Raw genomic sequence first — 100,686 nt, forward strand, 5'->3', positions numbered from 1 at the left:
TCTACCGCGCTTTCCTTGATCCGGATGCACTGGCCAAATGGCTGCCGCCGCATGGCTTCATCGGCAAGGTGCACCAGCTGGATGCCAGGGTGGGCGGCGCCTACCGGATGTCGTTCACCAATTTCACCACCGGCGGCAGCCATTCCTTCGGCGGCGAATACCTGGAACTGGTGCCTGGCGAAAAGCTGCGCTACACCGCGCAGTTTGACGATCCCAACCTGCCGGGACCGATGCAAACCACCGTCACGCTGCGCGCGGTGTTCTGCGGCGTCGAGATGAAGGTGGTACAGGAAGGCATCCCCGCCGTGATTCCCACCGAGGCATGCTACCTCGGCTGGCAGGAATCGCTGGTGCTGCTGGGACAACTGGTGGAAGCGGAAATCCGCGAAGAATAAACCCGTTACAGACGCTCCCGGCGCTGCTGCTGCCATTTGGGTTTCCGGGAAAATCCGGCGATAGTCTCCATTTAGCCATAGCCTCAGTGCACGGGTCTACAGTCTATACTCTGGATCGCAAGATGGCCGCTGCCGGATCGAAGCCTGGCAGCACGGTTATCTTGCTCTGAAGATAAAGACTGCATTGGACACTTATGGGCAAGAACCGGTTGGAAGCATTCAGCGATGGCGTGATCGCGATCATCATTACGATTATGGTGCTGGAGCTGAAGGCGCCGCATGGGGCGGATTGGCATGCTCTGCAGTCTGTATTGCCGGTGTTTTGCAGCTATGTGCTGAGCTTTGTGTATGTCGGGATTTTCTGGAACAACCATCACCACATGCTGACCGCTTCCTCGGTGGTCGATGGCCGCGTGCTATGGGCCAACCTGCACTTGCTGTTCTGGCTGTCGCTGGTGCCGTTCACCACCGGCTGGATGGGTGAGAACGATTTCGCGCCGCTGACGGTAGCGCTGTATGGCGCGGTCCTGTTCATGTCGGCCATCGCCTATACCTTGCTGGAGAAAGCGTTGATCGTGTGCAATCCCAGCGATGCGGTGATCACGGTGGCGCTGGCCAAGGAGCGCAAGGGCTATGCATCGGTGGCGCTGTATCTGATCGCCATCTTCACTGCTTTCCTGCACGTGTGGATCTCGTTCGGGCTCTACATTCTGGTCGCTTTCCTCTGGTTCCTGCCGGAGCGCCGCATCGAGGCGCTGTTCAAACGCTAAATGCAGATTGCATTAGTGCATCCCTTATTTTCCCGTCATATTCAACGGTAATTTCCGAACGGACAAAGTATTGTTCGGAAATTTCCGCATGATTCCAAGAAAGTGCAGTGCAGCATTTTTTGCCAGTGACCCCACCGTTTCCCGCTGCTATGATCTGACGCTTCCATGCTGAACTTTTAAGCGTTCCAGCATTTTTCCTGCCCTTCATAAGAGAATAGAGATCTTCATGACCCGACCTCATATGCTTGTCGTTGCCGCCGCCCTGGGCGTGGCATTTTCGCAAACCGTACTGGCCGCTCCGGCCGCCAGCCTGGCCGGCAACCCGCTGGCCACCGCCAGCACGCTGCCGTTCCACTATCCAGCGTTCGACAAGATCAAGGACGAGCATTTCATTCCGGCGTTCAATGAAGGCATGCGCCAGCAACTGAAGGAAGTCGATGCCATCGCCAACAGCAAGGCGGCGCCGACGTTCGACAACACCATCGTGGCGATGGAAAAATCCGGCGCGCTGCTGATCCGCGTGCAGACCGTGTTCTACAACCTGCAAGGCGCCAACACCAACGACAAACTGGATGCCGTCGACAGCGAAATGTCGCCGAAGCTGGCCGCGCATGCAGACGCCATCTATCTGAATCCCAAGCTGTGGGCGCGCGTCAGGTCGCTGTACGAAAAACGCGACGCGCTGAAGCTGGATGCCGAATCGAAGCACCTGCTGGAACGCTATCACACCGACTTCGTGCGCGCCGGCGCCAACCTGTCGGCCGCCGACAAGACCAAGCTGAAAGTCATCAACGGCGACATCGCGAAACTGCAAACCGCCTTCACCCAGAACGTGCTGAAGGAAACCAACGCCTCCGGCCTGGTGGTCGACAACCGCGCCGACCTGGCCGGCATGAGCGACGCTGCCATCGACGCCGCTGCGGCAGCGGCCAAGGCCAAGGGCCTGGATGGCAAATTCTTCGTCGCCGTGGTCAATACCTCGGGCCAGCCGCCGCTGGCGGAACTGACCAACCGCGCGGTGCGCGAAAAGCTGATGGCGCTGTCGCTGGCGCGCGGCAGCCATGGCGGTGAATTCGACAACCGCGAACTGGTGCTGAAGATCGCCAAGGCGCGCGCCGAGAAAGCCACGCTGCTGGGCTACGCCAATTTCGCCGCCTACTCGCTGGAAGACCAGACCGCGCACGATACCGCGTCGGTCAACAAGCTGCTGGGTGAGCTGGCCAAGCCGGCGGTCAACAACGCCAGGAAGGAAGCTGCCGACCTGCAAGCGGTGGTCGATGCCGAAAAAGGCGGTTTCCAGATCGCCGCCTCGGACTGGGCCTACTACACCGACAAGGTGCGCGCGCAGCGCTTCGCCTTCGACGAGAACCAGCTGAAGCCATACTTCGAGCTGGATAATGTGCTGGTCAACGGCGTCTTCTACGCGGCCAACAAGCTGTATGGCCTGAGCTTCAAGGAGCGCAAGGACCTGCCGGTGTACAACCCGGACGTGCGCGTGTTCGATGTGTTCGACGCCGACGGCAAGCAGCTGGCGATCTTCCTGGCCGATATGTATGCCCGCTCCAACAAGCAGGGCGGCGCCTGGATGAACGAGTACGTGTCGCAATCCTCGCTGCTGGGCACCCACTCGGTGGTGGCCAATCACCTGAATATTCCCAAGCCGCCGGCCGGCGAGCCGACGCTGCTGACCTACGATGAAGTGAAGACCGCCTTCCACGAATTCGGCCACGCGCTGCACGGCATGTTCTCGAACGTGAAGTACCCGCGCTTCTCCGGCACCAGCGTGCCGCGCGACTTCGTCGAATATCCATCGCAGGTCAACGAGATGTGGGCGGTATGGCCGGAAGTGCTGGCCAACTACGCCAAGCACTACAAGACCGGTGCGCCGATGCCGAAAGAACTGCTGGACAAGGTGGTCGCGTCGAAGAAATTCAACCAGGGCTTCATGACCACCGAGTACCTGTCAGCTTCGCTGCTGGACCAGCGCTGGCACCAGCTGACGCCGGCGCAAATCCCGACCGATGTGCTGGGCTTTGAGGCGCAGTCGCTGAAAGACATGGGCGTGGACTTCGCGCCAGTGCCGCCGCGCTACCGCACCACCTACTTCTCGCACAGCTTCTCCGGCGGCTACTCGGCCGGCTATTACGCCTACCTGTGGTCGGAGAAACTGGATGCCGACACCGTTGAATGGTTCAAGGAAAACGGCGGCCTGCAACGCAAGAACGGCGACTGGTTCCGTGCCAAGCTGCTGTCGCGCGGCGGCACCGACGATGCCATGAACCTGTTCCGCAACTTCCGTGGCCGCGATCCTGTGATCGAGCCGCTGCTGGAGCGCCGTGGCCTGAACGGCAAATGATCTAAATAGTTTATAAGGATAACTGCATGAACCACACCAACATCATCATCGCCGCCAGCATCGCTGCCGTCTTCAACGTCGCGCACGCGGCGGAACCTGCATCGATGCTGCCAGCTTCGAATCCGTTCGCCAAGGTCAGCACGCTGCCGTTCAACTATCCTGCCTTCGACAAGATCAAGAACGAGGACTACGCGCCAGCATTTGAAGAAGGCATGCGCCAGCAGAAGGCGGAAATCGAAGCCATTGCCAACAACAAGAAGCCAGCCACCTTCGACAACACCATCGTGGCGATGGAAAAATCCGGCCAGCTGCTGTCGCGCGTATCGAGCGTGTTCGGCAACCTGTCGGGCGCCAACACCAACGATACCTTCAAGGCGCTGGAGCGCGAGCTGTCGCCGAAACTGGCCGCGCACAATGACGCGATCCGCTTGAATGGCAAGCTGTACGCCCGCATCAAGTCGCTGTACGACAAGCGCGACAAGCTGCACCTGGACGCCGAATCCAAGTACCTGCTGGAACGCTACAACACCGACTTCGTGCGCGCCGGCGCGCAGCTGTCGGAAGCCGACAAGGCCAAGCTGAAAACCATGAACGGCGAGCTGGCGAAACTGCAAACCACCTTCGCCCAGAACGTGCTGGAAGAAGCCAACGCGTCGGCGCTGATCGTCGACAGCCGCGCAGAACTGGCTGGCATGTCGGACAAGGCCATCGACGCTGCCGCCAAGGCTGCTACCGCCAAGGGCCAGGAAGGCAAGTTCCTGATCCCGGTGGTGAACACCACCGGCCAGGCCAGCCTGGCCGTGCTGACCAACCGCGCGGTGCGCGAGAAGCTGATGGCGCTGTCGATGGCGCGTGGCAGTCATGGCGGCAAATTCGACAACACGCAAGTGGTGCTGGCCACCGTCAAGCTGCGTGCCGAGAAAGCCGCGCTGATGGGCTATCCTAACTTCGCCGCCTACTCGCTGGAAGACCAGACCGCGCACGACACCACTGCCGTCAACAAGCTGCTGGGCGAGCTGGCCAAGCCGGCCGTCAACAATGCGAAAAAAGAGGGCGCGGAGATCCAGCAGGCGATCGACAAGGCCAACGGCGGCTTCCAGCTGGCCGCGCATGACTGGGCCTTCTACAGCGACAAGGTGCGTGCCGAACGCTTCAACTTCGACCAGAACGAACTGCGTCCATACTTCGAGCTGAACAGCGTGCTGACCAACGGCGTATTCTTCGCCGCCAACAAGGTGTACGGTCTGTCGTTCAAGGAGCGCAAGGACCTGCCGGTGTACAACCCGGACGTGCGCGTGTTCGATGTGTTCGACGCCGACGGCAAGCAGCTGGCCATCTTCATCGCCGACTTCTACGCCCGCTCCAACAAGCGCGGTGGCGCCTGGATGAATGCCTATGTATCGCAATCGTCGCTGATGGGCACCCATCCGGTGGTGGCGAATCACCTGAACATTCCGAAGCCGGCCGACGGCGAGCCGACGCTGCTGACCTACGATGAACTGCGCACCATGTTCCACGAATTCGGCCACGCGCTGCACGGCATGTTCTCGAACGTGAAGTACCCGCGCTTCGCCGGCACCCGCGTGCCGCGCGACTATGTGGAATTCCCGTCGCAGGTCAACGAAATGTGGTCGGTGACGCCTGCCGTGCTGGCCAACTACGCCAAGCACTACCAGACTGGCGCGCCGATGCCGCAGGCACTGCTGGACAAAGTGGTCGCGTCGAAGAAATTCAACGAAGGCTTCCGCACCACCGAGTACCTGGCGGCGTCGATCCTGGACCAGAAATGGCACCAGCTGGGCGTGTCGCAGATCCCGACCGACGTGCTGGGCTTTGAAGCGGCTGCGCTGAAGGACGCCGGCGTCGATTACGCGCCGGTGCCACCGCGCTACCGCACCACCTACTTCTCGCACACCTTCGCCGGCGGTTATTCGGCCGGTTACTACGGTTACCTGTGGGCCGAGAAGCTGGATGCCGACGCGGTCGAATGGTTCAACGAGAACGGCGGCATGCTGCGCAAGAACGGCGACTACTTCCGCAAGATGCTGCTGTCGAAAGGCGGCACCATGGATGCGATGGAGATGTACCGCAACTTCCGCGGCCGCGACGCCAAGATCGAGCCACTGCTGGAACGTCGTGGCTTGACTGAAAAATAAGATCGGTTAAGTGTTACACCCGGGGCCGGCCTTGATTTGTGTAGAATCAAAGCCGGCCTTTTTGATTTTTGAGTAAGATATGAACAACCAATTACACGGCGTCACGCTGGAAGCGATCGTGACCCGTTTGCAGGAATACTATGGCTGGGAGCAATTGGCCCAGCGGATCGACATCAACTGCTTTCGCAGCGATCCGAGCGTCAAGTCCAGCCTGAAGTTCCTGCGCAAGACGCCGTGGGCCAGGGCACAGGTCGAAGCACTCTACCTGGCCACCAAATTTTAAAACTGGGAAATACTATGGACAGCAATCTGAAAACCTCGCTCAAGAACCTGCACGCCAACCTGGCCGATGCGGGGCCGGTCGATGAGGAGCTGCAAGACCTGCTGCGACAGTTGAACAGCGACATCACCACGTTGCTGGAACGGGGCGTCAACACCGAACCGGGCGAGTCCACCACCTATGGGCTGGCCGAGCGTAGCCAGGAGTTGTCGGCCAAATTCGCCGCCGAGCATCCGAAACTGGAGTCGGGCCTGCGCGAACTGGGCACCATTCTGTCAAACATGGGAATTTGACATTGTTTCTCCAAGTATTTGAAAAGTAAAAGAATTTTTTCAAACACCCGTGAGCGGAGTGGGGGTAATTCCGGTACAATACCGCCCCATGAATCCCCCAACTAATTTATTTGCGGCCGTCCCGAAGCGGTCTGCCCGCGCTGCCACCGCGCCTTTCCTGCCGATGTCCCGTCAAGAGATGGATGCGCTCGGCTGGGACGAGTGCGACGTCATCCTGGTGACCGGCGACGCCTATATCGACCATCCGAGCTTCGGCATGGCCCTGGTCGGCCGCCTGTTGGAAGCGCAAGGCTACCGCGTCGGCATCATCGCCCAGCCGGACTGGCAGTCGGCCGACGCCTTCCGCGCGCTCGGCAAGCCACGCCTGTACTACGGCGTCACCGCCGGCAATATGGACTCGATGGTCAACCGCTACACGGCCGACCGCAAGCCGCGCTCGGACGACGCCTACACGCCAAACGCCGAGCCGAACAAGCGCCCGGACCGCGCCGTCACCGTCTACGCCCAGCGTTGCCGCGAAGCCTATCCGGGCATTCCGGTGGTGATCGGCTCGATCGAAGCCTCGCTGCGCCGCATCGCCCACTATGATTACTGGTCGGACAAGGTGCGCCGCTCGGTGCTGTTCGAGTCCAAGGCTGACATGCTGATCTTCGGCAATGCCGAACGCGCACTGGTCGACCTGACCCGCCGCATGGCCGACGGGGAATCGATCAAGCAGATCCGCGACCTGCGCGGCACTTCCTTCCTGGTGCCGGCCGGCTGGATGCCGGGCGAAGAGTGGGGCGTGCACAACAGCACCCGCGTCGATACGCCGGGCAAGATCGACAAGCATATCGACCCGTATCTGATGGTCGAGCCGAACTCGCCCACCTGCGCCACCGGCAACGATGGCAAGCCGGCTGCCGAGGTCAACCCAGCCATGGTCGAGCCGACCAAGGCCGCTGCCGCGCCACCACCGCCGCCAGCCGAGGTGGTCAAGACCATCCGCATCATGAGCCGCGAGGAACGCCGCGCGATGGAACTGGAAAAGCACCACAAGACCGTGGTGCGCCTGCCGTCGTTCGAAACCGTGTCCAACGATCCGATCATGTACGCGCACGCCTCGCGCGTGTTCCACCTGGAATCGAATCCGGGCAATGCGCGTGCGCTGGTGCAAGGCCATGGCGACCGCGATGTCTGGATGAATCCGCCGCCGCTGCCGCTGCAGATGGACGAGATGGACAACGTCTACGACATGAATTACGCACGCGGCCCGCACCCGAGCTATGGCGACGCCAACATCCCGGCGTGGGAAATGATACGTTTCTCGGTCAACATCATGCGCGGCTGCTTCGGCGGCTGCACCTTCTGCTCGATCACCGAGCACGAAGGCCGCATCATCCAGAGCCGCTCGGAACCGTCGATCCTGCGCGAGATCGAGCATATCCGCGACAAGACCAAGGGCTTCACCGGCATCATTTCCGACCTCGGCGGCCCGACCGCGAATATGTACCGCCTGTCGTGCAAGGACAAGGAGATCGAAACCACCTGCCGCCGCCTGTCGTGCGTGTATCCGTCGATCTGCGTCAACCTTGGCACCAACCACAATCCGCTGATCAAGCTGTACCGCCGCGCGCGTGAGATCCCTGGCATCAAGAAGATCCTGATCCAGTCCGGCCTGCGTTACGACCTGGCGGTGCGTTCGCCCGAATACGTCAAGGAACTGGTGACCCACCACGTCGGCGGCCTGCTGAAGATCGCGCCTGAGCACACCGAAACCAATGTGCTCAACAAGATGATGAAGCCGGGCATTGGCGCCTACGATGAATTCAAGGCGCTGTTCGAGAAGTATTCGCTGGAAGCCGGCAAGAAGCAGTACCTGATCCCGTACTTCATTGCCGCCCACCCGGGCGCCACCGATGAAGACATGCTGAGCCTGGCGCTGTGGCTGAAAAAGAACAACTTCCGCCTGGACCAGGTGCAGACCTTCATGCCGACGCCGATGGCCATGGCCAGCGCCATGTATCACTCGCGCCGCAACCCGCTGCACAAGGTGACCGAGGATTCTGAGGAAGTGTTCACGCCGCGCACGCTGAAACAGCGTCAGGCGCAGAAGGCTTTCCTGCGCTACTACGATCCGAAGAACTGGCCCATCCTGCGCGACGCGCTGCGCCGCATGGGTCGCGCCGACCTGATCGGCACCGGCGAACGCCACCTGATCCCGCCGTACGTGGTGGGCGAGGAAAACTTCAAGGCCTCGCAGGGCAAGCGCGCGATGCCGATGATGGCGCCGGGCGAAGGCAAACGTGGCGCCGGCCGGACGCCGGTGGCCGGCGTTCGCGGCAAGCCGAATGCGCTGACCGGTTCGCTGACCGCGCGCGCCACGGTCGAAACCAAGGCCAAGCCGTCGATCCTGGATACCATCAAGGTCAAGAAAGCGGCGCCGGCGCCAGTCAAGGGCGGCAATCCGGGACGCGGTGCGGTAGCCAGCGCGCCGCGTGGACGCAAGTAATCTTTTCAAAAAAGCACCTTCGGGTGCTTTTTTTTCGTCCGTTCTCAAAAGAAATGTTGTTAAATAACCGTATCGGCGTAATAAGGTGGATAATTCAGGCCTGCTCTTGCGATGCAGGGCCGCCGTGCCGGGCTACACTGCTTGCTCCGCAGACCTCATTCTGTGAACTGGAAGATCATGAAAAACTTTAAATTCTCCTCCCTGCTGCTGGCGCCCCTGTTTGCCGTGCTGGCGGCTTGCGGCGGCGGTGGCGACGATAACAAGACCACCACCCCGGCCGTGGCCACGCTGAAAAGCATCGCCATCACCATGGGCTCGACCACCGTTCCGGTCAGCACCTTCCAGGACGCCACGGCGACCGGTACCTATTCGGACGGCAGCACCAAGGCGCTGACCGTGGCCGGCGGCCTGGCCTGGGCCACCAAGAGCGGCAACGCCACGGTGGCGTCGGTGGCCACCGCCAACGGCCGCGTCACCGGCGTCTCGGTCGGCACCGAAACCATCACCGCCACCCAGGAGGGTGTGGTGGGTTCGGTCAACGTCACGATTACCGCGCCATGGCAGCAAGTGTCGGCAGGCGGCTTCCAGACCATCGCCCGCCGCTATGACGGCAAGCTGTATGCATGGGGCCAGAACAACTGGGGCCAGCTGGGTGACAGCAGCAACACCGAGCGCACCACGCCGGTGCTGGTCAACAACGGCGCCGCCACCACCACCTGGCGTTCGGTGGCCGTGGGCGACCAGTTCGCGGTCGGCATCCGCGCCGGCACCAGTACCAGCACTACCACCACCGGCGGCACGCTGTGGGCATGGGGCCTGAACACCAATGGCCAGCTGGGCCTGGGCGACTCGGCCAACCGTTCGGTGCCGACCCAGATCGGCAAGGACACCAACTGGACGGCGGTTTCGGCCGGCAAGACCCACGTGCTGGCGCTGAAATCCGACGGCACGCTGTGGGCCTGGGGCCGCAACAGCTCCGGCCAGCTGGGTGACCTGACCGTGATCGGTCGCCAGGCGCCGGTCAAGGTCGGTGGCACCGACAAGACCAACACCGCAGTGTGGATTGCCTTCAGCGCCGGCGGCGCCCACTCGCTGGGCGTACAGAAAGACGGCACGCTGTGGGCCTGGGGCGACAACAACTTCGGCCAGCAGGGCAACGCCAGCACCAGCGCCACCGGCCAATCGACGCCAACCAAGGTCGGCACGCTGACCTACACTTCGGTGGCGGCCGGCGGCAACCACTCGATGGCAATCGGCACCGATGGCGTGCTGTACGGCTGGGGCGCCAACGGTTCCGGCCAGGTCGGCAACAACGCTGGCACCGGCACTGTGACCGCGCCGGTACAGATCAGCGACTTCAAGGACTGGACGCTGGTATCGGCCGGCGGCCTGCACACGCTGGCAGTCCGCAAGGGCGGCACGCTGTGGGCCTGGGGCTCGAACGCCGACGGCCAGCTCGGTGACGGCGGCTTCGACGCCGTGGCGCCGATCCAGATCGGCACCGACACCACCTGGATCGGCATCAGCGCCGGCGACAACCACAGCGCCGGCCTGAAAACCGACAATTCGCTGTGGACCTGGGGCCTGAACGCCAACGGCCAGCTGGGTAACGGCCGCACCGTCACCGCGCCGGTACCGGTCAGCATCCCTAACCCGAACTAAGCGGCGTTTTTCCGCCACAACGGACGGCAGGCGCGAGCCTGGCCGTCCGTTGCTTTTTGTACGTCCGAAGGGCTTACGCTACACTAGAGCCAGTGCTTTTCGTCCCGGGATGCCAGTGCTTTTCCGCTTTTACGCCCTTGCCAAGCTGTGCGCTGTCGTCCTGCTCCCGTTGGCGGCGCCGGCCGCCATGGCGCTGGACAAAGTCACGCTGCAACTGAAGCACGTCCACCAGTTCCAGTTTGCCGGCTACTACGCGGCACAGGAGCTGGGCTATTACAAGGAAGCCGGGCTGGAGGTGCGCATCCTGGAGGGCACGGACGGCAATGCGCCGGAGCGTGACGTCATTTCCGGCAAGGCCGAATACGGCACCGGCAGCAGCAGCCTGCTGCTGGCGCGCATGGCCGGCAAACCGGTGGTGGTGCTGGGCGTGATCTTCCAGCATTCGCCGTATGCGCTGGCGATGCGCCAGACCGGTGGCGATGCCGACATCCGCCGGCTGATCGGCAAGCGCGCGATGATCGGCTCGCTGACCGACGATCTCGGTAACGCCGACGAATTGCTGGCCTACCTGACCAAGGAGGGCCTGCCGCCCAGCAGTTTCCAGCGCGTCGAGCACAGCTTTAATCCGGAAGACCTGATCCACGGCAAGGTGGACGCGATGGCGGTCTACACCACCAACGAGCCGGACACCTTTGATCGCCTCGGCTTCCCTTATGATATCTACAGCCCGCGCGCGGTCGGCATCGATTTCTACGGCGACAACCTGTTCACCAGCGAGCAGGAAATCGCCAACCATCCGGCGCGGGTGCGCGCCTTCCGCGCCGCCAGCATGCGTGGCTGGCAGTGGGCGATGAGCCACCAGGAGGAAATGGCCGACATCATCCTCAGCAAGTATTCACGCCGCAGCGACCGCCAGCACCTGCTGTACGAGGCGGGACAGATGGTGCCGCTGGTGCAGCCGGTGCTGGTGGAAATCGGCTATATGAACCCGGACCGCTGGCGGCATATCGCCGACGTCTACGCCGGGCTGGGCATGATGCCGCGCCAGGCCAGCTTCGACGGCTTTATGTACCAGCTGGACCGCAGCCGTCCCAGCCTGCTGTGGCTGTATCGGGCGCTGGCCGGCGTGGCGCTGCTGCTGGTGCTGGGGGCGGCCATCCACTTCAGCCGGCTGGCGCGCGAGCGCAAGCGGGTGCTGGAAACCATCCGCACCGGCGAGCAGCGCTTCCGCACCATGTTCGAGGCGGCGCCGCTGGGCATCGCGCTGATCGATTCGATCAGCTCGGAATACCGCGACATCAACCCGCGCTACCAGGAGATACTCGGACGCACGCAGCACGAACTGCGGGCGCTGCGCTGGCTGGAGGTCGGCCACCCGGACGATATCGTGCAGATCAAGGCGCAGATGGCTTTGCTGAACACGCGGCAGATCAGCAGCTTCAAGGCGCTGAGCCGGCTGTTCCGGCCGGATGGCAGCGTGGTATGGATCGATGTCTCGGTCAACGCCATTGAGGCCGAGGCCGGCAGCCATCCGCACCATTTGTGCATGATCGAGGATGTCACCGCCAAGAAGCAGAGCGAACAGCTGATCTGGCAGCAGGCCAATTTCGACACGCTGACGCAGCTGCCCAACCGCCGCATGTTCCTCGACCGGCTGGCGCACGACATGCTGAAGAGCCAGCGCGACAAGTCGCGCATCGCCGTGCTGTTCATCGACCTCGACCACTTCAAGGAAGTCAACGACACGCTTGGCCACCAGCAGGGCGACGTGCTGCTGGTCGATGCCGCGCGCCGCATCAGCGCCTGCGTGCGCAAGTCGGACACGGTGGCGCGGCTGGGCGGTGACGAGTTCACGGTGATCCTGACCGAGCTGGAAGCGGCGGACCATGTGGAGCGCATCGCCCAGGCCATCCTCAACCGCTTGCTGCAGCCGTTCGCGCTGGGCCAGGAACAGGCTTTCGTCTCGGCCAGCATCGGCGTCACGCTGTACCCGGACGACGCGCTCGACATCGACGACCTGCTGAAGCATGCCGACCAGGCGATGTACGCAGCCAAGGGCGCCGGCCGCAACCGCTACAGCTATTTCACGCCGACCTTGCAGGTGGCGGCGCTGAACCGCATGCGCCTGACCAACGATCTGCGTGGCGCGCTCAAGGGCGAGCAGTTCGAGCTGTACGTCCAGCCGATTGTGCACCTGGCCAGTGGCGCCATCCACAAGGCCGAGGCGCTGATACGCTGGAATCACCCGCAGCGCGGCCTGGTCAGCCCGCTGGAATTCATCCCGCTGGCCGAGGCCGGCGGCCTGATTATCGATATCGGCGAATGGGTGTTCCGCGAGTCGGCGCGCTGGGTACAGCGCTGGCGCCGCGAACACTATGCGGAATTCCAGATCAGCGTGAACCAGTCGCCGCTGGAATTCCAGCGCGAGGGCAGCTCCTACCAGGGCTGGCTGCAACACCTGCAATCGCTGGCGCTGCCCGGACAATCGCTGGTGGTGGAAATCACCGAGGGCCTGCTGCTGGACGCCAGCAGCGCGGTCAGCAACCGACTGCTGCAATTGCGCGACGCCGGCATCCAGGTGGCGCTGGACGATTTCGGCACCGGCTATTCATCGCTGTCCTACCTGAAGAAGTTCGACATCGATTACCTGAAGATCGACCGCTCCTTCACCCGCAACCTGGCGCCCGATTCCAGCGACATGGCCTTGTCCGAGGCGATCATCGTCATGGCCCACAAGCTCGGGCTGAAGGTCATTGCCGAGGGCGTCGAAACGCCGGAACAGCGCGACCTGCTGGCTGCCGCCGGCTGCGACTACGGCCAGGGCTACCTCTTCGCCAAGCCGATGCCCGCCGTGCAATTCGATGCTTTCCTGCGCGATAATGCTATGCCCATTACCGGGTCGATAGTCAAATCCAATTGAAACTATTGGAACAATCAATTTTGCAAATGGTGCAAAAAGCCTTAAACTGGCGTCTCAATGATTCACAACCCAACGAGGAAACCACAATGTCCCTGATCAATACCCAAATCAAGCCATTCAACGCCACCGCTTACGTAGACGGCAAATTCATCGACGTTAGCGACGAGTCGTTGAAAGGCAAGTGGTCCGTTCTGATGTTCTACCCAGCCGACTTCACCTTCGTGTGCCCAACCGAACTGGAAGATCTGGCCGATTTCCAACCTGAATTCGCCAAACTGGGCGTGGAAGTCTACGGCGTGTCGACCGACACCCACTTCGCGCACAAAGCATGGCACGACACCTCGGACGCGATCAAGAAAGTGAACTACCCGCTGATCGGCGACCCAACCGGCAAACTGTCGCGTAACTTTGAAGTCATGATCGAAGAAGAAGGCCTGGCACTGCGCGGCACCTTCGTCATCAATCCAGAAGGCTTCATCAAAGTGCTGGAAGTGCACGACAACGGCATCGGCCGCGACGCTTCGGAATTGCTGCGCAAAGTGAAAGCAGCGAAATACGTTGCCGAGCACCCAGGCCAGGTGTGCCCAGCTAAATGGACCGAGGGCGCAGCTACCCTGACCCCATCGCTGGACCTGGTTGGCAAGATCTAAGCCCGGCTTAGCTTGAACAACAAAGCAGCAAACAAGTAGTTACCGCGATGCCGGACCGGGCGTCCGGCCCGGCATACGCCTAAATATTTGTGTAAAGGAAGAAAATCATGTTGGACGCAACCCTCAAAACCCAGTTGAAAGCCTACCTGGAAAAAGTGGTTCACCCACTGGAGCTGGTCGCTTCTCTCGATGACAGCGCCAAGGCCCGTGAGATGAAAGAACTGCTCCTCGAAATCAGCGAGTTGAGCGACAAGATCACGCTGGTCGAGCGCAACGAAGCGGGCGTGCGCGCACCGTCGTTCAGCATCAACCGTGCAGGCACCGATATCGCCGTGCGTTTCGCCGCGATTCCCATGGGCCACGAATTCACCTCGCTGGTGCTGGCGCTGCTGCAAGTCGGCGGCCACACCATCAAATTTGACGAAGCCGTGATCGAGCAAATCCGCAACCTGGATGGCGATTACGAATTCGAAACCTTCATGTCGCTGACCTGCCATAACTGCCCGGACGTGGTGCAGGCGCTGAACGCCATGTCGGTGATTAACCCACGCATCAAAGTGACGACGATCGACGGCGGCCTGTTCGCCAAGGAAGTCGAAGAGCGCCAGATCCTGGCCGTGCCGATGATGTTCCTGAACGGCCAGCATTTCGGCCAGGGCCGTACCTCGGTTGAGGAAATCCTCGCCAAGCTGGACACCAACGCCGGCGTCCGCCAGGCTGCCGAGCTGAGCAAGAAAGAGGTGTTCGATGTGCTGGTGGTGGGCGGTGGCCCTGCCGGCGCGGCTGCGGCGATCTACGCTGCCCGCAAAGGCATCCGCACCGGTGTGCTGGCCGAGCGTTTCGGCGGCCAGGTGCTGGACACGCTGTCGATCGAGAACTTCATTTCGGTGAAAGAGACCGAAGGACCGAAGTTTGCCCTGGCGCTGGAACAGCACGTCAAGGAATACGACGTCGACATCATGAACACCCAGCGCGCCAGCAAGCTGGTGCAGGCTGGCAAAGTGGTGGAAATTCAGACCGCCTCTGGCGCGGTGCTGAAAGCCAAGTCGGTGATCCTGGCGACCGGCGCCCGCTGGCGCGAGATCAACGTGCCGGGCGAGAAGGAATACCGCAACCACGGCGTGGCTTACTGCCCGCACTGCGATGGCCCGCTGTTCAAGGGCAAGCGCGTGTCGGTGATCGGCGGCGGCAACTCGGGTGTGGAAGCGGCGATCGACCTGGCTGGCCTGGTCAAGCACGTGACCTTGATCGAGTTCGGCGCGGAACTGCGCGCTGACGCGGTGCTGCAACGCAAGCTGCGCAGCCTGCCGAATGTCACCGTGATCACCTCGGCACAAACCACCGAGATCCACGGCGACGGCAAGATCGTCAACGGCCTGAGCTACACCGACCGCAACACCAATGTGTCGCACAAGGTGGAGCTGGAAGGCGTGTTCGTGCAGATCGGCCTGGTGCCGAACACCGAGTGGCTGAAAGGCACGGTTGCGCTGTCGCGTCACGGCGAGATTGAAGTCGATGCACGTGGCCAGACTTCGCTGCCAGGCGTGTTTGCTGCGGGTGACGTCACCACGGTGCCGTACAAGCAGATCATCATCGCCACCGGCGAAGGCGCCAAGGCCGCCCTGTCCGCCTTCGACCACCTGATCCGTTCGGATGATGCGGAAGTGGTGGAAGAGTCGGCAGAAAAGCAGGCACTGACGGCCTAAAGTAAAACGCGTGTGGGCATGCGACGCTCAAGATCGTCGCATACCGCACGCGTTTTTTATTTGTGCAGCACGCCAGAGTCCCGCCCGAATACTCCGAGCATGGTGGCGCTTGCAGACTATATAGGCAAAGATGGCGAGTACTTCGTTGTCACATTCCTGTGAGAGTAACTGATACATGGCTGGCATGATCGTTACTCATTTTTGTCTAAACGCCGCTTTCCACGCAGCGTCGAATGCGGCGACGATTTCTTCATCGGTAAACTGGGCACTGGGCCAGTCGTCGAAAAAGCGCTTGCGTGGTGGCTTTCCTGCGCGCTCGGCGCGCATGTCTTCGTCTACGCGCTGGCAGATTTCGCGGATTTCTTCTGAGGTAAGGTTGTCGAATCTCATCATGGCCTCCCGTATCGGTATCAGGCCAGTGTACGCCGTGAGTGGCGGCGCACGTTTGATGCAGGTCTAGGTGCTCAGGTCCTGGCTGGCCTGGCGGGCACGTAATTGCATGGCGTTGCGGTGGCGCGCGCGCAGGCGCGGATCGGTGATCAGCCGGCCCAGCGTTTCGCCGATCACCATCACCACGCCCAACAGCGGCAGCACCAGCATCAGCCCCGCCACACCAGCCACCGAGCCGCCGATGAAAATCATCAGCACGGTAATCAAGGGATGGATATGCAGGCTGCGGCCCAGCGTCAACGGCATGAAGACGAAATCATCCAGCAGACGCACGCAGATGAACACGCCTATCGCCAGATACGCCACCGACGGGTCTGCCGGCGCGTCGGTCGACGCCACCATCACCACCAGCATGCAGCCAACGATCGAGCCGACATACGGCACCCACGCCAGCACCGCAGCAATCAGGCCCAGCATCAGCGGCGACGATACGCCGATCGCCCACAAGCCGAACGCCAGCACTGCCGTGTCCAGGATGGTCAGCCGTATCAGTCCACGGAAGTAGCGGTGCGCGGTCTGGTCGACTTCATGCAGCAGACACAGCGTGCGCTCGAAGAACGCATTCGGCACCGCGCGCGCCAGGAATTTCTTGAAGCGCAGGCCGTCGCGCAAAAAGAAGAAGGTCAGGAACGGCGCCAGCAGCAGTGACGGCAGCCACGCCGCCATCGATACCAAAATGTCGGTCAGGTGCGACTGGATGTAAGCGCCAGTGAACTCGCTCATGCGCTGGTTGACGGTATCGGCCAGCTGCACCTGTCGCAGTAGCGGGAACTGCTCCTCCAGCGACACCAGCGTGCCGCGCACGAACTCCAGCCCACCAGCCAGATAGATGCCCAGCTTGTCCTGCCACGAGGTGGTTGGCGTCGAATTCCAGAAGATCGCCGCCAGTATCGCCAGTGCCACCAGCAGCACGAACACGCTCCCCACCAGCATGATCGCGGCATTCTGGCTGAAACCCATGCGCGTCAGCCGCTGCATTGGCGGTTGCAGGATGTAGTACAGCACAATGCCGAGCAAGAACGGCACCGCCAGGAATAGCGTGTGCTGCAACAGGAACAGCAGCAAGCAGGTGGCGGCGATGATGCCGCTCCACACCACCGGCCCGCCGCGTTGTTGTGTCGGCAGCAGATTCATAGCGCCTCGATTTGCGGTTTGCCGGTCATCCAGTCACGCAGCCGGCGGGCGATGTGGCGCGCCAGGGCCAGCGAGATCTTGTAGCCGATCACCGGATCGGTTTCCATCAGCCCCATGAAGTCGGCGCGGAAGAATACCGCCAGCTCGCAGTTGTCGAGCGCGCGTGTTTGCGCATTGCGCGGCGAGTTGTCCAGCAAGGCCAGGTCGCCGAAGAAGGAGCCGGCCGACAGCTCGGCCACCACCTCGCGCCCGGCGCCGTGCACCCGGCTGATGATGACGCGGCCTGACATCACCAGATACAGCGCCTGCCCTTCCTCGCCTTCGTCGAAGATGATCTCGTCGGCTTGGTAGCGGCGTTCGTGCATCAGGCCATCGACGATTTTCAGTTCCAGCGGTGTCAATGAGGCGAACAGTGCCGATTCCTTCAAGCGCAGCAAACGGGGGGATAGAGCAGGTGACTTGAAGAGGCCGAACATTAACCGCGCTCCTGAAAAAATATAAATAAGACGACAACACTGATTGTCGCACATCGTCGGCAGGGGAGTAACTTGCAAAGTCATACCCTTGACATACTGCCGCATTAAGCTACCGCTCGCCACTTCCCACAACCACCACAGAGTAGCGAATATGAAACGTAGCCAAATTGCCAGCGCAGCAGCGCTGTTGTGCGCCTGCCAGGCGCTGACCGTAGCCCACGCCCAGAACACGAGCGCAGCAGCAGCCGTCACCGCTGAAGCGCAGCAATCGGTGATCGTTACCGGCACCCGTGCCAGCAACCGTACCCAGTTCGATACGCTGGCGCCAGTGGACGTGTTCACCCGCGAAGAAATCGGTGCGGTGGAATCGTCCGACCTGAACGATGTGCTGGCCCAGCTGGTGCCATCGTATGTGGTGCAGCGTCTGCCAATGGCCGATGGCCAGGTATTCGTCCGCCCGGCCACGCTGCGCGGCCTGTCGCCGGACCAGACGCTGGTGCTGGTCAACGGCCGTCGCTTCCACCGCAGCGCCCTGCTGGGTGCGCGCGGTGCGCAGGCGCCCGACCTGGCGCAAATCCCGACCAGCGCCATCAAGCGCATCGAAGTGCTGCGTGACGGCGCTTCGGCGCAGTATGGCTCGGATGCGATTGCCGGCGTCATCAACATCATCCTGGACGACAGCCTGGGCGGCGAGATCAGCGCCCAGCACGGCCAATATAGCGAAGGCGACGGCAAGGCCAACGAGCTGCGCGCCAAATATGGTTTCATGCTGGGCGAGAATGCCCGCGTGACGCTGTTTGCCGAGGCATCGCAATCCGATCCGACCTCGCGCACGCGCCAGCGTCCGGACGCTATCGCCTTCCAGGCCGCGCACCCGGAACTGAAAGTGCCGAACCCGGTACAACGCTGGGGCCAGCCAGACCTGGAAAGCCAGCGCGCCGGCTTCAACGCCAACTGGGACCTGGGCGGCGACACGGTGGCCTACAGCTACGGCCTGTTCGCGCACAGCGAAGGCACCTCGGACTTCAACTGGCGCAACCCGGACACCAGCACCTCGGTCTACAAGCCGACCACAGTGTTCCCTGGCTGGGATGTTCGCAGCATCTTCCCGCTGGGCTTCAGCCCGCAGTACACCAACAAGCAGAACGACATGCAGCTGATGGCCGGTCTGCGCGGCCAAATCAATGAAGCGCTGGGCTGGGATGTCAGCGCCTCGTACGGCCGCAACGCCATCGACTATGGCCTGCACAACTCGATCAACGCCTCGCTCGGCCCGAACAGCCCAACCTCGTTCAACCTGGGCCGCCTGACGCAGGAAGAAAAACTGGTCAACGCCAACTTCACCTATGAGTGGAAAGTGGCCGGCCTGTCGCAACCGGTCAACGTTGCCTTCGGCGCCGAGTTCCGCAACGAGAGCTATGCGGTGAAGGCTGGCGATCCGGCATCGTACGCTGTCGGCCCTGGCGCCTCGGCTGGGCTGGACGCCAACTCCAACGGCGCGCCTGGCTTCAGCAATATCCAGGCCGGCAAGTGGGATCAGGACAGCTACGCCGCCTATGCCGATATCGAAGTCCCGCTGAGCAAGCAGGCTTCGATCGGCGCGGCGGTGCGTTATGAAGACTTCTCCGAATTCGGCAACACCGTCAACGGCAAGCTGTCGGCCCGCTTTGAGGTGACGCCTGACTTCGCGCTGCGTGGTTCGTATTCGACCGGCTTCCGCGCGCCGACGCCGGGACAGCTGAACACCAACAGCACCAGCCAGGGACTGGACACCAAGACGCTGCTGGTGTTCACCACCGGCCGCCTGGCCAACAACGACCCGCTGGCGGTGGCGCTGGGCGCCAAGCCGCTGCAACCGGAAAAGTCCAAAAACCTGTCGCTAGGCCTGACCTGGAAAGATGCCAGCGGCCTGTCCGGTTCGGTGGATATGTACCGCATCAGGCTGAGCGACCGTTTCAGCACCTCGGCCTCGTTCGCGGTACCGGCCGGCACGCCTAACCCGTTGCGCTACACCTCGGTCAGCTACTTCACCAATGACTTCGACACCACCACCAAGGGCGTCGATGTGGTCGGCAGCTACCTGAGCCGTCTCGGCGCCGGCAAGCTGAACCTGACCGCTGCGTACAATCACAACGACACCAAAATCGATGGCGGCAAATCCAGCGTCGCCACCAACGAAAGCCAGCGCGTGGTGTTCGAAGAGCGCCTGCCACGCCAGAAGGCGACCTTCAGCGCAGCCTATGACCAGGGCGCGTGGAATGCGCTGGCGCGCATGCGCTACTACGGCGGCTGGACCGACAGCACCGGCAACGCCACCGGCGATATCTTCCAGCGTTTTGGCGCCATGCGCTTCCTCGACCTGGCTGCCAGCGTCAAGCTGGGCGACAAGCAGTCGCTGCGCTTTGGTGTCGACAATGTGCTGAACAAGTATCCGGACGAAGCTGTGTTCCAGGCCAGCCGTGGCCTGATCTACTCGCGTAACGCGCCATACGACACCGATGGCCGCAATATGTACGTCGAGTACACGGTGAAGTTTTGAATGCAGCTGATTCACAACGCCGCGCCTGGCTGAAGGCCGGCGCCCTGCTGCCGCTGGCGCCGTCAATGGCGCTGGCGACGGCGACCAGCTCCGCGACTGCGTCTGCGGCCGCCACGGTCTACGCCGGCGCGACTGCCATCGCCGCCGCGCCCACGCTACCGGTCATGCCGGCGCGGCCGGCCGGTACGCCGCAGCAGGTGGCGGCGGATGAATCGTACTGGCGGCAAATCGCCGCGCAATACGACATCACCAACGAAGTCGCCATGCTGGACAACGCCTTCTGGGGTTCGATGTCGCGCCCGGTGCTGGCGGCGTATGAACAGCATGTGGCTGAAGTCAACCGTGGCAATTCTTACTACGGCCGCACGCAGTTCCCGCCAGCGTTTGGCGCGGCGCGGCGACGCGCGGCCGAGGCGCTCGGCGTGTCGGCCGACGAAATCGTCTTCACGCGCGGCGCCACCGAGGCCTTGCAGATCCTGATCGGCAGCTACAACAAGCTGCGTCCAGGCGACGTGGTGCTGTGCGCCGATATCGACTACGACAATATGATCACCACGCTGCACTGGCTGAAGCAGCGGCGCGGCGTGGAAGTGGTGTCGATTGCGATGCCGGAACCGTTCACCCATCAATCGGTCATCGATTGCTATGCGCAGGCGATGGCGCGTCATCCGAAGCTGAAGCTGATGCTGCTCACGCACGTCAATCACCGCAACGGCATGGTATTGCCTGTGGCCGAAATCAACCGCATGGCGCGCGAGCGCGGCATCGATACCATCGTCGATACCGCGCATGGCTTCGGCCAGCTGGACATGCGCCTGCCTGACCTGCAGGCGGACTTCGCCGGCATCAATCTGCACAAGTGGATCGGTGCGCCGATCGGCGTGGGGGCGATCTATATCCGTCGTGGCCGGGTGCAGGATATCGATCCTTACATGGGCGAGACGGACCGTGCTGATATCCGCACGCGTGTGCATACCGGCACGCTGAATTTTGCTGCTTACCTGGCCTTGCCGCAGGCGCTCGACCTGCATGAGCAGGTGGGCGTGGCGTACAAACAGGCACGCCTGGCGCGGTTGCGCCAGCGCTGGCTGGATGCGGTGCGCGATGTGCCGGGACTTCAACTGCTGGCGTCGGACGATCCACGGCTGAGCAGCGCGATTGCTGCATTCCGTTTGCGCGGCCGCACATCGATGGCGGACAATGTCGCCCTGGCGCGTCGCCTGTTGAAGGAGCATGGCGTGTTCACGGTGGAGCGTGACGGCCTGGCGGGCGGCGCCTGCGTGCGCGCGACGCCGTCGATCTTCACGCTGGAGGCGGAGGTGGATCGTCTCAGCGCTGCGCTGCGCAAGGTTGCCGCTTAAAGCTGCACTGTGTGTGTCAGCGGCAGCTGCGGGTCGAGGTGGCTGGTCAGCAGGATCAACTGGCTGGCCAGGCGCTGCGGCGCGGATAGCTGCTGGCGCAGGTAGGCTACCGCATCGACATCGAGTCCGTTGAAGGGTTCGTCAATCAGCAACAGGCGCACCGGCAATGACAGTGCCAGCGCCAGTTGCATCTTCTTGTGCTGGCCCAGCGATAGCGTGGTGACTGGCTGATCCAGCGTTGGCATCAAATGGAAGGCGGCCAACTGCGCGTTAAGCTGCGCTTCATCCGTGCCTGGATAGAGGCCGATGTGCAGGTCGAGCATCTCGCGCACGGTCAGCCATGGCAGTTGTGGTGTGTCGCCGCCGCAGTAGTAGCAGCGCAGGCGGTAGGTCAGCGGCTGGGCGTGGATTTCGATATCGTCCAGCCAGATCTTGCCGCTGTGCGGCGTCAGCGCGCCGCCGGCCAGTTTCAGCAGCGTGGTCTTGCCGGCGCCGTTTTCACCGCGCAGCCAGGTGACGCCGGCTTGCAGCGCCAGGCTGTATTGCTGGAACAGCGGATGGCTGGCGTATTCAAAGTCCAGCTGTTCGATTCTTAATTCCATAATTCGCTTCCGATGGCAGTCAGGATGATGATGGCGCCGATGACCAGGCCGACGCGGCCGCGCGTACTCAGGCGGCGTAGCGCCACCACGGCGATTTGCGCGATGGCGGCGAAGCATAGCCAGACGATGGCGACGGTGTGGCTGTAGCCGTCGGCCTGGCGGCCCAGTGTCAGCAGGGCGAACCAGGCCAGCACGCAGGCGGCGGGCAATAGCGTGAACAGCATGGCCAGGCGGTACAGGCGTTCGGTGTTCAGCGGCCAGCCGGCGGCGACAGGCCGCAGCAGGGCGATCTGTTCGGCGACGGCCTTGTCGCCGCGATCCGTGAGCAGCATGGTGGTCAGCGCGGCGCCGGCGGCCCACAGCGCCGGCGGGACGATGGCCGGGCGCCACATCCAGGCGCCGATGCTGGCGATGGCGCCGGCCAGCAGCAAGATTTGCTGGATGCCGACCACGTTTTCAGCGCGCCAGAACGGTAGCCAGAACAGCTGCTTCCAGAAATAGGGCAGCCCGGCCTTGCTGCTGGCGTGGCTGGCGCTGCCGGGCGCGCCGGCCGCGCCGGAGGCTGTGGCCTCGCTCAATACTTTGGCTGCGCCGGATGCCGTGGCCGCTACGGATGGCGGGACCATGCCGGCCGCGTTGGCGCTGTTGCGCACGGCGCGCGACGGCTGGTAGGCACTGGGGGCGGCGCGATTGTGGCGTGGCCGCCGGGCGGCAGGCGAGCGGGCGCGATGGGCCAGCGCCAGCGTGGACAACAGCCAGGCCAGCAGCAGCGAGGCCGCCGTCAGCAGCAGCGCCTGGGGCGCGACAGGCCGTAGCCAGTCCGGCCATTGATACAGCCAGATGGCGGTGGACATGGCATAGGCCAGGCTCAATGGCCCGACGATCAGGGCGGCGACCGCCGCATCGGCAAGCCATTTGTCGCGGGCCGGCACAGGCAAGGTCCGGCTCCACATCAATACGGCTGCCGGATGCAGGCGCTTGCGCAGCAGCCAGACCGGCGCGCTGGCCAGCATGACCTGGCCGGCAAATAATCCCAGCGCTTCCGGCCACGGCTGGGTGGCGGCAAACAAACCGGGCAAGGCAACGCAGGCGAGCAGGCCGAAAATCACCGGCGCAAAACCCAGCAGGATATATTCAAGCGAACTGCGGAGACTGACCGCGAACTGCAGCAGCGCATGCCGTGCGAGGCGGAGGCGAAAGCGGAGATAGGAAGTCTTCATTGCCAATCAGCATACATTGAAATACTGAGGCGGAAATGAAAAAGGCCCGATGCGAACATCGGGCCTTTCTCTGAATATTGGCGGAGCGGACGGGACTCGAACCCGCGACCCCCGGCGTGACAGGCCGGTATTCTAACCAACTGAACTACCGCTCCAATTCGTCCTGCATAAGTTTGCTGGTGGGTGCTGAGAGGCTCGAACTCCCGACCTACGCCTTGTAAGGGCGCCGCTCTACCAACTGAGCTAAGCACCCAGAAAACTTATCAGCGTTTGTCACAACTGCTGAACGAGGCCGTATTCTATCGGAGGCCGATTCACTTCTGCAAGGGTTTTCGAAAATTATTTTTTCGCCCAGTTAGCGCGGTGGCGGCAGCGCGTCGAGAATATCGCGCGTGCCATCGTGGAACAGCCGGTGCGTGACTTCGACGCCGATATAGCGTTCGTAGAATTTCTGCATGGTGCCATCGGCCACGATGGAGCGCATCGCGTCCGCATAGCGCTGCACCGCTTCCCTGGGTACTTTCTTCGACACATACAGGCCGACCATGGTGCGCGGCGACTCGGCCACCGTGCTGGCGGTCATCCTGGCGGTCATGCCGAACTGGCGCTGGTTGAGGATGTGGATGGTCGGCGGCGCGAACGTGCCTTCGGCACGCCCCGCTCGGATTTTGCGGAACACCACGCCGTAGTCGTTGACGTATTCCAGCCGTCCCAGCTTTTGCAGACGGTCCAGCTGCACCTGTGTCTCCGGCGAATATGAAATGCCGCGCGTGATGTTGAGCCGCGCGCTGCTGTGTTCGACAAACTCCGCCAGGCTGCGGAACTTGCCCGCATGCTGGTTCAGCAGCACCAGCTCAAAGTGCGTGTAGGTGTAGGGCAGCCAGATGCCATAGCGGTCGCGCTCGGCTGTGCGCAGCGAGGCGCCGGTCATCTCCAGCTCGTTGTTGAAGAATTGCGCGTACAACCGGCTGCGCGGATACCAGCGTATCTCCAGCTTGCAGCCGCTACGCTTTTCGATCTCCCGCAGCACATCGATATTGCTGCCGCGAATAGTCACGCCGTCCAGATAGGACGAATAACCGAGGTCGCTGACACCAACCGTGGCCGACGGGCAAGCCGGCTCACGCTGCGCCGCCTGCGCGCTGATCAGCGGCAGCAGGGAAGCCAGCATAACGGTGGGCAAGCGCAAGGTCATGCCGCTGAGTGTAACACTTGCTAACACCGGCTTGCACGGCGGCGGCTTTCAGTGGATACTGTGTTTATTTACAGTAATTTGCTGCATTATGGCTGAAACCGGTCGCCGCATCGCCCACATCGACATGGATGCGTTTTTCGCGTCGGTCGAGCTGCTGCGCTACCCGCAGTTGCGCGGCCAGCCGGTGGTGATCGGCGGCCGTGGCTATGCGCCCGAGCAGCGCGAGGACGGTTCCTACGCCTTCAAGCGTCTGCGTGACTACGTCGGGCGTGGCGTCATTACCACAGCGACTTACGAGGCGCGCGCCTTCGGCGTCGGCTCGGCGATGGGCATGATGAAGGCGGCCAAGCTGGCGCCGGACGCCATCCTGCTGCCGGCCAATTTCGACGCCTACCGCCATTATTCGCGGCTATTCAAGGAAGCGGTGGCCAGCATCGCGCCGGATATCGAAGACCGGGGCATTGATGAAATCTTCGTCGACCTGACCCATGTGGAAGGCGAGACGCGCGAACTGGGGGCACGCATCAAACAGGCCGTGCAACAGGCGACCGGGCTGACCTGTTCGGTAGGCATCACGCCCAACAAGCTGCTGTCGAAAATCTGCTCGGACCTGGAAAAGCCGAACGGCCTGACAGTGCTGGGCTTCGACGATATTCCGTCGCGCATCTGGCCGCTGAGCGTGCGCAAGGTGAATGGCATCGGCCCCAAGGCCACCGCCAAGCTGGCTGCGCTGGGCATCGAGACGGTCGGCCAGCTGGCGCAGGCGGACCAGGGGCTGCTGCAGGATTACTTCGGCGCCCACTACGCGGCCTGGCTGGCGCGGGCGGCGCACGGCATCGATGAGCGCGAGCTTTCCACCAGCCGCGAGAGCAAGTCGATCTCGCGCGAAACCACGTTTGAACGCGACCTGCATGCGCGCCAGGACCGCGAGGCACTGTCCGCCATCCTGGTCAATCTGTGCGAGCGGCTGGAGGAAGACCTGAAACGCAAGGGCTACGTCAGCCGCACCATCAGCATCAAGCTGCGCTATGACGATTTCCAGATCGTCAGCCGCAACGTCACGCTGCCGCAACCGGTGGCCGAGGCGGCGGCCATCCTGCAGGCGGCGCGCGAGTGCCTGAAACGGGTGCCGCTGCAACGCAAGCTGCGCCTGCTCGGCGTGCGCGCCAGCACGCTGGAGACGCCCGGCGCAACAGTCTACAAACTGCAAGCGGTGCAAGGGGATTTATTCGACTGAAACCAAGGTATATTGATGAAAGCATCTTTTGCCGGGAGTTACAGACATGCTGGAGCATCTGAGTATCCAACAGCGCTTTCGCCTGCTGCTGGTGGTTTCGCTGGCCTGCTTTGCGCTGTGTGGCGTGATCGTGTTTCGCACGCTGGCAGAGATCCGCGTCAACGGTCCGATCTATGAGCGCATCATGCAGGGGCAGGACCTGGTGGCCGACATCCTGCCGCCGCCAGCCTATCTGATGGAATCCTACCTGATCGCGCTGCAGCTGAACGACGCCGATGCCGCGCATACGGCTCCTCTGCTGCAGCGCATGCGCATGGCCGAACAGACGTATCAGCAACGCCACCGCTACTGGCTGGCGCAGGGCTTGAGCGGCGAACTGGAGGAAAAGTTTCTCAAGCAATCGCATCAACTGGCGGAATCGTTCTACGCCACCGCCTTCGCGCAGCTGGCGCCGGCGTTGCAGGCCGGCGACGATGCGGCGGCGCGGCGGGTGCTGTCGCAGCTGGGCGCCATCTACGAACAGCAGCGGCTGGTGATCGACCGCGTGGTGGCGCTGGCGCGCGCCCGCATGGCGGCCGACGAGGTGGCCGCACGCGAGCGCATCCAGCTGATGGCCTGGACGCTGGCGGTGATGTTCGCGCTGATCGTCGGCGTCTTCATCCTGATCTTCAACACCGTACGGCGCAGCATTGCCGATCCCATCCTGGATGCGCTGAAGATCACGCAAAGCGTCGCCAGCGGCGACTGGAACCAGCAGATCCGTGCCGACGCGCGCGGCGATGCCGGCCGCCTGCTGCATGCGGTACGCGACATCGTCAAGAATACGCAGGCCGAAATCGTCAAGGCGGAAAAGATGGCGGCGCTGGGCTCGCTGGTGGCGGGCGTGTCGCATGAGCTGAACACGCCGGTGGGGAACGGCCTGATGGCGGTCAGCACGCTGAGCGAAGACTTGCGCAGCTTCCGTGGCAAGATGCAGCAAGGGCTGAAGCGCTCGGTGCTGGACGAGTTCCTGCACTCGGTGGAAACCGGCGCCGACCTGGCGATGCGCAACCTGCAGCGCGCCGCTGAATTGGTCACCAGTTTCAAGCAGGTGGCGGCCGACCGCACCAGTTCGCAGCGGCGCCGCTTCCTGCTGCACCAGGTGGCGCATGAAACACAGCTGACGCTGCATCCGATGCTGAAGCGCGCCAACTGCACGGTGGTGGTGGACGTGCCGCAGACGCTGCAACTGGACAGCTTCCCCGGCCCGCTGGGCCAGGTCATCGCCAACCTGATCGAGAACGCCGCCAGGCATGGACTGGAGGGCAGCGGCGGCGTCATCACGCTGAGCGCGCGCCCGGCCACCGATACCACGTTGACGATTTCGGTGTCCGACCGTGGCAAGGGTATCGCCGCCGAGCTGCACCAGCATGTGTTCGAGCCGTTCTACACCACGCGGCTGGGACAGGGCGGCAGCGGGCTAGGGTTGCATATTGCCCACAACATCGTCTACCAGATCCTGGGCGGCAGCATGGAGCTGACCAGTGCGGCGGGCAGCGGCGCGCGTTTTGACGTGACAATCCCGCTGATTGCGCCGTGATTAGCGTGTAAAATGACGCTCTTTTGCAATCTCCGAAACAAGGCCTGTCAACTTTATGTGGTTCAAGAATCTACAGATTTACCGTCTGCCGGCCCCTTGGGCCTACACCCCCGAACAACTGGAAGAAGCACTGAGCTCGAACGCGTTCACGCCGGCCAGCAGCAATGAGCTGCTGCGCCAGGGCTGGGACAAGCCGCGTCCAAATGGCGGCCTGGTCCACGTGGTCAACAAGCAGATGCTGATCCTGCTGGGCACCGAGAAAAAACTGCTGCCGAATTCGGTCATCAACCAGGTTGCCAAGGCGCGCGCCGCCGAGATGGAAGAAGCCCAGGGCTTCGCGCCAGGCAAGAAAGCCATGAAGGAACTGAAGGAACGCGTGGCCGACGAGCTGCTGCCGCGCGCCTTCTCGATCCGTGGCAATGTCTGGACCTGGATCGACCCGGTCAACGGCTGGCTGGTGGTGGACGCCGCCTCGCCTGCCAAGGCCGATGAAGTCATCAAGCTGCTGCTGAAAGCGGTCGACCGCATGCCGCTGGAAAGCCTGCGCGTGCAGCGCTCGCCGGTGGGCGTGATGACCGAATGGCTGCAAACCGACGAGGCGCCGGCCGGCTTCACCGTCGATATGGACACCGAACTGCGCGCCACCGGCGAAAGCAAGGCGGCGGTACGCTACGTCAAGCATTCGCTGGACCCGGAAGAAGTGCGCCGTCACATCGCCGCCGGCAAGCAGTGCACCCGCCTGGCCATGACCTGGGACAGCAAGATTTCCTTTGTGCTGACTGAATCGCTGGCGATCAAGGGTGTCAAGCCGCTGGATGTGCTGGACGAAAAAGACGCCGGCGTGCGCAACGACGACGAGCGCTTCGACGGCGATTTCATGCTGATGACCGGCGAGCTGTCCAAGCTGATGGCCGACGTGGTGGAAGCACTGGGCGGCGAAGCCAAGGCCTGATCCTCCGCGTTACTTGCTGTTGATATAAAAATGCTGCGAAGTCATTGATTTCGCGGCATTTTTTTTGTGGTGCGCATGAAAAAAATTCGTCATTGCCTTGTGGAAACTTAGGCAATTTCTGCTATAGTGAAAAGTCTTATCAAAAGAGGAATTCTCCTATGAGCGGGCCCATCGGTTTGACACCCCAGCAGATCGCCAGTTTGACCGTATCGCAGATCACGGCCTGGACGACCGATGACTTCCTTAACCTCGACGAAAGCCAGACGCCGTGGCTATCGCCGACCGTGGTGGCGGCGATCAGCAGCAAGCAACTGGCGGCGCTCACGCCGGGCAATATGGCGGTGCTGACCACGCGCGCCATCACCGCGCTCAATCCCACCGTGCTGAATGCCGCCGGCGCCGTCCAGCCAGCGCTGATGGGCGCGCTGACCGACATCCAGATCGCCGCGCTGACGGTGGCCCAGGTCACCGCGCTGGGCACCAGGGCGTTCAGCAACCTGGCGCCGGCGGCGATTGCCTCGTTTGAATCGGCCGATGTGGCCGCTCTCAGCACCGCCAATATCGCGCTGCTGGATGCCGGCCAGATCGGGCTGATGGTAAGCCGCCAGTTTGCCGGTCTGAGCAGCCGTCAGGCCGCCGTGCTGACCACCAACGAAATCCAGGCCATCAGCGACGAGGGCATCGCCGCGCTGAACACCCAGGTGATTGCCGGCTTGAGCAGCAAGCAGATGGCTGCGTTGACCGAGAACCAGGCGATCGCGCTGACCACGCGCCAGGCCAATGCGCTGAGTTCGTCGCAACTGGCGGCCTTGTCCGACGCCAGCTTTGGCGCACTGGAGTCGCAGGACATCGGCGCCATCCGGACCGCCACCATCGCCGCCATGTCGACGCGCCAGATCGCGCTGCTGTCGGCCGAGCAGCTGGGCGGCATGAGCACCACGCAATTCTCCGTGCTGAGCACGCGGCAGGTGGCAGCGCTGAACAGCGATGCGCTGTCCGGCCTGCCGACCGCCGACCTGGCCGCGCTGAGCACCAGCGTGGTGGCGCAGCTGAGCACCGCCGTGCTGGCGCAACTGGGCACCGACCAGATCCGCGCCTTCAGCACACAGCAGATCCTGGCGCTGGGCAGCGCCCAGTTCGCCGCGCTGAGTCCGGAGCAGATCAGCAATCTGCGTACCGCGCAGTTGAACGTGCTCGGTTCGCGCCAACTGGCCGGCTGGTCTACCGACGACATCCTGGCGCTGGACGCCGGCGACCTGCCCTTCCTCAGCACCGCCGCCATCGATGCGCTGACGTCGCGCCAGTTCAGCGTGCTGGGCGGCGATGATTACAGCGCGATTGCCAGTCTCACGTCGACGCAGATTGCCGCGCTGCGCACCAGCACGCTGGCGGCGCTGAACAGCGACCAGGCGACACTGCTGACCACCCGTCAGCTGGCCGCGCTGAGCACCAGCCAGGCCGCCGTATTGTCCACCGCCGTGGTCAGTGCGCTGTCACCCGCCAGTATCGGCGCGCTCAAGACACAGGTCATCGCGACGCTGTCGACACGCCAGCTGGCAGTGCTGACCAGCGACCAGATCGCCGGCCTGAGCACGGCCCAGTTCTCGGCGTTGAGCAGCCGCCAGCTGGCGGCCCTCGGCAGCGACAGCATCGGCGGCCTGTCCAGCGCAGACCTGGCGGCCCTGACCACCAATGCCATCTCGCTGCTGACGCCGGGCCTGCTGGAAATCCTCGCCACGGCGCAACTGGCCGGGCTGGGCTCGCGTCACTTCGCGGTGATGAACACGGCGCAGATCACCGCGCTGATGCCGGAACAGATAGGCTCGCTGAGCTCGCAGCAAATCGCCGGTTTCGGTGCCTTGCAGGTGAGCGCGCTGAGCATTTACGATGTTGCCGAACTGAGCACGCGCGCCATCCGCGCGCTGAGCACCGCAAGCATCGCCGCGCTGAACTCGGCGCAACTGCCGGAGCTGGGCGGCGACGCCAGCGTATTCGGCACGTTGACCACCGCGCAACTGGCGGCGCTGCGCACCAATGCGCTGGCCGCCATCACCTTTGAGCAGATCGCCGCGCTGACCACGGCGCAGGCTGCGGTGCTGAGCACCAGCCAGGCCGCCGCACTGGGCGACAAGCTGTCGCTGGGCCTGGAAAGCGCTGATTTTGCCGCCCTCAGCACGAATGTCATCGCCACGCTGAGCACGCAACAAGTGGCGCTGCTGCTGGGCGAGCAGGTCAGCGCGCTGACCACGCAGCAGGCCGCCGCGCTGAGCTCGCGCCAGTTTGCCGCCATCACGTATCTGGGCCTGATGGGCCTGCAAAGCGCCGATTTTGGTGCGCTGTCCACCAACACCATCGCCAGCATTGGCACCGACACGCTGCTGGTGCTGACCACCAGCCAGCTGGGTGGCCTGGTGACGCGCCAGATCGGCGCGCTGGGTTCGCGCCAGCTGAACGTGCTGACCACCGACCAGATCGCCAGCTTGCGCTCGGCGCAGATCGGTGCACTGACGTCGGCGCAGGTGGCCGGACTGGCGAGCGATACGGTGGCTGCCATCAGCAGCGCCGGCGTGGCCGCGCTGAACACCAGCGCGGTTGCCGCGTTGAACTCGGCGCAACTGGCCGCGCTGGCGGACGACATCCAGGTGCTGAGCACGCAACAGATCGCCGCGCTGCGCAGCGGCGCTCTGCAAGGACTGACCACCGACGAGGTGGTGGCGCTGAGCACCCGCCAGGTCGCCGCACTGAGCAGCGATCAGGCGCGCGCGCTGAGCACCGACGCCATCGCCAGCCTGGAAACGGCCGACTTTGCCGCTTTGCGCACCGCCGCCATCGCCGCCCTGAATACGCAGCAGATCGCCGCGCTGACCAGCGACCAGCTGGCAGCGATGACGCCGGCGCAATTCCAGGCGCTCAACACGCGCCAGTTGGGCGCGTTGCCGAGCGACGCCATCGCCGGCTTCTCCAGCGACAGCCTGGCCGCGCTCGGCCCGGCCTTCATCGCCGCGCTGTCGCTGGAGATGGTTGCCGGCCTCACCTCCGACCAGTTGAACAGCCTCAGTTCGCAGCAGATCGGCGTGTTCAGCAGCAAACAGCTGACGGCGCTGAGCCCGGAACAAGTGTCCTTCCTCGGCACGCGCCAGATCATCGGCCTCAACACGCGCAACCTGGCGGGCCTGAGCAGCGACGACATCGCCGCCATCGGCAGCAACGGCATGCGCGCGCTGAGTACCGCCATGCTGCTGGCGCTGAGCAGCACGCAACTGGCGGCGCTGGGCGCCGGCCCGGACGGCAACCTGTTCGGCAGCCTGAGCAGCGCCCAGTTCGGCGCACTGAACTCGCGCATCATCGCCGCACTGACCACCGACCAGATTGTCGCCTTGAGCACGGCCCAGGCGGCCATGCTGACCACTGCGCAACTGAGCGCGCTGGGCACCAACGATATCGCCGCGCTGGAAACGGCTGATCTGGCGGCGATCCGCACCGCCACGCTGAGCGCGCTGAATTCGCGCCAGGTGGCCGCGCTGGGCAGCGACCAGGTGACGGCGCTGACCAGCAGCCAGATCGCCACGCTGAGCTCGGCGCAATTCGCTGCACTCAGCTCGAATGGCGTGCTGGGCCTGGAACTGAACGATATGCCGGCGCTGAATACCAGCGTCATCGCCAGCCTGTCGACCCGCGCGCTGGGCGCACTGACCACCGACCAGGTCGCCGCGCTGGCGACGCGCCAGATCGCGGCGCTGGGCACGGCGCAGTTGAACGCGCTGAGCACCGACCAGATGCTGAATCTGCAAACGGCGCAGGCGGCTGCGCTGACCTCGCTGCAAGTGGGCAATCTGGCGCTGCGCGAACTGGCAGCGCTGGGTAGCGACAACCTGGCGGCGTTGAAGACCTCTGCCATTGCGGCGCTGAGCTCGGCCCAACTGAGCGTGCTGGGCAACGATCCTTACGGCAGCGGCGAAACGCTGATCTGGGTGCTGACCACGGCGCAGATCGCCGCGCTGCGCACGGCCGCGCTGGCCGGGCTGCGCACTGCGCAAGCGGCCGCGCTGACGTCCGACCAGGTCGGCGCGCTGAGCAGCGCCCAGCTGGCGGCGTTGCCGAATGCCGATCTGCGCGCCTTCGATCTGGAAGATATCGCGGCGCTGAAAACCAGCACCATCAAGGGCTTGTCGTCCGGCCAGCTGGCCGGCCTGACGTCCGACCAGTTCGGCGTGCTGACCACCAGCCAGTTCGCCTCGCTGGGTACTGGCGCGCTGAGCGGACTGACGCCGGCACAGGCGGTCGCCATCAGCCTCGATCAGGCGGCGGTCATCAGCAGCGCGCAGTTGTCGGCGCTGTCGGTGGCAGCCATCGCCAGGCTGGAGGATGAAGACGTGGCGGCGCTGCAAACCCGCGCCATCACCGGCCTGACGCCGGCGCAGATGGCCGCGCTGACCGCCAGCCAGGTGGCGGCGCTGATCACCGAGCAGGTGGCGGCGCTGAGCAGCCGCCAGATCGGTGCGCTGTCCGACAGCCGCATTGCCGGCCTGGAAGCGGAGGATATCGCCGCCATCAACACCCAGGCGCTGGCCGGCCTGGCCACCAGCGCCATGACGCGCCTGAACAACGACCAGCTGCTCAGCTTCAGCACCCGTCAGATTGTGGCGCTCGGTTCGGCCCAGGTGGCGGCGCTGCGCCCGGCGCAAGTGAGCGCGCTCAGTGAAGAGCAGGTGGCGGTGCTGACCACGCGCCAGATTGCCGGCCTGTCGTCCGCCAGCCTGGTGGCGCTGGATACCGATGTCGGCGTGCTGAGCACGCAGGCGGTAGCGGCGCTGTCGGCCGCGCAGATTGGCGCGCTGGGCGTCAACGCGGCGGGCGCCGCTGTCAATGTTGACTTGCTCAGCACGCAGCAGATCGCCGCCATCAACACCAGCGCGTTGCAGTTCCTCAGCGCCGCGCAGCAGAAAGCCTTCAGCAGCGACCAGATCGGTGCGCTGACGGTGAAGCAGATCAATTCGCTGTCGCCGGCCTTTATGCGCGTCCTCAGCGCGCCGCAAATGGCTGGCTTGTCGACCGCGCAGGTGGCGGCACTCAGCACCGTGCAGCTGAATGGTTTCAGCATCGCCCAGTTCAGCGCTTTCAGTTCGGACCAGGTGCATGCCTTGTCGGCGGCGCAGTTCGGCAGCCTGCCGGCCGCCAACATCGGCGCGCTTGGCACCGACACGCTGGCGGCGATCAGTGTGGCCGCCATCGCCGGCCTGACGCCAGAACAATTGAATGCGCTGGGTGGCAAAGGCCTCGGCATCTCCGCGCTGAGCACGGCGCAAGTCGCAGCGCTCAGCACCCGCACCTTTGCCAGTCTGACCACCGCGCAGGCGGTGGCGCTGACGTCCGACCAGGCAGCCGCGCTGACCGGCGTGCAGCTGGGCGCTTTGCCGTTGAGCGTGGTTGGCGCGATGCAGGCGGAAGACATCGGCGCCTTGCAGATGGCTGCCGTGGCGGCGCTGAAAACGCAACAACTGCTGGCGTTGAAACCGACCCAGATCGCCGCGCTCAGCGCTGGCCAGGTTGCGGTGCTGAGCAGCGCCCAGCTGGCGTCGCTGTCGGCCGCCCAAGTGCCTTACCTCGACCTGGAAGACGTCGCCTCGATCGCGCCACAACTGCTGAACGCCGCCGCGCGCGACGGCAACCTGTTGGCGGCGATGAGCGCGGCGCAGTTGCAGGCGTTGACCGAGACACAGTTTGCCGCGCTGAACTCGGCGGCCATTTCGCGCCTGCGGCCGGCGTCGCTGGCGGCGGTGGAAGCGGCTGATATTGCCGTGCTCGGCACCAGTGTGATCCGCGCGCTGAGCGACGACCAGTTGCTGGCGCTGACGGTGCAGCAAGTGTCGGCGCTGACGCTGGCGCAAGTGGCGTCGCTGACGCCGCGCAACAGTGCAAACCAGTTCACCGCAGCACAGATCGCCGCCTTCTCGGGCGCGCAGCTGGCGGCGATGAGCACCGCGCTGATGGCCGACCTCAGTCCGGCCAATCTGAAGGCGATTGAAGTGGAAGACATCGCCAGCCTGAGCACGCAGCAGATCCGCGCGCTGACGCCGTTCCAGATGACGGCGCTGAGCAACGCCCAGCTGGCGCAACTGAGCACCACGCAAACCCACGTGATGACCTCGACGCAATACCACGCGCTGACAGCGACGCAGCAAGCCGCCTTCAGCGCCGAGCAAAAGGCTGCGATGACCTTCGTCACGCCGCTGGTGCTTGACCTGGACGGCAACGGCGTGCGCACGCTGGGACTGGACGCCGGCGTACGGTTCGACCTGGCGGCCAGCGGCAGCCAGCGCGCCACCGGCTGGGTTGGCGGTGGCGACGGCCTGCTGGCGCTGGACCGCAACCATGACGGCAGCATCAATGACGGCAGCGAGCTGTTCGGCTCAGCGACGAAACTGGCGGACGGCAGCACGGCCGGCAACGGCTACATCGCGCTGGCGTCGATCGACAGCAATGGCGACGGCGTCATCAATGCTGACGACGCATTGTTCGGCGAGTTGCGGGTATGGATAGATGCTGACGCGGACGGCGTCAGCCAGGCAAGCGAACTGAAAACGCTGGCCGCGCTGCACATCACCAGCCTCAACCTGGACGTGCAGAAGAGTGAAGCGGTCGACAACGGCAACCTGATCGGCCTGACCTCGACCTACACCACCGACGACGGCAAGTCGCACGCCGCAGCCGACGTCTGGTTCGCGCAAGGCCTGAGCAGCAAGGTCAGCGGCCTGACGCAAGCGCTATCGTCGTTCGGCAGCAGCAATGACAACGCGGCCACGCCGCCCGCCGCCAGCCAGTTGACGGACCACACCGCGCGCCTGGCCGAAGCGCTGCAAAGCTACGCCGCCGCCCCAGCCGGCCTCGCCGCCCACACCGGCGACGACAGCCTGCGCCTGAAAGCCCTGCAAGCCCCCCAGGGCCTGCTAGCCCTCCCCCGCTAACCTCCGGGGTCAGTTCTGCCAAACGTACACGAGCTCATGTACATTTGGCAGAACTGACCCCAGTTTTGTTAGAGGGGCTGGAAGACGCCGGCGGCTTTGTTTTTCTGGACGTTGTCCCAGGCGAAGATTTTGCCGTTCATGGCGACGTAGACGCCAGCCGGCAGGGTTTGCGCCACGCCGGTGGCGAAGCCGAGGTTGAACAGCGCGTCGGAGTTGGCGATTTCGTAGGGAATCATGGCGCCGGTCAACACGATGGTCTTGCCCAGGCTGGCCGGGCCGAGCACTTGCGCGGTCTGCGGCATGGTGTCGGTGCCGTGGATGATGACGATGGCTTTCTCGGCCGCCGCCTGGCACGAGGCCAGGATACGCTCACGGTCGGCATCCACCATGTCCAGCGAATCCATTAGCGGTAATTGCTCCAGCGCGACGTCGATGGTCAGGCGGCAACGTTTCAGCAGGTCGGGCACGTGGCTGTCGGCAAATCCTAGGGTGCCGTTGAGTTCGTTGTAGTGTTTGTCGAAGGTGCCGCCGGTGGCCAGGATGCGCAGGGTCATGATAAAAATCCAAGCTAACTAAAAGATCCGCATCATAACCTAAACATTGGGACTGGAAACTTGGGCCGACTATGTCTACACTGGTTTCTTTGTTCGTTGGCAGACTATGAAGGCGCTCGCTCCCGGCACTGTTATTTTCCACCGCCACCGTGGCTATGGCGTGATCACGACGGTCAATCTGTTGACCGGCTGGATCTCCGCCCGCTTCGGCAATGAGTCGCGCACGCTCGACTTGAACCTGTCCACCGACGAGGTGCAGTTCGCCGACGGCGAGGCCATCCTGTTCCGCCGCGCGCCGCCCGACCGCATGCCGCATGCCCGCCTGATGGCGATGGTGCGGGCACTGCACCAGGCCGGCTATCAGAAGCTTTACCTGTATTCCTGGCCCAAGCCGTCCGGCCTGCACTGGCGCTGGCATCTGTTCACCGGCCAGCGCGACTGGATGCAGCGCTCCTGGCGCGAGGGCTGGTATGGCTCGGGCGCCGATTACAACAGCAATCCGGTCATGGGCTGGGGCGATACACCCGGCGCCACCACCGAGGAGCTGATCCACGCGCTGGCCAAGTTCGATCCGCAGGGCCTGGCGCAGGCGCTGGGCCGCGACGAGGATCACAGCGCCTGGTTCGCCAGCGTCTGCGACGCGCTGCTGCCCGGCTATATGTACAGCCTCGACATGCAGCGCCCGGATGGCGGGCCGCTGATCGATATGCCGCCTGTCCCGGTGATCGCGGTGCGCGCGACGCTGCCGCCCTACGCCGGTCCGGACATCACCTGGCCGCCCGGCTGGGCCGGCCTGTGGAGCAAGGTGCATGTGATGCCGGCGCCGCGCATCAATCTCACCGGCGAGCGTAGCCTGGATTATTGATGTTGCTGGGCTCGCCGTTGGCAAAGTTCACCACGTTCTGGAAGGCGTGCTGGAAGTACAACTCGTAGCTGTCCTGCTCGACGTAGCCCAGGTGTGGCGTCGCCAGCACCGTGGGAATACGCAACAGCGGGGAATCGGCCGCCAGCGGCTCCGACGTGAACACGTCCAGCGCTGCATAGCCCGGCCGGCCTTTCTGCAGCGCCTGCTCCAGCGCGTTGTCCGCCACCAGCTCGGCACGACTGGTGTTGACGAATAGCGCGTCCGGCCGCATGCGCGCCAGATCGTCAGCAGTGACAATCCCGCGCGTGGCCTCGTTCAGCCGCAGATGCAGGCTGAGCACATGCGCTTGCCCGAAGAAAGCCGCGCGCGATTCTGCCGCGTGGTAACCATCCGCCAGCGCCTGCTCGCGGCTGGCGTCGCTGCCCCAGACCACCACCTGCATGCCGAAGGCGCGGCCGTAGCCTGCGACCGTCTGGCCGATCTTGCCGTAGCCCCAGATGCCCAGCGTGCGGCCCTTCAGCGCGAAGCCCAGCCCGTTCAGTTCTGGATTGATCGAGGCGGTCTGCCACAGCCCGTCCTTCAGGTTATTCGCGTACGGCACGATCTTGCGGGACGCCGCCATGACCAGCGCCCAGGTCAGCTCGGCCGGGGCGGTCGGCGAACCGACGCCTTCGGCAATGGCGATGCCCAGTTCGGTCGCGGCCGCCACGTCGATGTGGCCGGAGAGCCGGCCGGTCTGCGAAATCAGTTTTAAGTTCGGCAATTTGGCCAGCAGGGCGCGGTTGAATGCCGTGCGTTCGCGGATCAGCACCAGGGCATCATAAGGCGCCAGCCTGATCGCCAGCTGGCCGAGGCCGCGTGTTGTGCTATTGAATACTTTTACTTCGTGGCCAGCCAACAACTCATAGCATTTCAGGCGCTGAGTTGCATTTTGGTAATCATCGAGAATTGCGATTTTCATGAAAGATGAACGATGTTTTAAGAAATTTCGTAGGGAAATAACATGATGAGAGCTTAGTCGAATAGCCTACTACTTTACTCGACTAATTCTCCTACATTTTTGTATGGAACGCTTATGGTGGGGTGTACAATCGGCCGACAAATCAGCGCCCGCCGACCAGATCCGGGCCTGCGCCACGACCGCCGTAACGACCGCCGACCCATTTCGAATGGACCTCTGAGCGACTAGCCATAAGCTGACGACGATCTGCCGCCACCGAATTCTTTATTAATTGGAGGTACCATGAATCAGCCCTTGATGGGTGGCGTTGCACCATTGAACGCCCCAGCTTACATCAAACAGCAAAAGCTCATCAATTGGGTGGCGGAAATCGCCGCCCTGACCAAGCCGGACCGTATCTACTGGTGCGACGGCTCGCAGGAAGAGTACGACCGCCTGTGCGCGGAAATGGTTGCCGCCGGCACCATGAAAAAGCTGAACCAGGAAAAGCGTCCGAATTCCTACCTGGCCTGCTCGGACCCGACCGACGTGGCCCGCGTTGAAGACCGCACTTTCATCTGCTCCAAAACCAGGGAAGAAGCCGGCCCGACCAACAACTGGATGGACCCGGCCGACATGCGCGCCACGCTGCATCCGCTGTTCGACGGCTGTATGACCGGCCGCACCATGTATGTGGTGCCGTTCTCGATGGGCCCGCTGGGCTCGCCGATCGCCCACATCGGCGTGGAACTGTCGGACTCGCCCTACGTGGCAGTCAATATGCGCACCATGACCCGCATGGGCAAGGCCGTCTACGACGTGCTGGGCACCGATGGCGAGTTCGTGCCATGCGTGCACACCGTCGGCGCGCCGCTGAAAGCCGGCCAGAAGGATGTGGCATGGCCATGCAACGCCACCAAGTACATCGTCCACTATCCGGACACCCGCGAAATCTGGTCCTTCGGTTCCGGCTACGGCGGCAACGCGCTGCTGGGCAAGAAGTGCTTCGCGCTGCGCATCGCTTCCAACATGGGACACCAGGATGCGCAAAATGGTGGCGCCGGCTGGCTGGCCGAACACATGCTGATCCTCGGCGTAGAATCGCCGGAAGGCAAGAAGCACTATATCGCTGCCGCCTTCCCGTCGGCTTGTGGCAAGACCAACTTCGCCATGCTGATCCCGCCGGAAAGCTTCAAGGGCTGGAAGATCACCACCATCGGCGACGACATCGCCTGGATCAAGCCGGGCGCCGATGGCAAGCTGTACGCGATCAACCCGGAAGCCGGCTATTTCGGCGTGGCCCCTGGCACCAACGAAAAGACCAACTACAACTGCATGGCCTCGCTGCGCGAGAACGCCATCTTCACCAACGTCGCGCTGACCGATGACGGCGATGTCTGGTGGGAAGGCCTGAGCAAGCCGGCGCCGCAGCACCTGATCGACTGGCAAGGCAACGACTGGACGCCGGAATCGGCCTGCAAGGCCGCGCATCCGAACGCCCGCTTCACCGTGCCTGCCACGCAGAACCCGGTGATCGACCCGGCCTGGGACGATCCGGCCGGCGTGCCGATCTCGGCCTTCATCTTCGGCGGCCGCCGTTCGACCACCGTGCCGCTGGTGACCGAAGCGCGCAACTGGGTGGAAGGCGTGTACATGGCTGCCACCATGGGCTCGGAAACCACTGCGGCCGCTGCCGGCCAGATGGGCATCGTGCGCCGCGACCCGTTCGCCATGCTGCCGTTCATCGGCTACAACATGAGCGACTACTTCCAGCACTGGCTGAACCTGGGCGAGAAAGTTGGCAAGATCGACGGCGCCACGCTGCCGAAAATCTTCTGCGTCAACTGGTTCCGCACCGACGACCAGGGCCACTTTGTCTGGCCGGGCTTCGGCGACAATATGCGCGTGCTGAAGTGGATGCTGGAGCGTATCGAAGGCGAAGCTGGCGGCATCGAAAACATCTTCGGCACCACGCCGCGCTTTGGCGACCTGAAGTGGGACGGCATTCCGTTCTCGCCGGAAGAGTTCGAAACCATCACCTCGATCGACAAGGATGCGTGGCGCGAAGAACTGAAGCTGCATGAAGAACTGTTCACCAAGCTCGCCTACCACCTGCCGGAAGAACTCAAGGCAGTGAAAGCCGACCTGGAAAAACGCCTGGCACGCTAAGCTGAAGTCGGGGCCAGAGCCGACATTCGGACATTTGTCCGAATGTCGGCTCTGGCCCCGAACTTTTTTCTTGCTATTTCGCACGGGTGTGCTAAAGTTCCGCCTATGGATACTCTGACCGCAAAAAGCGAAGCGACTTATGCCGCCATTCTGGATGCCGCCCTCGACATGGCAGCCATCGAGGGCATTGGCAAGCTGTCGCTGGGCGAGCTGGCCAAGCGTACCGGCATCAGCAAGAGCGGGGTGTTTTCGCGCGTCGGCTCGCTGGAGGCCTTGCAGGCCGCCGTGCTGGATGAGTATGACCGCCGCTTTGGCGAGGAAATCTTCCTGCCGTCGCTGCAACTGCCCAAGGGCTTGCCGCGCCTGATCGCCCAGGTCCATGCCTGGTCATTGCGCGTCGCTGACGAGGGCTTGCGCAATTCGTGCCTGTACAGCGCTGGCGCGTTCGAGTTCGACGACCAGCAAGGCCCGCTGCGCGACCGTCTGCAGCAAGGCGCGGAAGCCTGGCGCGCCTCGCTGCGCAAAACCATCCTGCAGGCGGTGGAGCTGGGCCAGCTGCGTCCCGACACCGATGCCGGGCAGCTGGTCTATGAGATCTACAGTCTGATCGTCGGCCTGATCCACGACACCCGTTTCCTGCGCGATGAACACGCGCGCCGCCACATGCAGCGCGCCTTCAGCCGTCTGATATCGACCTACAAGAGCTTTAACGACCTGGAATAAACCACGCCTTTTTTTATATTAATTTCGCACACATGTGCGAAAACTGGAGCCAATGATGAAAACCATTGTATTTCTGCTGTTGCTGCTTGCTTACCTGCTATGTCGGCCATTCAGCCGCACTTTGCGGTCACTGCCAAACAACAATGACGATTTTATGCTGTTTTGACGCTGCATTTTTGATTACACTCGCTGGCATGAACATAAGTAACGACGAGAATCCGAGTCTGCTTGCACGCATCGCGCAGACCAAACGCCCAGACCTGGTGGTCACCATTGGTTATGGTGATGAATTACCTGTATTCCGCCACGCGCGCGCGTTGTGGCAGTTTTATATGTGTCATTTCCCCGGCATCGAAGTGATCTTCGTGCGCTGGTCGGACAAGCTGAAACGCGGCGAAGTGATGTCCGACGGCCACGACCTGCTGGTCGGCATCGGCGACGGCTTCCAGGGCGAGGCTGGCTACAACAACAGCGGTGTGTGGTCGCAATCGGAAAACGCGCGCTGGATTTACCGTCAGGTGCTGGTGCAGGATTACCTGCTGCGCACGCGCGACAAACCGTTCTTCCTGTACCAGACCACGATTACCTCGGTGGTGGATTTTCGCGGCCTGTGCACGGTGCTCGATCATCTCGCGCCGGTTAATTGTTTCGCCGGCCCGCTGGGCCGCCTGACCGCCCCCGAAGTGTTCAATGGCCTGACGTTCGTCAGCGGCGCCAGTGCACTGATGTCTCGCGACGTACTGCTGCGCATGCGCGAACGCTACGATCCTCATCACCCCTTTGCTACCGTGCCGAACGATATCTGGCAGGCAGCGGTCCTGGATGACGTGCCGCGCCAGGCGCTGCCGACCTTTAACTTCCTCAAGCCGCGCGCCCCGCGTGCCGATGGTGCTTATCTTTATCAGACCGCGCAGTGGCTGGTGCGAGAGGGGCACTACCATTTCCGCATCAAAACGGTGGCGCCGGAAGATGCCGCCGCGCGGCGCGAGGATATCGACCCGTGGATCATGTTGCGCCTGATGGAGGCAGTGCTCGATAGCGAGCATCTGCCGCAAGCCACGCTGGCCCTGGTAGACAAGGTGCAGCGGCTGGCCGATGGCGGCGCAGGCCAGCCTGTCGCGCCGCGTCGTGCGGGACCGTTGCACACCGGTCCGCGCGATTTTGCGATGAACGATAACGAAATCGCCTACCCCTGATTCAGCGGTATTGCGCCGCTTCGCCGAGGATGGCTTTCGGCTCCAGGTAGGCTTCCAGCCCGTATGGACCGAATTCGCGGCCGATGCCGGACTGCTTGAAGCCGCCGAACGGCGCGATCAGATCGTCGTGGATGCCGTTGATGTGCACCCGGCCAGCCACCAGCTGATCCGCCACGCGGCTGGCGCGCGCCAGGTCGGTGGAGCTGACATAGGCTTGCAGGCCATAGGGCGTATCGTTGGCGATGGCGATCGCTTCCTCTTCCGTTTCGTAGCTCATGATGGACAGCACCGGGCCGAAGATCTCTTCCCTGGCAATGGTCATCGCAGGCGTCACGCCGGCAAACACGGTCGGCTTGATGAAGTAGCCAGCCTCCAGTCCCTGCGGCTTGCCCAGGCCACCGGTGACCAGTTCCGCCCCTTCTTCAATGCCGATGGCGATGTAACGCTGCACGCGCTCATACTGCTTGTGCGTGACGACAGGCCCGAGCGACACCGCCGCCTGCTGCGGATCGCCCACCACCACCGCTTCCGCCGCCGTCTTGGCCAGTGCCTTCACTTCGTCGAGACGATGCGCCGGCACCAGCAAGCGCGTGCCAGCAATGCAGGCCTGGCCGTTGTTCATATAGCAGGCTGCCACCGCAGTCGGGATAGCCCTGGCAAAATCGGCGTCGTCGAGGATCACGTTGGCGCTCTTGCCGCCCAGTTCCAGCGTGACGCGCTTCATGGTGTCGACGCCGAGGCGGGCGATCTGTTTGCCTACCGGCGTCGATCCGGTGAAGGAAATCTTGGTGATGTCCGGGTGCGTGCTCAGTTCCGCGCCGACCACGTCGCCACGGCCGTTGACGATGTTGACCACGCCCGACGGCAGCGCGGCCGCGTGGAAGGCTTCGGTCAGGATCTGGTTCTGGCGCGCGCTCAATTCGCTCGGCTTGACCACCACCGTGCAGCCGGCCGCGATCGCCGTCGCGACTTTATTCGCCACGAACCACGCGCTGGAATTCCACGGCGTGATGATGCCGACCACACCCACCGGTTCCAGCTTGACCCTGGCGGTGTTGACGGTTTTTTCGAAGGCATGATCGTCCATCACCTTTTTCACGTCGAGGAACATGTTAGCGGTGTAGCGCGAGCGGGCCATGCTGGTGTTGAGCGGGCCGCCGTATTCCTCCACCAGCGCAGCGGCGGCTTCGTCTGCGCGTGCCAGCACCGCGTCGTGCAGGCGTTGCAGCATAGCGCCGCGTTCCGCCTTGCCGGTGCGCGCGAAGGCCGGGAAGGCCGCCCTGGCGGCGGCGATGGCGCGGCGCGTGTCTTCGGCGTCGCCCAGCCGCACCTGGCCGGCCAGCTGGCCAGTGGTCGGATTGACAAGGTCAAACATCTCGGCGCCGTGCGGCGTGACGAACTGGCCGTTGATGTAGATTTGATCGATGAGGTACATGATGGCTCCATGGCAGGTTGATGGAGCCATTCTAGAAATCGCCGCGCCGGCGCATCAGTGGGTTTTCTGCCGTATGGTTGCCTGATTCTGCATTCCACGCCGGGGTTTTGGCATTTCGTCACAATTGCCGTGCTTCTTGCTCAGGGCAGGGCTACAGTACAGGCTCACCCTCTTTACCTTAGGCCGACATGACAACGATTAAAACCATCGGCGCCGCGAGCGCCCTGTTGTTCTCCCTGATCCTGGGCGTCGCCCACGCCGACAACGCCGCTCCCGACCTGGAAGCCCGCCGCGCGGCCCTGAATAGCCTGCTGAAAGAACAGTGGGAATACACCATGCGCACCAGCCCTGAATGGGCCTCGCTGATCGGCGACAAGCGCTTCAACGACAGGTGGTCGGACTTCTCGCAGGCTGGCATCGACGCCGACCTCAAGGCCAGCGGCGAATTCCTCAAGCGTTTCGAAGCACTGGATACCAGCGGCTTCCCGCTGCAGGAGCAGCTGAACCGTGAACTGATGGTGCGCCAGCTGCGCCAGAATATCGAAGGCGCGCGCTTCAAGGACTGGGAGATGCCGCTGGCGCAGAACTCCGGCGTGCATATCGATACGCCGATGATTATTTCGGCGCTGTCGTTCGAGACGGTGAAGGATTATGAGGACTACATCAAGCGCCTGCGTGCGTTGCCCAAGCTGTTCGAGCAGACCCGCGTGCAGATGGAGAACGGTGTGCGCGACAAGCTGATGCCGCCGCAATTCCTGATTCCGAAGATCGTCAAGCAGTGCGAAGACGTGGCGGCAATGAAGCCGGCTGATTCACCGTATGCCGAACCGCTGAAAAAATTCCCTAAAGAGTTTTCGGCAGCCGACAAGGCGCGCCTGAGCAAGGAAGTCCTGGCGGCAGTGAAGAACGATGTCGCACCGGCGTACAAGAAGCTGGCGGTCTACACCAAGACCAAATACCTGCCATACGGCCGCAAGGAAGTCGGCATGTGGTCACTGCCGGAAGGCGCGGCACGCTATACCTTCAAGGCCAAGTCCTCGACCACCACTGACATGACGCCGGAGCAGATTCACCAGCTTGGCCTGTCGGAAGTGACGCGGATTGAAGCGCAGATGCTGGAGACGGCGAAGAAGCTGGGCTATAGCGATCTGAAGACCTTCAACAAGGCGCTGGCCGCCGATCCGGCGCTGCATCCGAAGTCGCGCCAGGAAATCCTCGACCTGTATCAGAAGTACACCGACCAGATGTACACCAAGCTGCCAGCGCAATTCGGCATCCTGCCGAAAGGTAAAGTGGAGATCAAGTCGGTGGAGGAATTCCGCGAGAAGGGCGCTTCCGCTGCCGCTTACATGCCGGGTTCTCCGGATGGCAAGCGTCCGGGCCGCGTGATGGTCAATACCGGCGATTTCGCCAACCGTTCCACCATCGGCATCGAAACCACGGCGCTGCACGAAGGCGTGCCGGGCCACCACATGCAGCTGACCATCGCGCAGGAGATCACCGGCCTGCCGGACTTCCGCCAGCAAGGCAACTACACCGCCTATGCGGAAGGCTGGGCGCTGTACTCGGAACGCCTGGGCGAGGAGCTGGGCTTCTTCAAGGAGCCGCATAGCTACTACGGCCACCTGCAGGATGAAATGCTGCGCGCGATCCGCCTGGTGGTGGATACCGGCCTGCATTACAAGAAGTGGAACCGTCAGCAGGTGGTGGACTTCTTCCATGACCACTCGGGCATCGAGGAAGTCGATGTGCAGAGCGAGACCGACCGCTACATCGTCTGGCCTGGCCAGGCGCTGGGCTACAAGATCGGCCAGCTGAAGATCCTCGAACTGCGTGACTACGCCCGCAAGGAACTGGGCGACCGCTTCGACATCCGCGCCTTCCACGATCAGGTACTGGGCGCCGGCGCGCTGCCGATGGATGTGCTGGAAACCCACATCAAGGAGTGGGTAGCCGGCCAGAAGAAGGCCTGATACGCTACAGGCGCCGTAGATCTACCTTTGTCACCCACCACGCGCGATTGCGGAAAGTGAAGTCCAGCGGCCCGATGCCAACTACCTTGCCATCGGCCGCCTGGATCTCGCCGGACTTCGGCAGCGTGGTCAGGTCCGCATTGCGGTCGGCCAGCACGTCCAGCGCCTGCAACAGGCGCGGATCATCGCGCTTCATGGCGGCGCAGATGCCGTACTGGTCGCATACCTGCACCGGGAAATCGATGAAGCGCACGGCGCGGTCCAGCATGTCCTCGTTGCCAAGATAGTTGAACACCCAGCCGGCGGTGTCCGCCAGGTCACGCGCACGCGCAAGGACGGCATCATTCTCCTGCTGTAGCTCTTCGCGCATCGAGCGGCCCTGCGCGAACTGCATGTCGTCGACACGCCAGCCCTTGTCATCTTCATACACCAGTGCATAGCGGATCTGGCGCTCATAGGCTGCGCCCATGTCCGGGTACACATTGAAGACTGCTTCCACCATGTTCTCGCCGACCCGCTCTGCCCTGAAGCCGGCGCGCTCGAAGTCCAGGCTGGGCGATACTTCCTGCGCATCGAGGAACACGTCGCCATCGGCGCCATAGCCGCAGATATCGTCGCCGCGCGACAGCGCGTAGCACAACTGGTTGTTGGCGTCGACCAGCGCTTCCAGTTCCTTTGAGTAGAAGGAGCCAGGCGGCACCTGGCTGGCCTGCCGCTGGTCCGGCCGTGACAGGTGGTCTTTATAAAATTCGGTAATCAGGTCGATCTGTTGCTGCTTCTCCGACCACTGCTTGTCCGCCATCAGTGCCACCATGGCGAAGGCAAACAGGCATACGCCGAGCGGCAGCAGGCGTTTCTTATTGATTTTCATGGCGTAGCCCGGAGTTTCTTGATGTCTTGCATGGGTGGTGCGCCGAACAGGCGGCGGTATTCACGGCTGAATTGTGATGCGCTTTCGTAGCCCACCTTGTACGCTGCGGTGGTGGCGTCGACATCGCCGTTCAGCAGCAGCGTGCGCGCCTGCTGCAGCCGCAGTTGTTTTTGATACTGCATCGGTCCCATCGTAGTCACCGCCTTGAAGCGGTGGTGCAGGCTGGAGACGCTCATGTTGGTGGCCTGCGCCAGGTCTTCAACGCGCACTGTCTGATCGTAGCGCTCCTTGAGCCAGGCGATGGCTTTGCTGATGCCTCGGTCCTGCTGGTCCAGTACCACGTTCTGGTACAGCTGGCGGCCATATGGTCCGTTCAGCATGCGGTAAATGATTTCGCGCTTCAGGCCCACTGCCAGGAAGGCCGCTTCCGCAGCCGGCGCTTGCAGCAGGCGCACCAGCTGGTACAAGGACTCCTGCAAGGCATCGTCGGTCTTGCCGACGAAGGCGCCGCGCACCGGCTGTTGCGTGTCGATGGCGACTTTCGCTTCCAGCACGATGGCCGCAATCTCCGCCGGATCGAGTTCGATGTTCAGCAACAGGTAAGGCTGGTCCGGTGTGGCGTTGACGATGTGGCCGGAGGCCGGCATGTCGACCGACACCACCAGGTATTCGCCAGGGCCGTAATCGAGAATGTCATCGGCCAGATGCACGCGCTTCCCGCCTTGCAGGATCACGCAGCAAGAGGGCTTGAGCACGCCCTTGCTTATTGGCGTCGGATGCGAGGAGTGCAGCAAGGAGAGAAACGGCATCGCCGTCGCCACCCGCTGCTCATCCAGCACATGCTGCTGGACGATGTCGATCATTTGATCGAGCCGCGAGGGGGCGAGGTCACGTTTCATGCTTACTTCAACAGTGGCACCAGGTATTTGCCGGTAACGCTGGCAGTGTTGGCAGCCACTTCCTCCGGCGAACCGCTGGCGATGATCTTGCCGCCGCCAGCACCGCCTTCAGGGCCGAGGTCGACGATCCAGTCGGCTGTCTTGATGACGTCGAGATTGTGCTCGATGATGACCAGCGTGTTGCCCTGGTCGCGCAGGCGGTGGATCACTTTCAGCAACAGGTCGATATCGTGGAAGTGCAGGCCGGTGGTCGGCTCGTCCAGGATGTACAGCGTGCGGCCGGTGTCGCGCTTGGACAGTTCCAGCGACAGCTTGACGCGCTGCGCCTCGCCACCCGACAGCGTGGTCGCGCTCTGCCCCAGCTTGATGTAGCCGAGGCCCACATCCAGCAGCGTATGCAGCTTGCGCGCGATCACCGGCACCGGCTTGAAGAACTCGTGCGCGTCTTCGACCGTCATGTCGAGGATCTCGGTGATGTTCTTGCCCTTGTACTGTACTTCCAGCGTTTCGCGGTTATAGCGCTTGCCGTGGCAGACGTCGCACGGCACGTAGACGTCCGGCAGGAAGTGCATTTCCACTTTCAGCACGCCATCGCCCTGGCAGGCTTCGCAACGGCCGCCCTTGACGTTGAACGAGAAACGGCCGGCGCTGTAGCCGCGCTCTTTTGCGGTCGGCACGGTCGAGAACAGGTCGCGGATCGGCGTGAACAGGCCGGTATAGGTCGCAGGATTCGAACGCGGCGTACGGCCGATCGGCGCCTGGTCGACCGAGATCACCTTGTCGAAGTGTTCCAGGCCGCTGATGGTGTCGTGCGGCGCCGGTTCGGTTTGCGAACCATACAGGTGACGCGACAGTGCCGGGAACAGCGTATCGTTCACCAGCGTGGACTTGCCGGAGCCGGAAACGCCGGTCACGCAAGTCATCAGGCCAACCGGCAGCGTCAGATTGACCTTCTTCAGATTATTGCCGGTGGCGCCGGTGATGACCAGCTGCCGGTCCGGATCGGCAACGTGGCGCTTCTTCGGCACTTCAATCTTGCGCGTGCCGCTCAGGTACTGCGCGGTCAGCGATTTTTTATTTTTCAGGATGTCCTTCAGCGAACCGGCGGCGATCACTTCGCCACCATGCACGCCGGCGCCCGGCCCCATGTCCACCACGTAGTCGGCGGTGCGGATCGCATCCTCATCGTGCTCCACCACCAGCACGCTGTTGCCGATGTCGCGCAGGTGTTTCAGCGTGTCGATCAGGCGGTCGTTGTCGCGCTGGTGCAGGCCGATCGACGGTTCATCCAGCACATACATCACGCCGGTCAGGCCGGAGCCGATCTGCGACGCCAGGCGGATACGCTGCGCTTCGCCGCCCGACAGCGTGTCGGCGCTGCGGTCCAGCGACAGGTAGTCCAGCCCGACGTTGTTAAGGAACTGCAGGCGCGAGATGATTTCTTTCACTACGCGGTCGGCGATTTCCTTCTTCGCGCCTTTCAGCTTCAGTTGCTCGAAGAACGACAGCGTTTCGCGCAGCGGCTTCTCGGCGATCTCGTAGATCGCGCGTTCCTGCTTGCCGCTGCCGACTTTCACATAACGCGCTTCGACGCGCAGGCGCGCACCTTCGCACGACGGGCACTTCTTCTCGTTGATGAACTTCGCCAGTTCCTCTTTCACCGCCATCGAGTCGGTTTCGCGGTAACGGCGTGCCAGGTTGTTGACCACACCTTCAAAGGTGTGTTCCTTGACCACGGTGCGGCCGCGCTCATTGATGTAGGTGAACGGGATCGAGGTTTTGCCGGAACCGTTCAGCACCGCTTCCTGTGCCGCCTTCGGCAGTTTTTCAAACGGCAGGTCCAGGTCGAACTCGTAGAAGGCCGCCAGGTTGGACAGCATCGAGAAGTAAAACTGGTTGCGGCGGTCCCAGCCCTTCACCGCGCCGGAAGCGAGGGAAAGATTGGGGAAGGCGACGATGCGCTTCGGATCGAAGAATTCGATGTGACCGAGGCCGTCGCACTCCGGGCACGCGCCCATCGGGTTATTGAAGGAGAACAGGCGCGGCTCCAGCTCCTGCAGCGAGTAGCCGCAGGTATTGCAGGCGAACTTGTTGGAGTAGACGTGTTCCACTCCCGTATCCATTTCCAGCGCAACGGCGCGGCCATCGGCCAGGCGCAGCGCGGTTTCGAAGCTTTCGGCCAGGCGCTGCTTGATGTCGGCGCTGACCTTGATCCGGTCGATCACCACATCGATGGTGTGCTTCTCGGTTTTCTTCAGCTTCGGCAGGTCATCTACTTCGTAGATCCTGGCATCGTGCGTGCCGCTCTGTATGCGGAAGCGCACGAAGCCCTGCGCCTGCATCGCCTCGAACAGGTCGACATGCTCGCCCTTGCGGTTGGCCACCACCGGCGCCAGGATCATCAGCTTGGTATCGGCTGGCAGGGCCAGCACCGCGTCCACCATCTGCGACACGGTTTGCGCGGCCAGCGCCTGGTCCGGGTGGTTGATGCAGTAGGGCGTGCCGACGCGCGCGTACAGCAGACGCAGATAGTCGTGGATCTCGGTCACGGTGCCGACCGTCGAACGCGGGTTGTGCGAGGTGGCTTTCTGCTCGATCGAAATCGCTGGCGACAGGCCTTCGATCAGGTCGACGTCCGGTTTCTCCATCAGTTGCAGGAACTGGCGGGCGTAGGCCGACAGCGATTCCACATAGCGGCGCTGGCCTTCGGCGTACAGCGTGTCGAACGCCAGCGACGATTTGCCGGAGCCGGACAGGCCGGTAATCACAATCAGCTTGTTGCGTGGCAGGTCAAGATTGATGTTTTTCAGGTTGTGCGTGCGTGCGCCGCGAATGCGGATCTGTTCCATGGGATTTTTGGCCTTTAGAGTCAACCCGACACTATAGCCGGGTTTGAATTCTCGCGCCGGACGCTGGATGGATCGTGCAGGCGGCGCGCTACACTGTATATAATACCAGTATTTTCTTGCGGCGTTTCAACTCGCCTGGTGCGGGCGTTGCTGCAATGCTTCACCGATCATCACCAGTACCGGGCCGTGGGCGTCATCCAGGCCGTTGGCCAGGCCGGTCAGTGTCAAACGCACAATGCGCTGGTCGGCGCGGCTGCAGTTTTCCACCACCACCACCGGCAGGTCCGGGCGGCGGCCTTCGGCCAGCAGACGGGCGGCGGTGGCGGCGGCTTCGCGGCCGCCCATGTACTGCACCAGCGTGTCGGTTTCCGGCAGCGCCGGGTGATCCGGCTCGCCGGGCGCGGTGCTGGATGTGAAAAAGGCAACGCTGCGTGCGGTGCCGCGCCGGGTCAGCGGCTGCTTGGTGGCAGCTGCCGCCGCTAGTGCGGTGGTGATGCCGGGGACGATTTCGACGTCAATGCCTTCCGCCTCCAGCGCGCGCAGTTCTTCATCGGCGCGGCCGAACAGCATCGGATCGCCGCCCTTCAGGCGCACCACGCGCTGATAGCGCTGCGCGCATTCGACCAGTTGCTGGTTGATGACGGTTTGCGCGGTCGAGCGCTGGCCGGAGCGTTTGCCGACCGAAATCAGCTCGGCCTGGGCGCACAGGGCCAGCATCTCCGGCGTGACCAGCGCGTCGTACAGCACCACTTCGGCCTCGCCCAGCAGACGCGCGCCGCGCACGGTGATCAGGTCTGCTGCTCCCGGTCCTGCTCCGATCAAATACACTTTCCCCAGCGCCGTCATACCTGTCCTTTTTTACGTTACAGGGCGAATGATACCGGCTTGGCACGCATTTGGGGCTAGTGTAAGATGCGATCCTTGGGTGCGCCGCTTCTTTCGGGACGGCGTTAAACGGGAAACCGGTTCAATTCCGGTGCAGCCCCCGCTGCTGTAAGCCAGACGACTCCGTCATCACGTCACTGCGTTAAATCGCGGGAAGACACGGAGAAGGATGAAGGCGAGCCAGAATACCGGCCCAAAAGTCAGCATCATTCCCGGGGTGGGGAAGCCGCTGTCGACCGGCTCTCTGCATCTATCTTCCCGTCGACCGTCCTTCTTCTCTCCCGCCTGGTGTCCGTATAGACCATTCGACGGGAGGTTTCGAATGCACATCATGGAAGGCTTTTTGCCGCCCGTGCATGCAATGGGGTGGGCAGCCGCCTCCTTGCCTTTTCTGGCCTGGGGCTTGCGCTCCATTGGCCGCGACCTGCAAGTCCATCCTGAACGGCGCATGCTGCTGGGCGTGGCGGCGGCGTTCGCGTTTCTGCTGTCCGCGTTAAAACTGCCGTCGGTGACGGGTAGTTGTTCGCATCCCACCGGGGTTGGCCTGGGTGCGGCCTTGTTCGGCCCGGCGGCCATGGTGCCGGTGGGCTTTGTGGTGCTGCTGTTCCAGGCGCTGTTGATGGCGCACGGCGGTTTGACCACGCTCGGTGCAAACGTATTTTCGATGGCGATTGTCGGCCCGTTCGTGTCCTACGGTGTGCTGCGTGCGGCGGCGGGCATGGGCTTGTCGCGTTCCGTGTCGGTGTTTCTGGCAGCGTGCCTGGGCGATCTGGCGACGTATGTCACCACATCCTTGCAGCTGGCGCTGGCGTTTCCGGCGGCTGTGGGGGGCTTTGGCGTATCGTTCGCCAAGTTTGCCGGCATCTTCGCGTTGACGCAGGTGCCGATCGCGATCAGTGAAGGTCTGCTGACGGTACTGGTGGTGAACGCCATGGTGCGCTTCAATGCGCACGAATTGCGCGCGCTGCCGGTGATGGCAATTGGCGCGCGCAAGGAGGCGGCATGAAGGTGCGTAACTGGATGCTGGCGCTGGCCGTGGTGCTGATCACCGTGCTGCCGCTGCTGCTGGTCAGCGCGCCGCCCGCCTTGCCGGGCGCCGAAGCACCCGAAGTCTTCGGTGGCGCCGACGCACGCGCGCAGCAGGCCATCGGCGATATCGCGCCGGGCTACGAGCCGTGGTTCAAGCCGGTGTTCGAACCAGCCAGCGGCGAAATCGCCTCGCTGCTGTTCGCGCTGCAAGCGGCCATCGGCGCCGGCGTCATCGGCTACTGGCTCGGCCTCTCCGTCGCCCGCGACCGCTCCCGCCGCGAAGTGGCCGCCGCACTAGCCCACGCCACCGCCAGCAGCCACGCCACCGCCAGCAGCCACGCCGCCGCGAGCAGCCACGTTGCCGCCAGCGCCCACGTCGCCGGCGCGGACCACGGTTCGTCGGCGTCCGCCGCCGCGCTCCGCCAGGATCGCCGTGCTGATTGAGACGGCGGCCTATGCAAGCCGGTGGCGCGATGTCGCGCCGTCGGCGAAGGCGCTGTTCGCAGTCGCCGGCATCGTCGCGTCCTGGCTGGCCCAAAGTCCTGCCGCGCTGGCCACGCTGGCCGCCGTCCTGATGCTGACCGCTTTGCTGGCCGCCCGCGTCCCGCTGCGCAGCTACATCACCATCGCCCTGCCGCCACTCGGCTTCCTGCTGCTCTCCTGCCTGACCATGCTGTTCGGCCCGAACGAAACCGGCCAATGGCACTGGACCACCGCCATGCTGCCAACCATCCAGCATACCGCCCTGCGCTCGCTGGCCATGCTGGCTGCTTTGCTAGGCCTGATCCTCACCACGCCGCTGCCACACCTGCTCGCGCTGCTGCGTCGCCTGCACACGCCGGAACTGCTGCTCGACCTGATGGTGCTGTGCTACCGCATGCTGTTCGTGCTGCGCCAGGCCTGGGATGAAAGTATCACCGCCCAAACCGCGCGCCTCGGCTATCGCGGCTGGCGGCAAGCCTGGCGCTCGACCGGGCTGCTGGCCGGCCAGATGGCAGTCCAGGTCTGGCAGCGCGCCGCTGCCCTGCAAATCGCCGCCGACGCCCGCGCCTACCAGGGCATGCTGCGCTTCCTGCCTACCGACTATCCGCAAGCGCAACGCCAGCAAGCCATCGCTGCACTGGCTGGCTGCCTGATGTTCGCCATCGCCCTAGGAGACCGTCTGTGAGCGCGCTCCTCGAACTACGCAACGTCAGCTACACCTACCCGGACGGCAGCATCGGCCTGCAAGACTGCCACCTCACGCTGCAACGCGGCCGCCGCTACGCCCTGCTGGGCGCCAACGGCGCCGGCAAAACCACGGTCCTGCAACACCTCAACGGCCTGCTGCGTCCAGGCACCGGCACGCTGCACTACGACGGCCAGCCGTTCGACTACGGCCGCAAAGGTCTCACCGCGCTGCGCAGCCGCGTGGGCCTGGTGTTTCAGAACCCCGACCGGCAACTGTTCTCCGCGCTGGTAGAAGAAGACGTCTCCTTCGGCCCCCTGAACCTCGGCCTTGGCGAAGACGAAGTACGCCACCGCGTCGCCACCGCATTGGATGCGGTAGGCCTGCGCGCGCACGCCCGCCGCGCGGTGCACCAGCTCAGCTTCGGCCAGAAGAAACGCGTCTGCATCGCCGGCGTTCTCGCCATGGAACCGGAAGTGCTGCTGCTCGACGAACCCATGGCTGGTCTGGACGCCCCGATGCAGACGGAACTGACCGTATTGCTGGACCGCCTCGCCGCGAACGGCACCACCGTGCTGCTGTCGACGCACGACATCGACTTCGCCCTGCGCTGGGCCGACGACATCCACATCATGTCAGCCGGCCGCTGCATCGCCTCCGGTCCCGCGCAACAACTGGCCGCCCAAGCCGACACGCTGCACGCAGCAGGACAACGCCCGCCAGCCGCCATCGCACTGCACGCAGAACTGGTCAGTCTCGGCGTGCTGCAAGGCGGCCCGGCGCCGCGCAGCATCGATGCCCTGCTTGACCAACTGCGCGCACTCAAACATTCAGGAGTAACTATCGCATGACCACCTTTGGAAAAATCTGGTTTGTCGGCGCCGGACCCGGCGACCCGGAACTCATCACCGTCAAAGGCCAGAAGCTGCTGTCGCAGGCTGGCGCCGTGCTGTTCGCCGGCTCGCTGGTTGACCATGCCGTCACGCTGTACGCGCCGCTCGGCTGCGCCATCCGCGACTCCAAGGACATGACGCTGGAAGACATGACCGCATGGCTGATCGACCAGGCCAGCCGCCACGAGACCGTAGTGCGTCTGCAAACCGGCGACCCGGCGCTGTATGGCGCACTGATCGAACTCGCCCGCCCGCTGACCGATGCCGGCATCGAATGGTCCGTGGTGCCGGGCGTTTCGTCCGCCATGGCCTCGATGGCCGCGGCCGGCGAATCCATGACGCTGCCGGAAGTGACGCAAACCGTGATCCTTACGCGTGTCGAAGGCCGCACGCCGATGCCGGAAGGCGAAGACCTCGCCAGCCTGGCGGCGCACCGCACCACCATCTGCATCTTCCTGTCGATCACCCTGATGCACAAGGTGGAAACCGCCTTGCGTACCGCCGGCTGGCCGGAAGATGCGCCAATGATGGTGGTGCACAAGGCCAGCTGGCCGGGCGAGCAGAAAATCGTTCGCGGCACGCTGGCGGACATCAAACAGAAATGCCGGGAGGCCGGTATTGCGAGCCAGGCGATGATCGTCGCCAGCCCCACACTGGGCGCGCTGCACTGGGAAACCCTGGCGCGCTCCAAATTGTATGACCCAACATTTACCCATCGTTTCAGAAAGGCGACCGCATGAACCCAGCTAACTTCGACACCATCCTGATCGTCGGCCACGGTTCCCGCGAGGATTCCGGCAACCAGGAGATCCGCGAATTCACCGAGCAGTGGCGTGCGCGCCGTCCCGACTGGCGCATTGAGTTGTGCTTTATCGAGTTCGCACCGCCGGAGATGAACGCCGCCTTGCTGAAAGCCGCGCAGACGTCCAGCCGCGTGCTGGTGGTGCCGCTGATCCTGAACGCGGCCGGCCATGTGAAGATGGAGATTCCTGAAGCGATCGAACAGGCGCGCGCCGCGTGTCCGCAAACCGAGATTCTGCTGGCACCGCACCTGACGGCGTGCGATCCGATTCTGGCGATCCTGAAGCGCCGTCTGCGCAAGTTGATGAACGCACTGGACATGCCTGATCCAACCACCACCGGCGTGGTGATGCTGGGCCGTGGCTCGTCCGATCGCGGCGCCAATGGCGAGATGGCCAAGATGGCGCGCTGGCTGATGGAGGAAGGCGATCATGAGCTGGTTGATCTGGCGTTCACCGGCATCACCTGGCCGCGACTGGAAAAGGTTGTGCAGCGCCAGGTGCTGCTGGGCATGCGTCAGATTGTCGTGCTGCCGTACTACCTGTACACCGGCACGCTGATGCAGCGCATTCATCGTCAGGTGGAGCACCTGCGCTTGCAGTACCCGCAGATCCGCTTTGCCTGCGGCGAGCATTTCGGCTTCGAGAAAGAAATCTTCGAGTTGATGGACCAGCGCGTCGAAGACCTGCGCGCCGGCGTGCCGGATAGCCGCCTGCCATGCGATGGTTGCAGCTACCGCGAAATCGCCCATGACCTGGGTCACGGTCACTCGCACGCCCACACCCATGATCACGGCCACGCCCACGCCGAGGCCGAAGCCGCGCAAGGCCATAACCACGCGCACGATCATGACCACGCGCATGGCCACGATCACGCGCATGGCCACGACCACGCACAAGGCCACGACCACGCTCATGACCACGACCACGCTCATGACCACGACCACGCGCACGCGCACGGCCACGACAACACGCATGGCCACGACCACGCGCATCACGATCACGCGAAAGGCCAACCAGCATGAGCACCGTGAACACCGTCACCGAGCAGCTCACCCGCGCCGGCCAGGTCATTGAACACGACAGCTTTGCCATCATCGATGCCGAAGTCGGCGCGCACGCCTATAGCGAAGCCCAATGGCCGATCGTGCGCCGCATGATCCACGCCAACGCTGACTTCGACTTCAACGGCCTGACCGACTTCCATGCAGACGCAGTAGACGCCGGCATCCAGGCCATGCTGAAAGGCGGCACGCCAGTTGTCGCCGACGTCGAAATGATCTGCTCCGGCCTGTCGCAGCCACGCCTCGGCCACTTCGGCATGAAGACCCACCAGTTCATCAGCGACGCCGACGTCATCGAAACCGCCAAAGCCGAAGACACCACGCGCGCCGTGCAAGCCATGCGCAAAGCCCACCGCAAAGGCTTGCTGAATGGCGCCATCGTCGGCATCGGCAACGCCCCGACCGCCCTGATCGAACTGGTTCGCCTGATCCGTGAAGAAGGCGCCAAGCCAGCGCTGGTGGTCGGCATGCCGGTAGGTTTCGTCTCCGCCGCCGAATCCAAAGACCTGATGGCCGAACTCACCGAAGTGCCGTGGATCGTCATCCGTGGCCGCAAAGGCGGTTCCACGCTGGTTGTCGCCGCGCTGCACGCGCTGCTGGCGTTGGCCGAAGCCCGTCAAAAGGCGCAGCCATGAAAGAAAAAACGGCTGCCGAAAAAGGCACCCGTACCGGCTTCACCACCGGCGCCTGTGCCGCCGCCGCCGCCCGCGCGGCGGTGCTGGGACTCGCCTATGGACGCGTGCCGGAAGAAATCGAAAGCCTGCTACCCAACGGTAGCCGGGTGACGTTCGCCATCCACGACGGCCAATGCGAAAACGACCGCGCACACGCCATGGTCATCAAATTCGCCGGTGACGATCCGGACTGCACCGACGGCGCCCACATGACGGTCGACCTGCGCCTGCTGCCCGGCCAGGCCGGTGAAGTCGCCTACGTGGCAGGCGATGGCGTTGGCACCGTTACCATGAAAGGCCTTGGCCTCGAAGTGGGCGGCCCGGCCATCAACCCTGTCCCGCGAAAAAACATCGCCGACAACCTGCGCGAAGCCGCGCCGGCGCTGCTGGACGAACACGGCATCGAAGTCACCATCAGCGTGCCGGACGGCCAAGTGATGGCAAAGAAAACCACCAACGCACGCCTTGGCATCCTCGGTGGCATCAGCATTCTCGGCACCACCGGCATCGTCAAGCCTTACTCCACAGCCGCGTGGCGTGCCAGCGTGGTGCAGGGCATCCAGGTTGCCTCCACCTCGGGCCACAACCTGGTGGCGCTGACTACCGGCGGCCGCACCGAAACCTTCGCCATGACCACGCTGCGCGCCGAACGCCCGGAACTGCCGGCCGCCTGCTTCGTGCAGATGGGCGACTTCCTGCGCTACGCATTGGATGAAGTGGTGGCACAGGGCATCGAGCTGGTGGTGATGGCAGTCATGGTCGGCAAGCTGACCAAGATCGCCCAAGGCGAAACCATCACCCATGCCAACCGCAGCGAAGTCGATACCGACCTGGTGGCGGAAATTGGCCGCCGCATCGGCGCCAGCGAAGAAGACTGCGCCGCCATGGCCGCCGCCGAGACCGCGCGCTTCGGTGCGGAACTGATGGTGGAACGTGGTCTGGGCGACGCCTTCCACCACGCGCTGGCCCAAGCCGCCATTGACACGCTGACAGCGCCGGACCGCTACGGCCGAAAGTTCCAACTGCGGGTGCTGGTGTGCGACTTCAGCGGCGTGCAGGTTGCCGACGTCTGGTCCGCACCCGCCGAACCGCAAGAACGTCCCGCCAGCGCTGGCCGCATCGGCATCGATCATTTACCGGAAGCCTAAAGAATGGAAATCAAAGATCCCAATCCCTGCCGCGTGATCGGCGTGCTTGATGATGGCATTGCCAGCTTGAGCGGCACCGCGCTGGCGCTGCTGCGCAATGCGGATGTCATTATCGGCGGCGCACGCACGCTGGCGCTGCTGGAGCGCGAGTTCAAGGAAGGCGCCGTGCGCCATGACCTCACCGGCAAACTCAAAGAAGTGCCGGAATGGGTACGCGCAGCGCGTGCCGACAACCTGTGCTGCGTGGTGCTGGCCACCGGCGACCCGCTGTGCCATGGGATTGCCCCGTATCTGGCGCAGCACCTGTGCGTGGAAGCGCTGGACATCCTGCCCAACCTGTCGACGTTGCAGCTGGCGTGTGCACGCATCGGCCTCGCATGGCAGGACGCGCGCATCGTCTCCGTGCACGCCAAGGACGCCGGCGAATGGCAGCGTGGCGCCACGCCGACGCATGGCCTGTACGCGTTGGCGCAAGCTACGCGCCAGCACGCACGCCTGCTAATCCTCACCAGCCCGGACAACTCGCCCGACCGCATCGCGCGCCTGCTGCTGGCTGAAGGGCAGGGCGACGACTTCCTGATGGCGGTAGCGGAAAACCTGCTGCAACCGGAGGAACGTGTACTGGCCGAACTCACACCGCAAGAAGCAGCCGGGATGACATTCGCCGCACTCAACGTCGTGCTGCTGTGGCGCGTTACGCCAGCCAAGCGCCCGGTGCGTTTCGGCCTGGCCGACGCCGAATTCGTGCAACGCCAGCCGGAGAAAGGCCTGATCACCAAACAGGAAGTGCGCGCCGTCAGCCTGGCGCGCATGCAGCTTCGCGCGGACAGCGTGGTGTGGGATATCGGCGCCGGTTCCGGCTCGGTCGGACTGGAGGCTGCGCGCCTTTGTCCGCAAGGCCACGTCTACGCCACCGAAAAGAACGATGCCGATTACGCCATCGCCGGCCAGAATCACGCCGCTTTCGGCGTCAGCAACTACAGCCTGTTCCTCGGCAAAGCGCCGGAAGGGCTGGACGCGTGGCCCGATCCCGATGCGGTGTTCATCGGCGGCTCCGGTGGCGAACTGGCAGGCCTGATCGACGGCATCATCAAGCGCCTGCGCGCGAACGGCACGCTGGTGATGAACTTCGTCACGCTGGAAAACCTGGCCACCGCCACGGCCACACTGCAAGCGATGGAAGGCGTCAGCTGGGACGTGCTGCAACTGCAAGCCGCGCGCAGCAAGCCGATACTGCATATGCACCGCATGGCCGCCGAGAATCCGGTATGGATCGTCTGCGCGCGCAGGGAGGCCAGCGATGACTAAGCCCGGCACCTTGTGGGGCATCTCGCTTGGCCCCGGCGATCCTGGCCTCATCACGCGCGCCGCGTGGCAAGCGCTGCAACGTCGCGACACCATCTGGGTCTATCCAGCGCGTAGCGGAAAGACGCCAAGCTACGCCTTCGATATCGTGCAGCGTGCCGGCGTTACGCCGCCGGAGCACCACACGCAACTGCTGTTCCCGATGACGCATGACGGCGAGAAGCTGGGCCGCGCATGGCTGAAAGCCGCCGAAACCGTGCTGCCATGGCTGAACGAAGGCCGCGACGTGCTGTTCCTGGTCGAAGGCGACGCCAGCACCTACGCCACCTTTGGCCACCTCGCGCGCACCGTCAGTGCCATCGACGCGCAAGTACCGGTGCAGATCATCGCTGGCGTCAACTCGTTCACCGCCGCGTGCGCGCAAGTGCCAGTGCCGTTCTCCGAACAGGACGACACGGTCGCCATCGTACCCGCCGCCTACGGTGTCAGCGCAGTCGACCGCCTGCTGCCGGATTTCGACACGCTGGTGCTGATGAAGGTGAAGCCCATCCTCGATGACCTCATCAACTGGATGGAGCGCCGCGAACTGCTGGCCGGCGCCCACTTCATCGAACGCGTCGGCGCACCGGACGAACGCCGCTACAGCGGCAACGATATTCTCGAACTGCGCGGCACCAAGGTCAGTTACCTGTCGCTGCTGATTATCAAACACGCGCACCGCATCCGCGGTGAACGCATCAAGGGCTGCCTGCGCAAGGACGGCCCGCAACCTTTACCTCTGGAGACCGCATGAGCATCACCACCAATCAGCCGGCACCGCGCGTATGCCTGGTCGCCATCACCAAACACGGCGCCGCACAGGCCGCGCGCCTGGCCGCCGACCTGCCGGAAGCGAACATCTGCACCTCGGCCAAATTCGCCGCGACCTTTGCTGAAGTCAGCAACACCGTGCGTGCCTACGATGGCGCGCTGCGCGACGAAATCGCACCGCTGTTCGAAGGCTATGATCAGATCATCTTCTTCGTCTCGCTGGGCGCCGTGGTGCGCCTGATCGCGCCGCACCTGCGCAGCAAGGACGAAGACCCAGGCATCATCGTGGTTGATGACGCGGGCCAGTACGTCATTCCTGTGTTGTCCGGCCACGTCGGCGGCGCAAATGAATGGAGCGAACGGGTGGCCGATCTGCTGGGTGCCGCGCCGGTGCTGACCACCGCATCCGACGTCGGCCGCACGATTCCCGTCGATATTCTGGGACGCCACCTCGGTTGGAAGGTGGAGGCGCCGAAGATCAACATCACGCGCGTCTCCGCGCACGTGGTCAACGGCGAACCGATCGCCTTCGTGCAGGAAGCTGGCAGCCCTGATTGGTGGACGCGTCCAACACCGCTGCCCGAAAACATCCACCGGTTCACACACTTCGATGAAGTGCCGCTGGACCGCTACGCCGCGCTGTTGTGGGTGACGCACGCCGATGTGCCTGAAGAGCGCTGGACTGCATTGAAAGAACGCCTGGTGGTCTACCGCCCACCAGTGGAAGCATGAGCGATCAATACACCGTCGGCCTGGGCTGCGATCGCGGCGTGCTGCTGGAGACGGTGCGCGAAGCGCTGCAAGCCGCACTGGCATCAGCCGGCGTGCGTGCCGACCAAGTGGTGGCCGCCGCCAGCATCACGCTGAAGAAGGACGAAGTAGCACTGCTCGCGCTGGCCGAGGAAAACGGCTGGCCGCTGCACTTCTACGAAGCGCACCAACTGGCGGCGGTGGAAGTGCCGCATCCATCCGAAACCGTGCGCAAGTACACCGGCACGCCATCGGTCAGCGAAGCAGCAGCATTGCTGGCCGCAGGGCCAAATACGCCGATGACCGCGCTGGTCGTCGAAAAACATAAACTCAAAGGAGCCCACGGCCGCAATGCCACCGTCTCCATCGCAAGGAAAACACCATGAGCGTAGCAGGAAAAATCATGCTGGTCGGGATCGGTCCCGGCGCGGTTGAACATATGACGCAGCGCGCGCGCGACGCCATTGCAGAATCGGACGTCGTGATCGGCTACGTCACCTATATCAAGCTGGTGGCGGACCTCATCGAAGGCAAAGAGATCATCCGCAAATCGATGACCGAAGAACTGGACCGCGCCGTCAGCGCGCTGGAAGCGGCGCGCGCCGGCAAGAAGGTGGCGCTGATTTCGTCGGGCGACGCCGGTGTCTACGGCATGGCCGGCCCGACCTACGAGGTGCTGTTCCAGGCCGGCTGGACGCCGGATGATGCGGTGCAGGTCGAGATCATTCCCGGCGCCTCGGCGCTGAACAGCTGCGCCGCGCTGGTTGGCGCGCCGTTGACGCACGACTTCTGCGCCATCTCGCTGTCCGACTTGCTGACGCCGTGGCCGACCATCGCACGCCGCCTGGATGCGGTGGCCATGGCCGATTTCGTGGTCGCGCTGTACAACCCGAAAAGCGGTCGCCGCACGCGCCAGATCGTCGAGGCACAGCGCCTGTTCCTGCGCCATCGCCGCCCGGATACGCCGGTGGCCATCGTCAAGAGTGGTTATCGCCGCCGTCAGAACATCGTCTTCACCACGCTGGACACGATGGCCGAAGCGGACATCGGTATGCTCAGCACCGTCCTGATCGGCAATAGCAATACCTTCGTGCGACATGGCCTGATGGTCACGCCGCGCGGCTACGCCAACAAGTACGACATGGAAGAGGGCGGCGCCACGCGCGACGGCGAGAAGGCGGGCCGTTCGCTGTCGACCGGCCTGCTGGGCTGGCTGGAAACGCTGCAAGCCGAACACGCTGCCGGCGACAGCATCGAAACGCTGGCGGCGCGTCATCGCCTGCCGGCTGACTACATCCGCGACACTTTGGCCGAACCGGTGGAAGCCGAGGCCGTCGCCAGCGAGGAGAGCGAAGCATGACTGAAGCCGTCGTCAAGCCGAAAATCGGCAACTACTACCGTCACATCCTGATCTGCACCGGCCCGCGTTGCAGCCAGGACGGCGCCTCGCAAGCGCTGTTCGACAGCCTGGGCGACAAGTTCAAGGCGGCCGGTCTGAACGAAGGCCCGTTGCGCGTCAAGCGCAGCCGTGTCAGCTGCTTTGCGGCCTGCAAGGGTGGCCCGGTGATGTGCGTGCAGCCGGATGGCACGTGGTACTACAACGTTACGCCGGAGAATATGGACCGCATCATCGAAGACCACCTGTGCAACGGCAAGAAGGTTGAGGACCTGGTGTTCCACCAAGCTGGCGAGCCCGAGGTTTGAGTTGCCACAAGGCGGCGCACACAGAATTCGGGGTATCAGGCCAAAAGTGAGCTAAACTTCTACTTTCGCCGATCACATTGGAGTTTTAATAAAATGGCATCAGTCAACAAAGTCATCATCGTCGGCAATCTGGGTCGCGATCCGGAAATTCGCTACATGCCTAGCGGTGATGCGATCGCCAACATCGCAGTGGCGACTTCTTACAAATCGAAAGACCGCAATACCGGTGAGCAGAAAGAGCTGACCGAGTGGCACCGTATTTCGTTCTTCGGCCGTCTGGCGGAAATCGTCGGCCAGTACCTGAAAAAAGGCTCGTCGGTCTACGTCGAAGGCCGCCTGCAGACCCGCAAGTACACCGACAAGGATGGCGTAGAAAAGTACGCAACCGACATCATCGCTGAAAACATGCAGATGCTGGGCGGTCGCGCCGGCATGGGCGGCGACGCTGGCGGCGACGACAGCGGTTACGGCGGTGGCGGTGGCTACGAAGCCCCACCACAGCGCCAGGCTCCGGCCCCGCGCCCGCAAATGGCGCCACCGGCCCCGGCACCACGCCCGGCTCCGCGTCCAGCGCCGAATTTCTCGGATATGGATGACGATATTCCGTTCTGATCGGTTTCGCAGCTGAACTTTAAAAAAAGCCCGTGCACGTTGCTGTGACGGGCTTTTTTCTTGCCTCACAAATTTTCCCATGATCTCAAGCCAACTACTATTTCTCTTTAGCGCCCTGGGCGCCGTCAACGGGATTTTCCTGGCGTTGTATCTTTTCAGCCGCCGGTCGAATCGCCTGGGGAACAGCTTGTTGGGTGCTTTGTTGCTGGCGATAAGTATCCGAACCTTCAAATCGACTGTTTATTATTTCAATCCCGATCTCGCAGTGGAGTTTTTGAAGTTTGGTTTATCGGCCTGCTTGCTGATCGGGCCACTGACTTATCTGTATGTGCATAGCAGCCTTGCGGATCTTGCACAGCGTGCCCCAAGCCGGCACTGGCACAAGCATCTGTTGCTGACATTGGTTCTCATCGTTGCAGGAATCGTTTTCCCTTATGCTAAATATCCGGGTAGCTGGTATTACTTCGTTTGTGGCATTCATGCCTACTGGTTCTTCTATTTATTGCTGGCGGGCTGGCAGCTGTGGAGATCACGTGCCCTGTTATCCAGCTTCCGCCAAAAGCCGCTTTTATTCAGCGCTTATTTCGGCAGTTTCTTAATATTGATCGCTTATGTCAGCACGGCGTTTACTTCGTATATCGTCGGTGCATTGTCGTTTACTTTCTCGATTCACCTGACCATCTTGTCGTATTTTTTGCAAAACGAGAAAAAAGAGAAGTATCAGAATAGAAAACTGAATGAGAAAGACGCCGCTGCATTGCTGGAAGCACTGGATAAAGTCATGCGTGAACAGCAGCTATACCTGAATCCAGTGTTGAGCCTGGCGTTGCTGGCCAAGAAGGTGGGCAATCTTCAAACGACGATTTCTCAGGTAATCAATGAAAATTCCGGAAAGAGCTTCAATCTCTATATCAATGAGTTCCGTATTCAGCATGCCAAGAGCCTGCTGGTCAGCGATGCTCACCTGAACATGGAACTGGTGGCCGAACGCAGTGGTTTTAATTCCAATTCCACTTTCTTTGCTGCGTTCAAAAAAATTACGGGTCAGACGCCTGCCAGCTACCGGTCTGCGTTCATGGCCGAACAAGCCGCGTCCTAGAGCGGCAATCCGCTCCGGAATCATCTATCCGGAGTCCGGAATTATGGTTTTCGACCATGGACGCCGACACTCATCCTAAGCTGGTATCCGGCAGCGCACTTCGCGCCGGCCACCGTACATGCCTTCGGAAAAAAGGTAAAGCTTAGGATAATGTATGACTCAATATAGCTTCTGGCGCGTCTTCCTTGGTATGGTGTTTTTATTCTGTCTTGCTCCCGCCAGAGCGGATGATACAAGTCAGATCAGCCACACATTAACGGACTATATGGAAGGCACGGCAAATGGCGATCCCGGCAGGCTAAAAAACGCGTTTCATCCCGATTTCAAACTATATGCGGTCGATGCTGCCGGCAAGTTATTGATACGCTCCGGCGAACAATATATTGCGGATATAAAACCGGGCGAGAAAATCAACCGCATCGGACGTATCCTGTCCATCGATCTGGAGGGTACAGTGGCGACGGCAAAGGTAGAGATACTGATGCCGGGTTTCAGGCTCTACACGGATTACTTCCTGCTGGTGAAATACCAGAATCAATGGAAAATCGTGCAGAAGAGTTATACCTGGAAAGCAGCGCCCCAGAGGCAAGGCAAAATCCTTTTTGTTACCTCAAACAAGGATACCTACGGCAATACCAAAATCAACGCGGCCAATCATTTTCAAGAGATAAGCATCGCCTATGACGTATTCACAAAAAATGGCTATGCGGTGGACTTTGTCAGCCCTGACGGTGGCGCCATTCCGCTAGGTTATATCGAAACATCGGACAAGACGCAGAAGGGCTATCTGTATAACGCCGAGTTCATGCACCAGCTCAAAACGACGCGCAAGCCGGAGAGCATCAACGCTGCCGACTACCAGGCGGTCTATTACAGTGGCGGTGGCTCGGCCATGTTCGGCGTCGCCGACAACATCGATATCCAGAATCTGGCCTCCGCCATCTACGCCAAGGGCGGCGTTGTATCCGCCATCTGTCATGGCACGGCAGGCATAGTCAATGTAAAAAATAAGGATGGTTCCTCCATCGTCGCGAACAAAAAAATCACCGGCTTCCCCGACATGTTTGAAGACACGGAAGCTGCGTATTACAAAGCCTTCCCGTTCTCGATCGATAAAGAAATCACCAGGAATGGCGGCAATTTTGTCTACGCCAAAACGTGGGCAAGCAACTTCGTCGTTACGGACGGTCATATCGTCACTGGCCAGGACCCTTCTGCTACCGCTGCTGTCGCCCAAAAAGTCATCGATACGCTGAAGGGGAATCAGCCATGAAAGTGCATAACAAGTTTCTCCTGATTGGCTGCCTGGTGCTGTTGCCTTTCACGGCACGTGCCAATGATGTGCAGGCCTTCGACAACATCTTTACCGATGTCAACTCGCCCGACAAGCCAGCCGTAGCAGTCGCTTTGCTGAAGAAAGATAAAGTCATTTATCAAAAATCTTTTGGCAGCGCCAATCTTGAATACAAGGCGGCTGCCACCGTCGATACCAAGTTTCAGGTGGACACGCTGGCCTGGGAGTTTATTGCCTATGCCACGCTGCTGCTGGAAGACCAGGGAAAAATACGGCTGGATGACGATATCCGAAAATACCTGCCGGAGTTGCCCGTGTTCGACCATCAGGTCACGATCAATCATTTGTTGAGTTCAACGGATGGCATCTATGGCTACAAGGTGTTGAGGTCGCTGGCGGGATGGGAATCGAAAACAGCGGGCCAGCAACAGGCCGTCATGCAGCTGGTAAAGCGGCAGAAGTCCTTGAATTTCCGCCCGGGGACTGAGTTTTCACCTGGCGGCAATACCAGGCTGATACTGCTGGCGAACATTGTGGAAGCCGTGTCGGGGCAATCATTCGACGCGTTCTGCAAGACGCATATCTTTGAGCCCCTGGGCATGACGAATACGCTGTTTGTCTACGATGACCAGACAGTGCTGGGCAATGTGGCGGTGCCGTATCGGGATGCGGGCAAGGGCGTGTACAAGCTGGACTATGGCAGTAGCAGCGCCGCCGGTCCGGTCAATCTGTATGCATCGATTAAAGACCTGGCGACCTGGCGATCCCATGTCTTGTCGCGCGCCGAGGCAAGCAGACTCGACCGGCCGATCAAGCTGGATAGTGGTGTGGTGATCAGAGATATCTCCAGCATCTCGATCTACGGCCAGCAGCATGCCGGCAAGGAGAGGGGCATTGCCAAGATCTACCAGCTTGGCAGTTTCGGCGGCTACGCGAGTTCCATTTTCCGTTTCCCGGCACAAGAGATCACCGTCATCGTCCTCAGTTCGGGATTGGCTTACAACGGAAGTTATGGCATGCGCCTGGCGGCAACGCTGTTAAAGAATGATTTCCTTGAGGAAGAGACGATCGATTACAGCAAAATCAAACGTGTGGCCTTGCCTCCCGAGCAGCTGAAGAAATTCGAAGGAAATTATTGGAACAAGGAACGCGGCATCCCGGCAAAAGCGTATGTCAAAAACGGCGTTCTGCACTACAGCAGAGTGGAAGGAACTGAACGGGTTTTAATTCCGTTGGACGAGACGCTGTTCCAGATGCAGATAGACGGGGATGACCATTACCACATCAAATTTGTAGGGCAGAATATGCATTTTTCCATGAGTGGCAGCGATCCGATTATTTTTGAACCGCATATTCCAGCGCAGTACACCAGGACCGAACTGGCGCAGTTTGCCGGCGTTTTCTATAGTGACGAGCTCAATTCTTCTTTCGTGCTCGAAGAGCACAACGGGATACTAACCGCCAGCAATATACGCGTTGGGCAGATCAAGCTGAAACCGGTCAAAAAGGATGTGTTCTACGGGGATAAAAGCTTTATGGCAGGCGTTCAGTTCAAGCGCGGCAAGAATAATGACGTGCTTGGATTTCAGGTCGTCGTTGATGAGGCCAGGAACCTGGAATTCAAGAAAATCCCCACGGTGGCCGGTACGCGCTGAGCGCCTTCACTTCGCCGGCAAGATCTCCTTGCGGAACCAGTTGTCGAGCATCTGCTTCTCGTAGCCGTACAGGTCTTGCTGGTACATATTGAAGCCCATCTGGTAATTCGGGTCGGCCAGTTTTTTCTCGCCGCTGCTGATAACCTTGCCGTCCTGTTCGATGCTGTAGCGCAGGTGGATGCGTGGCCAGTCGGCCTGGCCTTTGGTGACGCGGATATCGCGCACCGGGACGCGGGGGAAGACATCGCCCGCCAGGTCGATATCGAGGAACTCCACTTTCAGCACCTGGCCGGCTGGAAGCTGCCCGGACAACTTGTTCAGGTGTTCGGTGAAGTTGTACTCCATCGTTTCCAGGTCCTTGTAATGGCGCGGCACATCGGTCATCTCGGTCGCGTTGATGTAGCTGACGTTGGCTTCGGCGGCGACGCTGCCCGCAGTAAGTGCGAAGACGATTGCGACAGCGGTTTTCAATGCAGACGTTTTCATGGCGGTCTCTTATACAAAGTATTGTTGGGAGACTATACGCCTTTTTGGCCAGGGCCCCGTCGCACGGCGTGTGCGGCGGGGCTTCGCTACTCAGGCGCGCAGCTGCAGGATCTCGACCTGGCGGTCCGCCAGCAGCGGCAGGGCGCGACCGATCACCAGCGACTGGTAGTGCTCGGACTGGCGATGCGCTTCCAGTGCCGCTTCGTCGCGGTAGTGCTCCAGTAGTAGCACACTGTGAGGCTGATCGACGCCCCGGTAGGCTTCGTAGCCGAGGCAGCCAGCTTCGGCCAGCGACTTGGGACGCATTTCCGCCACGATCGCCAGCACCTCGCCCAGCTTGCCGTCCACCGGCTGCCAGCGGGCGACGACGGTGATGCCGCCGGCGCTCATGCTGCTGCTCCTTGCAGGGCTTTGACGATTTCCTTGGCCAGCGCGCCGCCCGAGGCGGGGTTCTGGCCAGTCATCAGGCGGCCGTCGACCACGACCTTTTCCTGCCACACATCGGCCGAGGCGTAGATCGCGCCTTCTTCGCGCAGCGCGGTTTCCAGATTGAACGGTACGTCGGCCTGGGCGTAGCCGGCTTCTTCGTCATTCGAGAACGAGGTCAGCTTGCGGCCGTGCACCAGTGGCGTGCCATCTTCCAGCTTGACGCCGAGGAAGGCTGCCGGGCCGTGGCAGACGGCGGCAACGATCTTGCCGGCTTCCCAGGCGCTGACCACGGCGCGTTTGACGTCGGGATCATGGGCGATGTCGACCATCGGGCCGAGGCCGCCAGGGAAGAAGATGGCGTCATAGTCGCGCACATCGACTTCTGCCAGCTTGCGGCTATGGTTCAGGCGGCGAATCGCGGCGCTGTTGCGGAAGGCCAGTTGCGCCGGGTCGGCGCCGTCGTAGCCGTCTTCCGGGATGGCGCCGCCCATTGGCGACGCGTATTCGACAGCGATGCCGGCTTGTTCGAACACCTCGACCGGGTGCGCGACTTCAGGGAAGAAATAACCGGTGGGACGTTTGTTCGGGCCAATCTCTGCAGCGTTTGTCAAAATAAACAGTACGTGTTTGATGCTCATGATAAGCTCCTGTGGTTTGAAAGAATCCCGTAATGTCGCGGGGTTGAGGTAACTATAGGCGCATCGGCCAGGCGGCGGTAGATACTGCTATGATGACTCAGTGTCAAATTATTTGAGCCAATCATGAGTAATCCTTCGCCAATACTTGATGAACTGCGCGCCATGGCCATCTTCGCCACCGTGGTGCGCAGTGGCAGTTTCGCTGCCGGTGCCCGCGCGCTGGGACTGACGCGCGCCGTGGTCAGTCATCACGTCCGCACGCTGGAGGCCAAGCTGGGCGTGCCGCTGGCGCAGCGCAGCACCCGCAGCTTCAGCCTGACGCCGGCCGGCGAGGCGTTCCGCGTGCATTGCGAGCGCTTGCTGGATGAGGCCAACGATGGCATCCGGGGCATGGAATTGCTGCGGGCCGAGCCGCGCGGCGAGGTGCGCATCACCTGTTCGCATCACTTCGGCAGCAAGCGCATCATGCCGGCGCTGCTGGAGTTCCGCCGCCGCTATCCGGCGATACGTGTGCATGTGGCGATGAATGACGCCAATGTCGATCTGGTGCAGCAAGGGATAGAGCTGGCGGTGCGCGCCGGCCCGCTGGCGGATTCATCGCTGGTGGCGCGGCGGTTGGTGCGCGAGCCGACCATGTTGTGCGCTTCGCCGGCGTATTTGCGCCGCTACCGCGCGCCGTCCGCAGTGGATGAACTGGAGCAGCATCGCTGGGTGATCTATCCGCCGACGCAGCGCGCCGCCACGGTGCGCATCGATGGCAAGGAGATGCAGATTCCGGTAAAGGGCGATGTGGTCACCGACAGCGCCGCCGCGCGCCTGGCTTTCGTGCTGGCCGGCGAAGGCATCGCCCGTCTGCCAGCGTATGACGCGGCGTCGCTGCTGGCAACGGGAGAACTGGTCCACGTGCTGCCGGAAGCGCAGACCGCGCCGCTGGAAATCTACCTGGTGCATTCGCAACGCATCGGCCCGAGCGCCCGCCTGCTGCGCGATTTCCTGCTGGATGCAGGAGCACAGGCTGACTAAACACCCTCCCTTTACGCAACTTTACGCAGCTTATAGTCAGGCTGTAAATATTTCCGCATGGGAATTTGATAGCATCTGCTGACCCTCTCACATGCGAGATCGTCATGCCTAAATTTTCACGTACTTCCCTGATGCTTGCCATCGCCGCGCTGTTAAGTGCTTGCGGTAGCAGCAATGATACTGCTTCCGAAACCACTTCAGCGGCGCCGCTGGCGACGGCTTCCACCATCCTGCAACTTGACGACGGCGAGCTGACGCCGTCCGATGCGACGCAATTTGCGCAGCCTTCGTTCCACATGGCGCCGGTGCTGCTGGATACACCGGCCGATGCGCAAACGGCGGTGCATACGCAAACCGTGCCGACCGCGTTCCGCCGCCTCAACACGCGCCAGCTGACGCTGGATTCGTTGCGCGTCGCCCAGGCCAACCGCAGCAGCGACAGCGATAGCTCATCGGCGACGCCGCTGGCGACTGCCACCACGGTGGTCACCTACACGCCGGCGCAAATCCGTGCCGCGTATGGCTTGCCGGCGCTGCCCGGCAGCTACAGCAACCTGAGCGCAACGCAAGCGGCACAACTGGGCGCCGGCCAGACCATCTACATCGTCGACGCCATGCATAACCCGAACGTGGCTGCCGAGCTGTCGGCCTTCAACAGCAAATTCGGCCTGCCGGCCTGCACCACCAGGACCATTGCCACCAACGCCAGCCTGCCGTTGGCGAGCGCATCCAGCAGCGCTTGCGAATTGTCGATTGTCTACAGCACGTCCAGCGGCGGCATGACCGCCACCGCGCCAACCTATGATTCCGGCTGGGCCACCGAGATCGCGCTTGATGTGCAGTGGGCGCACGCCACCGCGCCATTGGCGCGCATCGTACTGATCGAATCGGCCAGCGCCAGTTACAGCGATCTGCTGGGCGGCGTGCGCCTGGCCAACAACCTCGGCGCGGGCGTGGTGTCGATGAGCTTTGGCGGTAGCGAAACCAGCAGCACCAGCTCGGTCGATAGCGTGTTCTCCGCCGCCAATATGACCTATCTCGCCGCGACCGGGGACTCGGGCGCGGGCGTGGCCTGGCCATCGGTGTCGTCCAAAGTGCTGGCGGTCGGCGGCACCACGCTGACCTATGGCGGCGCGGGCGCGCGTTCGGAAGTGGTGTGGTCGAGCACCGGCGGCGGCGTCAGCGCCTATGTGGCAACGCCGGCGTATCAGAGCAGCGCCGTGCCGGGCATGGGCACCACCAGCCGCCGCACTGTGGCGGACGTGGCCTTCAATGCCGATCCGAACAGCGGCCAGTATGTGGCGGTGATCGCTTCCGGCAGCAGCACGGTGAAGTGGACCAGCGTCGGCGGCACCAGCCTGGCGACGCCGCAATGGGCTGGCCTGGTGGCCATTGCCAATGCGTTGCGCGCGGTTAATGGCAAGGCCGCGCTGGCTGCACCACATGCGGCGCTGTACACCAATATCTCCACCGTGGCCGGTACGTACGCCAGCGTGTTCAAGGACATCACCAGCGGCAGCCACGGCACCTGCTCGGCGTGCAGCGGTGAAACCGGTTACGACCAGGCCACCGGCCTCGGCACGCCGAACGGCGACGCGCTGCTGTCGACCTTGTCCGGCCTGACCGTGCAGACGGCGCCGGTCGTGACGGCCGCCACCATCAACGGCAAGGCCGGCACGGCGCTGAGCTTTACCGCGCCGGTCACGGCCAGCAATGCGGTGACGTATGCGCTGTCCGGCGCGCCGTCGGGCATGAGCATCAGCAGCGCTGGCGTGGTCAGCTGGGCTGCGCCGGTGGTGGGCACGTATAGCGTCACCATCACCGCCAAGGACAGCGTGAACGGCCTCAGCGGTTCGGGCGTTATCACCGTGGTGATTGCTGCGGCCAGCAGCAGCTCCAACACCACCACCACTACGACCACCACCACCGCCAGCGGCGGCCCGGTTATCAAGGCCAGCGCCATGACGGGCGTGGCCAACCGCGCGCTGAGCGGCACCATCAGCATCAGCGATGCGACCAGCAAGTCGGTGTCGGTCAGCATTTCCGGTGCACCGCTGGGCATGACTTTCCAGGTCAATGGCATGCAGATCACCGCCACCTGGGCGGCGCCGAAAGTCGGCAGCTACACGCTGAAAGTGGTGGCCACCGACAGCAATGGCGCCAGCGCCGCCGCTTCCATTCCGGTCACTGTCACCGCGCGTTAGCCCTCCCTCCGCCTAAAGCACGAGGCCCGGTCCACTCCCATGCAGGGTGACCGGGCCCTTTTGTTTCCGCTACATTCTGGTATAGTCTCGCCGCTAATTGGTCAGGCCAATTGTTACGTGGTCAGGCCATATATTTAGCAATGAATAGTTTGACTGTGTAATAAAACTGTTTTAAACTGCCTTAAGTTTTTGCGCTATATCAAGTTTTTACGCCCGCTGCAGCCGCTTGCTACCGGGTGCTTTCCTCCCCAAAACTCATCATTCGCTACCTATGTCCTCAGGCAAATTCAGTCCCTCGCGACGGACTATTCTCATGGCCACTGCAGCGGCCGTTCCTATCGCATCCATCCCTCTGGTCCGCCAGGCACACGCCGACGGCCTGGAAAATGTCCAACTCAGCCAGTACCAGCCGGTGTTTTTCTCGGCGCCGGAATGGCAATTCATCATGGCCGCCTGCGACCGCCTGATCCCGGCCGAAGGCCGTGGCCCTGGCGCGCTGGAAACCAACGTGCCGGTGTTCATCGACCAGCAACTGCATAACGGCCTGGGCGATGACGTCTACATGGATGGTCCGCACCCGGAAAATCCGGCGCCGACGCTGGGCTTCCAGGGCACGCTGACGCCGCAGCAGAGCTACCGCGCCGGCATCAAGCTGTCGCAGCAATATGCCAGGCAAAAGTACGGCAAGCAGTTCGAGCAACTGCCGGACGCCGACAAGGATGCGCTGCTGACCGCGCTGCAAAAGAACGAGATCAGCTTCGCCGAGCTGGGCGAGCCGGCGCTGAAGGCGTCGTCGTTCTTCGGGCAGTTGCTGGGCGACGCCAAGAACGGCTATCTGGCCGACCCTATGTACGGCGGCAACAAGGACATGAAGGCATGGGTGGCGATCGGCTTCCCTGGCGCCCGCGCCGCCTTCACCGAATGGGTGGACACGCACAACGTCAAGTATCCGCTGGGTCCCGTCAGCGTCAGCGGAAAACGCGCATAACAGCGTCGCATAAGAACAGAAAGAACATCATGGCAAACATTACTAACGACGAAGTCGACGTCGTCATCGTCGGCCTCGGTTGGGCCGGCTCGATCATGGCCATCGAACTGGCCAAGGAAGGTCTGAAAGTGCGCGCGCTGGAACGCGGCCCGGACCGTCCACCGGAAGATTTCGCCTACCCGAAACCAGCCGACCAATACGCCTACGCGATCCGCAACAAAGTCTTCGCGACGCCGCGCGACGCCGCGCTGACCGTACGCTACAACGACAGCGAAACCGCGCTGCCTACCCGCAAGTGGGGCGCGTTTGCGCCTGGCACCGGCGTCGGCGGCTCCGGCCTGCACTGGACCGGCGTGCTGATCCGCCCGACCACCACCGACATCAAGCTGAAGACCTACGCCGACCACGCCTACAAGCGCGGCACGCTCGATCCTGACATGCGCATCAAGGACTTCCCCTTCACCTGGGACGAGATCGAACCGTACTTCGACAAGTTCGACAAGATCTGCGGCCTGTCCGGCAACACCGGCAACCTGAACGGCGTGATCCAGCCGGGCGGCGATCCGTTTGAAGGCCCGCGCTCCAGCCCGTACCCGCTGCCGGCGCTGCACGACACCTACAACAGCTCGCTGTTTGCCGAGACCGCGAAGAAGATGGGCTACCACCCGTTCCCGAATCCATCGGCCAACGTGTCGCAGGCGTGGACCAACCCGTACGGCGCGCAGCTGGCGCCGTGCAACTACTGCGGCTACTGCTCCAAGTATCCATGCCTGAATTACTCCAAAGCTTCACCGCAGACGACCATCCTGGATGTGGTGAAACGCATGCCGAACTTCAGCATGCGCACCAACGCCAACGTCATCCGCGTTGACCTGCACGCCGACAAGAAGACCGCCAAAGGCGTCACCTACGTCGACGAAAACAAGAACGAAGTGTTCCAGCCGGCCAGGATCGTCATCCTGTCCAGCTTCCAGTTCGCCAACGTGCGCCTGATGATGTTGTCGGGCATCGGCCAGATCTACAATCCGCTGACCGAGACTGGCACTATCGGCCGCAACTACGCCTTCCTGAGCAATGGCGACGCGACGCTGTTCTTCAAGGACAAGCACTTCAACCCGTTTGCCACCGCCGGCGCCACCGGCGAAATGTTCAACGACATCTCACCAGGTAATTTCGAAGACGGCATCAAGCTGGGCTTCATCGGCGGCGCCAAGATCCACAGCTCGCAAGCGACCGGTGCGCCGATCGGCACCGCGCTGCCAAAAGGCACGCCAGGCTGGGGCAAGGGCTGGAAAGAAGGCATGGTCGACTGGTATGGCCGCTCGATGAAAATCGGCATCACCACCACCTGCATGTCGTATCGCGGCCACCACCTGGACCTGGACCCGAACTACAAGGACCCATGGGGCCAGCCGCTGCTGCGCATGACCTTCGACTGGCGCCAGAACGAGCTGAAGCTGCAACGCTACCTGCGCGACATGGTGCTCGGGATTGCCAAGGAACTCGGTCCGGACCATATCAACGAGAATTTCCTGTCGCTGGATTCGCACTGGGACATCACCAAGTACGTGTCGACCCACAACGTGGGCGGCGCCATCATGGGCGATTCGCCGCGCGACTCGGCGCTGAACCGCTACCTGCAATCGTGGGACGTGCACAATGTGTTCGTACCGGGCGGCAACGCGTTCCCGCAGAACTTCCAGGCCAATCCGACCGCGACCATTGGCGCCATCACGCTGTTTGCTGCCGAAGCGATCAAAAAACAATACCTGAAAAACCCTGGCCCGCTGGTGCAAGTATGATCAACAAACTGACGCAATTCCTCACCACGGCAGTGCTGGCGCTGGCTGGCGCCGCTGCCAACGTGGCACATGCCGCCCCGGACCAGGCGCTGATCCAGCGCGGCGCATACCTGGCGCGCGCCGGCGACTGCATCGCCTGCCACAGCGCACCGGGCAAGCCGGCGTTTGCAGGCGGCCTGGCGATCGATAGTGGTCACGGCATCATCTACTCGACCAACATCACACCGGACAAGCAAAAAGGCATCGGCACCTACACCGAGCAGCAATTCTCGGACGCCGTGCGCAAAGGTGTGAAGCCGGATGGCACGCACCTGTATCCGGCCATGCCGTACACCAGCTACGCCAAGGTCAGCGATGCCGACATGAAGGCGCTGTATGCCTTCTTCCAGTCGGGCGTGAAAGCATCGACCTTCGAGCCGCCGGCAACGAAGATGAGCTTCCCGTTCAATATGCGCTGGGGCATGGGCGTATGGAACTACTTCTTCGCCGACACCAAGCCGTTCATCGCGCAAGCGGGCTGGAGCGACAAGGTCAAGCAAGGCGCGTATCTGGTCGAAGGCCTGGGTCACTGCTCCAGCTGCCACACGCCGCGCGGCTTCGCGATGAACGAGAAGGCCAGCAACAGCGGCCAGGCCAACTTCCTCGCCGGTGGCGAGCTGAACGACTGGCCGGTGCCATCGCTGCGCGGCATGCCGCGCTGGAACGAAGCGCAGATCGTCGACTACCTGCAGACCGGCCGCAACCACGGTTCGGCGGTAGCGGGCGAAATGACCGCCGTGGTTGAGCACAGCACCTCGCACCTGCGCGAAGAAGACCTGGGTGCAATCGCCGCCTACCTGAAGGCTCTGCCGCCGGTACCGCCACGCGGTCCTGCCGTCAAGCCGCAAGGCAAGGACGAGACCGCTCGCAAGCTGACCGCTGCCGTCAACCTGTCGCTGGGAGAACGCCTGTACCTCGACAACTGCTCGGCCTGTCACTTCGTCAACGGCAAGGGCGCCTCGCGGGTATTCCCCGAGCTGGATGGCGCCACGGTGATCAACGCCGACAATCCGACCGCGCTGGTGAACGTCATCCTGCATGGCGCGCGCACGCCGTCGACCGAGAAAGCGCCGTCGATCCTGGTGATGCCAGGCTTCTCGCGCCGCCTCAGCGACGCCGAAGTCGCCACGCTGGCCACCTTCCTGCGCCAGGGCTGGACCAACAGCGCCGCCAGCGTCTCCGAACGCGAAGTCGCCAAAATCCGCGCCAAAGCCGCCCACTAAAACTCCGGGGTCAGTTCTGCCAAACGTACACGAGCTCGTGTACGTTTGGCAGAACTGACCCCGGTTCTTATAAGTTTTTCGCCTTTGTGAAGTTGTTTTTATTCGTTTTGTTTAATTTTGACGAAACGTATGCTGGCGTCTATCGCCATCAACGCACAAAGGTTTCCCATGTCAGAAGTCCTCGACCTGCCGGAGCAACTGGCAGCCGTCAAATCCCAAGCTGAATCTTCGGGCCTGTCCTATGCCGGCGGTGTGCCGCCTGACGTGGCCTGGCAATTGTTCTCCAGCGGCCAGGTGCTGCTGGTCGATGTGCGTACCGCCGAGGAACGTAAATTCGTCGGCCATGTGCCCGACAGTCTGCATGTGGCCTGGGCCACCGGCACCGCGCTGACCCGCAATCCCCGTTTCGCCCGTGAGCTGGAAGCCAGAATCGGCGGCAAGGATGCTGTTGCCTTGCTGCTGTGCCGCAGCGGCAAGCGCTCGGTGCTGGCCGCCGAGGCCGCCGCCAAGGCGGGCCTCGGCAATGTCTTCAATGTGCTGCAAGGCTTTGAGGGCGAGATCGATGCGCAGCAGCAGCGCGGCAAGGCCGATGGCTGGCGCTTCCATGGCTTGCCCTGGGTACAGGACTGACACCATGGCCACCTTCGACATCACCGGTGTCGTGCAGTCACTGCACGAGGCGCGGCATAGCTGGCGCCAGACGCAACGCCGCAACAGCGAGGCGGGCAACCGCGAGTTTCCATCGCGCGATGCGCTGTCGTCGATTATCGATTGCCTCAAGGGCGTGCTGTTCCCGATGCGCCTCGGCCCGCCCGACCTGCGCCAGGAGAGCGAAGACTTCCACGTCGCCCACGCGCTGGATGCGTCGCTGCACGCGCTGCTGCATCAGGTGAAACGCGAGCTGGCCTACAACGCCAACCTGCGCGGCGATGGCGGCCCGGTGGACGAGGAAGCGCTGACTGCCGTGCGCAGTTTTGCCGCCGCCTTGCCTGGCATCCGCACGCTGCTGGACAGCGATGTGCTGGCCGCCTATCAGGGCGATCCGGCCGCGCGCAGCGTCGATGAGGTGCTGCTGTGCTATCCGGGCGTGCTGGCGATGATTCATTACCGCCTGGCGCATCAGCTGTACGCGCTGGGACTGCCGCTGCTGGCGCGCATTGTTTCCGAGCTGGCGCACAGCGCCACCGGCATCGACATCCATCCAGGCGCGCAGATCGGCGCCGGCTTCTTCATTGATCACGGCACCGGCGTGGTGATCGGCGAAACCGCCGTCATCGGCGAGCGCGTGCGCGTCTACCAGGCGGTGACACTGGGCGCCAAGCGCTTCCCCACCGATGCCGAGGGCAATCTGCAAAAAGGCCTGCCGCGCCATCCGGTGGTGGAGGATGACGTGGTCATCTACGCCGGCGCCACCATCCTCGGCCGCATCACGCTGGGCAAGGGCGCCGTCATCGGCGGCAATGTGTGGCTGACGCACGACGTGCCGGCCGGCGGCCGCGTGGCGCAGGCCGAATCACGCGAAGGCGCGCAAGCCAATGGCATAGGTGCGTCATGACAGCGACGATTGCCAATACGCTGGTGCAGGGCTTTGGCCTCGGTGTGCGTCAGTTGCGCGAGGCGCAGGGCTGGTCGCAGGAGCGGCTGGCGGAGAACTCAAACCTCAACCGCTCCTACATCGGGGAGATCGAGCGCGGCGTGGTGATTGCTTCGCTGGTGACGGTGGAAAAGCTGGCCACCGCGCTGAATCTGACGCCGGCCGCGCTGCTGCTGCACGGTGAACGGTGGCGGCAACCGCAAGCTTGATGGCTATAGCCTGTTGAGCGCTTAGGTATCACACCGCACACTAGGCTAGTTACTTTCTTTAACTAATCCAGATGGGAGTCATGATGTCGGCAACAGTAGGTGGGACCACGGCGCTGGGCGATAGCGCCGCACGGCAATTAGCAAACGCAACCAAGACCGCACCGCAGCTCTCGACCATCAGCCCGCGCTGGCTGACGCATCTGCTGCAATGGGTGCCGGTGGAGGCCGGTATCTACCGCCTGAACCAGGTCAAGAATCCGGAAGCGATCAAGGTCACCTGCACCGCGCGCGAAGAAGAAAACCAGCTGCCGCGCACCTATGTCGACTACGAAGAAAATCCGCGCGAGTATTTCCTCAACGCGGTATCGACCATTCTGGATGTGCATACCCGCGTGTCCGACCTGTACAGCAGCCCGCACGACCAGATCAAGGAACAGCTGCGCCTGACCATCGAGACGATCAAGGAAAACCAGGAATCCGAGCTGATCAACAACCCGGATTACGGCCTGCTGGCGCAAGTGACCGACGAGCAGCGCATCTTCCCGCTGACCGGCGCACCGACGCCGGACGACCTCGACGAGCTGCTGACCAAGGTGTGGAAAGAGCCGGCCTTCTTCCTGACCCATCCGCTGGCGATTGCCGCCTTTGGCCGCGAGGCGACCCGTCGCGGCACGCCGCCACCGACCATCAGCCTGTTCGGCTCGCAGTTCATTACCTGGCGCGGCATTCCGCTGATTCCGTCGGACAAAGTGCCTGTGGCCGACGGCAAGTCGAAGATCATCCTGCTGCGCGTGGGCGACAAGCGCCAGGGCGTGGTGGGCCTGTTCCAGCCTGGCCTGCCGGGCGAGCAGAGCCCGGGCCTGTCGGTGCGCTTCATGGGCATCAACAACCACGCGATCTCGTCCTACCTGATTTCGCTGTACTGCTCGCTGGCGGTGCTGACGCCGGATGCGCTGGCCGTGCTCGATGACGTGGAAATCGGTAAATACCACGACTATCCAGACACTTATAAATAAGGCGCGCCGTGAGCCATCCAACTCCTTCTCTGCCGGTGGCTTCCGAGCCGGCCGGCGCGCCGTTCGATCCGGCGGCGCTGGCGCGGCTGGCGAATGCGCTGTTCCAGGCCGGGCCTGATGCGAGCCCGGCCGGTTCCACTGGCGGCTTCGGCCCGGCCGGTGCGCATGCGCCCGGCGTGTCCGGCGCGCCGGCGCCTGTCGCGCCATTGGGCACACCGCTGGGCGTGCATGGCGTGCAGGCGCCGGCCAATATCGCGCCACCGGGTTCGCCGCTGGCCAGCCCGGCCGGACTGGGCCCCAACGTGCCGGGTACGCCGATACCGCAAGGCCAGGTGCCGGGCACCAATCTGATACCCGCCTCGCCGACGCAGGTGCTGTCGCTGGGCAATCGGGCACCGGCATTGGCGCCGGCCGCACCAGCCGGCAACGGCGCGCCGGACAAGGTGTACAGCACGCTGCCGGGCTATGAGCCACGCAGCGGCAGCGCCGTGCTGGGCGTGCCGGAAGCCGTGGGCGCGGATGCGCCATCGCACGGCGGATCGTCGCCGTTCTACTTCCTCAACGAGCGTTACGGCCAGTCGGGTACTGGCGTGCCGGCCGGCTACGCGGGTGCTGCCCATCCGGGTACCGTGCTGTCGGACAGCGAGGCGGCCGCTGCGTATCCGCCAGCGGCCAGCCTGCACCCATCGCCATCGCTGGCGCTGCGCGGCTTGAGCGCGCCGCCAGCGACCGGGCTGCCGGGCACCGCGTCGCCGGTTGCCGGACCGTCGGCGACCGACCGTCCGCAATACTACTTTGTCGACGCCGTGGTCCTGCCCAGCGGCTACGTCACGCCAGCCAAGCCGCATCCACACGGCAGCGTGCCGCTGGCCAGCGGCGACCGCCATCCACCGTTCGACGTGCAGGCGATCCGCCGCGACTTTCCGATCCTGCAGGAGCGCGTGAACGGCCGCCAGCTGGTCTGGTTCGACAATGCCGCCACCACGCACAAGCCGCAATCGGTGATCGACCGCATCAGCTACTTCTACGCGCACGAGAACTCCAACATCCACCGCGCCGCGCACGAACTGGCGGCGCGCGCCACGGATGCCTACGAGGGCGCGCGGGAACGTGTGAAACGCTTCATCAACGCGCCGGAAGTGAACGAAGTCATCTTCGTGCGCGGCACCACGGAAGCGATCAACCTGGTGGCGAAAAGCTGGGGCGCGCAGCACATCGGCGAAGGCGACGAAATCATCGTCTCCAACCTGGAACACCATGCCAACATCGTCCCCTGGCAGCAACTGGCTGCGGCCAAGGGCGCTAAACTGCGCGTGATACCCGTGGATGACAGCGGCCAGATCCTGCTCGACGAATACCGCAAGCTGCTGAACGACCGCACCAAACTGGTAGCAGTGACGCAGGTATCGAACGCGCTGGGCACGATCACGCCGATCAAGGAAATCGTCGAACTGGCGCACCGTGCCGGCGCCAAAGCCTTGGTCGACGGCGCGCAATCGATCTCGCACATGCGGGTGGACGTGCAAGACCTGGGCGCCGACTTCTTCGTCTTCTCCGGCCACAAGGTATTCGGGCCGACCGGCATCGGCGTGGTGTGGGGCAAGCGCGAAGTGCTGGAAGACATGCCGCCATGGCAGGGCGGCGGCAATATGATCGCCGACGTCACGTTTGAAAAAACGGTATTCCAGCCGATTCCCAACAAGTTCGAAGCCGGCACTGGCAACATCGCCGACGCGGTTGGCCTGGGCGCCGCCATCGACTACGTCAACCGCGTGGGCATCGAAAACATCGCCCGCTACGAGAACGACTTGCTGGTCTACGGCACCGAGCAGCTGCGCAGCATCAAAGGCGTGCGCCTGATCGGCACGGCGGCCGACAAGGCCAGCGTGATGTCCTTCGTGCTGGCCGGCTACAGCACCGAAGAAGTAGGACACGCACTGAACGACGAAGGCATCGCCGTGCGCACGGGCCACCACTGCGCGCAACCGATCCTGCGTCGCTTCGGCGTTGAAACCACGGTCCGCCCGTCACTGGCGTTCTACAACACCTACGACGAAATCGACCGCCTGGCGACAGTGATCCGCCGCCTCGCCGGCCAACGCTAGTAAAACCGCAAAATCGGGGTCAGTTCTGCCAAACGTACACGGCCTCAACCGCTTAGCGGTTGAGGCCGTGTACGTTTGGCAGAACTGACCCCGGAGGCTGATCCTTCTTTGGCGGACGGTTGCGGATGGCGCCGATCTGTTTGAGTTCCTTGTCGCTGGCGTTGGCCAGCAGCGCTTCGTGCGCCTTGCCCAGTTCGATGTAGTGCACTTGCTCCGGCGTCAGCGCATTGCCGCGCAGCGCCCAGCTGGTGAGCGCGCCGGTGGCCAGGCAGCAGAGCAGGACCAGCACGGTGTAGACGGCGATCCAGCCGCCGGTCTTGAATTGCAGGATGTTGAGTGACAGGCTGGTCTTGCGCGCCGCTTCGGTGGCCTCCTGCAACTGGCCGACCATGCCGGTGACCGCCGCCTGCGTGGCAAGCGTGGCGGCCGCGCTGGCCTGGGCGCCGGCGTCGTGCGCCAGTTGTTGCGCTTCGGCGTTGATGCGCACCGCTTCGGCGATCTTGCCGTCAATCTGGCTCAGGCCGGCATTGGCCAGCCGCACCAGCTTGTCGCAATTGGCGATCTGCCGCGTGACATTGGCCACCTCGCCGTGGAAGCGGTCTACCTCCTTGGCGTGGGCGTCGAGCTTGTCGTTGAAAAGGTCGAGTTCAGCTTGGTTCATGGCGCGGCCGGCGATTAGACGATGTTGCCATCATACATCGCCGCCGCGCCCTTGTATCACTTAGCCCAAGGTCAGCGTCAGCGCGGTGGCGCCGTAGTTGGCGGTGACGTTGCTGAAACCATCCACCGTGATGGTGTTGAATTTGCCTTTCAGGCTGCCGGCGCTGATGACATTCAACACATCGCCCGCTTTCGGCTTGTAGCCGTTGGCGAACTTGATGCGCAGCGTGCCGCCGGCGATGGTGGCGGTGCCGCCCACCGTCAGCGTGCCCTGGCTGCCGGCAGCGGCGGCGCCGATGTCCAGTTCCAGCGTGGTGCTGCCGCTCAGCTGGGTGTACTTGCCGCTCAGCTTCAGTGCCGACGGCGCGTTGGCCACCAGCGTGCCGCCGCTGTTGTAGACATCACCGGCGCCGAAGGCGGCCACCGAATCGCCCTGCAGCGTGCCGGCGCTCAGCTCGGTGCCGCCGGTCCAGGTGTTGGCGCCAGCCAGCTTCAGCGTGCCCGATCCCTGCTTGACCAGTTTGCCCGCACCGCTGATGTCGTTGCGCCAGCGGTCGACCGCATTGAAGCCGCCCTTGCTGGCGTCCATGACGATGGTGACGTTGCCGCTGAACGCGGCGTAGCCGTCGGCTGCCGCAAACAGGTTCAGGCGCCCCCAGCCCTCAGCATCGTCCATCACCGGGTAGCCGGATGCCAGCGCGGTGGTTTTCAGCACCACGCGGCGTTGCGCGTCGCTCAGGTAGGGCTGGCGGGTTTCCAGCAGCACCTCGGCGCCCTTCGGCACGGCGACAGCGGCGTTGGTGGCGGCGATCTGCGCGAAGCCGTAGGTGCTGCGGCGAAGGTAGTTGGCCTTGTTGGTGGCGTAGTTGGCGAAGCGGTCGTTGGCCACGGTGCCCGATTGCGCGTACGTAGCGAAGGTGTCGGCGGTGGTGTTGGTGGCGGCCATCAGCGCGGTGTGCGCCTGTGCCACGGCGGCGGTTTTCTTGGCGGCGTTGGCTGGATCGGCCAGGTTGGCGGCGGCGCTGGCCTGGCCGAGCATGCGGCCGCTGACCACGTCCAGCGGCGAGTGCATGCCGGCCAGGACGCGCATCTCACCCAGCTCCAGGCCACGGCTCAGCATTTCCTGATAGCGCTCCGGCACCGCATAGGCCATGGCGACGGCGTCGCGCACCGCTTCGGCGGTGTGGCCGCTGGTGAAGCCGCCATCGGTGGCCGGGGTGGCGCTCTTGGCCGGGACCAGCGCCGGCAGCAGCTGCACATTGCTGCTCCAGCGGTATGGACGGGCGTATTTGTAGAAGCGCTTGGCCGGTTCGGTGGAGGCGTTGTTGCCGACCAGGTTGACCAGGTCGACCACGCTGCCGAAAGTGGCGTTGGCGCTGCCGGCCACGCCGGTGTTGTTGCCGCCATCGTTGTAGAGCTTGGAGGTGGCGTCCGCCGCGACGTCGGTGATGGTGGTGGTTTGCTGCGCGGCCGCGCGCCAGGCGGCAGTCAGCGGGCCCATGCCGTCGGTGATGCTGTAGCCCTTGCCACGGCGGTCGTCCAGGTAGGCTTGCACGGCCTGCTCGGCGCTGCGGTTGGTGGTGGCTTTGATGACGTAGTCGATATTCGCCTGGTGGACAGCGGCGTTGACTACGGTGCCGTCCGGGTTGCCGTCGTTGGGCACGCCGGTCCAGGCCGAGGCCACCACGGCCGGGAAGTTGTCGACCGCTGGCGCGGTGACACCAGCGTCGACGATTTCGGTCAGCGGTTTCCAGATGTTGAGCATGCCGCCCAGGATGCGCACGCCAGCGTTGGTGGCCAGCGTGGCGTAGCGGGCGTCGCCGCGCTGATTGGTAGCGACGGTGTCGACAAAGGCGGTAGCACTGGGCACGGCAACCACTTCGGCCGCGCCCTGGTCGGCTGGCGCTGCTGGAACGACCAATGGTTCGTCATGATCGGAACCACCACAGGCGCTCAGCGCGGCGGCGATGCTCAGGGCCAGGATCAGGGGGCGGGCAGGGAGGAGTTGCATGTCAGTATCCGAGGATTAGTTGGAAAAAGGCCACAGCGTAATGAGCGGATATGACAGGGTTGTTACGTGGCGGCGATGGGATCGCTTCCATATGAAAATATTGTGGATCGATGCAATTTACAACTGGCGGTTGTTTCAGTATCCCAAAAGGCTAGTGTTATCAAGCGTACATACCTCGTTATAGTGCAGTTTTGACACCGGGGAGACACTGATGATCAAGCTGACTATCAATGGCAAGCCGCGCACATTCGATGTGCCGGGCGACATGCCGCTGCTGTGGGTGCTGCGCGACGAGGCGCACATGACGGGCACCAAGTTCGGTTGCGGCATGGCGCTGTGCGGCGCCTGCACCGTGCATGTGGATGGCGAGGCCACGCGTTCCTGCGTGCTGCCGGTATCGGCGGTGGCGGGCAAGAAGATCACCACCATCGAGGGCATCGGCGCGACGCCGGCCGGCAAGGCGACCCAGGCCGCGTGGCTGAAGGTGGAGGTGGTGCAGTGTGGCTACTGTCAGTCCGGGCAGATCATGTCGGCCTGCGCACTGATCGCCAAGAACCGCCAGCCGACCGACGCCGATATCGACGACGCCATGGCCGGCAATATCTGCCGCTGTGGCACCTATAGCCGCATCCGCGAAGCGATCAAGGATGCCGCCGCATCGCCACTGCTGAAAGGAGCATGAGCATGAATACTCCTTACGCACCAGGCACGGTGTCGCGCCGCAGTTTCCTGAAAGTGGCCGCAGCAGCGGGCGGCAGCCTGATGGTCGGCTTCTGGCCGGTCGAGGGCGAGGCGGCTGCGGCCACTGCGGCCGATCTCAACGCCTTCATCGCCATCGGCGCCGATGACAGCATCGTGCTGACCATGCCGAAAGTGGAAATGGGCCAGGGTACTTACACGTCGATTCCGATGCTGATCGCCGAGGAGCTGGAGGTCGACCTGGACAAGATCCAGTTGCGCCACGCGCCGCCCAACGCCAAAGTGTATGGCGCGCCGTTCGGCGATCAGTTCACCGGCGGCTCGCTGACTATTCGCCTGATGTATGAACCGATGCGCCAGACCGGCGCCGCCGCGCGCATGGTGCTGGTGCAGGCTGCCGCCAACGAGTGGAAAGTACCGGCCGACAGCTGCCGCGCCGAACACGGCGAAGTGGTGCACGCGGCCAGCGGCCGCCGCGTCAAGTACGGCAAGCTGGTGGCAGCGGCCAGCCAGATCGCCGTGCCGGAAAAAATCGCGTTGAAAGATCCGAAGGATTTCAAGCTGGTCGGCAAACCAGCCAAGCGCCTGGACGCCAAGGGCAAGACCGACGGCAGCGCCATGTTCGGCATCGATGCGCAGGCCAAGGGCCTGAAGGTGGCGGTGGTGGCGGCCAGCCCGGTCATCGGCGGCAAGCTTAAATCCGTCAACGACGCCAAGGCGCGCAAGCTGCGCGGCGTGCGCCAGGTGGTCAAGCTGGATAATGCGGTGGCTGTGGTGGCGGATAACTATTGGTACGCCAAACAGGGCCTGGCCGCGCTGGACATCGTCTGGGACGAAGGCAAGTACGCCAGGCTGACCACCGACGATGTGCGCAACACCATGGTGGCGGCGCTGAAGAAGCCCGGCCACATCGCCCGCAACGATGGTGACGCCTCGAAGGCGCTGGCGGCCGACGGCAAGCGCGTGGAAGCGCTGTACATCAATCCGATGCTGGCGCATGCCACGATGGAGCCGATGAATTGCACCGTCCACGTGAAGGGTGACGGCACGGCGGAAATCTGGACCGGCTCGCAGGTGCCGGCGCGCGCCCGCGACGACGCGGCCAAGGTGCTGGGACTGGCGCCGGAAAAGGTCACGCTGCACAACCACTACATCGGCGGCGGCTTTGGCCGCAGGCTGTACACCGATTACGTGACGCAGGCGGCGGCGGTGGCCAAGCAGGTCAAGGGTCCGGTGAAGCTGGTGTGGAGCCGCGAGGAAGATATCCAGCATTGCCTGTTCCGCGGCCTGTATGCGCACTCGGTGTCGGCGTCGCTGGATGCGCAGGGCAAGCCGGTGGCGTTCTCGCACAAGATCGCCGGGCCATCCAACCTGGCGGCGTTCGCGCCCGGCTGGCTGAAGGACGGGCTGGATATCGACAACGTCGAAGGTTCGGACATCTTCTCGTACGACATCCCGAACATGCGCAGCGAGTACACGCAGGAAGACGGCCCGGTGCCGACAGCATTCTGGCGCGGCGTCGGTCCGACCCGCAACATGACGGTGCTGGAAAGCTTCATGGACGAACTGGCGCTGAAGGCCGGGCAGGACCCGCTGGCATATCGATTGTCGCTGTTGAGCAAGCAGCCACGCGCTGCCGAGGTGTTGAAGGTGGCGGCGCAAAAGGCCGGCTGGGGCGAGAAGCTGCCGGCGCGCTCGGGACGTGGCATCGCCTTGATGCGCGCCTGGGGCACCTATCTGGCGCAGGTGGTGGACGTGACGGTCAGCGATGACGGCGAAGTGGCGGTCAAGCGCGTGGTGTGCGCGGTGGATTGCGGCCAGGTGGTCAATCCGGATACCGTCGTGGCGCAGATCCAGAGCGGCATCAACTACGGACTGACGGCGGGGCTGTTTGGCGTCATCACGCTGAAGGATGGCCGCGTGGAGCAGAGCAACTTCCACGACTATCCGATCCTGCGCATGAGCCAGGCGCCGAAGATCGATGTGGTGCTGGTGCAGAGCAGCGAGGCGCCGGGCGGCATCGGCGAGCCGGGAACAGCCGGCGTCGGCGCGGCGCTGACCAACGCGGTGTTTGCTGCCACCGGCGTGAGGGTGCGCGAAATGCCGCTGCGCGCGGAGTTGTTGAAGAAGGTGTAAAAGCACGGTCGGCGGCAGGCTGCTACAATAGCCTGATGAAGAGGCTCTTGCTCATCCTGCTGCTGACGATACTACCGATCCAGTATTCCTGGTCGATGGCGGCCGTCTATTGCCAGCACGAGTCGAGCAAGGTCACGCACTTCGGCCACCATGGCCATGAGCACCAGGCGCAGGCCGGTGACGATGACACGGGCAGCGGCAAGCTGTCCAAGCATGGCGATTGCGAAGTATGCCATCACGCGGTGCAGGCTTCGGTGCCGGTTGCCGATGGCGTGCTGACGGCGGCGCCAACCGCCGCGTATGCGCCGCCGGGCGCATTGCATTATCACTCCTATATCGCCGACGGGCCGCCACGGCCCAACTGGTCCTTCGCCGCTTGACGCGGCGAGGCCTGATCTTTTCCCTTTCACGTCTCGTCGAATTCCTTTGCTGTTAATCGGAGAATTCGATGTACAAATTATTCTTGCCGCTATGGTTAGCGGCCTGGCCTGCGTGCGCGCTGGCCGTTGTTGAGCCGTCCGTACCATTGACGCTGCCCGCAGCGCTGGCGCTGGCGGATCGTTCCCATCCCGAGCTGGCGGCAGCGCGGCATGACTTGTTGGCGGAGGATGGCGTGGTGCAGCAGGCTGGCTTACTGCCCAATCCTTCGCTGTCGCTGGAGCGCGTCGATACGCGGCGCGATACGCGCGAGACCACGATTCAATTGAGTCAGCCGCTGGAGCTGGGCGGCAAGCGCGCGGCGCGCGTGCAGGCGGCGCAGCGCGGTCGTGAGGGTGTGGCGGCCCTGCTGGCGCAGCGTCGCGCCGAGGTGCGCGCGGAAACTGCGGCTGCGTGGTTTGCGGTGCTGGCGGCGCAGGAGCAGTTGCGGCTTGCGCAGCAGGCATCCGAGCTGGCGCTGCGGGCGGCCACGGCGACCGGGCGGCGCGTGGTGGCGGGCAAAGTGTCGCCGGTCGAGGAGACACGGGCGCAGGTGGCGGCTTCCACGGTGAAGCTGGAGTTAATCCGTGCGCATAGTTCGCTGGTGACGGCGCGTGCGAAGCTGGCGTCGTTGTGGGGCAATCCGTCGCCGCGCTTTGATGCGGTGGCGGGCGAGATTGCCGCTTTGCCGGAGCTCGCCCCGCTGGCGGAGCAGCGTGCCTTGCTGGCGCAGGCGCCGGCCATGCAGGTGGCGCGCGCGGAGCTGGAGCATCGGCAAGCGCTGGCGAAGGTGGAGTTGTCACGCCGGACGCCGGATGTAGCGCTGAATATCGGCAGCAAGCGCTCGGAGGAGCTGGGACGCACGCAGGCAGTGTTTGGCGTTTCGGTGCCGCTGCCGCTGTTTGACCGCAACCAGGGCGCTGTGCTGGCGACGGCACGGCAGGTCGACAAGGCGCGCGATGGGCTGACGGCGGCGGCATCGCGTCTGGAGGCGGATCTGGTGGCCGCGCGCGAAGAGTATGCGTCGGCGCGGGCGCAGGCGATGGCGTTGCAAAGCGAGATTCTGCCGGGCGCGCAAAGCGCCTACGAGGCGGCCAGCACCGGCTTCGAATACGGCAAGTTCGGCTTCCTGGATGTGCTGGATGCGCAGCGGACCTTGTTGCAGGCACAGTCGCACTACCTCACAACGCTGGCCGATGCGCACCGCGCGCAGGCCGCCATCTCCCGCATACTCGGAGCAGAACATGAATAAGCAGCAGAAAATCACCATCGCCGTCATGGCGATCATCGCGCTGCTGCTGGCAGCATTGATCCTCAAGCCGCGCAGCGACGGCCATAGCGAGGACGGCCACACGCACGGCGACGGCACCGGCCACACCGCCGATGCCAGCACCGGGCAAGCCGCCGAGTCCAGAGCCGCCCGCGCCGCCGAGAGCAGCGCCGGACAGGCCGCTGGCAGCAAAGCCCCCGGAGCGGCCGGCGAGGGCGGTAGCGCGAACGTGGCCGATGCCGGCGTTGGACATCCTGGTTCGGGAAGCAGCGCACGTGCAGCGGTGCTGGAAGCCATCGTGTTGAGCGAGGCGCAGGTCAAAGCTGCCGGCATTACGCTGGCGAAGGCTGGGCCGGCGGACATCAGCACCATTCTTACGCTGCCGGGCGAAATCCGCTTTAATGAGGACCGCACCGCCCACGTCGTGCCCAAGCTGGCCGGCGTGGTGGTGGCTGTACACGCGGAGCTGGGCGAAACCGTCAAGCGTGGGCAACTGTTGGCGGTGCTGGCCAGCAGCGCGCTGTCCGAACAGCGTAGCGAACTGCTGTCGGCGCAGAGAAGGCTGGCGCTAGCCAGCACCACGCTGGAGCGCGAACGCAAACTGTGGCAAGACAAAATCTCTGCCGAACAGGATTACCTGCAAGCGAAACAGACGATGAACGAAGCCGAAATCGCCGTGCAAAACGCCCGGCAGAAACTCAGCGTACTAGGTACCGGCGCCGCAGCCGGCACGCAACTGAACCAGCTGGAACTGCGCGCGCCGTTCGACGGCGTGGTGATGGAAAAGCACCTGGCGCTTGGCGAAGCAATCAAGGAAGACGCCAACGTCTTCACCATTTCCGACCTGTCCACCGTGCTGGCCGACTTCGCCGTGCCGCCGCAAGACCTGAACCGCGTGCGCGTCGGCGAAACCGTGATCGTGCGCGCCTCGGCATTTGCAGCGCAGACCAGGGGCAAGATTACTTATGTCGGCTCGCTGCTGGGGGAACAGACCCGCACCGCCAACGCCCGCGTGGCATTGGCGAATCCCGAGCGCGCCTGGCGTCCCGGCCTGTTCGTCAACGTCGACGTGCAATCGGGTCTGAGCGCCGCCGCTGTTACCGTGGCAGCCGACGCGGTGCAAACGGTCGACGGCCAGTCCGCCGTGTTCGTGCGCAACGCCACGGGCTTCGCTGTGCAGCCAGTCACGCTGGGCCGCAGCGATGGCAAGCTGACCGAAATCCTGCAAGGCCTGCCGGCCGGCGCCACCTACGCCGCCGCCAACAGCTTCGTGCTGAAGGCAGAGCTGGGCAAGGGTAGTGCCGAGCATGCGCATTGATACGGGAGACAGCCATGTTTGAACGTATCATCCGCTATGCCATCAACCAGCGCTGGCTGGTCCTGCTGATGGTCGCCGCGATGGCGGCCCTGGGCATCTACAGCTACAACAAGCTGCCGATCGACGCCGTGCCGGACATCACCAACGTGCAGGTGCAGATCAACACATCGGCGCCCGGCTATTCGCCGCTGGAGACCGAACAGCGCGTCACCTATCCGTTGGAGACCGTGCTGGCCGGCCTGCCGAAGCTGGAGCAAACGCGCTCGTTGTCACGTTACGGCCTGTCGCAGATCACGGTGGTGTTCAAGGACGGCACCGACATCTACTTTGCGCGACAGATGGTCAGCGAGCGTCTGCAAGAGGCGCGCAACCAGTTGCCGGCGGGCGTGACGCCGTCCATGGGGCCAATCTCCACCGGCCTTGGCGAAATCTACCTGTGGACCGTGGAAGCCAGGCCGGATGCCAAAAAAGCCGACGGCACGCCCTACACGCCGACCGACTTGCGAGAGATCCAGGACTGGATCGTCAAGCCGCAGCTGCGCAATGTACCTGGCGTCACAGAGATCAACTCCATCGGCGGCTACGCCAAGGAGTATCAGGTGGCGCCGCAACCGCAACGCCTGGCCTCCTATGGCCTGACGCTGCAAGACGTGGTGACGGCGCTGGACCGCAACAACGGCAACGCCGGCGCCGGATACATCGAAAAGCGCGGCGAGCAGCTGCTGGTGCGTGCGCCGGGACAGGTGCGCTCGCTGGAAGATATCCGCAACGTCGTACTGCGTACCGCCGACGGCGTGCCGGTACGCGTGCGCGACGTCGCCGATGTCGATATCGGCCGCGAGCTGCGCACCGGCGCCGCCACCGAGAATGGCCGTGAAGTGGTGCTGGGCACCGTCTTCATGCTGATCGGGCAGAACAGCCGCGCCGTGTCGCAGGCGGTGGACAAGCAGATGGCCGTCATCAACCGCAGCCTGCCGCCAGGCGTGGTGGCGATCACGGTGTATGACCGCACGGTGCTGGTGGACAAGGCGATTAGCACGGTCAAGAAAAATCTGCTGGAAGGTGCGGTGCTGGTGATTGCGGTGCTGTTCATCTTCCTCGGCAACCTGCGCGCGGCGCTGATTACCGCGATGGTGATACCGCTGTCGATGCTGTTCACCTTCAGCGGCATGGTGGCATACAAGGTCAGCGCCAATCTGCTGTCGTTGGGCGCACTGGACTTCGGCATCATCGTCGATGGTGCGGTGGTCATCGTCGAAAGCTGCGTGCGTCGCCTGGCGCACGCACAGGCGACGCTGGGCCGGCCACTGACACGCGCTGAAAAATTCGAGGAAGTATTCGCTGCCGCGAAAGAGTCGCGCAGGCCGCTGCTGTTTGGTCAACTCATCATCATGGTGGTCTACCTGCCGATCTTCGCGCTGACTGGTGTGGAAGGCCGCATGTTCCATCCGATGGCGCTAACGGTGGTGATGGCGCTGGCCGGTGCGATGATATTGTCGATCACCTTCATTCCCGCCGCTGTGGCGCTATTCATCGGCGACAACGTGGTAGAGAAGGAGACGCACCGCATCAATGGCTGGTATGGCGCGCTGCTGGAACGCGCGCTGGCCAATACGCCGGTGGTGCTGAGCTTTGCCGGCATCACGGTGGCGCTGTCGCTGCTGCTGGCGACGCGTATGGGCAGCGAGTTCGTACCATCGCTGAACGAGGGCGACATCGCCATGCAAGCCTTGCGCATTCCCGGAACCAGCCTGACGCAATCGGTGGAAATGCAGAAGCAGATCGAACTGACGCTGATGCGCAAGTTCCCCGAGATCGAACGCGTGTTCGCGCGCACCGGCACGGCGGAAATCGCCTCCGATCCGATGCCGCCGAATATCTCGGACGGCTACATCATGCTCAAGCCGGAGTCGCAATGGCCCAAGCCGAAGAAGACGCGCGCGCAACTGCTGGCGGGGATACAGCAAACGGTGGAACAACTGCCCGGCAACGCCTACGAGTTCTCGCAGCCGATCCAGCTGCGCTTCAATGAGCTGATATCGGGCGTGCGCAGCGACGTCGCCGTCAAGCTGTTTGGCGATGATGACGCGGTGCTCAACGCCACCGCCGCGCGCATCGCCGCCATGCTGGCCAAGGTGGATGGCGCCCAGGAAGTGAAAGTCGAGCAGACCAGCGGCCTGCCGGTGCTGACCGTCGATATCGACCGCGCCAAAACCGCACGCTATGGCCTCAACGTCATCGACGTGCAGGAGGTGGTGGCGACGGCGGTGGGCGGCAAGGAAGCGGGAACCATGTTCGAGGGCGACCGCCGCTTCGACATCGTGGTGCGGCTGCCGGAAGCGCTGCGCGGCGACCTGGAAGCGATGCGGCGCTTGCCGCTGCCCTTGCCGTTCCCGGCCGGCAGCAATAGCGCCGCTACGCATTTCATCCCGCTGGGCGAAGTGGCGACCTTCAATGTGGCGCCGGGACCGAACCAGATCAGCCGCGAGAACGGCAAGCGGCGCGTGGTCATCAGCGCCAATGTGCGCGGGCGCGATATTGGTTCGTTTGTCGACGAGGCGGAACGGCGGCTGCAAGAGGTGAACATCCCGGCCGGCTACTGGACTGCGTGGGGCGGCCAGTTCGAGCAGCTGCAATCGGCCACGCAGCGCTTGCAGATCGTGGTGCCGGCGGCACTGGCGCTGGTGATGCTGCTGCTGTTTGCCATGTTCGGCAATTTGAAGGACGGACTGCTGGTGTTCAGCGGCATTCCGTTCGCGCTGACCGGCGGGCTGGCTGCTCTGGCGATGCGCGGCATACCGCTGTCGATATCGGCGGCGGTGGGCTTTATCGCGCTGTCCGGCGTCGCCGTGCTGAATGGGCTGGTGCTGATTACCGCCATCCGCAAGCTGCGCGAGGAAGGGCGTAGCGTCGAGCAGGCGATACGCGAAGGCGCCTTGTCGCGCCTGCGGCCGGTGCTGATGACGGCACTGGTGGCGTCGCTGGGCTTCATCCCGATGGCCATCGCCACCGGCACCGGCGCCGAGGTACAGCGTCCGCTGGCCACGGTGGTCATCGGCGGCATCCTGTCGTCCACCGCGCTGACGCTGCTGGTGCTGCCTTTGCTCTATCGTCTGACCCGGCGTTAGCAAATCTGTCATAAAATGCGGGTTTCGTTGCCTCAAAGAATTGCTGATGAAATCCAAGTTGATGATTGCGGCCGTGGTGGCCGCGCTGGCCGCCGGCGGCGCTTATGTAGCGCTGCGCGGTAAGCCAGAGTCCGCGCCGGTGGCGACCAACACCGCCGCCGTGCCGGCCTTGCTGCCTGAGTTGCAGGCGCTGCTGGCCAACTACCGCAAGATCATCGTGCTGCTGGCCGATGAGAAGACGCTGAACGACAGCGAGCGCAAGGCCGCCAACCAGGTCGGCCAGTCGCTGTTCCATGAGAACCTGGAGCGGCTGGCGCATCTGCAGCCGCTGCTGGTGCAGGCGCAGGCGCTGCCACCGGCCCAGCGCGACGCGGCCGATGATGCGCTGCTGTCGTATATCGAATCGGCGCCGGATTTGTACGACGCTGACCGCCTGGCTTTCCGCGAAGTGTTGCTGGCGCTGCAAAAGCTGGCGGCTGCGGACCAGACGCTGCCCGCCATCAAGCTGCACAAGCGCGTCAGCGAAGACCTGGCGGCGCTGGAGGACATCGAGAAGCAGTACGACAAGGAGATCAGCGACATCTTCTCGCGCTTTGAAGCGCGCGCCATCACGCCCAAGCGCGAAAAATGGGAAGACTACGTCGCCCATCTGCGCAAGCTGTATAGCCGCGAGCAGATCATGAAAGATTACGGCGTCATCCTGCCGTATCCGGAGCCGCCGGCCGCCGCCGCGCCGGCCAAAGAAATCTTCGGCAACGCGCTGCCGCCGAAAACCGTGGTGCTGACCTTCGATGACGGTCCGCATGGCAGCTATACCGAAGAAATCGCCGCCATCCTCAAGCAATACAATGTGCCGGGCGTGTTCTTTGAGGTCGGCCAGAACGTCAGCCGCTACAAGGGCGAGAGCAAGCGCCTGATCGATGCCGGCCACACGGTCGGCAACCACAGCTACAGCCACGCGCTGCTGTCGAAGCAGACTGGCGACAAGCTGTATGGCGAAATCGCCAACGCCGACAACGCGCTGAAGGCGGCCGACGAGCGCCGCTCGCCGCTGTTCCGCTTCCCGTACGGCGCGCGCAATGCCGAGGGCATGGCAGTGCTGTCCAGGCTGGGCTTGCGTTCGGTGATGTGGAATGTGGACTCGATGGACTGGGCCGATCCGGTGCCAAGCTCGATCGCCAACCGCGTGCTGACCACGCTGAATAAAGAGCAGCGCGGCATCATCCTGTTCCACGACATCCACGACCGCAGCGTCAAGGCGCTGCCGATGGTGCTGGACAAGCTGATCGCCGATGGCTACAGCTTCGCCGGCTGGGATGGCCAGGATTTCAAGGTTGCCAAGGGCGCGCCGCAGCCGGAGCCGGAAAAGATCGCTGTCAGCACCGGCTACGCCAACAGCTACGCGGTGGTGATCGGCATCAACGATTACCAGAAGTGGCCGAAGCTGCAATACGCGGTGCAGGACGCCAAGGCGATCCGCGAAACGCTGGTCGGCAAGTTCGGCTTCGATAACGAGCGCGTGTTCACGCTGACCAATGGCGAGGCGACCCGTAACAACATCCTGGCGGTGTTCCACGACAAGCTGGCCGAGGCCAGGCTGAAGAAGGATGACCGCATCTTTGTGTTCTTTGCCGGGCATGGCGCCACGCGCCAGCTGTCGTCCGGTCGCAACCTGGGCTACATCATTCCGGCGGACTCCGATCCGCAGCAGGTCAGTGTCGACGCCATCCCGATGACCGATTTGCAAAACATTGCCGAAAGCCTCAACGCCAAGCACGTGTTCTTCGTCATGGACGCTTGCTACAGCGGCCTGGGCCTGACGCGCGGCGGCGGCAGCAATGCCTTCCTGCGTGATAACGCGCGCCGCATCGGCCGGCAGATGCTGACCGCCGGCGGCGCCGACCAGATGGTGGCTGATGGCGGGCCGGGTGGGCACTCGGTGTTCACCTGGACCTTGCTGCAAGCGCTGAACGGCAAGGCCGACCTCAATGGCGACGGCCTGATTACCGCCACCGAGCTGGCTGCGTATGTGGCGCCGGCGGTGTCCAGTGTTTCGCAGCAGACGCCGGCATTCGGCAGCCTGCCGGGATCGGAGGGCGGCGAGTTCGTATTCCAGTTGCCGGTGGAGGCGGAGTTCCTCAGCGCGCAGTCGGCGCAGTTGCCGGCCGACGCTATCGCCCTCAACAGCAAGCTCGACAGCGGCCGCAGCCAGCAAGCCGAAGGCAACGCCGTGGTCATCAAAAACCTGCAGGGCGGCGAACAAAAGATCGCCGCGCCGAAGCCGGTCGACGCCTCGGCGCGCCAGCTGGCGCAGCGCGCCAACGACAAGGGCTTGCAGCTCTACAAAGAGAAGCAATACGCGCAGGCCGAAGCGGCGTTCACCGAAGCGTTGAAGTACCGTCCCGATTTCGGGCTGGCGGCCAACAATCTTGGCTTCGTCTACTACAAGCAGGAAAAGTACGCCGAAGCGGCACGCTGGTTTGAGAATACCGTGCAGATCGACGCCTCGCGCGCGATCGCCTACCTGAACCTGGGCGACGCCCGCATGAAGCTGGCCGACGCCGACAAGGCGCGCAAAGCCTACGCCAGCTTTATCGAGCTGGCCCCCAACCACCCCAGCGCCGCCTATGCCCGCGAGCAGCTGAAAAAGCTCTAACCCCAAACCGGGGTCAGTTCTGCCAAATGTACATGAGCTCGTGTACGTTTGGCAGCACTGACCCCGGAGTCGCTAGTTGCGCCAGTCGTAGTCCATCTGGCGGGCGGTGCGTTCGGCGAGGGGGCGGCTGGCCAGACGTGCGACCAGGTGCAAGGACATGTCGATGCCGGCCGAGATGCCGGCTGATGTGACAATCCTGCCATTGTCGATCCAGCGGCGGTCGGGCCGCACCTGGACTTGCGGCCAACCGGCGCGTAGCGCTTCCAGGTCTTCCCAGTGCGTGGTCGCTTCCAGCCCGTCCAGCAGGCCGGCCTCGGCCAGCAGCAGGGCGCCGGTGCAGACCGAGGCGACCAGTTCACACTCGCGCGCCATGTTGGCCATCCAGTCCATCACCTCAGGGCGCGCCAGTTCGGCCGTCACCACGCCGCCCGGCACAATCAGCACGTCGACCGGGCCGATGTCGGCAAACGATGCTTCCGGGTGGACTTCCAGTCCGGCGCGGGCGCGCACCGGTGCGCGCGTGGCGGCGATCGTGCGAACCGCGAATGGCGCAACGCCACCCGCCACCCGCGACGCACATGTGAAAACTTCATACGGCCCGGCGAAGTCCAGCACTTCAACATTGTCGAATACATAAATACCTACGATGCGCGTCATGTCAGCCTCCTTGAATGATGACGTTATCGTGCCACGCCGCCGGTTGACACAAACGACATGCATCGTTGAATATCTGCCATATGCAAGCCATCGATCTCTGGCTGTTGGTCTTCCCCGGCTTCGTGCTGCTGGACGCCACCGGCCCCGCCCAGGTGTTTTCGACCGCCAATGACGAGGCGCGCGATGCAGGCCTGCCCGAGCCTTATCGGATCAACATGATTTCTCCTGACGGCGGCCTGGTCAGCTCGACGGCCGGCGTGGCGTTGCAAACCCTGCCGCTGCCCGATCCCCTCACCTTGGCCGTCGCCACCCTGATCGTCGCTGGCGGCCGTGGCCTGGAAAATGGCGCCAGCCCGGCGCTGGCGCCTGCCTTGGTCGACTGGGTTGGCCAGGCCGCCACCGGGACGGCGCGCTGCTGCGCGGTGTGCACCGGCGCTTTCGTGCTGGCGCGCGCCGGCCTGCTGGACGGCCGCCGCGCCGTCACCCACTGGCAGGACGCCGCCGCCCTGCAAGCCCAGTACCCAGCCATCAGCGTCCAGGAAGACGCTATATATATACGCGATGGCGCGGTCTATACCTCGGCCGGTATTGCCGCCGGCATCGACCTGGCCCTGGCGCTGGTGGAGGCCGACTTGGGCCGCACCATCGGGCTGGCGGTCGCCAAGCGGCTGGTGGTGTTCCACAAGCGTCCCGGCGGCCAGCGCCAGTTCAGCTCGGAATTGCTGGCACAAGCCGATCCGCAGGGCTTGCATGGCCAGCTGTGTGCCTGGCTGCGTCCACGCCTGCAACAGCAGCTCGATGTCGAGCAGATGGCGGCTGCGCTGGCCATGTCGGTGCGCACGCTACACCGCCGGCTGCAGCAGGAAGCAGGCCTTTCGCCGGCACAGTTGTTATTAAGGCTACGCATGGAAACGGCTTGCGCGCTGCTGGAGCGGCCCGGCATGACAGTCAAGCGCGCCGCCCACCAGAGCGGCTTCGGCAGCGAGTACAATCTGCGGCGCGCGTTTGCCGCGCAGCTGGGCGTGGCGCCCAGCGATTACCTCGCGCGCTTTGGATAAATCATGATGCAGTCAGTGGATACATGGGCCGCCAGGGTCCTGTTATTAAATAGCGGTCTGGCGCTGGCGGTCGCGCTCGGGCTGCTGGGCGAACGGCTGGCCGAAGGCGAGGCCAGCCGTGTGTTTGGCGCCGCGATGCTGGGCTTCATCGCCGCCGTGCTGTGCCTGCGCCGCCATCCGGCCGGCCTGTGGGGCGCGGCCCTGTATTACGCGCTGCAACTGGTCAGCTACACGCCGCTGGACGGCGGGCCGGGATGGAGCGTCAAGGCTGGCGTCAGCGTCGGCCTGGTGTTGCAATTCTCTCAATCCATCATCGTCGTCAACATGGTCGCCCTGGCGTTGCTGGCGCTGACCACCGCGCTGCTGGCGTGGCGCCGCCGCCGCTGAAACTCCGCCGCGTCATCAGGCTGTCACACGGGCGATGCAAAGTGTCAGTGCATCAGCAAAAATTTCTTTTTCGCAATCTGAATCTGGTGACACGTTCCATGCCTGCAAGCATGTCTTAAAAGCAGGTTGCAAGCATGAGACAGCGTTGCAAATAAGTTCTTTTCGGAAATTACCTGAGATATACTGGACGGCCATGCTGCGGATTTTTGTTGCCAAATAGCATGGATTCATTGCAGAAATATTAAATAAATTCAGGCACTTAGACCACTTTTTGGCGCGCAAAAAATCACCATTCCACGATTAAAGTTTACTTAGTGGAAGATTTGTTTTGGTCGCCTTGTAATGAAACAGGTCCCCATTTTCAGCCTCGGCGGCGAGATGGCGGATGCATTAAAAGCAACTTTATTTAGTTGAGAACAAGCAAGAAAGCTTCTTCCGGTTTACTAAAGTCGCTCAGTTTGTTGACGATAAGCATGTAAGCAGCAGGGTTTTAATTAAAACGGCAATCCAGCCATAGAAAAATACTCGGAGACGACGGATACAGGGCCGTCGTCTCCGCGTATTTCGTACAGAACATCGATAGCAGCGTCCCATTTCAGGAGAAATACAAATGAGCATCCCAGCAAACTTCACGACTGACCAGATCGCTGCGCTAACGACGCAGCAGATTGCTGTGCTCAATTCTGCGGACTTCGCAACGCTATCGTCGGATCAGGTCGGCGCGCTGACCACGCTGCAGGCGTCGGTCCTGACCTCGTCTCAAGTGGTCGGTTTCAGCACTGCCAATCTGCCTTCGTTCGGTACTGAAGATGTCGCCGCGCTGAGCGTCACCGCGATCGTCGGTCTGAGCACCGCCCAGATCAAAGCACTGGCGACCGACCAGATCGTCGCGCTGACCTCCAGCCAGGCTGGCGCGCTGAATACGCAGCAAGTTGCCGCGATGACCACCAATGCCATCGCCGCCCTGGATACCGCTGACTTTGCCGCCCTGAAAACCGCTGCTATCGCTGCCCTGAACAGCAGCCAGATCAAAGCCCTGTCCACCGACCAGGTTGTCGCGCTGACCACCGCCTCGGCCAACGCGCTGACCACCGCGCAAGTCAATGCCTTCACTACCGACCAGATCGTTGCGCTGGAAACCTCTGACCTGAACGCGCTGAAAACCTCGTCGATCGCTGGCCTGAACAGCACCCAGGTCGCTGCGCTGACCTCCGGCCAGATCAATGGCCTGAGCACCGCCAGCCTGGTTGCGCTGAGCACCGCCAACATTGCCAACGGCCTGAGCACCGACCAGGTTGTCGCGCTGACCTCGACCCAGGTTGCTGCGCTGACCACCGCGCAAGTGGGCGCGCTGTCGAGCAACAACATCGGCGCCATCGAAACCCGCGACATCGTCGGCATCAGCACCGCTGGCATCGCTGCCCTGAAATCGGCCCAACTGGCCGCGCTGACCTCCGATCAAGTGGCCGCGCTGACCACCAACCAGATTGTTGCGCTGACCACCGCTGCTGTGTCGGGCCTGAGCACCGATGCGATCGTTGCGCTGACCACCAGCCAGGCTGCCGCGTTGACCACCCAGCAAGTTGCTGCGCTGTCGACCAACGCCATCGTGGCGCTGCAAACCCAGGACTTTGCTGCCCTGAAAACGGCAGCCATCGCTGGCCTGTCGACCAACCAGATCAAAGCCCTGACCACTGACCTGGTGGTGGCACTGACCACCGCTGAAGCGAATGCCCTGAGCAGCGCGCAAGTTGCCGCCCTGAGCACCGACTCTGTCGCTGCGCTGGAAACCGCTGACATTGCTTCGATCAAAACCTCGTCGTTCGCAGCCCTGAACTCGGCACAAGTTGCTGCGCTGACCACCGAGCAGGTCAACACCCTGGCCACCGCACAACTGGCTGCCCTGAGCACCAGCGCCATCGCCAACGGCCTGACCACCGACCAGGTGGTTGCCCTGACCTCGTCGCAACTGGCCGCACTGAGCACCGCACAAATCGGTGCGATTTCGAGCAACGGCATCGGCGCGATCGAAACCCGCGACATCGCCGGCATCAGCACCGCCGGCATCGCTGCCCTGAAATCGGCCCAGCTGGCTGCGCTGACCTCGGATCAAGTCTCCGCACTGTCGACCAACCAGATCGTCGCCCTGACCACCGCAGCAGTCTCCGGCCTGAGCACCGACTCGGTGGTGGCACTGACCACCAACCAGGCTGCCGCGCTGACCACCCAGCAAGTTGCTGCGCTGTCGACCAACGCGATTGCCGCGCTGCAAACCGAAGACTTCGCCGCACTGAAAACCGCTGCGATTGCTGGTCTGTCGACCAACCAGATCAAAGCCCTGACTACCGACCTGGTGGTGGCCCTGACCACCGCTGAAGCGAACGCCCTGAGCAGCGCGCAAGTTGCCGCCCTGAGCACCGATGCAGTCGCCGCCTTGCAAACCGCCGACATCGCTTCGATCAAAACCTCGTCGTTTGCTGCCCTGAACTCGGCACAAGTTGCTGCGCTGACCACCGAGCAGGTCAACACCCTGGCTACCGCACAACTGGCTGTCCTGAGCACCAACGCCATCGCCAACGGCCTGACCACCGACCAGGTGGTTGCCCTGACCTCGTCGCAACTGGCCGCACTGAGCACCGCACAAATCGGTGCGATTTCGAGCAACGGCATCGGCGCGATCGAAACCCGCGACATCGCCGGCATCAGCACCGCCGGCATCGCTGCCCTGAAATCGGCCCAGCTGGCTGCGCTGACCTCGGATCAAGTCTCCGCACTGTCGACCAACCAGATCGTCGCCCTGACCACCGCAGCAGTCTCCGGCCTGAGCACCGACTCGGTGGTGGCACTGACCACCAGCCAGGCTGCCGCGCTGACCACCCAGCAAGTTGCCGCGCTGTCGACCAACGCGATTGCCGCGCTGCAAACCGAAGACTTTGCCGCACTGAAAACTGCTGCAGTCGCCGGCCTGTCGACCAACCAGATCAAAGCCCTGACCACCGACCTGGTGGTGGCCCTGACCACCGCTGAAGCGAACGCCCTGAGCAGCGCCCAAGTTGCTGCCCTGAGCACTGACGCAGTCGCCGCCCTGCAAACCGCCGACATCGCCGCCATCAAAACTTCTTCGTTCGCGGCGCTGAACTCGGCGCAAGTCGCTGCGCTGACCACCGAACAGGTCAACGGCCTGGCTACCGCACAACTGAGTGTGCTGAGCACCAACGCGATCGCCAACGGCCTGACCACTGATCAAGTGGTTGCCCTGACGTCGTCGCAACTGGCGGCACTGAGCACCGCGCAAATCGGCGCGATTTCGAGCAACGGCATCGGCGCGATCGAAACCCGCGATATCGGCGGTATCAGCACTGCTGGCATCGCTGCACTGAAATCGTCGCAACTGGCCGCACTGACGTCGGATCAAGTGGCCGCGCTGTCGACCACCCAGATCATTGCGCTGACCACCGCTGCAGTCGCCGGCCTGAGCACCGACGCGATCGTCGCCCTGACCACCAGCCAGGCTGCCGCGCTGACCACCCAGCAAGTTGTTGCGCTGAGCACCAATGCCATCGCTGCGCTGCAAACCCAAGACTTCGCTGCCCTGAAAACGGCTGCTGTCGCCGGCTTGTCGACCAACCAGATCAAAGCGCTGACCACCGATCTGGTGGTGGCACTGACCACCGCTGAAGCGAACGCCCTGAGCAGCGCGCAAGTTGCTGCCCTGAGCACCGACGCAGTTGCTGCGCTGGAAACCGCTGACATCGCCGCCATCAAGACCGCAGCATTCGC

General features: G+C 63.2%; 79 protein-coding genes, 2 tRNA genes and 1 riboswitch (1 of these 82 running past the window's edge). Of the genes, 60 read left to right on the forward strand and 21 right to left on the reverse strand.

Features of this window, described 5'->3' with window-relative positions; genetic code table 11:
• The 11 genes from BLS51_RS25165 to ahpF all read left to right on the forward strand — a co-directional run.
• Positions 1-395, forward strand: partial view of an SRPBCC family protein gene (locus BLS51_RS25165; protein WP_090190607.1) — the 3' portion only. Its footprint begins 55 nt before the window's first position; only the last 395 of its 450 coding nucleotides appear in the window; the start codon falls outside the window, past its left edge; its stop codon occupies positions 393-395.
• 194 nt (positions 396-589) lie between these two features.
• A complete protein-coding gene (locus BLS51_RS25170; protein ID WP_090190605.1) occupies positions 590-1,165 on the forward strand; it encodes a TMEM175 family protein in 576 nt (191 codons plus the stop codon).
• Positions 1,166-1,391: 226 nt separating this feature from the next.
• Complete coding sequence (locus BLS51_RS25175) at positions 1,392-3,521, forward strand: M3 family metallopeptidase (protein WP_229207749.1); 2,130 nt, start codon at positions 1,392-1,394, stop codon at positions 3,519-3,521.
• Between the two features lie 26 nt (positions 3,522-3,547).
• Positions 3,548-5,677 (forward strand): M3 family metallopeptidase, encoded by a 2,130-nt coding sequence (locus BLS51_RS25180; RefSeq protein WP_090190599.1) that lies wholly within the window; start codon positions 3,548-3,550, stop codon positions 5,675-5,677.
• A gap of 79 nt (positions 5,678-5,756) precedes the next feature.
• Complete coding sequence (locus tag BLS51_RS25185) at positions 5,757-5,960, forward strand: VF530 family protein (protein ID WP_090190596.1); 204 nt, start codon at positions 5,757-5,759, stop codon at positions 5,958-5,960.
• A gap of 14 nt (positions 5,961-5,974) precedes the next feature.
• Entirely contained in the window at positions 5,975-6,250 is a 276-nt protein-coding gene (locus tag BLS51_RS25190) for a DUF4404 family protein (RefSeq protein ID WP_090190593.1), read from the forward strand.
• Positions 6,251-6,413: 163 nt separating this feature from the next.
• Positions 6,414-8,741, forward strand: a complete 2,328-nt coding sequence (locus BLS51_RS25195) for a YgiQ family radical SAM protein (RefSeq protein WP_217636493.1) — start codon at positions 6,414-6,416, stop codon at positions 8,739-8,741.
• A 177-nt stretch (positions 8,742-8,918) separates the two neighbouring features.
• On the forward strand, positions 8,919-10,403 hold the full coding sequence (locus BLS51_RS25200; protein WP_090190588.1) for an RCC1 domain-containing protein: 1,485 nt from the start codon (positions 8,919-8,921) through the stop codon (positions 10,401-10,403).
• Positions 10,404-10,518: 115 nt separating this feature from the next.
• Positions 10,519-13,323 carry an EAL domain-containing protein gene (locus BLS51_RS25205; RefSeq protein WP_229207748.1) on the forward strand — a complete coding sequence of 935 codons (2,805 nt, stop codon included), beginning with the start codon at positions 10,519-10,521 and terminating at the stop codon, positions 13,321-13,323.
• 86 nt (positions 13,324-13,409) lie between these two features.
• Positions 13,410-13,973 carry an alkyl hydroperoxide reductase subunit C gene (ahpC, locus tag BLS51_RS25210; RefSeq protein WP_090190582.1) on the forward strand — a complete coding sequence of 188 codons (564 nt, stop codon included), beginning with the start codon at positions 13,410-13,412 and terminating at the stop codon, positions 13,971-13,973.
• A gap of 107 nt (positions 13,974-14,080) precedes the next feature.
• Positions 14,081-15,679 (forward strand): alkyl hydroperoxide reductase subunit F, encoded by a 1,599-nt coding sequence (ahpF, locus tag BLS51_RS25215; RefSeq protein ID WP_090190579.1) that lies wholly within the window; start codon positions 14,081-14,083, stop codon positions 15,677-15,679.
• Between the two features lie 195 nt (positions 15,680-15,874).
• On the opposite strand, the gene BLS51_RS25220 is transcribed toward ahpF, so the two are convergent.
• The 3 genes from BLS51_RS25220 to BLS51_RS25230 all read right to left on the reverse strand — a co-directional run bounded on the left by BLS51_RS25220 (position 15,875) and on the right by BLS51_RS25230 (position 17,739).
• A complete protein-coding gene (locus BLS51_RS25220) occupies positions 15,875-16,072 on the reverse strand; it encodes a hypothetical protein (protein ID WP_090190577.1) in 198 nt (65 codons plus the stop codon).
• A gap of 63 nt (positions 16,073-16,135) precedes the next feature.
• A complete protein-coding gene (locus BLS51_RS25225) occupies positions 16,136-17,263 on the reverse strand; it encodes an AI-2E family transporter (protein ID WP_090190575.1) in 1,128 nt (375 codons plus the stop codon).
• Positions 17,260-17,739, reverse strand: a complete 480-nt coding sequence (locus BLS51_RS25230) for a cyclic nucleotide-binding domain-containing protein (protein ID WP_090190572.1) — start codon at positions 17,737-17,739, stop codon at positions 17,260-17,262. Before BLS51_RS25230 ends, BLS51_RS25225 begins: the two co-directional genes overlap by 4 nt.
• A 151-nt stretch (positions 17,740-17,890) precedes the next feature.
• Here BLS51_RS25230 and BLS51_RS25235 point away from each other — a divergent pair, with 151 nt between their 5' ends.
• Positions 17,891-20,278 (forward strand): TonB-dependent receptor plug domain-containing protein, encoded by a 2,388-nt coding sequence (locus tag BLS51_RS25235; RefSeq protein ID WP_090190569.1) that lies wholly within the window; start codon positions 17,891-17,893, stop codon positions 20,276-20,278.
• The gene (locus BLS51_RS25240; RefSeq protein WP_217636492.1) at positions 20,275-21,639 is read left to right on the forward strand and encodes an aminotransferase class V-fold PLP-dependent enzyme; all 1,365 of its coding nucleotides are present in this window, start codon (positions 20,275-20,277) and stop codon (positions 21,637-21,639) included. The genes BLS51_RS25235 and BLS51_RS25240 overlap by 4 nt, the downstream gene beginning before the upstream one ends.
• Here BLS51_RS25240 and BLS51_RS25245 read toward each other — a convergent pair.
• The 5 genes from BLS51_RS25245 to BLS51_RS25265 all read right to left on the reverse strand — a co-directional run bounded on the left by BLS51_RS25245 (position 21,636) and on the right by BLS51_RS25265 (position 24,632).
• Positions 21,636-22,241 carry an ABC transporter ATP-binding protein gene (locus tag BLS51_RS25245; protein WP_090190566.1) on the reverse strand — a complete coding sequence of 202 codons (606 nt, stop codon included), beginning with the start codon at positions 22,239-22,241 and terminating at the stop codon, positions 21,636-21,638. The two genes, BLS51_RS25240 and BLS51_RS25245, sit on opposite strands and share 4 nt — an antisense overlap.
• A complete protein-coding gene (locus tag BLS51_RS25250; RefSeq protein ID WP_090190563.1) occupies positions 22,232-23,461 on the reverse strand; it encodes a hypothetical protein in 1,230 nt (409 codons plus the stop codon). Before BLS51_RS25250 ends, BLS51_RS25245 begins: the two co-directional genes overlap by 10 nt.
• Positions 23,462-23,539: 78 nt before the next feature.
• A tRNA-Asp gene (locus tag BLS51_RS25255) sits at positions 23,540-23,616 on the reverse strand.
• A 22-nt stretch (positions 23,617-23,638) separates the two neighbouring features.
• Positions 23,639-23,714: transfer RNA gene (locus BLS51_RS25260), tRNA-Val, on the reverse strand.
• A 102-nt stretch (positions 23,715-23,816) separates the two neighbouring features.
• Positions 23,817-24,632, reverse strand: a complete 816-nt coding sequence (locus BLS51_RS25265) for a substrate-binding periplasmic protein (protein WP_229208074.1) — start codon at positions 24,630-24,632, stop codon at positions 23,817-23,819.
• A 112-nt stretch (positions 24,633-24,744) separates the two neighbouring features.
• On the opposite strand from BLS51_RS25265, the gene dinB reads away from it, so the two are divergent.
• The 4 genes from dinB to BLS51_RS25285 all read left to right on the forward strand — a co-directional run bounded on the left by dinB (position 24,745) and on the right by BLS51_RS25285 (position 35,389).
• Entirely contained in the window at positions 24,745-25,893 is a 1,149-nt protein-coding gene (dinB, locus tag BLS51_RS25270; RefSeq protein ID WP_090190558.1) for a DNA polymerase IV, read from the forward strand.
• Between the two features lie 46 nt (positions 25,894-25,939).
• On the forward strand, positions 25,940-27,472 hold the full coding sequence (locus BLS51_RS25275) for a sensor histidine kinase (RefSeq protein ID WP_090190555.1): 1,533 nt from the start codon (positions 25,940-25,942) through the stop codon (positions 27,470-27,472).
• 55 nt (positions 27,473-27,527) lie between these two features.
• On the forward strand, positions 27,528-28,424 hold the full coding sequence (locus BLS51_RS25280; RefSeq protein ID WP_090190553.1) for a recombination-associated protein RdgC: 897 nt from the start codon (positions 27,528-27,530) through the stop codon (positions 28,422-28,424).
• Positions 28,425-28,582: 158 nt separating this feature from the next.
• The gene (locus BLS51_RS25285; RefSeq protein ID WP_090190550.1) at positions 28,583-35,389 is read left to right on the forward strand and encodes a hypothetical protein; all 6,807 of its coding nucleotides are present in this window, start codon (positions 28,583-28,585) and stop codon (positions 35,387-35,389) included.
• A 68-nt stretch (positions 35,390-35,457) separates the two neighbouring features.
• Here BLS51_RS25285 and BLS51_RS25290 read toward each other — a convergent pair whose 3' ends face one another.
• Positions 35,458-35,943 carry an asparaginase domain-containing protein gene (locus BLS51_RS25290; RefSeq protein WP_090190547.1) on the reverse strand — a complete coding sequence of 162 codons (486 nt, stop codon included), beginning with the start codon at positions 35,941-35,943 and terminating at the stop codon, positions 35,458-35,460.
• Between the two features lie 106 nt (positions 35,944-36,049).
• On the opposite strand from BLS51_RS25290, the gene BLS51_RS25295 reads away from it, so the two are divergent.
• The gene (locus tag BLS51_RS25295) at positions 36,050-36,808 is read left to right on the forward strand and encodes an L-asparaginase (RefSeq protein ID WP_090190545.1); all 759 of its coding nucleotides are present in this window, start codon (positions 36,050-36,052) and stop codon (positions 36,806-36,808) included.
• Here the strand turns inward: BLS51_RS25295 and BLS51_RS25300 are convergent.
• Positions 36,780-37,769 (reverse strand): D-2-hydroxyacid dehydrogenase family protein, encoded by a 990-nt coding sequence (locus BLS51_RS25300; protein WP_090190543.1) that lies wholly within the window; start codon positions 37,767-37,769, stop codon positions 36,780-36,782. The genes BLS51_RS25295 and BLS51_RS25300 overlap by 29 nt on opposite strands.
• A gap of 282 nt (positions 37,770-38,051) precedes the next feature.
• Here BLS51_RS25300 and BLS51_RS25305 point away from each other — a divergent pair, with 282 nt between their 5' ends.
• From BLS51_RS25305 to BLS51_RS25315, 3 genes are all read left to right on the forward strand, one after another.
• A complete protein-coding gene (locus BLS51_RS25305; RefSeq protein ID WP_090190541.1) occupies positions 38,052-39,917 on the forward strand; it encodes a phosphoenolpyruvate carboxykinase (GTP) in 1,866 nt (621 codons plus the stop codon).
• A 105-nt stretch (positions 39,918-40,022) separates the two neighbouring features.
• Positions 40,023-40,640 (forward strand): TetR/AcrR family transcriptional regulator, encoded by a 618-nt coding sequence (locus BLS51_RS25310; RefSeq protein WP_090190539.1) that lies wholly within the window; start codon positions 40,023-40,025, stop codon positions 40,638-40,640.
• A gap of 194 nt (positions 40,641-40,834) precedes the next feature.
• The gene (locus BLS51_RS25315) at positions 40,835-41,836 is read left to right on the forward strand and encodes a hypothetical protein (RefSeq protein WP_090190536.1); all 1,002 of its coding nucleotides are present in this window, start codon (positions 40,835-40,837) and stop codon (positions 41,834-41,836) included.
• Between the two features lies 1 nt (position 41,837).
• Here the strand turns inward: BLS51_RS25315 and BLS51_RS25320 are convergent, their stop codons facing one another.
• Complete coding sequence (locus BLS51_RS25320; RefSeq protein WP_090190533.1) at positions 41,838-43,271, reverse strand: aldehyde dehydrogenase family protein; 1,434 nt, start codon at positions 43,269-43,271, stop codon at positions 41,838-41,840.
• A gap of 188 nt (positions 43,272-43,459) precedes the next feature.
• Between BLS51_RS25320 and BLS51_RS25325 the strand changes: the two genes are divergently transcribed.
• Entirely contained in the window at positions 43,460-45,244 is a 1,785-nt protein-coding gene (locus BLS51_RS25325) for a DUF885 domain-containing protein (RefSeq protein WP_090190531.1), read from the forward strand.
• A 4-nt stretch (positions 45,245-45,248) separates the two neighbouring features.
• On the opposite strand, the gene BLS51_RS25330 is transcribed toward BLS51_RS25325, so the two are convergent.
• The 4 genes from BLS51_RS25330 to cobA all read right to left on the reverse strand — a co-directional run bounded on the left by BLS51_RS25330 (position 45,249) and on the right by cobA (position 50,709).
• The gene (locus tag BLS51_RS25330) at positions 45,249-46,115 is read right to left on the reverse strand and encodes a hypothetical protein (RefSeq protein ID WP_090190529.1); all 867 of its coding nucleotides are present in this window, start codon (positions 46,113-46,115) and stop codon (positions 45,249-45,251) included.
• Positions 46,112-47,014, reverse strand: a complete 903-nt coding sequence (locus BLS51_RS25335) for an AraC family transcriptional regulator (protein WP_090190526.1) — start codon at positions 47,012-47,014, stop codon at positions 46,112-46,114. The genes BLS51_RS25330 and BLS51_RS25335 overlap by 4 nt, the downstream gene beginning before the upstream one ends.
• A 2-nt stretch (positions 47,015-47,016) precedes the next feature.
• Complete coding sequence (gene uvrA / locus BLS51_RS25340; protein WP_090190524.1) at positions 47,017-49,863, reverse strand: excinuclease ABC subunit UvrA; 2,847 nt, start codon at positions 49,861-49,863, stop codon at positions 47,017-47,019.
• 126 nt (positions 49,864-49,989) lie between these two features.
• Complete coding sequence (gene cobA, locus BLS51_RS25345; protein ID WP_090190521.1) at positions 49,990-50,709, reverse strand: uroporphyrinogen-III C-methyltransferase; 720 nt, start codon at positions 50,707-50,709, stop codon at positions 49,990-49,992.
• A gap of 60 nt (positions 50,710-50,769) precedes the next feature.
• A riboswitch (cobalamin riboswitch) is annotated at positions 50,770-50,960 on the forward strand.
• Between the two features lie 110 nt (positions 50,961-51,070).
• Between cobA and BLS51_RS25350 the strand changes: the two genes are divergently transcribed.
• The 18 genes from BLS51_RS25350 to BLS51_RS25435 all read left to right on the forward strand — a co-directional run bounded on the left by BLS51_RS25350 (position 51,071) and on the right by BLS51_RS25435 (position 66,753).
• A complete protein-coding gene (locus tag BLS51_RS25350; RefSeq protein ID WP_090190518.1) occupies positions 51,071-51,754 on the forward strand; it encodes an energy-coupling factor ABC transporter permease in 684 nt (227 codons plus the stop codon).
• Positions 51,751-52,221: an energy-coupling factor ABC transporter substrate-binding protein gene (locus tag BLS51_RS25355; protein ID WP_090190515.1), complete on the forward strand. Its 471-nt coding sequence runs from the start codon at positions 51,751-51,753 to the stop codon at positions 52,219-52,221. Before BLS51_RS25350 ends, BLS51_RS25355 begins: the two co-directional genes overlap by 4 nt.
• Entirely contained in the window at positions 52,211-52,945 is a 735-nt protein-coding gene (gene cbiQ / locus BLS51_RS25360; protein ID WP_090190512.1) for a cobalt ECF transporter T component CbiQ, read from the forward strand. Before BLS51_RS25355 ends, cbiQ begins: the two co-directional genes overlap by 11 nt.
• Positions 52,942-53,796: an energy-coupling factor ABC transporter ATP-binding protein gene (locus BLS51_RS25365; protein ID WP_090190509.1), complete on the forward strand. Its 855-nt coding sequence runs from the start codon at positions 52,942-52,944 to the stop codon at positions 53,794-53,796. The genes cbiQ and BLS51_RS25365 overlap by 4 nt, the downstream gene beginning before the upstream one ends.
• Complete coding sequence (gene cobM / locus BLS51_RS25370; RefSeq protein WP_090190507.1) at positions 53,793-54,578, forward strand: precorrin-4 C(11)-methyltransferase; 786 nt, start codon at positions 53,793-53,795, stop codon at positions 54,576-54,578. Before BLS51_RS25365 ends, cobM begins: the two co-directional genes overlap by 4 nt.
• Positions 54,575-55,663 (forward strand): sirohydrochlorin chelatase, encoded by a 1,089-nt coding sequence (locus BLS51_RS25375; RefSeq protein WP_090190504.1) that lies wholly within the window; start codon positions 54,575-54,577, stop codon positions 55,661-55,663. The genes cobM and BLS51_RS25375 overlap by 4 nt, the downstream gene beginning before the upstream one ends.
• Positions 55,660-56,337, forward strand: coding sequence for a precorrin-8X methylmutase (locus tag BLS51_RS25380; protein WP_090190502.1), 678 nt, complete (start codon positions 55,660-55,662; stop codon positions 56,335-56,337). Before BLS51_RS25375 ends, BLS51_RS25380 begins: the two co-directional genes overlap by 4 nt.
• Positions 56,334-57,524: a cobalt-precorrin-5B (C(1))-methyltransferase gene (locus tag BLS51_RS25385; protein WP_090190499.1), complete on the forward strand. Its 1,191-nt coding sequence runs from the start codon at positions 56,334-56,336 to the stop codon at positions 57,522-57,524. The genes BLS51_RS25380 and BLS51_RS25385 overlap by 4 nt, the downstream gene beginning before the upstream one ends.
• Positions 57,525-57,527: 3 nt before the next feature.
• Positions 57,528-58,832 (forward strand): precorrin-6y C5,15-methyltransferase (decarboxylating) subunit CbiE, encoded by a 1,305-nt coding sequence (gene cbiE / locus BLS51_RS25390; protein WP_090190497.1) that lies wholly within the window; start codon positions 57,528-57,530, stop codon positions 58,830-58,832.
• The gene (gene cobI, locus BLS51_RS25395; RefSeq protein ID WP_090190495.1) at positions 58,825-59,622 is read left to right on the forward strand and encodes a precorrin-2 C(20)-methyltransferase; all 798 of its coding nucleotides are present in this window, start codon (positions 58,825-58,827) and stop codon (positions 59,620-59,622) included. Before cbiE ends, cobI begins: the two co-directional genes overlap by 8 nt.
• On the forward strand, positions 59,619-60,371 hold the full coding sequence (locus BLS51_RS25400; protein ID WP_090190491.1) for a cobalamin biosynthesis central domain-containing protein: 753 nt from the start codon (positions 59,619-59,621) through the stop codon (positions 60,369-60,371). The genes cobI and BLS51_RS25400 overlap by 4 nt, the downstream gene beginning before the upstream one ends.
• Positions 60,368-60,775: a cobalamin biosynthesis protein gene (locus tag BLS51_RS25405; RefSeq protein WP_090190488.1), complete on the forward strand. Its 408-nt coding sequence runs from the start codon at positions 60,368-60,370 to the stop codon at positions 60,773-60,775. The genes BLS51_RS25400 and BLS51_RS25405 overlap by 4 nt, the downstream gene beginning before the upstream one ends.
• A complete protein-coding gene (gene cobJ / locus BLS51_RS25410; RefSeq protein WP_090190486.1) occupies positions 60,772-61,749 on the forward strand; it encodes a precorrin-3B C(17)-methyltransferase in 978 nt (325 codons plus the stop codon). The genes BLS51_RS25405 and cobJ overlap by 4 nt, the downstream gene beginning before the upstream one ends.
• On the forward strand, positions 61,746-62,093 hold the full coding sequence (locus BLS51_RS25415) for a (2Fe-2S) ferredoxin domain-containing protein (protein ID WP_090190484.1): 348 nt from the start codon (positions 61,746-61,748) through the stop codon (positions 62,091-62,093). Before cobJ ends, BLS51_RS25415 begins: the two co-directional genes overlap by 4 nt.
• Positions 62,094-62,186: 93 nt before the next feature.
• Positions 62,187-62,705, forward strand: coding sequence for a single-stranded DNA-binding protein (ssb, locus tag BLS51_RS25420; RefSeq protein WP_090190482.1), 519 nt, complete (start codon positions 62,187-62,189; stop codon positions 62,703-62,705).
• A gap of 79 nt (positions 62,706-62,784) precedes the next feature.
• Positions 62,785-63,804: a helix-turn-helix domain-containing protein gene (locus BLS51_RS25425; protein WP_090190480.1), complete on the forward strand. Its 1,020-nt coding sequence runs from the start codon at positions 62,785-62,787 to the stop codon at positions 63,802-63,804.
• 154 nt (positions 63,805-63,958) lie between these two features.
• Positions 63,959-65,077 (forward strand): nuclear transport factor 2 family protein, encoded by a 1,119-nt coding sequence (locus tag BLS51_RS29845; protein WP_139169170.1) that lies wholly within the window; start codon positions 63,959-63,961, stop codon positions 65,075-65,077.
• Complete coding sequence (locus tag BLS51_RS25435) at positions 65,074-66,753, forward strand: serine hydrolase domain-containing protein (protein ID WP_090190474.1); 1,680 nt, start codon at positions 65,074-65,076, stop codon at positions 66,751-66,753. The genes BLS51_RS29845 and BLS51_RS25435 overlap by 4 nt, the downstream gene beginning before the upstream one ends.
• A 6-nt stretch (positions 66,754-66,759) precedes the next feature.
• Here the strand turns inward: BLS51_RS25435 and BLS51_RS25440 are convergent, their stop codons facing one another.
• The 3 genes from BLS51_RS25440 to BLS51_RS25450 form a co-directional block, all read right to left on the reverse strand.
• A complete protein-coding gene (locus BLS51_RS25440) occupies positions 66,760-67,239 on the reverse strand; it encodes a DUF3016 domain-containing protein (protein ID WP_090190471.1) in 480 nt (159 codons plus the stop codon).
• 90 nt (positions 67,240-67,329) lie between these two features.
• Positions 67,330-67,629 (reverse strand): putative quinol monooxygenase, encoded by a 300-nt coding sequence (locus BLS51_RS25445; protein ID WP_090190468.1) that lies wholly within the window; start codon positions 67,627-67,629, stop codon positions 67,330-67,332.
• Positions 67,626-68,306 carry a type 1 glutamine amidotransferase domain-containing protein gene (locus BLS51_RS25450; RefSeq protein WP_090190465.1) on the reverse strand — a complete coding sequence of 227 codons (681 nt, stop codon included), beginning with the start codon at positions 68,304-68,306 and terminating at the stop codon, positions 67,626-67,628. The genes BLS51_RS25445 and BLS51_RS25450 overlap by 4 nt, the downstream gene beginning before the upstream one ends.
• A gap of 123 nt (positions 68,307-68,429) precedes the next feature.
• Here BLS51_RS25450 and BLS51_RS25455 point away from each other — a divergent pair, with 123 nt between their 5' ends.
• The 10 genes from BLS51_RS25455 (at position 68,430) to BLS51_RS25500 (ending at position 80,509) form a co-directional block, all read left to right on the forward strand.
• Positions 68,430-69,329 (forward strand): LysR family transcriptional regulator, encoded by a 900-nt coding sequence (locus BLS51_RS25455; protein WP_090190462.1) that lies wholly within the window; start codon positions 68,430-68,432, stop codon positions 69,327-69,329.
• Between the two features lie 104 nt (positions 69,330-69,433).
• Entirely contained in the window at positions 69,434-71,533 is a 2,100-nt protein-coding gene (locus BLS51_RS25460; protein ID WP_229207747.1) for a S53 family peptidase, read from the forward strand.
• A 313-nt stretch (positions 71,534-71,846) separates the two neighbouring features.
• Complete coding sequence (locus BLS51_RS25465; protein WP_373994359.1) at positions 71,847-72,521, forward strand: gluconate 2-dehydrogenase subunit 3 family protein; 675 nt, start codon at positions 71,847-71,849, stop codon at positions 72,519-72,521.
• Positions 72,522-72,550: 29 nt separating this feature from the next.
• Positions 72,551-74,323 carry a GMC family oxidoreductase gene (locus tag BLS51_RS25470; RefSeq protein WP_090190451.1) on the forward strand — a complete coding sequence of 591 codons (1,773 nt, stop codon included), beginning with the start codon at positions 72,551-72,553 and terminating at the stop codon, positions 74,321-74,323.
• The gene (locus BLS51_RS25475) at positions 74,320-75,585 is read left to right on the forward strand and encodes a c-type cytochrome (RefSeq protein ID WP_090190448.1); all 1,266 of its coding nucleotides are present in this window, start codon (positions 74,320-74,322) and stop codon (positions 75,583-75,585) included. Before BLS51_RS25470 ends, BLS51_RS25475 begins: the two co-directional genes overlap by 4 nt.
• A gap of 168 nt (positions 75,586-75,753) precedes the next feature.
• Complete coding sequence (locus tag BLS51_RS25480) at positions 75,754-76,215, forward strand: rhodanese-like domain-containing protein (protein WP_090190446.1); 462 nt, start codon at positions 75,754-75,756, stop codon at positions 76,213-76,215.
• Between the two features lie 4 nt (positions 76,216-76,219).
• Positions 76,220-77,140, forward strand: coding sequence for a serine O-acetyltransferase EpsC (gene epsC, locus BLS51_RS25485; RefSeq protein WP_090190442.1), 921 nt, complete (start codon positions 76,220-76,222; stop codon positions 77,138-77,140).
• A complete protein-coding gene (locus BLS51_RS25490) occupies positions 77,137-77,388 on the forward strand; it encodes a helix-turn-helix domain-containing protein (protein ID WP_090190440.1) in 252 nt (83 codons plus the stop codon). Before epsC ends, BLS51_RS25490 begins: the two co-directional genes overlap by 4 nt.
• 83 nt (positions 77,389-77,471) lie before the next feature.
• Positions 77,472-78,404: a family 2A encapsulin nanocompartment shell protein gene (locus tag BLS51_RS25495; protein WP_090191008.1), complete on the forward strand. Its 933-nt coding sequence runs from the start codon at positions 77,472-77,474 to the stop codon at positions 78,402-78,404.
• Positions 78,405-78,412: 8 nt separating this feature from the next.
• Positions 78,413-80,509, forward strand: coding sequence for a family 2A encapsulin nanocompartment cargo protein cysteine desulfurase (locus BLS51_RS25500; RefSeq protein ID WP_229207746.1), 2,097 nt, complete (start codon positions 78,413-78,415; stop codon positions 80,507-80,509).
• Positions 80,510-80,561: 52 nt separating this feature from the next.
• Here the strand turns inward: BLS51_RS25500 and BLS51_RS25505 are convergent, their stop codons facing one another.
• On the reverse strand, positions 80,562-81,170 hold the full coding sequence (locus BLS51_RS25505) for a hypothetical protein (protein ID WP_090190437.1): 609 nt from the start codon (positions 81,168-81,170) through the stop codon (positions 80,562-80,564).
• A gap of 60 nt (positions 81,171-81,230) precedes the next feature.
• Complete coding sequence (locus BLS51_RS25510; protein WP_090190436.1) at positions 81,231-83,180, reverse strand: phosphatase PAP2 family protein; 1,950 nt, start codon at positions 83,178-83,180, stop codon at positions 81,231-81,233.
• Between the two features lie 211 nt (positions 83,181-83,391).
• Here BLS51_RS25510 and BLS51_RS25515 point away from each other — a divergent pair, with 211 nt between their 5' ends.
• The 7 genes from BLS51_RS25515 to BLS51_RS25545 all read left to right on the forward strand — a co-directional run bounded on the left by BLS51_RS25515 (position 83,392) and on the right by BLS51_RS25545 (position 94,804).
• Positions 83,392-83,862: a (2Fe-2S)-binding protein gene (locus tag BLS51_RS25515; RefSeq protein WP_090190434.1), complete on the forward strand. Its 471-nt coding sequence runs from the start codon at positions 83,392-83,394 to the stop codon at positions 83,860-83,862.
• A 2-nt stretch (positions 83,863-83,864) separates the two neighbouring features.
• Entirely contained in the window at positions 83,865-86,015 is a 2,151-nt protein-coding gene (locus tag BLS51_RS25520; protein WP_229207745.1) for a xanthine dehydrogenase family protein molybdopterin-binding subunit, read from the forward strand.
• A 35-nt stretch (positions 86,016-86,050) separates the two neighbouring features.
• Positions 86,051-86,395 (forward strand): DUF2946 family protein, encoded by a 345-nt coding sequence (locus BLS51_RS25525; protein ID WP_090190430.1) that lies wholly within the window; start codon positions 86,051-86,053, stop codon positions 86,393-86,395.
• Between the two features lie 68 nt (positions 86,396-86,463).
• Positions 86,464-87,684, forward strand: a complete 1,221-nt coding sequence (locus BLS51_RS25530) for a TolC family protein (RefSeq protein ID WP_090190428.1) — start codon at positions 86,464-86,466, stop codon at positions 87,682-87,684.
• Positions 87,677-89,020, forward strand: coding sequence for an efflux RND transporter periplasmic adaptor subunit (locus BLS51_RS25535; RefSeq protein ID WP_090190425.1), 1,344 nt, complete (start codon positions 87,677-87,679; stop codon positions 89,018-89,020). The genes BLS51_RS25530 and BLS51_RS25535 overlap by 8 nt, the downstream gene beginning before the upstream one ends.
• Before the next feature lie 14 nt (positions 89,021-89,034).
• Positions 89,035-92,148: a CusA/CzcA family heavy metal efflux RND transporter gene (locus BLS51_RS25540; protein ID WP_090190423.1), complete on the forward strand. Its 3,114-nt coding sequence runs from the start codon at positions 89,035-89,037 to the stop codon at positions 92,146-92,148.
• Positions 92,149-92,194: 46 nt separating this feature from the next.
• Positions 92,195-94,804 (forward strand): polysaccharide deacetylase family protein, encoded by a 2,610-nt coding sequence (locus BLS51_RS25545; RefSeq protein WP_090190421.1) that lies wholly within the window; start codon positions 92,195-92,197, stop codon positions 94,802-94,804.
• A 72-nt stretch (positions 94,805-94,876) separates the two neighbouring features.
• Here the strand turns inward: BLS51_RS25545 and BLS51_RS25550 are convergent, their stop codons facing one another.
• Positions 94,877-95,461: a DJ-1/PfpI family protein gene (locus BLS51_RS25550; RefSeq protein WP_090190419.1), complete on the reverse strand. Its 585-nt coding sequence runs from the start codon at positions 95,459-95,461 to the stop codon at positions 94,877-94,879.
• Positions 95,462-95,541: 80 nt separating this feature from the next.
• On the opposite strand from BLS51_RS25550, the gene BLS51_RS25555 reads away from it, so the two are divergent.
• From BLS51_RS25555 to BLS51_RS25565, 3 genes are all read left to right on the forward strand, one after another.
• On the forward strand, positions 95,542-96,519 hold the full coding sequence (locus BLS51_RS25555) for a GlxA family transcriptional regulator (protein WP_090190416.1): 978 nt from the start codon (positions 95,542-95,544) through the stop codon (positions 96,517-96,519).
• Positions 96,520-96,522: 3 nt separating this feature from the next.
• A complete protein-coding gene (locus BLS51_RS25560) occupies positions 96,523-96,906 on the forward strand; it encodes a hypothetical protein (protein WP_090190414.1) in 384 nt (127 codons plus the stop codon).
• Between the two features lie 610 nt (positions 96,907-97,516).
• A partial coding sequence (locus tag BLS51_RS25565) for a beta strand repeat-containing protein (protein ID WP_373994427.1) occupies positions 97,517-100,686 on the forward strand: 3,170 nt, incomplete at its 3' end.

The organism is Duganella sp. OV510 (assembly GCF_900100205.1).
Classification (GTDB): Bacteria; Pseudomonadota; Gammaproteobacteria; order Burkholderiales; family Burkholderiaceae_D; genus Rugamonas.

Bases quoted from the DNA above. Each gene is read 5' to 3' on its own strand.
- BLS51_RS25470 (WP_090190451.1), top strand. From the start codon at position 72,551: ATGGCAAACATTACTAACGACGAAGTCGACGTCGTCATCGTCGGCCTC.
- BLS51_RS25190 (WP_090190593.1), top strand. From the start codon at position 5,975: ATGGACAGCAATCTGAAAACCTCGCTCAAGAACCTGCACGCCAACCTG.
- BLS51_RS25475 (WP_090190448.1), top strand. From the start codon at position 74,320: ATGATCAACAAACTGACGCAATTCCTCACCACGGCAGTGCTGGCGCTG.
- BLS51_RS25295 (WP_090190545.1), top strand. From the start codon at position 36,050: ATGAAGGCGCTCGCTCCCGGCACTGTTATTTTCCACCGCCACCGTGGC.
- BLS51_RS25350 (WP_090190518.1), top strand. From the start codon at position 51,071: ATGCACATCATGGAAGGCTTTTTGCCGCCCGTGCATGCAATGGGGTGG.
- cobM (WP_090190507.1), top strand. From the start codon at position 53,793: ATGACCACCTTTGGAAAAATCTGGTTTGTCGGCGCCGGACCCGGCGAC.
- BLS51_RS25200 (WP_090190588.1), top strand. From the start codon at position 8,919: ATGAAAAACTTTAAATTCTCCTCCCTGCTGCTGGCGCCCCTGTTTGCC.
- BLS51_RS25335 (WP_090190526.1), bottom strand. From the start codon at position 47,014: ATGAAACGTGACCTCGCCCCCTCGCGGCTCGATCAAATGATCGACATC.
- cobA (WP_090190521.1), bottom strand. From the start codon at position 50,709: ATGACGGCGCTGGGGAAAGTGTATTTGATCGGAGCAGGACCGGGAGCA.
- BLS51_RS29845 (WP_139169170.1), top strand. From the start codon at position 63,959: ATGACTCAATATAGCTTCTGGCGCGTCTTCCTTGGTATGGTGTTTTTA.
- BLS51_RS25290 (WP_090190547.1), bottom strand. From the start codon at position 35,943: ATGACCCTGCGCATCCTGGCCACCGGCGGCACCTTCGACAAACACTAC.
- BLS51_RS25490 (WP_090190440.1), top strand. From the start codon at position 77,137: ATGACAGCGACGATTGCCAATACGCTGGTGCAGGGCTTTGGCCTCGGT.
- BLS51_RS25320 (WP_090190533.1), bottom strand. From the start codon at position 43,271: ATGTACCTCATCGATCAAATCTACATCAACGGCCAGTTCGTCACGCCG.
- BLS51_RS25380 (WP_090190502.1), top strand. From the start codon at position 55,660: ATGAGCACCGTGAACACCGTCACCGAGCAGCTCACCCGCGCCGGCCAG.
- BLS51_RS25535 (WP_090190425.1), top strand. From the start codon at position 87,677: ATGAATAAGCAGCAGAAAATCACCATCGCCGTCATGGCGATCATCGCG.
- BLS51_RS25225 (WP_090190575.1), bottom strand. From the start codon at position 17,263: ATGAATCTGCTGCCGACACAACAACGCGGCGGGCCGGTGGTGTGGAGC.
- BLS51_RS25455 (WP_090190462.1), top strand. From the start codon at position 68,430: ATGAGTAATCCTTCGCCAATACTTGATGAACTGCGCGCCATGGCCATC.
- uvrA (WP_090190524.1), bottom strand. From the start codon at position 49,863: ATGGAACAGATCCGCATTCGCGGCGCACGCACGCACAACCTGAAAAAC.
- BLS51_RS25310 (WP_090190539.1), top strand. From the start codon at position 40,023: ATGGATACTCTGACCGCAAAAAGCGAAGCGACTTATGCCGCCATTCTG.
- epsC (WP_090190442.1), top strand. From the start codon at position 76,220: ATGGCCACCTTCGACATCACCGGTGTCGTGCAGTCACTGCACGAGGCG.
- BLS51_RS25355 (WP_090190515.1), top strand. From the start codon at position 51,751: ATGAAGGTGCGTAACTGGATGCTGGCGCTGGCCGTGGTGCTGATCACC.
- cbiE (WP_090190497.1), top strand. From the start codon at position 57,528: ATGGAAATCAAAGATCCCAATCCCTGCCGCGTGATCGGCGTGCTTGAT.
- BLS51_RS25375 (WP_090190504.1), top strand. From the start codon at position 54,575: ATGAACCCAGCTAACTTCGACACCATCCTGATCGTCGGCCACGGTTCC.
- BLS51_RS25275 (WP_090190555.1), top strand. From the start codon at position 25,940: ATGCTGGAGCATCTGAGTATCCAACAGCGCTTTCGCCTGCTGCTGGTG.
- BLS51_RS25505 (WP_090190437.1), bottom strand. From the start codon at position 81,170: ATGAACCAAGCTGAACTCGACCTTTTCAACGACAAGCTCGACGCCCAC.
- BLS51_RS25415 (WP_090190484.1), top strand. From the start codon at position 61,746: ATGACTGAAGCCGTCGTCAAGCCGAAAATCGGCAACTACTACCGTCAC.
- BLS51_RS25445 (WP_090190468.1), bottom strand. From the start codon at position 67,629: ATGAGCGCCGGCGGCATCACCGTCGTCGCCCGCTGGCAGCCGGTGGAC.
- BLS51_RS25435 (WP_090190474.1), top strand. From the start codon at position 65,074: ATGAAAGTGCATAACAAGTTTCTCCTGATTGGCTGCCTGGTGCTGTTG.
- BLS51_RS25170 (WP_090190605.1), top strand. From the start codon at position 590: ATGGGCAAGAACCGGTTGGAAGCATTCAGCGATGGCGTGATCGCGATC.
- BLS51_RS25330 (WP_090190529.1), bottom strand. From the start codon at position 46,115: ATGAAAATCAATAAGAAACGCCTGCTGCCGCTCGGCGTATGCCTGTTT.
- BLS51_RS25465 (WP_373994359.1), top strand. From the start codon at position 71,847: ATGGCCACTGCAGCGGCCGTTCCTATCGCATCCATCCCTCTGGTCCGC.
- BLS51_RS25300 (WP_090190543.1), bottom strand. From the start codon at position 37,769: ATGAAAATCGCAATTCTCGATGATTACCAAAATGCAACTCAGCGCCTG.
- BLS51_RS25460 (WP_229207747.1), top strand. From the start codon at position 69,434: ATGCCTAAATTTTCACGTACTTCCCTGATGCTTGCCATCGCCGCGCTG.
- BLS51_RS25325 (WP_090190531.1), top strand. From the start codon at position 43,460: ATGACAACGATTAAAACCATCGGCGCCGCGAGCGCCCTGTTGTTCTCC.
- BLS51_RS25180 (WP_090190599.1), top strand. From the start codon at position 3,548: ATGAACCACACCAACATCATCATCGCCGCCAGCATCGCTGCCGTCTTC.
- BLS51_RS25450 (WP_090190465.1), bottom strand. From the start codon at position 68,306: ATGAGCATCAAACACGTACTGTTTATTTTGACAAACGCTGCAGAGATT.
- BLS51_RS25480 (WP_090190446.1), top strand. From the start codon at position 75,754: ATGTCAGAAGTCCTCGACCTGCCGGAGCAACTGGCAGCCGTCAAATCC.
- BLS51_RS25305 (WP_090190541.1), top strand. From the start codon at position 38,052: ATGAATCAGCCCTTGATGGGTGGCGTTGCACCATTGAACGCCCCAGCT.
- BLS51_RS25515 (WP_090190434.1), top strand. From the start codon at position 83,392: ATGATCAAGCTGACTATCAATGGCAAGCCGCGCACATTCGATGTGCCG.
- BLS51_RS25550 (WP_090190419.1), bottom strand. From the start codon at position 95,461: ATGACGCGCATCGTAGGTATTTATGTATTCGACAATGTTGAAGTGCTG.
- BLS51_RS25230 (WP_090190572.1), bottom strand. From the start codon at position 17,739: ATGTTCGGCCTCTTCAAGTCACCTGCTCTATCCCCCCGTTTGCTGCGC.
- BLS51_RS25520 (WP_229207745.1), top strand. From the start codon at position 83,865: ATGAATACTCCTTACGCACCAGGCACGGTGTCGCGCCGCAGTTTCCTG.
- BLS51_RS25285 (WP_090190550.1), top strand. From the start codon at position 28,583: ATGAGCGGGCCCATCGGTTTGACACCCCAGCAGATCGCCAGTTTGACC.
- BLS51_RS25280 (WP_090190553.1), top strand. From the start codon at position 27,528: ATGTGGTTCAAGAATCTACAGATTTACCGTCTGCCGGCCCCTTGGGCC.
- BLS51_RS25555 (WP_090190416.1), top strand. From the start codon at position 95,542: ATGCAAGCCATCGATCTCTGGCTGTTGGTCTTCCCCGGCTTCGTGCTG.
- BLS51_RS25195 (WP_217636493.1), top strand. From the start codon at position 6,414: ATGTCCCGTCAAGAGATGGATGCGCTCGGCTGGGACGAGTGCGACGTC.
- BLS51_RS25540 (WP_090190423.1), top strand. From the start codon at position 89,035: ATGTTTGAACGTATCATCCGCTATGCCATCAACCAGCGCTGGCTGGTC.
- BLS51_RS25530 (WP_090190428.1), top strand. From the start codon at position 86,464: ATGTACAAATTATTCTTGCCGCTATGGTTAGCGGCCTGGCCTGCGTGC.
- cobJ (WP_090190486.1), top strand. From the start codon at position 60,772: ATGAGCGTAGCAGGAAAAATCATGCTGGTCGGGATCGGTCCCGGCGCG.
- BLS51_RS25510 (WP_090190436.1), bottom strand. From the start codon at position 83,180: ATGCAACTCCTCCCTGCCCGCCCCCTGATCCTGGCCCTGAGCATCGCC.
- ahpF (WP_090190579.1), top strand. From the start codon at position 14,081: ATGTTGGACGCAACCCTCAAAACCCAGTTGAAAGCCTACCTGGAAAAA.
- ahpC (WP_090190582.1), top strand. From the start codon at position 13,410: ATGTCCCTGATCAATACCCAAATCAAGCCATTCAACGCCACCGCTTAC.
- BLS51_RS25560 (WP_090190414.1), top strand. From the start codon at position 96,523: ATGATGCAGTCAGTGGATACATGGGCCGCCAGGGTCCTGTTATTAAAT.
- BLS51_RS25440 (WP_090190471.1), bottom strand. From the start codon at position 67,239: ATGAAAACGTCTGCATTGAAAACCGCTGTCGCAATCGTCTTCGCACTT.
- BLS51_RS25425 (WP_090190480.1), top strand. From the start codon at position 62,785: ATGATCTCAAGCCAACTACTATTTCTCTTTAGCGCCCTGGGCGCCGTC.
- BLS51_RS25405 (WP_090190488.1), top strand. From the start codon at position 60,368: ATGAGCGATCAATACACCGTCGGCCTGGGCTGCGATCGCGGCGTGCTG.
- BLS51_RS25175 (WP_229207749.1), top strand. From the start codon at position 1,392: ATGACCCGACCTCATATGCTTGTCGTTGCCGCCGCCCTGGGCGTGGCA.
- BLS51_RS25265 (WP_229208074.1), bottom strand. From the start codon at position 24,632: ATGCTGGCTTCCCTGCTGCCGCTGATCAGCGCGCAGGCGGCGCAGCGT.
- cobI (WP_090190495.1), top strand. From the start codon at position 58,825: ATGACTAAGCCCGGCACCTTGTGGGGCATCTCGCTTGGCCCCGGCGAT.
- BLS51_RS25315 (WP_090190536.1), top strand. From the start codon at position 40,835: ATGAACATAAGTAACGACGAGAATCCGAGTCTGCTTGCACGCATCGCG.
- dinB (WP_090190558.1), top strand. From the start codon at position 24,745: ATGGCTGAAACCGGTCGCCGCATCGCCCACATCGACATGGATGCGTTT.
- BLS51_RS25235 (WP_090190569.1), top strand. From the start codon at position 17,891: ATGAAACGTAGCCAAATTGCCAGCGCAGCAGCGCTGTTGTGCGCCTGC.
- BLS51_RS25220 (WP_090190577.1), bottom strand. From the start codon at position 16,072: ATGATGAGATTCGACAACCTTACCTCAGAAGAAATCCGCGAAATCTGC.
- BLS51_RS25250 (WP_090190563.1), bottom strand. From the start codon at position 23,461: ATGAAGACTTCCTATCTCCGCTTTCGCCTCCGCCTCGCACGGCATGCG.
- BLS51_RS25400 (WP_090190491.1), top strand. From the start codon at position 59,619: ATGAGCATCACCACCAATCAGCCGGCACCGCGCGTATGCCTGGTCGCC.
- BLS51_RS25385 (WP_090190499.1), top strand. From the start codon at position 56,334: ATGAAAGAAAAAACGGCTGCCGAAAAAGGCACCCGTACCGGCTTCACC.
- BLS51_RS25495 (WP_090191008.1), top strand. From the start codon at position 77,472: ATGTCGGCAACAGTAGGTGGGACCACGGCGCTGGGCGATAGCGCCGCA.
- BLS51_RS25525 (WP_090190430.1), top strand. From the start codon at position 86,051: ATGAAGAGGCTCTTGCTCATCCTGCTGCTGACGATACTACCGATCCAG.
- BLS51_RS25245 (WP_090190566.1), bottom strand. From the start codon at position 22,241: ATGGAATTAAGAATCGAACAGCTGGACTTTGAATACGCCAGCCATCCG.
- BLS51_RS25545 (WP_090190421.1), top strand. From the start codon at position 92,195: ATGAAATCCAAGTTGATGATTGCGGCCGTGGTGGCCGCGCTGGCCGCC.
- BLS51_RS25185 (WP_090190596.1), top strand. From the start codon at position 5,757: ATGAACAACCAATTACACGGCGTCACGCTGGAAGCGATCGTGACCCGT.
- ssb (WP_090190482.1), top strand. From the start codon at position 62,187: ATGGCATCAGTCAACAAAGTCATCATCGTCGGCAATCTGGGTCGCGAT.